General features: G+C 71.3%; 100 protein-coding genes and 12 pseudogenes (2 of these 112 running past the window's edge). 63 read left to right on the plus strand and 49 right to left on the minus strand.

Annotated elements, in window-relative coordinates:
* The 6 genes and pseudogenes from Pflav_RS38130 to Pflav_RS46740 form a co-directional block, all read right to left on the minus strand.
* Window positions 1–323, minus strand: the start of a protein-coding gene (locus tag Pflav_RS38130; RefSeq protein ID WP_173041458.1) for an alpha/beta hydrolase family protein. The gene continues 601 nt to the left of window position 1, outside the view; only the first 323 of its 924 coding nucleotides appear in the window; it begins with the start codon at window positions 321–323; its stop codon lies off the left edge, out of view.
* Window positions 313–1,178, minus strand: a pseudogene (locus Pflav_RS38135) (NAD-dependent protein deacetylase). Before Pflav_RS38135 ends, Pflav_RS38130 begins: the two are co-directional and overlap by 11 nt.
* Window positions 1,179–1,344: 166 nt before the next feature.
* Entirely contained in the window at window positions 1,345–1,632 is a 288-nt protein-coding gene (locus tag Pflav_RS38140; protein ID WP_173041459.1) for an alpha/beta hydrolase, read from the minus strand.
* The gene (locus Pflav_RS38145) at window positions 1,629–2,183 is read right to left on the minus strand and encodes an alpha/beta hydrolase family protein (RefSeq protein ID WP_173041460.1); all 555 of its coding nucleotides are present in this window, start codon (window positions 2,181–2,183) and stop codon (window positions 1,629–1,631) included. The genes Pflav_RS38140 and Pflav_RS38145 overlap by 4 nt, the downstream gene beginning before the upstream one ends.
* A gap of 78 nt (window positions 2,184–2,261) precedes the next feature.
* Entirely contained in the window at window positions 2,262–3,137 is an 876-nt protein-coding gene (locus Pflav_RS46735) for an MMPL family transporter (protein WP_232072385.1), read from the minus strand.
* The gene (locus Pflav_RS46740) at window positions 3,134–4,459 is read right to left on the minus strand and encodes an MMPL family transporter (RefSeq protein WP_232072387.1); all 1,326 of its coding nucleotides are present in this window, start codon (window positions 4,457–4,459) and stop codon (window positions 3,134–3,136) included. Before Pflav_RS46740 ends, Pflav_RS46735 begins: the two co-directional genes overlap by 4 nt.
* Window positions 4,460–4,575: 116 nt before the next feature.
* Between Pflav_RS46740 and Pflav_RS38155 the strand changes: the two genes are divergently transcribed.
* Window positions 4,576–4,740: a hypothetical protein gene (locus Pflav_RS38155; RefSeq protein WP_173041461.1), complete on the plus strand. Its 165-nt coding sequence runs from the start codon at window positions 4,576–4,578 to the stop codon at window positions 4,738–4,740.
* On the opposite strand, the gene Pflav_RS38160 is transcribed toward Pflav_RS38155, so the two are convergent.
* The 9 genes from Pflav_RS38160 to Pflav_RS38195 form a co-directional block, all read right to left on the minus strand.
* Window positions 4,714–5,823, minus strand: coding sequence for an acetate/propionate family kinase (locus Pflav_RS38160; RefSeq protein WP_173041462.1), 1,110 nt, complete (start codon window positions 5,821–5,823; stop codon window positions 4,714–4,716). The genes Pflav_RS38155 and Pflav_RS38160 overlap by 27 nt on opposite strands.
* Complete coding sequence (pta, locus tag Pflav_RS38165; RefSeq protein ID WP_173041463.1) at window positions 5,820–7,874, minus strand: phosphate acetyltransferase; 2,055 nt, start codon at window positions 7,872–7,874, stop codon at window positions 5,820–5,822. Before pta ends, Pflav_RS38160 begins: the two co-directional genes overlap by 4 nt.
* 160 nt (window positions 7,875–8,034) lie before the next feature.
* Window positions 8,035–9,105 carry a hypothetical protein gene (locus Pflav_RS44310; protein ID WP_197938841.1) on the minus strand — a complete coding sequence of 357 codons (1,071 nt, stop codon included), beginning with the start codon at window positions 9,103–9,105 and terminating at the stop codon, window positions 8,035–8,037.
* Window positions 9,024–10,025, minus strand: coding sequence for an ATP-binding protein (locus Pflav_RS44315; RefSeq protein WP_197938842.1), 1,002 nt, complete (start codon window positions 10,023–10,025; stop codon window positions 9,024–9,026). Before Pflav_RS44315 ends, Pflav_RS44310 begins: the two co-directional genes overlap by 82 nt.
* Complete coding sequence (locus Pflav_RS38175) at window positions 10,022–10,540, minus strand: ABC-three component system middle component 2 (protein WP_173041464.1); 519 nt, start codon at window positions 10,538–10,540, stop codon at window positions 10,022–10,024. The genes Pflav_RS44315 and Pflav_RS38175 overlap by 4 nt, the downstream gene beginning before the upstream one ends.
* Window positions 10,537–11,448, minus strand: a complete 912-nt coding sequence (locus tag Pflav_RS38180; protein WP_173041465.1) for a serine/threonine protein kinase — start codon at window positions 11,446–11,448, stop codon at window positions 10,537–10,539. Before Pflav_RS38180 ends, Pflav_RS38175 begins: the two co-directional genes overlap by 4 nt.
* Window positions 11,449–11,723: 275 nt before the next feature.
* Window positions 11,724–13,358: a sensor domain-containing phosphodiesterase gene (locus tag Pflav_RS38185; protein WP_173041466.1), complete on the minus strand. Its 1,635-nt coding sequence runs from the start codon at window positions 13,356–13,358 to the stop codon at window positions 11,724–11,726.
* A 14-nt stretch (window positions 13,359–13,372) separates the two neighbouring features.
* Window positions 13,373–13,582 carry a hypothetical protein gene (locus Pflav_RS38190; RefSeq protein ID WP_173041467.1) on the minus strand — a complete coding sequence of 70 codons (210 nt, stop codon included), beginning with the start codon at window positions 13,580–13,582 and terminating at the stop codon, window positions 13,373–13,375.
* 2 nt (window positions 13,583–13,584) lie between these two features.
* Complete coding sequence (locus Pflav_RS38195) at window positions 13,585–14,172, minus strand: RNA polymerase sigma factor (RefSeq protein ID WP_173041468.1); 588 nt, start codon at window positions 14,170–14,172, stop codon at window positions 13,585–13,587.
* Window positions 14,173–14,577: 405 nt separating this feature from the next.
* Between Pflav_RS38195 and Pflav_RS38200 the strand changes: the two genes are divergently transcribed.
* From Pflav_RS38200 to Pflav_RS38235, 9 genes and pseudogenes are all read left to right on the plus strand, one after another.
* Window positions 14,578–15,480: a MurR/RpiR family transcriptional regulator gene (locus Pflav_RS38200; protein ID WP_232072389.1), complete on the plus strand. Its 903-nt coding sequence runs from the start codon at window positions 14,578–14,580 to the stop codon at window positions 15,478–15,480.
* Window positions 15,481–15,496: 16 nt separating this feature from the next.
* A pseudogene (locus Pflav_RS38205) lies at window positions 15,497–16,230 on the plus strand (sugar isomerase domain-containing protein).
* A gap of 31 nt (window positions 16,231–16,261) precedes the next feature.
* A complete protein-coding gene (gene ngcE, locus Pflav_RS38210; protein WP_173041470.1) occupies window positions 16,262–17,650 on the plus strand; it encodes an N-acetylglucosamine/diacetylchitobiose ABC transporter substrate-binding protein in 1,389 nt (462 codons plus the stop codon).
* A 16-nt stretch (window positions 17,651–17,666) separates the two neighbouring features.
* Window positions 17,667–18,140 carry a carbohydrate ABC transporter permease gene (locus Pflav_RS48215; protein ID WP_332107832.1) on the plus strand — a complete coding sequence of 158 codons (474 nt, stop codon included), beginning with the start codon at window positions 17,667–17,669 and terminating at the stop codon, window positions 18,138–18,140.
* Window positions 18,032–18,550: a carbohydrate ABC transporter permease gene (locus Pflav_RS48220; RefSeq protein WP_332107893.1), complete on the plus strand. Its 519-nt coding sequence runs from the start codon at window positions 18,032–18,034 to the stop codon at window positions 18,548–18,550. The genes Pflav_RS48215 and Pflav_RS48220 overlap by 109 nt, the downstream gene beginning before the upstream one ends.
* A pseudogene (locus Pflav_RS38220) lies at window positions 18,547–19,364 on the plus strand (carbohydrate ABC transporter permease). Before Pflav_RS48220 ends, Pflav_RS38220 begins: the two are co-directional and overlap by 4 nt.
* A gap of 40 nt (window positions 19,365–19,404) precedes the next feature.
* On the plus strand, window positions 19,405–20,595 hold the full coding sequence (locus Pflav_RS38225) for a family 16 glycosylhydrolase (RefSeq protein WP_232072391.1): 1,191 nt from the start codon (window positions 19,405–19,407) through the stop codon (window positions 20,593–20,595).
* A 7-nt stretch (window positions 20,596–20,602) separates the two neighbouring features.
* Window positions 20,603–20,947, plus strand: a complete 345-nt coding sequence (locus Pflav_RS38230; RefSeq protein ID WP_173041471.1) for a BadF/BadG/BcrA/BcrD ATPase family protein — start codon at window positions 20,603–20,605, stop codon at window positions 20,945–20,947.
* Window positions 20,884–21,486, plus strand: a complete 603-nt coding sequence (locus Pflav_RS38235) for a BadF/BadG/BcrA/BcrD ATPase family protein (protein WP_173041472.1) — start codon at window positions 20,884–20,886, stop codon at window positions 21,484–21,486. The genes Pflav_RS38230 and Pflav_RS38235 overlap by 64 nt, the downstream gene beginning before the upstream one ends.
* A 16-nt stretch (window positions 21,487–21,502) precedes the next feature.
* On the opposite strand, the gene Pflav_RS38240 is transcribed toward Pflav_RS38235, so the two are convergent.
* The 7 genes from Pflav_RS38240 to Pflav_RS38265 all read right to left on the minus strand — a co-directional run bounded on the left by Pflav_RS38240 (window position 21,503) and on the right by Pflav_RS38265 (window position 27,421).
* Window positions 21,503–22,252, minus strand: coding sequence for a hypothetical protein (locus Pflav_RS38240; RefSeq protein ID WP_173041473.1), 750 nt, complete (start codon window positions 22,250–22,252; stop codon window positions 21,503–21,505).
* Window positions 22,253–22,304: 52 nt separating this feature from the next.
* Complete coding sequence (locus tag Pflav_RS38245; protein WP_173041474.1) at window positions 22,305–22,892, minus strand: GTP-binding protein; 588 nt, start codon at window positions 22,890–22,892, stop codon at window positions 22,305–22,307.
* Entirely contained in the window at window positions 22,870–23,310 is a 441-nt protein-coding gene (locus Pflav_RS38250; protein WP_173041475.1) for a DUF742 domain-containing protein, read from the minus strand. The genes Pflav_RS38245 and Pflav_RS38250 overlap by 23 nt, the downstream gene beginning before the upstream one ends.
* The gene (locus Pflav_RS38255) at window positions 23,307–23,738 is read right to left on the minus strand and encodes a roadblock/LC7 domain-containing protein (RefSeq protein WP_173041476.1); all 432 of its coding nucleotides are present in this window, start codon (window positions 23,736–23,738) and stop codon (window positions 23,307–23,309) included. Before Pflav_RS38255 ends, Pflav_RS38250 begins: the two co-directional genes overlap by 4 nt.
* Entirely contained in the window at window positions 23,735–24,115 is a 381-nt protein-coding gene (locus Pflav_RS46745) for a hypothetical protein (protein ID WP_232072393.1), read from the minus strand. Before Pflav_RS46745 ends, Pflav_RS38255 begins: the two co-directional genes overlap by 4 nt.
* 74 nt (window positions 24,116–24,189) lie before the next feature.
* Entirely contained in the window at window positions 24,190–26,331 is a 2,142-nt protein-coding gene (locus Pflav_RS38260; protein ID WP_232072395.1) for a sensor histidine kinase, read from the minus strand.
* Entirely contained in the window at window positions 26,318–27,421 is a 1,104-nt protein-coding gene (locus Pflav_RS38265) for a hypothetical protein (RefSeq protein WP_232072397.1), read from the minus strand. Before Pflav_RS38265 ends, Pflav_RS38260 begins: the two co-directional genes overlap by 14 nt.
* A 446-nt stretch (window positions 27,422–27,867) precedes the next feature.
* Between Pflav_RS38265 and Pflav_RS38270 the strand changes: the two are divergent.
* Both Pflav_RS38270 and Pflav_RS38275 read left to right on the plus strand, forming a co-directional pair.
* A pseudogene (locus Pflav_RS38270) lies at window positions 27,868–29,270 on the plus strand (sigma 54-interacting transcriptional regulator).
* A pseudogene (locus Pflav_RS38275) lies at window positions 29,267–31,230 on the plus strand (vWA domain-containing protein). Before Pflav_RS38270 ends, Pflav_RS38275 begins: the two co-directional pseudogenes overlap by 4 nt.
* Before the next feature lie 3 nt (window positions 31,231–31,233).
* Here Pflav_RS38275 and Pflav_RS38280 read toward each other — a convergent pair.
* On the minus strand, window positions 31,234–32,265 hold the full coding sequence (locus Pflav_RS38280; protein WP_173041478.1) for a potassium channel family protein: 1,032 nt from the start codon (window positions 32,263–32,265) through the stop codon (window positions 31,234–31,236).
* A 107-nt stretch (window positions 32,266–32,372) separates the two neighbouring features.
* On the opposite strand from Pflav_RS38280, the gene Pflav_RS38285 reads away from it, so the two are divergent.
* A complete protein-coding gene (locus tag Pflav_RS38285) occupies window positions 32,373–32,765 on the plus strand; it encodes a cupin domain-containing protein (RefSeq protein WP_173041479.1) in 393 nt (130 codons plus the stop codon).
* Between the two features lie 9 nt (window positions 32,766–32,774).
* Here Pflav_RS38285 and Pflav_RS38290 read toward each other — a convergent pair whose 3' ends face one another.
* Complete coding sequence (locus tag Pflav_RS38290) at window positions 32,775–33,224, minus strand: hypothetical protein (RefSeq protein WP_173041480.1); 450 nt, start codon at window positions 33,222–33,224, stop codon at window positions 32,775–32,777.
* A 137-nt stretch (window positions 33,225–33,361) separates the two neighbouring features.
* Between Pflav_RS38290 and Pflav_RS38295 the strand changes: the two genes are divergently transcribed.
* The 3 genes from Pflav_RS38295 to Pflav_RS38305 are packed head-to-tail and all read left to right on the plus strand — an operon-like array spanning window position 33,362 to window position 37,484.
* Window positions 33,362–35,293 (plus strand): phosphotransferase, encoded by a 1,932-nt coding sequence (locus Pflav_RS38295; RefSeq protein ID WP_173041481.1) that lies wholly within the window; start codon window positions 33,362–33,364, stop codon window positions 35,291–35,293.
* Entirely contained in the window at window positions 35,290–36,459 is a 1,170-nt protein-coding gene (locus Pflav_RS38300; RefSeq protein ID WP_173041482.1) for a radical SAM protein, read from the plus strand. Before Pflav_RS38295 ends, Pflav_RS38300 begins: the two co-directional genes overlap by 4 nt.
* Complete coding sequence (locus Pflav_RS38305) at window positions 36,420–37,484, plus strand: HD domain-containing protein (RefSeq protein WP_332107833.1); 1,065 nt, start codon at window positions 36,420–36,422, stop codon at window positions 37,482–37,484. Before Pflav_RS38300 ends, Pflav_RS38305 begins: the two co-directional genes overlap by 40 nt.
* Here the strand turns inward: Pflav_RS38305 and Pflav_RS38310 are convergent.
* Together Pflav_RS38310 and Pflav_RS38315 are read right to left on the minus strand one after the other, a co-directional pair.
* On the minus strand, window positions 37,459–38,238 hold the full coding sequence (locus Pflav_RS38310) for an SDR family NAD(P)-dependent oxidoreductase (RefSeq protein ID WP_173041484.1): 780 nt from the start codon (window positions 38,236–38,238) through the stop codon (window positions 37,459–37,461). The genes Pflav_RS38305 and Pflav_RS38310 overlap by 26 nt on opposite strands.
* Window positions 38,235–39,404: a threonine synthase gene (locus tag Pflav_RS38315; protein WP_173041485.1), complete on the minus strand. Its 1,170-nt coding sequence runs from the start codon at window positions 39,402–39,404 to the stop codon at window positions 38,235–38,237. The genes Pflav_RS38310 and Pflav_RS38315 overlap by 4 nt, the downstream gene beginning before the upstream one ends.
* Before the next feature lie 95 nt (window positions 39,405–39,499).
* On the opposite strand from Pflav_RS38315, the gene Pflav_RS38320 reads away from it, so the two are divergent.
* Window positions 39,500–40,714, plus strand: coding sequence for a hypothetical protein (locus Pflav_RS38320; protein ID WP_173041486.1), 1,215 nt, complete (start codon window positions 39,500–39,502; stop codon window positions 40,712–40,714).
* 42 nt (window positions 40,715–40,756) lie between these two features.
* On the opposite strand, the gene Pflav_RS38325 is transcribed toward Pflav_RS38320, so the two are convergent.
* Window positions 40,757–41,299 (minus strand): TetR/AcrR family transcriptional regulator, encoded by a 543-nt coding sequence (locus Pflav_RS38325; RefSeq protein WP_173041487.1) that lies wholly within the window; start codon window positions 41,297–41,299, stop codon window positions 40,757–40,759.
* Window positions 41,300–41,440: 141 nt separating this feature from the next.
* Between Pflav_RS38325 and Pflav_RS38330 the strand changes: the two genes are divergently transcribed.
* A complete protein-coding gene (locus Pflav_RS38330; RefSeq protein ID WP_173041488.1) occupies window positions 41,441–42,385 on the plus strand; it encodes an SDR family NAD(P)-dependent oxidoreductase in 945 nt (314 codons plus the stop codon).
* Window positions 42,386–42,449: 64 nt separating this feature from the next.
* Here the strand turns inward: Pflav_RS38330 and Pflav_RS38335 are convergent.
* Window positions 42,450–43,555: pseudogene (locus tag Pflav_RS38335) on the minus strand (polysaccharide deacetylase family protein).
* A 367-nt stretch (window positions 43,556–43,922) separates the two neighbouring features.
* On the opposite strand from Pflav_RS38335, the gene Pflav_RS48225 reads away from it, so the two are divergent.
* From Pflav_RS48225 to Pflav_RS38355, 4 genes are all read left to right on the plus strand, one after another.
* Window positions 43,923–44,294: a DUF3311 domain-containing protein gene (locus Pflav_RS48225; protein ID WP_173041489.1), complete on the plus strand. Its 372-nt coding sequence runs from the start codon at window positions 43,923–43,925 to the stop codon at window positions 44,292–44,294.
* A gap of 1 nt (window position 44,295) precedes the next feature.
* Window positions 44,296–45,981 carry a monocarboxylate uptake permease MctP gene (mctP, locus tag Pflav_RS38345; protein WP_173041490.1) on the plus strand — a complete coding sequence of 562 codons (1,686 nt, stop codon included), beginning with the start codon at window positions 44,296–44,298 and terminating at the stop codon, window positions 45,979–45,981.
* An 86-nt stretch (window positions 45,982–46,067) separates the two neighbouring features.
* Complete coding sequence (locus Pflav_RS38350; RefSeq protein ID WP_197938843.1) at window positions 46,068–47,279, plus strand: cytochrome ubiquinol oxidase subunit I; 1,212 nt, start codon at window positions 46,068–46,070, stop codon at window positions 47,277–47,279.
* Between the two features lie 106 nt (window positions 47,280–47,385).
* Window positions 47,386–48,300, plus strand: a complete 915-nt coding sequence (locus Pflav_RS38355; RefSeq protein ID WP_197938844.1) for a cytochrome d ubiquinol oxidase subunit II — start codon at window positions 47,386–47,388, stop codon at window positions 48,298–48,300.
* 165 nt (window positions 48,301–48,465) lie between these two features.
* Here Pflav_RS38355 and Pflav_RS38360 read toward each other — a convergent pair whose 3' ends face one another.
* Window positions 48,466–49,140, minus strand: a complete 675-nt coding sequence (locus tag Pflav_RS38360; protein WP_173041491.1) for an SDR family oxidoreductase — start codon at window positions 49,138–49,140, stop codon at window positions 48,466–48,468.
* 60 nt (window positions 49,141–49,200) lie between these two features.
* Here Pflav_RS38360 and Pflav_RS38365 point away from each other — a divergent pair, with 60 nt between their 5' ends.
* Window positions 49,201–49,581 carry a MerR family transcriptional regulator gene (locus Pflav_RS38365; protein WP_173041492.1) on the plus strand — a complete coding sequence of 127 codons (381 nt, stop codon included), beginning with the start codon at window positions 49,201–49,203 and terminating at the stop codon, window positions 49,579–49,581.
* Here Pflav_RS38365 and Pflav_RS38370 read toward each other — a convergent pair.
* From Pflav_RS38370 to Pflav_RS38395, 6 genes and pseudogenes are all read right to left on the minus strand, one after another.
* Complete coding sequence (locus Pflav_RS38370; protein ID WP_232072399.1) at window positions 49,547–50,524, minus strand: pirin family protein; 978 nt, start codon at window positions 50,522–50,524, stop codon at window positions 49,547–49,549. The two genes, Pflav_RS38365 and Pflav_RS38370, sit on opposite strands and share 35 nt — an antisense overlap.
* A 270-nt stretch (window positions 50,525–50,794) precedes the next feature.
* Window positions 50,795–50,980 carry a DUF6104 family protein gene (locus Pflav_RS38375; protein ID WP_173041493.1) on the minus strand — a complete coding sequence of 62 codons (186 nt, stop codon included), beginning with the start codon at window positions 50,978–50,980 and terminating at the stop codon, window positions 50,795–50,797.
* Window positions 50,967–54,689: a multifunctional oxoglutarate decarboxylase/oxoglutarate dehydrogenase thiamine pyrophosphate-binding subunit/dihydrolipoyllysine-residue succinyltransferase subunit gene (locus tag Pflav_RS38380; protein ID WP_173041494.1), complete on the minus strand. Its 3,723-nt coding sequence runs from the start codon at window positions 54,687–54,689 to the stop codon at window positions 50,967–50,969. The genes Pflav_RS38375 and Pflav_RS38380 overlap by 14 nt, the downstream gene beginning before the upstream one ends.
* A gap of 183 nt (window positions 54,690–54,872) precedes the next feature.
* The gene (locus Pflav_RS38385) at window positions 54,873–55,703 is read right to left on the minus strand and encodes an ABC transporter permease (RefSeq protein WP_173041495.1); all 831 of its coding nucleotides are present in this window, start codon (window positions 55,701–55,703) and stop codon (window positions 54,873–54,875) included.
* Window positions 55,700–56,610, minus strand: a pseudogene (locus tag Pflav_RS38390) (ABC transporter ATP-binding protein). Before Pflav_RS38390 ends, Pflav_RS38385 begins: the two are co-directional and overlap by 4 nt.
* 98 nt (window positions 56,611–56,708) lie before the next feature.
* Complete coding sequence (locus Pflav_RS38395; protein ID WP_173041496.1) at window positions 56,709–57,104, minus strand: DUF3052 domain-containing protein; 396 nt, start codon at window positions 57,102–57,104, stop codon at window positions 56,709–56,711.
* A gap of 89 nt (window positions 57,105–57,193) precedes the next feature.
* On the opposite strand from Pflav_RS38395, the pseudogene Pflav_RS38400 reads away from it, so the two are divergent.
* The 12 genes and pseudogenes from Pflav_RS38400 to Pflav_RS38455 all read left to right on the plus strand — a co-directional run bounded on the left by Pflav_RS38400 (window position 57,194) and on the right by Pflav_RS38455 (window position 72,817).
* Window positions 57,194–57,981, plus strand: a pseudogene (locus Pflav_RS38400) (GNAT family N-acetyltransferase).
* Window positions 57,978–58,808: a lysophospholipid acyltransferase family protein gene (locus tag Pflav_RS38405; protein WP_173041497.1), complete on the plus strand. Its 831-nt coding sequence runs from the start codon at window positions 57,978–57,980 to the stop codon at window positions 58,806–58,808. Before Pflav_RS38400 ends, Pflav_RS38405 begins: the two are co-directional and overlap by 4 nt.
* A gap of 105 nt (window positions 58,809–58,913) precedes the next feature.
* Complete coding sequence (locus Pflav_RS38410) at window positions 58,914–59,759, plus strand: DUF4097 family beta strand repeat-containing protein (RefSeq protein ID WP_173041498.1); 846 nt, start codon at window positions 58,914–58,916, stop codon at window positions 59,757–59,759.
* Window positions 59,756–60,313, plus strand: a complete 558-nt coding sequence (locus Pflav_RS38415; protein ID WP_173041499.1) for a PadR family transcriptional regulator — start codon at window positions 59,756–59,758, stop codon at window positions 60,311–60,313. Before Pflav_RS38410 ends, Pflav_RS38415 begins: the two co-directional genes overlap by 4 nt.
* A gap of 175 nt (window positions 60,314–60,488) precedes the next feature.
* A pseudogene (locus Pflav_RS38420) lies at window positions 60,489–61,189 on the plus strand (response regulator transcription factor).
* A 17-nt stretch (window positions 61,190–61,206) separates the two neighbouring features.
* Window positions 61,207–62,802, plus strand: a complete 1,596-nt coding sequence (locus Pflav_RS38425) for a sensor histidine kinase (RefSeq protein ID WP_173041500.1) — start codon at window positions 61,207–61,209, stop codon at window positions 62,800–62,802.
* 427 nt (window positions 62,803–63,229) lie between these two features.
* Window positions 63,230–64,633, plus strand: a pseudogene (locus Pflav_RS38430) (S1C family serine protease); the annotation flags it as partial.
* A 230-nt stretch (window positions 64,634–64,863) separates the two neighbouring features.
* Window positions 64,864–66,747, plus strand: coding sequence for a hypothetical protein (locus Pflav_RS46755; protein WP_180201296.1), 1,884 nt, complete (start codon window positions 64,864–64,866; stop codon window positions 66,745–66,747).
* A complete protein-coding gene (locus Pflav_RS46760; protein ID WP_232072401.1) occupies window positions 66,744–68,516 on the plus strand; it encodes a hypothetical protein in 1,773 nt (590 codons plus the stop codon). Before Pflav_RS46755 ends, Pflav_RS46760 begins: the two co-directional genes overlap by 4 nt.
* Before the next feature lie 93 nt (window positions 68,517–68,609).
* Window positions 68,610–69,746 carry a ribosomal eL19 family protein gene (locus Pflav_RS38445; RefSeq protein ID WP_173041502.1) on the plus strand — a complete coding sequence of 379 codons (1,137 nt, stop codon included), beginning with the start codon at window positions 68,610–68,612 and terminating at the stop codon, window positions 69,744–69,746.
* Window positions 69,747–69,837: 91 nt separating this feature from the next.
* A complete protein-coding gene (locus Pflav_RS38450) occupies window positions 69,838–71,151 on the plus strand; it encodes an ABC transporter ATP-binding protein (protein WP_232072403.1) in 1,314 nt (437 codons plus the stop codon).
* A 103-nt stretch (window positions 71,152–71,254) separates the two neighbouring features.
* Window positions 71,255–72,817: a chitinase gene (locus Pflav_RS38455; RefSeq protein ID WP_197938845.1), complete on the plus strand. Its 1,563-nt coding sequence runs from the start codon at window positions 71,255–71,257 to the stop codon at window positions 72,815–72,817.
* Window positions 72,818–73,013: 196 nt separating this feature from the next.
* Here the strand turns inward: Pflav_RS38455 and Pflav_RS38460 are convergent, their stop codons facing one another.
* Window positions 73,014–74,480, minus strand: a complete 1,467-nt coding sequence (locus tag Pflav_RS38460) for a serine/threonine-protein kinase (protein WP_232072405.1) — start codon at window positions 74,478–74,480, stop codon at window positions 73,014–73,016.
* Window positions 74,481–74,633: 153 nt separating this feature from the next.
* Here Pflav_RS38460 and Pflav_RS38465 point away from each other — a divergent pair, with 153 nt between their 5' ends.
* From Pflav_RS38465 to eno, 9 genes and pseudogenes are all read left to right on the plus strand, one after another.
* Window positions 74,634–75,470: a patatin-like phospholipase family protein gene (locus tag Pflav_RS38465; protein WP_173042874.1), complete on the plus strand. Its 837-nt coding sequence runs from the start codon at window positions 74,634–74,636 to the stop codon at window positions 75,468–75,470.
* On the plus strand, window positions 75,470–76,477 hold the full coding sequence (locus Pflav_RS38470) for a 1-acyl-sn-glycerol-3-phosphate acyltransferase (RefSeq protein WP_173041504.1): 1,008 nt from the start codon (window positions 75,470–75,472) through the stop codon (window positions 76,475–76,477). The genes Pflav_RS38465 and Pflav_RS38470 overlap by 1 nt, the downstream gene beginning before the upstream one ends.
* A 25-nt stretch (window positions 76,478–76,502) precedes the next feature.
* The gene (gene cutA, locus Pflav_RS38475; RefSeq protein ID WP_173041505.1) at window positions 76,503–76,823 is read left to right on the plus strand and encodes a divalent-cation tolerance protein CutA; all 321 of its coding nucleotides are present in this window, start codon (window positions 76,503–76,505) and stop codon (window positions 76,821–76,823) included.
* Window positions 76,824–76,960: 137 nt separating this feature from the next.
* Complete coding sequence (locus Pflav_RS38480) at window positions 76,961–77,986, plus strand: fatty acid desaturase family protein (RefSeq protein ID WP_232072407.1); 1,026 nt, start codon at window positions 76,961–76,963, stop codon at window positions 77,984–77,986.
* Between the two features lie 50 nt (window positions 77,987–78,036).
* Window positions 78,037–79,083, plus strand: a complete 1,047-nt coding sequence (locus Pflav_RS38485) for a cation diffusion facilitator family transporter (RefSeq protein WP_173041507.1) — start codon at window positions 78,037–78,039, stop codon at window positions 79,081–79,083.
* Window positions 79,080–79,340 carry a 4a-hydroxytetrahydrobiopterin dehydratase gene (locus Pflav_RS38490; RefSeq protein WP_173041508.1) on the plus strand — a complete coding sequence of 87 codons (261 nt, stop codon included), beginning with the start codon at window positions 79,080–79,082 and terminating at the stop codon, window positions 79,338–79,340. Before Pflav_RS38485 ends, Pflav_RS38490 begins: the two co-directional genes overlap by 4 nt.
* 59 nt (window positions 79,341–79,399) lie before the next feature.
* Window positions 79,400–80,536: an FHA domain-containing protein gene (locus Pflav_RS38495; RefSeq protein WP_173041509.1), complete on the plus strand. Its 1,137-nt coding sequence runs from the start codon at window positions 79,400–79,402 to the stop codon at window positions 80,534–80,536.
* A 159-nt stretch (window positions 80,537–80,695) separates the two neighbouring features.
* Window positions 80,696–81,520 (plus strand): annotated as a pseudogene (locus Pflav_RS44325) (MerR family transcriptional regulator); the annotation flags it as partial.
* Window positions 81,521–81,595: 75 nt separating this feature from the next.
* Window positions 81,596–82,885, plus strand: coding sequence for a phosphopyruvate hydratase (gene eno / locus Pflav_RS44330; RefSeq protein WP_173042875.1), 1,290 nt, complete (start codon window positions 81,596–81,598; stop codon window positions 82,883–82,885).
* A 199-nt stretch (window positions 82,886–83,084) separates the two neighbouring features.
* Here eno and rocD read toward each other — a convergent pair whose 3' ends face one another.
* The 3 genes from rocD to Pflav_RS38520 all read right to left on the minus strand — a co-directional run bounded on the left by rocD (window position 83,085) and on the right by Pflav_RS38520 (window position 85,811).
* Window positions 83,085–84,296 carry an ornithine--oxo-acid transaminase gene (gene rocD, locus Pflav_RS38510; RefSeq protein WP_173041510.1) on the minus strand — a complete coding sequence of 404 codons (1,212 nt, stop codon included), beginning with the start codon at window positions 84,294–84,296 and terminating at the stop codon, window positions 83,085–83,087.
* Entirely contained in the window at window positions 84,293–85,093 is an 801-nt protein-coding gene (gene ddaH / locus Pflav_RS38515; protein ID WP_173042876.1) for a dimethylargininase, read from the minus strand. Before ddaH ends, rocD begins: the two co-directional genes overlap by 4 nt.
* A 142-nt stretch (window positions 85,094–85,235) precedes the next feature.
* A complete protein-coding gene (locus Pflav_RS38520; protein ID WP_173041511.1) occupies window positions 85,236–85,811 on the minus strand; it encodes a hypothetical protein in 576 nt (191 codons plus the stop codon).
* A 131-nt stretch (window positions 85,812–85,942) separates the two neighbouring features.
* Between Pflav_RS38520 and Pflav_RS38525 the strand changes: the two genes are divergently transcribed.
* On the plus strand, window positions 85,943–86,746 hold the full coding sequence (locus Pflav_RS38525) for an Fpg/Nei family DNA glycosylase (protein ID WP_173041512.1): 804 nt from the start codon (window positions 85,943–85,945) through the stop codon (window positions 86,744–86,746).
* 3 nt (window positions 86,747–86,749) lie between these two features.
* Here Pflav_RS38525 and Pflav_RS38530 read toward each other — a convergent pair whose 3' ends face one another.
* Window positions 86,750–87,850 (minus strand): carboxylate-amine ligase, encoded by a 1,101-nt coding sequence (locus Pflav_RS38530; protein WP_173041513.1) that lies wholly within the window; start codon window positions 87,848–87,850, stop codon window positions 86,750–86,752.
* Window positions 87,851–88,174: 324 nt separating this feature from the next.
* On the opposite strand from Pflav_RS38530, the pseudogene Pflav_RS38535 reads away from it, so the two are divergent.
* Window positions 88,175–89,499: pseudogene (locus tag Pflav_RS38535) on the plus strand (carbohydrate-binding protein).
* Window positions 89,500–89,546: 47 nt separating this feature from the next.
* Here Pflav_RS38535 and Pflav_RS38540 read toward each other — a convergent pair.
* On the minus strand, window positions 89,547–90,518 hold the full coding sequence (locus Pflav_RS38540; protein ID WP_173042877.1) for a LacI family DNA-binding transcriptional regulator: 972 nt from the start codon (window positions 90,516–90,518) through the stop codon (window positions 89,547–89,549).
* A gap of 302 nt (window positions 90,519–90,820) precedes the next feature.
* On the opposite strand from Pflav_RS38540, the gene Pflav_RS38545 reads away from it, so the two are divergent.
* Together Pflav_RS38545 and Pflav_RS38550 are read left to right on the plus strand one after the other, a co-directional pair.
* Complete coding sequence (locus Pflav_RS38545; RefSeq protein WP_415624409.1) at window positions 90,821–92,188, plus strand: chitinase; 1,368 nt, start codon at window positions 90,821–90,823, stop codon at window positions 92,186–92,188.
* A 10-nt stretch (window positions 92,189–92,198) separates the two neighbouring features.
* Window positions 92,199–93,743, plus strand: coding sequence for a cellulose binding domain-containing protein (locus Pflav_RS38550; protein WP_232072409.1), 1,545 nt, complete (start codon window positions 92,199–92,201; stop codon window positions 93,741–93,743).
* Between the two features lie 37 nt (window positions 93,744–93,780).
* On the opposite strand, the gene Pflav_RS38555 is transcribed toward Pflav_RS38550, so the two are convergent.
* Complete coding sequence (locus Pflav_RS38555) at window positions 93,781–94,785, minus strand: LacI family DNA-binding transcriptional regulator (RefSeq protein WP_173041515.1); 1,005 nt, start codon at window positions 94,783–94,785, stop codon at window positions 93,781–93,783.
* 189 nt (window positions 94,786–94,974) lie between these two features.
* On the opposite strand from Pflav_RS38555, the gene fabG reads away from it, so the two are divergent.
* Window positions 94,975–95,730: a 3-oxoacyl-ACP reductase FabG gene (gene fabG / locus Pflav_RS38560; RefSeq protein ID WP_173041516.1), complete on the plus strand. Its 756-nt coding sequence runs from the start codon at window positions 94,975–94,977 to the stop codon at window positions 95,728–95,730.
* Between the two features lie 518 nt (window positions 95,731–96,248).
* On the opposite strand, the gene Pflav_RS38565 is transcribed toward fabG, so the two are convergent.
* Entirely contained in the window at window positions 96,249–96,662 is a 414-nt protein-coding gene (locus Pflav_RS38565) for a hypothetical protein (RefSeq protein ID WP_173041517.1), read from the minus strand.
* On the minus strand, window positions 96,655–97,020 hold the full coding sequence (locus Pflav_RS38570; RefSeq protein WP_173041518.1) for a hypothetical protein: 366 nt from the start codon (window positions 97,018–97,020) through the stop codon (window positions 96,655–96,657). The genes Pflav_RS38565 and Pflav_RS38570 overlap by 8 nt, the downstream gene beginning before the upstream one ends.
* Window positions 97,021–97,125: 105 nt before the next feature.
* Here Pflav_RS38570 and Pflav_RS38575 point away from each other — a divergent pair, with 105 nt between their 5' ends.
* The 14 genes from Pflav_RS38575 (at window position 97,126) to erm (ending at window position 111,538) form a co-directional block, all read left to right on the plus strand.
* Window positions 97,126–97,896, plus strand: a complete 771-nt coding sequence (locus tag Pflav_RS38575; RefSeq protein ID WP_173041519.1) for a hypothetical protein — start codon at window positions 97,126–97,128, stop codon at window positions 97,894–97,896.
* Between the two features lie 8 nt (window positions 97,897–97,904).
* Window positions 97,905–99,098: an MFS transporter gene (locus Pflav_RS38580; RefSeq protein ID WP_173041520.1), complete on the plus strand. Its 1,194-nt coding sequence runs from the start codon at window positions 97,905–97,907 to the stop codon at window positions 99,096–99,098.
* 16 nt (window positions 99,099–99,114) lie between these two features.
* Window positions 99,115–99,999: a Gfo/Idh/MocA family protein gene (locus Pflav_RS38585; protein ID WP_173042879.1), complete on the plus strand. Its 885-nt coding sequence runs from the start codon at window positions 99,115–99,117 to the stop codon at window positions 99,997–99,999.
* An 85-nt stretch (window positions 100,000–100,084) separates the two neighbouring features.
* Window positions 100,085–100,747, plus strand: a complete 663-nt coding sequence (locus Pflav_RS38590) for an ATP-dependent Clp protease proteolytic subunit (protein ID WP_173041521.1) — start codon at window positions 100,085–100,087, stop codon at window positions 100,745–100,747.
* A gap of 69 nt (window positions 100,748–100,816) precedes the next feature.
* The gene (locus Pflav_RS38595; protein WP_173041522.1) at window positions 100,817–101,713 is read left to right on the plus strand and encodes an ABC transporter ATP-binding protein; all 897 of its coding nucleotides are present in this window, start codon (window positions 100,817–100,819) and stop codon (window positions 101,711–101,713) included.
* A 14-nt stretch (window positions 101,714–101,727) separates the two neighbouring features.
* Complete coding sequence (locus Pflav_RS38600) at window positions 101,728–102,489, plus strand: ABC transporter permease subunit (protein ID WP_173041523.1); 762 nt, start codon at window positions 101,728–101,730, stop codon at window positions 102,487–102,489.
* Between the two features lie 10 nt (window positions 102,490–102,499).
* Window positions 102,500–103,651 (plus strand): sensor histidine kinase, encoded by a 1,152-nt coding sequence (locus Pflav_RS38605; RefSeq protein ID WP_173041524.1) that lies wholly within the window; start codon window positions 102,500–102,502, stop codon window positions 103,649–103,651.
* Entirely contained in the window at window positions 103,648–104,331 is a 684-nt protein-coding gene (locus Pflav_RS38610) for a response regulator (protein WP_173041525.1), read from the plus strand. The genes Pflav_RS38605 and Pflav_RS38610 overlap by 4 nt, the downstream gene beginning before the upstream one ends.
* A gap of 93 nt (window positions 104,332–104,424) precedes the next feature.
* Window positions 104,425–104,823: an STAS domain-containing protein gene (locus Pflav_RS38615; RefSeq protein WP_173041526.1), complete on the plus strand. Its 399-nt coding sequence runs from the start codon at window positions 104,425–104,427 to the stop codon at window positions 104,821–104,823.
* A gap of 401 nt (window positions 104,824–105,224) precedes the next feature.
* Window positions 105,225–105,833 (plus strand): RNA polymerase sigma factor, encoded by a 609-nt coding sequence (locus Pflav_RS38620; RefSeq protein ID WP_173041527.1) that lies wholly within the window; start codon window positions 105,225–105,227, stop codon window positions 105,831–105,833.
* Entirely contained in the window at window positions 105,826–106,284 is a 459-nt protein-coding gene (locus Pflav_RS38625; protein ID WP_173041528.1) for a carboxypeptidase regulatory-like domain-containing protein, read from the plus strand. The genes Pflav_RS38620 and Pflav_RS38625 overlap by 8 nt, the downstream gene beginning before the upstream one ends.
* 27 nt (window positions 106,285–106,311) lie before the next feature.
* Window positions 106,312–107,796: a S8 family peptidase gene (locus Pflav_RS38630; protein WP_173041529.1), complete on the plus strand. Its 1,485-nt coding sequence runs from the start codon at window positions 106,312–106,314 to the stop codon at window positions 107,794–107,796.
* Window positions 107,797–107,877: 81 nt separating this feature from the next.
* A complete protein-coding gene (locus tag Pflav_RS38635; RefSeq protein WP_173041530.1) occupies window positions 107,878–110,394 on the plus strand; it encodes a CHAT domain-containing protein in 2,517 nt (838 codons plus the stop codon).
* 352 nt (window positions 110,395–110,746) lie between these two features.
* On the plus strand, window positions 110,747–111,538 hold the full coding sequence (gene erm / locus Pflav_RS38640) for an ErmE/ErmH/ErmO/ErmR family 23S rRNA (adenine(2058)-N(6))-methyltransferase (protein WP_173041531.1): 792 nt from the start codon (window positions 110,747–110,749) through the stop codon (window positions 111,536–111,538).
* Here erm and Pflav_RS38645 read toward each other — a convergent pair.
* The 5 genes in view from Pflav_RS38645 to Pflav_RS38665 are tightly spaced (at most 57 nt apart) and all read right to left on the minus strand, a layout consistent with a single transcriptional unit that may run on beyond the window.
* Complete coding sequence (locus tag Pflav_RS38645; protein ID WP_173041532.1) at window positions 111,521–112,168, minus strand: response regulator; 648 nt, start codon at window positions 112,166–112,168, stop codon at window positions 111,521–111,523. The genes erm and Pflav_RS38645 overlap by 18 nt on opposite strands.
* Window positions 112,165–113,424 (minus strand): histidine kinase, encoded by a 1,260-nt coding sequence (locus Pflav_RS38650; protein WP_232072411.1) that lies wholly within the window; start codon window positions 113,422–113,424, stop codon window positions 112,165–112,167. Before Pflav_RS38650 ends, Pflav_RS38645 begins: the two co-directional genes overlap by 4 nt.
* 57 nt (window positions 113,425–113,481) lie before the next feature.
* Window positions 113,482–113,946: a hypothetical protein gene (locus Pflav_RS38655; protein WP_173032662.1), complete on the minus strand. Its 465-nt coding sequence runs from the start codon at window positions 113,944–113,946 to the stop codon at window positions 113,482–113,484.
* A complete protein-coding gene (locus Pflav_RS38660) occupies window positions 113,943–114,854 on the minus strand; it encodes an Hsp70 family protein (protein ID WP_173041533.1) in 912 nt (303 codons plus the stop codon). Before Pflav_RS38660 ends, Pflav_RS38655 begins: the two co-directional genes overlap by 4 nt.
* On the minus strand, window positions 114,838–115,343 hold the 3' portion of the coding sequence (locus tag Pflav_RS38665) for a hypothetical protein (protein ID WP_173041534.1). The gene runs 118 nt beyond the window's last position; 506 of the gene's 624 nt are visible here — the last part of the coding sequence; its start codon lies off the right edge, out of view; its stop codon occupies window positions 114,838–114,840. Before Pflav_RS38665 ends, Pflav_RS38660 begins: the two co-directional genes overlap by 17 nt.

A 115,343-nucleotide genomic window follows, 5' to 3' on the forward strand; every position in this document is an offset into this window, starting at 1 on the left:
CAGTGCTCCAGCAGCCCCGCGTAGTCGTCGGGACTGCCGGTAAGCCCGTGGCTGAAGAGGATCACCGGAAAGCGCCCGGCGTCCGCGTCCGGGTACCAGATCGTCACCGGCAGCGGCCGGTCGGCGCCCCGGCTGAGCCGCAGCTGGCGCGTGTCCACGTCGAAGGTCTCCGCGGGCGCCCGCCCACGCGGGATCGCCGGCGCCGCGGCCGAGGCCGTAGCTTTGGGCGACGACGATGGCGCGGCGGTCGTGGCGGGGCGTGGCACGGAGATCGAGCAGCCCGCGAGCAGGAGGACGCTGGCCGCGGCGACGCTAGCGCGCAACGACGCCTCCCGCACTCACGAGGCGGACGAGCTCGGGCAGCACCGCGCCGAGGGGCGCGTCCAGCGTGAGCGCCGCGTACGAGTCACCGCGCGTCGCCCCCGGTTGACGATCGCCACCGGGATGCCCAGCTTCGCCGCGCGCAGCACGAACCGCCGCCCGGACATCACGGTCAACGACGACCCGAGCACGAGCAGCAGCTTCGCGCTCTCCACAAGCGCGAAGCTGGCGTCCACCCTCGGCCGTGGCACGGTCTCGCCGAAGAAGACCACGTCCGGCTTGAGCGTGCCGCGCCCGCAGGACCGGCAGCCGACCAGGCGGAACCGCTCCACCGCCTCGTCCGGCAGGTCCACGTCGCCGTCCGGGTTGACCGCGATCACCTGCGCGTGGAACTCCGGGTTGACCAGCCGCAGCCGCCGGTCCAGCTCGTCCCGCATGGTCCCGTCACCGCAGTCGAGGCAGACCACCCGGTCGAGGTTGCCGTGCAGCTCGATCACTTCGGCGCAGCCACCGGCCTGGTGCAGGCCGTCCACGTTCTGCGTGATGACGCCGCGGAGCAGCCCGCCGTCCCGGAGGTCGGCGACGGCCCGGTGCCCGGAGTTGGGTGCGGCCCGCGCGATCGTCCGCCAGCCGACGTGGCTGCGTGCCCAATAACGCCGGCGGGCGACCGGGTCGCGGGTGAAGGTCTGATAAGTCATCGGCGCATGCCGGATCTGCGCGCCGTCCGGCCCTCGGTAGTCCGGAATGCCGGAGTCGGTGGAGATGCCCGCGCCGGTGAGGACGGCCACGCCGCCCTCCGCGACCATCTCGGCCAGCCGCTCGGTCCCGTCGATCACCCATCCATGGTGCCTCAGCATCGGCCGCCGCCCACCCACGTCGCCGACACGACCGAAAGTGCCGCGTTGGCGGCCGGCAGGCCGGGGTTGTGAATCGCGGAGGGCGAGGCCGCGGGAGCAGCGGTCCGGACCACGACGGACGCCGCGGTAGCTCGAATCTCTTGTCTCGTCCTGGATCTTGTAGTGGTCAGCCGACCAGCGCTAGTCGGCCGCGGGCGGCGGGGTCGTCGTAGAGGGTCCAGCGCAGGAAGTCGAGCGTCGTCGCCAACACCTTGGCGAACCCGGGCTGGCCCGGCGTCAGGTAGGCGCCGTGGTCCTGCCCCGGCAGCGCCAGGAACGCCTTCGGCCAGCGCACCCGGTCGTACGCCGCGCGCGCGGCCTCGATCGGCACGGTCGGGTCCTGGGTGCCGTGCACGAAGAGCATCGCGGCCGGCGGCCCGGCGAAGGCGCCGGCCATGCCCGCCCCGGCGATCACGATGCCGCCCCGGAGCGTGTGGTCGTGGCCGGGGTGAAGAGCCCCGCCGTCGTGTACCCACCGGCCGAGTGCCCGGCCGCGCCGATGCGGCTGCCGTCCAGGTGGCCGGCGAACACCGGGAGGGCCAGCACCTTACCCACGACGTACCAGGCGTCGGCCGGCTGGTTGCGCACGTCGGCCCGGGTGAAGTTGCGGGCGTCCTCGCGGGTGCGGGGGTACGCGGGCGCGGCGACCACGAATCCGGCCGCCACCCAGCGGCTGATGATCTCCGCGTGGCGGGCGGGGAGGCTGTGCAGGCCGTGACTGTAGATCACCACGGGGAAGGGGCCCGCGGCGATCGGCGCGTCCCGGCCGGCGAAGAGCGCCGGGTACCAGACCGTGGTGGGCAGCGGGCGGGCCGGGCCACGGGCCAGCGCGACAATGCGGATGCCGACCGGAAAGGTGATGGCGGGCGCCGCCGCGAAAGAAGCGGCGTGTGGCGCCTGAGCGCCACACGCCGCCGAAGCGATCAGCAGGACCACGCCGACGAGCCCCGCCACAAACCGCTTCATGTTTCGACGGTACGGACGAGACCGCCGTACGGGGCCGGCTTTCCGGTTCCCATACGGCGGCCGTGCGGACCAAAGGGTTCAGTTGTGGGACAGGCGCGGCAGCCAACCGAGCCAGCGCGGCAGGTACCAGTTTCGCTCGCCCAACATCGCCATCACCGAGGGGAGCAGCACCGCCCGCACGATCGTGGCGTCGATCAGCACCGCGATCGCGAGGCCGAAGCCCATTTCCTTCATCGCGGTCAGTGGGGCCGTGGTGAAGAGCGCGAAGACCGCCACCATCACGACCGCCGCGCTGGTGATCACGCCGGCGGTGTTCTGGATGCCGCGGGCGACCGCGAGCTTGGTCGGCCAGCCGCGGTCGTACCCCTCGCGGATCCGGCTCAGGACGAACACGTGGTAGTCCATCGAGAGGCCGAAGAGGATCACGAAGAGGAACAGCGGGATCCAGCTTGTGATCGTGCCGCGCTCCTGGAAGTCCATCAGACCGGAGCCCCAGCCGTGCTGGAAGGCCAGCACCAGGGCGCCGTACGCGGCGGCGACCGAGAGCAGGTTGAGCACGATCGCCGTCACCGCCACGACCACCGAGCGGAAGGACACCAGCAGCAGCACGAACGCCAGGCCCAGCACGAACGCGAACACCAGCGGCACGCTGCGGGTGAGCGCGTGGTTGAAGTCGACCGACTGGGCCGCCTCGCCCGTGACCGCCACCTCGGCGCCATCCAGACCGGCGAGCGAGTGCGGGATGACGTCGTCGCGCAAGGTGTGTACCGCATCCTCGGAGACCTTGTCGGTACCCGTGCCGGAGAGCCCGATGCCGATCCGGGCGACCGTCTTGTCGGGGTTGACCTCGATGGTCACCGGCTCGTGGAGCTGGCCGGTGGCCAGCGCCTTGGCCTTGAAGTCGTCGATCGCGGCGGTGACCGCGGCGTCGGTGACGTTCGGGGCCTTGATCACGACGGTGGCGGGGTCGGCGCCGCCGGGAAGGCGGCCTGCACCCGGTCGTAGGTCTGGATCGCGGCCTCGTCGTGCTTGACGCCCTCGATGCCGTCCGACGCCGGCCGCATGCCGAGCGCCGGCAGCGCGAGCGCCACAAGCGCGGCGGCCGCGAGCGCCGCGGAGACGCCCGGCCGGCGCAGCACCACGCGGAGCACGAAGCGCCAGAACCCGCCGTTGGACTTCCGCTGGTACAGGCCCGGGATGCGGCCCAGGTCGACCTTGTCACCGAGCTTGGAGAGCACCGCCGGAAGCACCGTGAGCGAGCCCAGCGCCGCGACCGCGACGACGAGGATCGTGCCCACGGCCAGGCTGATGAACGTCACGTCCTGGGTCAGGAACATGCCGGCCATCGCGATGATCACGGTGAACGCGGAGATCAGGATCGACCGCCCGGAGGTGGCCGCCGCCGTGGCCAGCGCCTGTTCGGGGCTGGCGCCGTTGGCCCGCTCTTCCCGCTCGCGGCGGATGTAGAAAATGCAGTAGTCGACGCCCACGGCCAGGCCCATGAGCAGCATCAGGTGGGTGACCGTGTCGTCGGCCGGGAAGAAGCGGCTGCTCGCCGCCAGCAGGCCGAGCGACGCCAGGAACGCGGTGATGGCCAGGCCCAGCGGGATTACGGCGGCCAGCAGCGCCCCGAACGCCACGAGCAGGATGCCGAGCGTCACCGGCAGGGAGAGCATCGACAGGGTGCCCAGCGCGCCGCTCACCTGGCTCTCGATCGCCTTGTCGATGCTGACCTCGCCGGTCTGCGCGACGACCAGGTCGGAGTGCTTGCCCTGCACCCCGGCCACCGCGTCGAGCACCGGGTCGACCCGGTCGACGGCCGTCTCCGGGTCGCCCTTCATGTCGAACGTGACAAGCGCCGAGTGCCCGTCCTCGGAGACCGCGTCGGTGTTGATGTTCTCGACCTGGCCGGTGGCCTCGACGGCGGAAGCGGTCTCTCGCACCACGTTCTGGAACTCGGCCGAATCCGCCGTGAGCGTGCTGCTCTGCACGATCACCATCTCGCCGGCCCGCTCGGGGAAGCCGGCCGCGTCGATGATCTGCTCGGCGCGCTTGGACTCCCCGTTGCCGTAGTCGCTGTCCTCCGCGCCGACAGTGCCGATCACGGCGCTCAGCGCGGTGGCCGCCACCACGAAGAGCAGCCACCCGATGATCGCGGTGGCCCGGTGCCGCGCGCTGAAGCGGGCGACGGCGGCGGCCAGGTTGCGGGGCCGCCGGTGGCTGGTCAGGGTCTCGTCCGGCCGGCTGTCCGGCGGTCGCAACATGGATGTCGTCATGCCGAAAACGCTATGAGCGGGGCTGATTCGCTTCGATCCAGCGCGCACCCCACTTTCTGGTGGGGAACACCGCGCCATCGTGGTAGGGCCTGCCCTACCACGCTATGGTCATGGCCATGTCTGACGAGTACGTGGACCCGAGCGGCAATACGGAAGCGTTCCGCTCCTTCGTGCACGAAACGGAGGAGGAGGCGCGGCCGTCCCGCCTGCCCCTGATCATCAGCATCGCGGTGCTGGCCGTGATCCTGATCGTGCTAGCCGCCTTCCTGGCCCTGTCCTGACCTGATCACGCCGCGCGTCTGCGTGGCGATCTCCAGCTCTTCGTCGGTCGGCACCACGAAGACAGCGACCGGCGCACCGTCCGGCGAGATGATCCCCTCTTCGACCCGCTCGTTGCGTTCCGTGTCTATCTCGATACCCAGCCGTGACAGGCCCGCCAGCGACTCGGCCCGTACCGCCGCCGCCCGCTCGCCCACCCCGGCCGTGAACGCGATCGCGTCGAGCCGTCCCAGCAGCGCGTAGTACGCGCCCACGTACTCCTTGATCCGCCGGCAGTACACCGCGAGCGCGAGCGTTGCGGCGTGGTCGCCGGCGGCGCGGCGGCTCAGCACCTCCCGCATGTCGCCGACCCCGGCCAATCCTTGCAGCCCACTGCGGTGGTTGAGCATGTCGTCGAGGTCGTCCACGCTCATCGCCGCGTTCCGCGCCAGGTAGACAAGCACGCCCGGGTCGATGTCACCCGACCGGGTGCCCATCACCAGACCCTCCAACGGCGTCAGCCCCATCGACGTGGCGACCGACCGTCCACCTTCGACAGCACACGCGCTCGCACCGTTGCCGAGGTGCAGCGTGATCGTGTTGACCGTCTCCAGTGGACTCCCGAGGAGCGCGGCGGTGCGGCGGGAGACGTACGCGTGGGAGGTGCCGTGAAAGCCGTACCGGCGCACGGCGTGCCGCTGCGCCAGCTCGTGGTCGATCGCGTACGTGCTCGCCTCTTCGGGCAGCGTGCGGTGGAACGCCGTGTCGAAGACCGCCACCTGCGGCACGCCGGGCAGCAGCTTGCGAGCCACCTCGATGCCGGCGAGGTTGGCGGGGTTGTGCAGCGGCGCGAGCGGGATCAGCTCCCGCACGGCCTGGACGACGCCGCCGGTGACCAGAGTCGGCTCGCTGAACGACCCTCCACCGTGGACCACGCGGTGCCCCACACCGTCCAGACCGGACAGGTCGAGGCGCTGGGTCACCTCGGCGAGGGCCGCGTCGTGGTCGGTGACCCGGTCCACGAGTCCCTTGTCGACGACCGCGTCGCCGTCGTAGAGGCGGTACTTGACGGTCGAGGAGCCGCTGTTGAGCACGAGAATCTTCATGAGGCCGCCTGGATCGCCGTGATCGCCACCGTGTTGACGATGTCCTTGACCGTGGCGCCGCGACTGAGGTCGTTGACCGGCCGCCGCAGCCCCTGCATCACCGGGCCGACCGCCACCGCGCCGGCCGTCCGCTGCACCGCCTTGTACGTGTTGTTGCCTGTATTCAGGTCCGGGAAGATGAAGACCGTGGCGTAGCCGGCGACCGTGCTGCCGGGCAGCTTGGTGCGGGCGACGCTGGGGTCGACCGCCGCGTCGTACTGGATCGGTCCCTCCACGGGCAGGTCGGGCCGGCGCTCCCGGACCAGCGCGGTGGCCGCCGCGACCTTCTCCACGTCGGCGCCGGTGCCGGACGAGCCGGTCGAGTACGAGAGCATCGCCACCCGCGGCTCGACGCCGAAGCGCGCCGCGGTGTCCGCTGAGGACAGTGCGATGTCGGCGAGCTGGGCGGCGTCCGGGTCGGGGTTGACCGCACAGTCCCCGTACACGAGGACGCGGTCGGTCAGCAGCATCAGGAAGACGCTGGAGGCGACCGAGACACCCGGCACGGTCTTGATGATCTCGAACGCGGGCCGGATCGTCGCCGCGGTCGTATGCGTGGCGCCGGAGACCATGCCGTCCGCCCGCCCGGTGTGCACCATCATCGTGCCGAAGTAGCTGACGTCCCGTACCACGTCGCGGGCCAGGTCGAGCGTGACGCCCTTGTGCCGGCGGATCTCCGCGTACCGCTCGGCGAACTCGTCCAGCCACACGCTCGTCGCCGGGTCCACAAAGGAAGCGCGGTCGAGGTCGAGCCCGAGATCCTTGGCCTTGCGGGAGATCTCGTCCGGGTCGCCGAGGAGCGTGAGGTCGGCGACGCCCCGCAGCAGGAGCGTCTCGGCGGCCCGCAGGATCCGCTCCTCGGTGCCCTCCGGTAGCACCAGGTGGCGGCGCTCCAGGCGGGCGCGGTCGATCAGCTCGTACTCGAACATCAGCGGCGTCACCCGGGGCGCCCGCGCCACGTCCAGCCGGCGCATCAGCTCCTCGTTGTCCACGCTGGACTCGAAGGCGCCGATCGCCGCCTCCACCTTGCGCGGGTTGGCGGCCGTGGGACGCCCCTCGATCCGGCCGATCGCCTCGACCGTGTGGTAGCTGTCCGCCGGTACCGAGAGCACGGCAAGCCCGGCGCCGAGCGACTCCACGAGCCGCATCGCGCGGGGGTCGGGGCGCACGCCCAGCGTGAGCACCACGCCGGCGATCGCGGGTGAGCCGGCCACCCGGGCCGCGCCGGCCGCCACGAGCAGGTCGTCCCGGTCGCCCGGCATGATCAGCAGGCAGCCGTCGGTCAGGTACTCCAGGACGAGCGGCACGTGCGCGGCGCCGACCACGAAGTCGAGCACGTCCCGGTCGAGCGCCGCGTCGTCGCCGGCCAGGCGGGTCGCGCCGAGCCCCGCCGCCACCTCGGCCACGGTCGGCGCCGAGACGGTCGGGACCTCCGGGATCGCGTACGCCGGCACGGGCAGCTCGGGCATCCCGGTGCCCGGCGGCACGCGGTTTGCGATCACGGCGAGCACCGTGGCGCCGAGGTCGCGGAGGCCGTGGTAGCCGCCGCTGGCCGCCGACGCGATCGCCTCGGGCTCCTGCTCCAGGCCGTCGACCACGGCCACGACAACGCTGCCGAACTCGTTGGCCAGGCGGGCGTTGAACGCGAGCTCGTCGGTCTCGTCGTCGGCCCGCAGCCCGTTGCCGACGATCACCATCGCCTTGTGCCGCCGCTCTACCTCGCGGTAGCGGCCGACGATCAGGGCGATCAGATCCTCCCGCCGCCCCGTGGAGATCAGCTCACCCGCTTCGGAGTACGTGGCGCCGTACAGATCCTCGTACGGATCCTCGATCCGGTACCGCTCCCGCAGCAGGTCGAGGATCGCATCGCGGCCGGCCGCGGGCTCGGGAGCGAGCGGCCGGAACACGCCGATCCCCGCCACCTGCCGGGAGAGCAGCTCGGCCAGCCCGAGCGCGATCGTCGACTTGCCGCCGCCCGGACCGAGCCCGGCGACGTAGACGCTTCGTGTCACGCGCCTAGCGTATTGGCCCTGGGCCGCCTACTCAGGCTTGGGCGCTTTGCGCAGCCTCGCCACCGGCGATGCCGGCCGGGCGTTCGGGTTGTGAAGCGCGGAGGGTGAGGCCGCGGGAGCAGCGGTCTGGACCACCGCGGGCGTCGCGGTAGCTCAATCTCTATCTAAAAGGCAAATCAGTCTGTCTCGTCGTCGATGAGGCCGTACGGGGCTGGTCGGATCGGCGGCTGAAGCGCACGATCACGTCTTCCTCGGCCACGGCGGGCGGGGCGTTGTCGGCGACGATGACCTGCGCGCCGATCCCCGGGCCGGCTAGCCACCGGCGTAGGTGGTGGTAGACGCGGGCGATCGTGGCGGCGCCGGCGTCCGGGTAGTCGACGAGGTTGCGCTGCGGGCTGTCGATCAGCAGGAAGCCCGGGTGGGACGAGTTGGTCTCCCAGGCCACCTCGAAGACGGCGAGCTGCCAGGCGAGCGCGATCAGCGTGCGGCCGCCGGACGACGCGGCGGTGTAGCGCTGGCCGCGTAGGTGCGGCACGAGCCGCTCGTCCACGTACGCGTCGGCGAGTTTGGGATAGCGCCAGTCGGCGAGCAGCTCAGCGAAGCGCTCGCTGATCCGGCCGATCACCGCAGACCGGTCCGGCGGCGACTGCCCCGCCTCGGCAAGCTCCTCGCACAGCGAGGCGATCGTGGCGTCCTGCCGCTCGATGTCGCGGGCCCGCCGTCGCAGGCTCGCGACGAGCCGTAACCCGGTCGCCGCGCGCTCGTGCACGACGGCTGCCCCCTGGCGGCGCCGGGCCAGCGCGTCCCGCTCGCCGAGGAAAGGGGTGACGGCCCGGGCGGTCGCGGCGTCGACCTCCGCGGCGGCTGCGGCCTCCGCGGCCAGTGCCTGCTCGGCCTTGGTACGCAGCGTGGGCAGCCCGCCCTCCAGCTCCTCGATCCAGCGGGTGAGCTCGGCGAGCCGGGCCTTCGCCGCGGCCAGCTCGACGCTCACGTCGGGTGCGCCGCGCTCCGACTCGGCGGGCAGCTCGGTCTGGCACAGTCCACATCGGCCCTCGGTGATCGCGGGCGTGGTGACCGGGACGGTGTGGCAGACCGGGCAGGCGGTGAGCCTTACCGGCTCGAAGATCTCCTCCGCCTCCGACAGCAGCGTCAGCTTCGAGACGTCGTCCGCGTACTGCACGCGCAGCGGCAGCATCCGCCGTAGCTGGGTCTCGCCGTCGCGGACCGCCACGACAGCCTCCTCCGCCGCCTCGACCGCCTGTCTGTACCGGTCGCGCAGGTCAGCGGCGAAGCCCGGGTGGCGACCGTACGGGCGTCGAGATCGGCGAGCGCCGCGTCGATGGCGGCCTGCTCGGCAACGGCCCCCTCAAGCGCCCTGTCAAGGAGCGCGGTGTCGCCGAGGCTCTGCTCCTCGACCAGCTCCTGCGCCGCCGTATACGCCATCCGGGCGGCGGCGGCCCGCTCCTCGAGCTCGCGTATCTGGCGCCCCAGCCGGAGCGGCCGGTCGTCGTGGACGTCGAAGACCACGTCGACCACCTGGCGGAGCGTGAGGTGCCGGTCTGGCTCCCGCTCGAAGAGCAGGTCGCCGTCGAGGCGGTCGCCGAGCAGCAGGCAGAGCCACATGAGCTCGCGGAAGCTGAGCGGGTCGGCCGGCGAACCCGCCGGGTCGGGCTCGTCGCGCAGGGGGATGCCCTCGAGCTTGCAGTACGACAGCAGCAGGCTGGACAGGCTCCCCGGGTGGGCGGCCGGCCGTAACGAGCGGCGCTTGGCGACCTCGCCCTGCTCGTCGAGGCGTCCGGATCGGACGGTGGCCCAAGTGGACGGTTCGCCCACGGTCCGCTCGATCACATGGGTGGCGCCGGAGAGGTCGACCTCCAGCGCGGCGCTGCGCACCCGCGGCATGACCTCGGGGTGGCGCGGGTGGTCGGAGGCGCCTAAGCAGTAGTCGATGAACTCCAGCACCGTCGTCTTGCCGGTGCCGAACGCGCCCGCGATCACCGACAGCGCGCGCGCCGTCCCGTCCGGTCCACGGAAATCGATATCGTAGCTGCGCTCGGAGGCAGCGAGGCGGAGCCGGCGCAGCCGGATGCCTTGGGTGCGATCTGCCGGCACCGCGCCGTGACCCACGGACCCGCGTCCGTCCTCGGTCATCGTCCTATCCTCGGGAAGTCCAGCGAGCGGGGTTGCGCCCGCGCCGTCATCCATTGACTCATGACTTCCGCCAGACCACGATCAGGCATCCGGCCGAGCCGGTTCACAACCATCACGGCCGCTTCCCGGTAGGCGCGCGCGTACATCGACATGAATGAGCGTGCCACGTGCTGTCCAGTCGGCGTGAGGCGGTGCCGGACCCGACCGTCCACAACGACCGTGACCAGCCCGTACGTGATCAGCCACGCTAAGTCGTCGGGGATCCGCTGGCGCCGGGTGACGTACCGCTGCACCACGCTCGAGTACGAGAGGGCGCGGTCGTCGAACCCGGCCAGCCGCAGCCGGGTGCGGTCCGGATCACTTTCCTCGCGCGCGAGGAGCAGCGGGTTGGCCGCGAGGAAGTCGAACAGGGCCACCCGGTCCGCGTCCACCCCCTCCGGACGCACGTCGGCGACCACGTCCAGCAGCAGCGTCAGGCAGGCAGCGCGAAACCGCCAGTTGTCCTCAACGCTCATCGCTTTCCTTCCCCGTTGCCCCCGTTTGTCCCCGTTGCCCCGCGTTCCGCGGCCACATTCCGCCAATGCGCGACCCAGCCGGCCTGGCGCTGGTCGACGAGGCGGTGCAGCAGGCCGCAGCGGTGTACCGCGCCGGCCGCGAGCGTGGTCGGAAACGCGTGCTCCGACTCGCGGATGTCGCGCATCACGTCCGGGTGCAGGCCGGGCAGCATCGGGTCAGCCGCTGCGCGTCCCGCGTGCTCGTTGAACCGGCTCTCCCAGATCCCGTGCACGATCGCGTCCGACTCGGCCAGCGCGTCCAGCTCCTCGGGCAGCCCTTTGTCGGCCACGTCCCGGGCCAGCAGCTCGGCGTTGAAGTACTCCCGCTTGGCGGCCGCCACCTCGACATGGCCGGCGGCCCGCAGCTGCCGTACGAAAAGCGCGTCGTCGAGCCGCTCGGCCTCCGGCTCGGGCAGCGCCCGGACCGGCGCCCGGCGCTGTACGGGTATCGGAGGCGAGGTGTACGGGTCGTAGTAGTGCCGCCGCACGTGCGCCGCGTCCGGGGTGATGAGCAGATTGCGCAGCGTCGTCTCGTGCCACAGCTCGATGATGATGCCGGTCTCCCGCTGCTTGCGCGCCCGCCAGCGGTCCCACCACCGCGCGGTCGGGGCGTCCATGCTGCACGGCACGCACAGCACCCAGCGCCGGATGCGGTATCCCTTGGCCTGCGCGTTGGCCACCGCCGCCGCGAACGACGAACGGATGTCGGTCTGCCGGTGCCGGTTGACCAGCGGCCAGAAGTACTTCGACTGCCAAATCACCACGAGCCCGGAGAGTTCGCCGAGCAGCACGTCGATGCCCCAGTCGCCGGGGTTGGCCGCGATGAGCCGGGCACCGGGGTGGACGGCCGCGATGAGCATGGCCAGCATCTGCTCAAAATCCTCCCGCGCGCCGGAAATGTTTCCAGCGCGAATCTGGTGAGCCGCAAAGTTGATTGGCGGCTCACCAGCGGCGAGGGGCGGAACCGCGACCGCGGCCGTCATCTCTCTACGATGACGACTCTCGGTAGCTATGCGGCAACTACATGATCGTGAATGGCAAATTCGTCAGGAAAGAACGGTGAACTTTTGTCACGTCCCGGCGCCTCTACCAGCGGTTTGATAATTCCTCACGCTCATGCATGTTGCATCCCGCCCCTGTTGCGTTACGCCAGCGAGTCGATCCGCAAGTCGAACTCGATGGACGTGCCCGACGACGCGGGCGCACCCGCGATGGGCATTGGTGCGCCTACCTCGTAGCCCTGCGCGAAGTCGACACCGTATCCGCGCAGCAGCTCGATCGTGGCCGCATCCCGCACGTACTCGGCTGCGGTCAACACGCCGTGCGCCTGGCAAGCCTCCACAATGGACCGCACCAGAGCCTGGTCCGTCGGGGAGTTGACGATGTCTGTGATAAAAGCACCATCGATCTTGACCAGGTCGATCGGGAAAGACTTCAGGTAGATGAACGAGCTGTACGCCGCGCCGAAGTCGTCGAGCGCGAGCTGGCAGCCGAACTCCCGGATCGCGCGGGCGAAGTACATCGCCTCGGAGCGGTTGTCGATCCGTGCGGTCTCGGTGATTTCGAACGTGATCCGGCGCGGGTCGACGTCGTGCTTGTGCAGCAGATCCTGTACCCGGCCGAGCAGGCCAGGCTCGCCGAGCGACCGCCCGGAGAGGTTGATCTGGTAGTGCGGCGTGGGCGGACCCTGCGCGATCAGCTCGAACGCGTTGTCCATCACCCACAGGTCGATCGGCAGCGTCTCGTCGACGTGCTCGGCGATGTCGAGCAGTGGCGAGGGCGGCACCGGGTTGCCCGCGTCGTTGAGCGTGCGGAGCAGGATCTCCTGCCGGGTGATCTGGTTGAGCCGCAGGTCGAGGATCGGCTGCGTGTAGAGCGTGAACCCGTTGCCGGCTACCGCCGCGCGCACCCGGGTACGCCACGCCTCCTGCCGCTCGTCGGCCGGAGCGGGTCGGGGCAGCGCCTTGAGGGCGGCGCCGGTCTCCTTCGCGTGCCGCCACGCCGACTCGGCGTCGATGAGCAGGTCGATGCTGCTGCTCTCGTCGTGCGCCTCGAAGCGGACCAGGCCGCCCCAGGCGTCCAGCCGCAACCCGTGCGGCCCGGCGACGAAGAGCTGCGCGCGCAGCCGTTCCACCATCGTCTGGGCCAGCGACGTGGCCGGCCGCAGCCCGGTATCCGGCATGAGCACGCCGAACTCGCCCGGACCGAGGACGCCGCAGATGTCGGTGCGGCGGGCCAGCTTCATGACGAACGTGGCCACGACCTCGGAGAGGCGGTCGGGGTGGGCGCCGCCCTGCGGCTCGGTGGCGACGACGAGCAGTACACCGCTGCCGGAGCGCCGCGCGCGGTCGATCTCGTCCGTGAACGCGGCCCGGTCGCGTGGCCCGCTGCCCAGGCCGAGGCTGCCCGACACGCGCTCGACGATCGCCCGGCGCCGGGCCCGCCGCTCCCGCTCCTGGCGGGCCAGCTCAAGCTCCGTGACGTCCTGCGCGGTGCCGATGAGGCCGCCGGGCTGGCCGTCCACCCCGGTGAGGACCTCGATGTAGCAGTGCACCCACCGGGTGATCCCGCCCGGCTGTACCACACGGCAGGTCAGCTCGGTGGCCGTCCGCTCCAGCCACGCGGCACCGGCCGCCGCGCGGACCCGGCGGGCGTCGTCCGGGTGGACCAGCTGGTAGAGGGACTCCAGGCACTGGCGGACCAGCCCAGGTGGCCGACCGAAGATCAGCGACATCTCGTCGGACCAGGCCAGCTCGTTGGTGATCGCGTCCCACCGCACCGTGCCCTGCTTGGTCAGCTGCGCCGCGCGGGTGATCCGGGAATCTCGCCGGTGTCGTCGCTCAGCGGGTCGTGCATGTCGACGTCGCCCACCAGGTCGCGGCCGTCGGCCTTGGCCCGTGCGTACTGCTGCTGGACCCAGCGGGTGTTGCGGCCGGCGCTCGCCCGCTCGAAGACCGTCGGCTTGTGGCCGGTGGCCAAGGCCAGGATGTCGTCGAGGTCCACCGTCACCGCCCCTGGGCGCTGCCAGCGTGCGCCCGCTCGTCGTCGGCGGATGGGTCAAAGCCCGCCTCCTCGGCGAACCGCTTCAGCCGGCGGCGGACCGCCGCCTTGTACGACCGCACGGTGTTGTCGGCCAGGCCGAGGATCCGGGCGATCTCCGGGTCGGTCCAGCCCTCCAAGGCCAGCGCGAACACGGCCGCCTGGCGCTCGGGCAGGCGGCGCAGGCACCCGAGCAGCCACTCCTGCGCCTCGCGCGAGTCGGCCGGCGGCGCGACAAGGCGGTCGGCCGGCACCTCGTCGAGCGGCGCGGTCGCCTCCCGGCGCTGCCGGGCCTGCTCGTTCATCAGCTTGTACCGGGCCGTCTTGTACACCCAGGCCAGCGGCTTCTCGTAGCCGCTGATCTCTTCCCACTTGTCCCGGGCCGTGATGAACGTTTCCTGCACGGCCTCCTGGACCAGCTCGCGGTCGCCACACAGGCTCCGAAGGAACCGCTCGACCGCCACGATGTTGTTTCTGCAGAAGTCCTCGAACGAGGCATCCAGCTCGGCCAGCCGCCGTTCGGCGGCGGTCACGCTGGGCTCGACCGCGGTCACGCCGCTGTCACCTCGCCGGCTCCGCGCGCTGACACGCTCGTTCCCCCAAGCGTCAAAAGATTGATCATCGTTCGCTCCCCGCCCATCATGGTCCCGCATATCACTGTCGGTAGGAGTTGGTTGAGAGGTGCGTTGAGCCGCACAAGTTCTCCGCATGATCAGTGGTCATGCTCATTACCAGGCATCCTTAGTCCGATCGGCCAAACTAGAATGGCCGAACGGTGGATTGCGGTGAATCACGCCGACTTCTACGGAAAGTAGTCGCGGGCACACGCTTGGTCCTAAGTGGTCAAACGCCTGGCGTGACCCGCCCGCGAGCATCAAAATTTTTTCGACCGCTCTTGACGTGGGGTGCCGGTCAATCGTAATTTTCTTCATCACCAGGTAACGATGAAAGGAATTACGGTGGCGGTGCAGACCCAGGGCGTCATCGGCCGGCTCCGCATGGAGCTGACCACGCTCCCCGACGCGCTCCAGCGGGTGGCGGAGCAGATCCTGGACGACCCGGCCGAGGCGGCGCAGGCGTCCATAGTGGACCTGGCGGAGCGCGCTGGCACGTCGACCGCCACGATCACACGGTTCTGCCGGGTCCTGGGCTTCCGGGGGTACGCCGCGCTCCGGGTCGCGCTCGCCGCCGAGATCGGGCGGCAGGAGCAGGCCCGGTGGGAGACTGACATCGACCGCGAGATCGAGCCGGGCGACTCGCTCGACCGCGTGCTCGGCGTCATCGCCAGCGCCGACTCCCGGGCGATCCAGGAGACCGCCGCCGGTCTCGACCTCGACCGGGTCGCGCGGGTCGCCGACGCGATCGCGACCGCCGGGCGGGTGGAGCTTTTCGGGCTCGGCAGCAGTGGTACCGCGGCCCGCGAGATGGCATTCCGGCTGGAGCGGATCCGCATCCCCGTCTGGTACCGGGAGGACGCGCACAAGGCGCTCACCAACGCGGCCCTGCTCGGTCCCGGCGACGTGGCGATCGCTCTCTCCCACGGCGGGCGTACCCGCGAGGTGATCGAGATGCTCGCCGAGGCGGCCTCGCAGGGCGCGCTGACCGTGGCGGTCACCTCGTTCGAGCGCTCCCCGCTGGGCGAGACCGCCGAGATCACGCTGACCACGGCCGTGCACGAGACGACGTTCCGGGTGGCCGCGCTCTCCGCGCTGCACTCCCAACTCGTCGCGCTCGACCTCATCTACGTCGCGGTGGCCCAGCGCACGTACGAGCGCACCACCGAGGCATTCGAAGTGACCGCGCGCGCGGTCGAGGCGCACCGGCTGCGTGACCAACCCGCCGCGCGTAAGCGCCGCGGCTGATTTCAGGGGAGCGGGGATGACGGCACAGGCGTACCTATCGATGATCGGCGAGCTGGTGGCGAAGGTGGGCACCGGCCAGGCGGACGGCGTAAAGAGCGCCGCGAGCCTCATCACCACCGCCCTGGAGCGCGGGGAGTTGTGCAAGCGTTCGGCTCGGGCCACTCCGAGGCGCTGGCCATGGAGATCGCCGGACGGGCCGGCGGCCTCGTGCCGACAAGCCGCATCGCGCTGCGGGACATCGTCCTGTACGGCGGCCAGCCCCAGGCGGTACTGGAGGATCCCGGCCTGGAACGCGACCCCGGCGTCGCCCGGCAGCTCTACGACCTGGCGCCGGTCGACCCGCGGGACGTCTTCGTGATCGCCTCCAACTCAGGCGTCAACGGCGTCGTGGTCGAGCTGGCGCTGCTGGTCAAGGAGCGCGGGCACGGCCTGATCGCGGTCACCTCGCTGGAGCACAGCGGGCGCGTCACGCCGCTGCACCCGTCCGGCAAGCGCCTGTGCGACATCGCCGACGTGGTGCTCGACAACGGCGCGCCGTACGGCGACGTGGCCCTGCCCGGCCAGATCGGCGCGGTCTCCTCGGTGACCGCGGCGGTGCTGGCGCAGATGGTCGTCGCCGAGGTGGTGGCCCGCCTGGTCGAGGCGGGACAGACCCCGCCCATCTACCTGTCCGCCAACATCCCGGGCGGGCACGAGCACAACCAGCTCCTGGAAGCCCGGTACGCCGGCCGCATCCGGCGCACCGCCTAGCTCTCTTTTTCGCTCCCGAAGGGAGGCAACCGTGAACGCACATCCCACCAGACGCACCCTCTTGCTCGGGGCGGTCGCGGCGACGGCGCTCAGCGCCTGCGCCACCAGCGGCGCCGACGACGACGATACGAGTGCCAAGGGCGACACCACCGCCGAGAACCCGCTCGGCGCGCCGGCGGACGCCCCGCTGGAGGTGGTCGTCTTCAAGGGCGGCTACGGCGACCAGTACGCCATCGAGGCGGGCACCATCTACAAGCAGCGGTTTCCCAAGGCCACTGTGGACCACAAGGGCATCCAGCGGGTCGGCGAGGTGCTCCAGCCCCGCTTCATCTCCGACGATCCGCCGGACGTGGTGGACAACACCGGAGCCGGCCGGCTCGACCTCGTGACGCTTGTCTCGTCGGGCAAGCTGACCGACCTCGCCGAGCTGCTCGACGCGCCGAGCCTCGACGACCCGGCGAAGAAGGTCCGGGACACGCTGATGCCCGGCGTGGTCGAGGAAGGCACGTATGACGGCAAGGTCTTCGTGCTCAACTACTCGTCGGTCCTCTGGGGCATCTGGTACTCCAAGTCGCTCTTCGCCAAGAACGGCTGGACGTACCCGACCACGTGGACCGAGATGCTCACGCTCGGCGACGAGATCAAGAAGGCCGGCATCGCGCCGTGGACCTGGCAGGGCAAGTTCCCCGAGTACATGAACGACCCGCTGATCTCGCTGGCCGCCAAGGCCGGTGGCCACGAGCTGGTCAAGTCGGTGGACAACCTGGAGCCGGGCATCTGGAAGAGCCCGTCGATGCTTGCCGCGGCGGACGCCATCTACCAGCTCGCCGCCCGCGGCCACATCATGGCCGGCTCCGAGGCGCTGTCGCACACCGAGGCGCAGAACGCGTGGAGCAAGGGCCAGGCCGCGTTCATCCCCTGCGGTTCGTGGCTGGAGGGTGAGCAGCAGCAGGTCACCCCGGCTGGGTTCGACATGGTGCTGGGCACGGTCCCGGCGCTGACCGGTGCGGACAAGCTGCCCGCAGGTGCGGTGATGGCCGCGAGCAGCGAGTCGTTCCTTGTACCCGCCAAGGCCGGCAACGCCCGCGGCGGCCTGGAGTACCTGCGGATCCTCTTCTCGCAGAAGGTGGCCCGCGGCTTCGCCCAGAACTCCAAGGCGCTGCCGGTCGTCACCGGCGCCACCGACGGGCTGACGCTCAGCAGCGGCCTCGCCTCCGCGGCCGAGACCGTCAAGGCGGCCGGCTCGAACATGTTCGGCTACCGCTTCCGTACCTGGTACCCGCCGCTGTCCAAGGCGCTCGACGACGCCACGGGCGAGTTGCTCACCAAGCGGACCACGCCGGACAAGTGGGCGGAGCGGGTGCAGAAGGCGGCCGACACCGTCGCCGCCGACTCTTCGGTCGCCAAGCAGAAGCGCTGAGCGCGGGAGGGTGACCATGCGGCACGGCCGGTACCGGTTTCTGGCCGGGGCGATGCTCCCGCCCCTGCTGCTGTACGCCGTCTTCGTCGTGTCGCCGTACGCGCAGGCGTTCTACCTGGCCTTCACCGACTTCAACGGCGTTTCCAGCGACGTCAACATCGTTGGCCTGGACAACTTCACTCGACTGTGGAGTGACCCGCTGTTTCTGTCGGCGCTGCGCCACAACGGCCTGATGCTCGTGGTCGTGCCGCTGGTCACCATCGCGCTCGCCCTCTTCTTCGCCGCCTCCACCCGGGCCAGCCGCCTCCTGCGGGCGTACCGGGTGCTGTACTTCTTCCCCAGCTCCTCTCCGTGGCCATCGTCGCCGTGCTGTGGCAGTTCGTGTACACCCCCAACAGCGGGCTGCTCAACGGCTTCCTCGACCGGATCGGGTTGTCCACACTGGAGCGTTCGTGGCTGGCCGAGCCGAGGTTCGCGCTCTGGTGCGTGATGGCGGCGATGATCTGGTCGGCGGTCGGCTTCTACGTCGTGCTCTTCGCGGCGGCGATCGAGTCGATCCCGGCGGACATCACCGAGGCGGCGCTGATCGACGGCGCCGGGCCGTTCACGCTCTTCCGGCGGATCACGCTCCCGCTCGTGTGGGACAGCGTGCAGGTCGCGTTCGTCTACCTGGGCATCATCGCGCTCGACGGCTTCGCCCTCGTACAGATCATGACGGTGGGGCCGGGCGGGCCGGACAACAGCACCGAGGTGATGGGGCTGTCGCTCTACCGCAACGCGTTCACGTACGCCAAGTACGGCTACGCCTCCGCGATGGGCGTCGCGCTCTTCTTCCTCACCCTGACCCTGACCGCGCTCATGCTCCGGGCCACGCGACGCGAGCGGGTGGAGCTGGCATGAAACCAAGTCGCCTCGTACACGTGGTGCTCCTCGTCTGGGCGCTGCTCGTCACGCTCCCTCTACTGTGGGCGGTCGTCTCCTCGCTCAAGACCGACGCGGAGATCTTCGACAGCCCGTGGTCGCTGCCGGCCACCCCCGCTTCGACAACTGGGCCCGCGCCTGGGCCGAGGCGTCGATCGGCCGGTACCTCTTCAACACTGTCCTCGTGGTCGGTGGCGCACTCCTGCTCACCATGCTCTTCGGCGCGCTCGTCGCGTACTGCCTGGCCCGCTATCCCTTTCCAGGCAACCGGATCGTCTACTACACGCTGGTCGCCGGCATGCTCTTCCCGGTCTTCCTGGCGCTCGTACCGCTCTTCTTCGTGGTCGATCAGCTGGGCATGCTCGGCACCTACCACGGGCTGATCCTCGTGTACACCGCGTACGCCCTGCCGTTCACCGTCTTCTTCCTGCACGCCTTCTTCCGCACCCTGCCGACCGCCGTCGCGGAGGCCGCGTTTCTCGACGGGTGCTCGCACGCGGCGGTGTTCTTCCGCATCATGCTGCCGATGGCCCGCCCCGGCCTGGTCAGCGTGGGCATCTTCAACTTCCTCGGCCTGTGGAACCAGTACCTGCTTCCCCTTGTGCTCAACCCGGATCCGGACCGGTACGTCCTGGCTCAGGGACTCGCGTTCCTGGCCGTGAGTCAGGGCTATCGCAGCGACTGGAGCGGCCTGTTCGCGGGACTCGTCATCGCGATCCTGCCGGTTCTTGTCGCGTACATCCTGTTCCAGCGCCAGATCCGTGACGGCCTGACCGCCGGCGCGGTGAAGTGACGCCCAACCCCCAAAGCGCCATCCCAGAAAGGAGCAAGCCGTGAAACGCCTCTCCGCTGGAATCGCCGCGACCGCCGCGGCGCTCGCCGCCGGCACCGTCGCCGCCGTGGCCAGCACCGCCGCCCCCGCCGTCGCCCTCGCCCCCTGTCAGGTCCTCTTCGACGACTTCAGCTACAGCGGCCCGTCTGACTCACTGATCAGTCAGCGGGGCTGGACGGTGCGGACCAACTCGGGTGGCCCGGGCGTGCCGGGCGCATCCTGGCCCGCCTCCAACGTCTCCTTCCCCACCGTCGACGGCGCCAAGTCGCTCCAGCTCCAGGCGGCGACCGACGGTACGGCCGGCGGCACCAGCCAGTCCGAGTTCTTCCACCAGCGCAAGTTCTTCGAGGGCACGTACGCGGCCCGGGTCAAGTTCGCCGACACGCCGGTCAGTGGCAACGACGGTGACCACCTGGTGGAGACGTTCTTCACCATCACCCCGCTCAACGCGGCGATGGACCCCAACTACGGCGAGATCGACTTCGAGTACCTGCCCAACGGCGGGTGGGGCGAGCAGGGGCCGATCTTCTACCAGACCACCTGGGAGACGTACCGGCCGGAGCCGTGGGAGGCGGTGAACACGCACACCGCCCAGCGGCAGAGCTTCGGCGGCTGGCATGACCTGATCTTCACGGTCTCCGGCGGCCACGTGAAGTACTACGTGGACGGTGCGCTCGTCGCCGACCACAGCGGCATCTACTACCCCGAGACGCCCATGTCGATCAACTTCAACCTGTGGTTCATCGACACCGCGGCCCACTCAGGCGGCATGTCCACCTACCGCCAGCAGGTCGACTACCTCTACCACACCGTGAACGAGGCGCTCACGCCCGCCGAGACCGCGGCTCGGGTGGCCGCCTTCCGCTCGGCCGGCACCACGCACACCGACACGGTCGGCACCGGCGGCACGTGCCCCACGCCTCCCGTGTCGCCGTCCGTCTCCCCGACGGTTTCGCCTTCGGTTTCGCCGACCGTCAACCCGACCGGCGGCCCCGGCTGCTCCACCGCACCGTTCTGGAACATCAACTCCGTGTACCTGGCCGGCAACACGGTCCGGCACCAGCGCAGCGCGAACGGCGTGCCCGGCGGCCCGCCCTCCGGTGACGGCGTGCACCTGTGGCGGGCCCGCTGGTGGACGCAGGGCAGCGAGCCCGGCTGGACCCAGCAGTGGGAAGACCTCGGGCGCTGCTGACCCGTACATGACCCTGGTCCTCGGTATCGACATCGGTGGCACCGCGACCCGTGCGGTCGTCACCACCCTCGGCGGCACCCGTGCCGGCTCCGGCCGCGCGGGTGCCGCCAACCCCGTCACCGTCCCCGCCAGCGAGGCGGCGGCCAACCTGACGGCCGCCCTCACCGCCGCGCTGTCCACAGTCGACACAGACAGGATCGGGGCGGCGGTCGCGGGCGCCGCGGGAGCGTCGCGGCCCGCCGTGATCCAGGCCGCGTTCGACACCCTGGGGTACGGTGCCCGCTGCGCGTGGTCGGCGACGCGGAGGTCGCGTTCGCCGCCGGCACCGGCGAGCCGGCCGGGAGCGTGCTGATCTCCGGCACCGGCGCGGTGGCGGCCGAGATCAGCGAGGGCGGCATCGTGCGTATCGCCGACGGCCTCGGCTGGCTCCTCGGTGACCTGGGCTCCGGCTTCTGGATCGGCCGCGCCGCGGCGACCGCCACCGCCCGCACCCTCTACCGCGGCGACCCACCCGGGCCGCTGGTCGAGCGGGTCACCGCCGCGGTGGGCGAGGGGGCCGCCGACCCGTTCGTGGTGGCGGTACACGCGAGGCCACCCCGCGAGCTGGCCACACTCGCCCCGCTCGTCACGTCCGCGGCCGCCGACGGTGACGCGCTGGCGGTATCCATCATGGACGAGGCGGCGACGCATCTGTGCCGTACTCTCGCCGAGATCCGCGAGCCAGGCGACCGCAGCCCGATCGTGCTGGCCGGCGGCGTGCTCCGGCACTGCCTACCGCTGCGCGCTTCGGTACACGGCCGGATCGCCACGACCTGGCCCGACGCACCTGTGTGCGCCGCCGGCCCAGGCGAGGAGGGCGCCGCGAGACTCGCCGCCCGCCTCCTGACCTGAACCTTTCGGACTGTGATTAGCGGTCGTCCGGGTTTGCGAGCAGCGACGGATCTTCGCGGATCATCGCGGCCAGGCGGGCGGCGGCGCCGGGGTTGTCCTCGTGCTCGGCCTTCCAGGCCCGGGGCTGCCGCTGCGGAAGGCCGCCCGCCCGCTCGGTCCACGCGGAAGGCTCGGCCGAATCCGCGGGTGAAGCCGGTGCCAGGCCGCCGGGATCGGGGAGGAAGCCGGCCTCCGGAGCGGCGTGGCGGTGGCGCCGCTCGCCACCCGAACGGCCCGGGTCGCCACGGCGGCCCGGCTCGGCAACGCGGCCCTGGTCGACCAGGCGGGCCGGGTCGACAAGCCGGGGCACCTCGGGCACCGGCGGGGGTTCGGCCCGGTGGCCGACCGGGTACACGTCGACGCGCGGCCGGCTTGCCTCGGTCAGCGGTCGGGGCAGGTCGGTCATCGGCGGGATCTCGGCCGGCAGCACCGGTATCGGCCCGTCGCTCGGCGCGAACGTGCCGGCCTCGGGTCCCTCGACCGAGACGATTTTGGCGCGTACCACGCCGTCCTCCCAGCCGATCCGCACCTCGGCGCTGCCCTCACCCTGCTCGCCGTAGAGCGTGATGTTGAGATCGGGGTGGCGCTCGACCACACGGCGGACCGCCTCGATCGCCTCGGCCAGCCCGTGTGCCGTGGGCAGACCGCCGGACGCGCCCTCGGCCCGCCTGCGCAGCTGGTCCATCCGCGCCAAGCGTTCCAGTGCGTCGTCGAGTCCACCGCGCACTCTCGAACACCTCCCCGGGGATTCTGCGGATGCCGGCAGCGCCGGTCACCCACTATGCAGTCTGCCCTCGTACCGCATCATCCAGCGCACGGTCCAGTAGGACTAGCAGTGCGTCTCTCACAGATATCCGGTTGCGGGCGTCGAAGGCGACAACGGGGATCCGCTCGTCGACCGCGAGGGCCCAGCGGACCTCGTCCAGCTCGTGGGTGAGCTTCCCGTCGAACGCGTTGACCGCGACGACGAACGGTAGGCCCGCCCGCTCGAAGTAGTCCACCGCAGGGTAGCAGTCGTCTAACCGGCTGCTGTCAACCACGACAAGTGCACCGAGTGCGCCATGGGACAAGTCGTCCCACATAAACCCGAAGCGGGACTGTCCGGGCGTACCAAATAGATAGAGCTTCAGGCTGCGGTCGATCGTGACGCAGCCGAAGTCCATCGCGACAGTGGTGGTCGTCTTGCCGGTGGCCTGGCCGGGATCGTCAACGCCGACCCCGGCGGAGGTCATGACCGCCTCGGTCGTCAGCGGGGAGATCTCGCTAATCGCGCCGACGGTTGTGGTCTTGCCCACGCCGAAGCCGCCGGCGACCACGATCTTGACGGGGATGGGGGGTGCTTGCTCAGGAGATCGCACGAAGTCCACGGATCACTCGCAGGATGGTGTCGGGGTCGGGACGCGCGGCATCCCGCGCGTGGACGTCGAGGTAGCCGGCGGCCCGCAGGTCGCCGACAAGGATGCGGGTCACGCCGAGGTGCAGGCGGGCCCGCGCGGAGATCTCGGCGACCGAGATGGGCTCCGCGCACAGCGCCATGATCGTGCGGAGCTCCGGCGCGAGGCTGGAAACCGGGACACCGGTCCGCAGCGGCCCGTCCGAACGGGCCGTGACCTGCGTCTCGAGGCCGATGTCCGGATCTACGCCGTCCACCCGGCCGGACGTGAGCACGAACGGCCGCAGACCCGACGGGGTCGCGTCCGCCGACGGCGAGCCAAGCCCGGCCACGCCCAGGAACGGACGGATGCGGGCAGGCCCCGCCGGCTCCTCGGGCGGGACCGGACTCACGACTGGGCGGCGTTCTTCAGCTCGGCGATGAGGCGGGGGGTGAGCGCGCCGCCGGCGCGGCTGGAGAAGAGCGTCATCTCGTACGCCACGGTGCCGAGGCTGGCCGTCCGGTCCGCGATCACGCCCAGCACCGAGCCGGCGCTGATGGCCGTGACCAGCAGGTACCCGCCCGTCATGTCGATGACCACGCGGTTGAGGCCACCGAGGGCGTACCAGTTGGCGGCCCCGCCGGCGAGGCTGGTCAGACCGGAGACCACGGCGGCGAGCCGCTCGGCGTTCGCGCGATCGGCGATGTTGGACATCGCCATCAGCAGGCCGTCGGCGGAGACCGCGATGGCCTCCCGCACACCGGCGGTGCTGGACGTGAACGAGTCCAGGAGCCAGTTGAAGGTCTGTGCCTCGGGGCTCAACTGGAGTGAGTTGCTCACTGTTGGGTTCCTTCCTGCTGCAAGGCGCGCGCGACGCCGGATTCGAACTGCTCAAGTGAGTCCCGGGCCGCGTCCGGGTCAGGCGACCACTGGTCGGGCAGCGCTTGCGGCGGCGGCTGGGCCGGGAAGTCTGCCGGTAGCGTGGCGCCGGGCACACGGCGGCTGAGCGGTGCACGCGGCCCGGGTGCGGGCGGCGCGATCACCGGTCGTACGTCACTGTGGGCGGCCGAGTGGACGGACACGGTGGACTCCGCCCGGCGTACCCCCGCTTCGAACTCCTCCACCTGCGCACGCGCGGTCGCGGCATCGGCGCCGCTGAGCGCCGCCGTCCGCTCCACGCCGGGCGAGGTCCCCTCCGGGAGCTGCGCTCCCGGCACCCTTTGCCGCAGGCCACCCTGGGTGGGCGCGGTGCGTGGCGCGGGCGCCGGCGGTGCCGCTGGTGCCGGCTCTATCAGCGGTACGGGCTCTGTGGCGGGCCGCGCGGCGAAGGCGTTCCAGCTACCTCCGGTGCCGATCGTGCGGGTGGCCCGGTCGAGCGCGTCGACGTTGAACGTCCCGTCCTGCTCCGCCGTCGCCGACGTCGCCACGAGGGCCCGGGCCACCGCCTGCTGCACGATCGCCGGCTCGTCACTGCCGTACGGAGGTGCCGCGTGCAGGTGCCGTACCGAGGCCAGCCCGCGCGCCGGCTTCGGCGGCTTCGGCGGGGCACCGGCTCCGGCTCGGCGATGGCGCTGCGGACGAGGTGGTCCTGTCCGATGTCGACGGTGACGGTCACGCCGCCGCCCGGCGTCTCGGAAAGCGCCACCGCGAGGCCGTGCTTGCGGGCCAGCCGGCCGACCACGAAGAGGCCGAGCACCTCGGTCGGCGCGAGGTCCAGGCGCTCGCGGCGGGCCAGCCGGGCGTTCTCCTCGTCGATCCGGTCGCTGGAGAGGCCGAGGCCGTGGTCGACGATGCGCAGCCGTACCACGTGGCCGGTCGCCATCGCGTTGACGGTGACCCGGGTGTGCGGCGGCGAGAACACCGTCGCGTTCTCCATCACCTCGGCCAGCAGCAGTACGAGGTCGCCGGTGAGCGCCGGCGAGATCGCGATACCGCCGGGCACCTGCACGTCGACCCGGGTGTACTCCTCGATCTCACCGAGCGCCAGCCGTACGACGTCGGCGAGCGGGAGCGGCGTGATGTGCTCCTCCGCGCCGGAGGCACCGGCCGAGCCGGAGAGCACGACGAGGCTGCCCGCGTTCCGCCGCAAGCGGCTGGAGACGTGGTCGAGCCGGTAGAGCTGCTGGAGCCGCTTTGGGTCGGTCTCCTCCTGCTCCAGCCGGTCGATGAGCGCGATCTGCCGGCCGACGAGGTTTTGGGTACGGCGGCCGACGTGGCCGAACATCTGCGCGACGTTGCGCCGGCTTGTGACCTGCCGTTCGACGAGCTGAGCCGCGGTGATCTGTACCCGGTCGAACGCGCGGGCCAGGTCGCCGATCTCGTCGGCGGAGCGGACGTCGACAGGTTCCAAATGGATTGGCTCTGTCTCGTCGTCGGCGTCCTCGTCGGCGACTCGCCGCAGCTCGGTCTCGGCGACGGTGGCCACGCGTTCGGCGGAGCGGGTGAGGCTGGTCAGCGGCCGGGCCACGGCGCGGGCCACGACCACGCTCATCAGCACGACGCCGACGAGCACGACGAGTGCGACCGTGATCACGCCGTACGCGGTGGTGAGGACGACCGCCTGCTGCCGCTCGACCTCCGCCGTGACGTCCGTGACGATCTTGCGTTCGACGAACCGGCCCAGAACGATGAACGACTCCAGCGACGGGTACAGGTCCGACACCGTGAAGCGGGCGAGCGTCTGTAGCGGGTTTGTCTGCACGGTGACCGGGAAGTCGGCGCCGACCCGGTCGTTCAACGCCTGCTGGACGAGCTGGAAGAGCCCGCTCTGCTCCGGCGTCGCGTACCCGTTGAAGCGGTTGGTCGTGGCCTGGAGGGCGGCCAGGTTGGCGGTGTACGCGGTCATCGACGCGGGGCTGTTCTCATCCACCATGACGATCATCAGCGCGGCGCCGGCGCTGATGAGGTCGTTCATCTGGAGCACGGCGTCGAGCGCGACCACCTGCCGCCCCTCGGCGGTGGCCACGTCGATGTTGTCGAGCAGCCGCAGCGAGTCGAGGATCCGGGCGGTCACCGCGCCGTAGGCCGCGATCACCTGGTCGCTGCGCACCGCCTTGCCGAGCACCTCGGCGCGTACCTGCTCCAGGTTGCCGATCGTGTCGATGGCTCGCGACACCGCGGCCGGCAGGTCGCCGCCGAGCGAGGCGCGCAGGTCCGCCGTGCGGTCGCCGACCGCGGTGGTTTGGAGCGTGAGGTCCGCGGCGCCGACGGTGCCCAGTAGGTAGCCGACCGACAGCATGCGCTCCTGCTGGAGGTCACCGACGAGGCCACCGACCTCGCTGGCGACCCGCACGGTACGGGCGGTGTCCGCGGCCCGGCCGGCCAGGCCGGCCCGGTTGACGACGAGCGGGACGGTGAGCACACCGACGAGGAGCAGCGGCACCATGACCAGGACGGCCAGCTTGCCGCGGATGCGCAGCCTACCGAGCAGCACCGACGGGCTCCCACTCGCTCTCGTTCCGCTCCTGGGCGGCGGCGCGCGCTGGCGCCGGCCGGTGTGGGCCGCCGAACGGTCGCCGCCGTCGCCGCCGCCGGGCCAGCGCCAGCAGGATCGGTACGGCGCAGCCGAGTACGGCCAGCGCGAAGGCGGCGAGCGAGATGACCCGTTCACCGCGGACGCTGGACTGGCGGTCCGCGATCAGCACGTCGAGCTCGGCGAGGATCGAGTTGGAGAGTTCGGACGCGGCCGCCTGCATCTCGACCCGGGCCGAGTTGAGCCGGTCCGTCGGCGGCAGCGACGACCGGCCGTCGAGCGAGCCCGCGGATGCGGCCAGCCCGTCCATGCTGCGGCGGAAGCGGTCCAGCCGGCTGAGCAGGTTGCCACCGAGCGTGCGGCTCTCCGTGCTGTCCACAGCGGACTGGAGGTCGTCGGCGAGGTCGGCGGCGGGGTCGAGGACCCCGCTCCGGGCCGCGTTGAGATCGGAGATCGCCGCCGCACGCTCCGAGGCCGGTCGCCTCGCCGCGAGGACAACGAGGTCGGCGAACCTGCCCGCGGCGACCACCGACTCGGGCAGCTCCTCGGCGGCGCCGTCCTGGAGGAAGTAGGTGTCCGCCTCAGGGTCGCGGATCAGCTGCGAGTTCTCCCGGACCTTGCCGTAGAGCGCGAGCAGCAGGTCGGTCACCTCGCCGTACGCGTCGTAGATCCGGCCCCTGTCGCCCGGCGGTACCGAGGCGAGCGCCTCGATCTTGACCCGTAGGCCGGACCAGCGCTCGCTGGTACGCAGGTCCTCACCGAGCCGGTCGTCCACGGCGGTCGTGGCGTCGACGGCCCGGGTCACCGCGGCGCGGTCCACCTGGCGCCCGGCCACGGCGGCGGACTGCGCGTCCGTCAGCGCGGTCGTCACTTGGCCGAGCGTGGTGAGGTACTCGATGCCGTGCCGCTCCTTCGCGGCGAACGAAAGGCGGTCCGACTGCCCCTGCCACGCTTGCCCGAAGAGCACCCCGACGGGGATCAGGAGCGCGAACACGAGCAACGGTCGCAGGAGCGAAACGCGCGTGGGCGCGCTTGGCGTGGCAGCACTCATCGTCCACCCTCCCGGCAGCATCGACGGATGGGATGGCGGGGTCCTCAGGTCACGCGAGATCGATCTCGCGGCGCCACCCGCCGAGGAACTTAGGACGGCTACCGGCATCAACGGAACCGTTTCAGCAAATACGTGTCGCGTGGGGAAGCGCTCCCAATACGCACAGTGAAGAGTGATTGATCACAGTGTTGCGGCCGGGGCACGGCAAGGGTTTGCAGAACCTGATCTGTCAGTAAAGGTCGGAATGCGCGGCATCCGAATTGCTCTGGCGCGCGCTGAGTGTCCGGTCAGGCAGGATGCGCCGCGAGTTGATCGATTACACGCCAGTCGTCACAGTAGACCAACCGGGCGGCCGACCCAGGGTCCCCCGATCCGCTCGTGCCCTTAGGTTCACCTGAACATGCACCTTCGACCCGCTGGTAACAGAGCCGAGCTAGCTTTGGTCGGTGACATCAACGCCTGAAACCATCAGGACGGTCGGTCAGCTCCGCGCCAGCGGTCACCGGCAACGCACGGTCAAGGAAGAGCTCCGCGACAACCTCCTGGCCCGGATGCGCGACGGCAGCCCCCGGTTCCCCGGCATCGTCGGGTACGACGGGACGGTGCTGCCCGAGGTCGAGCGCGCGATCCTGGCCGGCCACGACATGGTCCTGCTCGGCGAGCGGGGCAGGGCAAGACCCGGGTCATCCGCTCCCTGGTCGGGCTCCTCGACGAGTGGACGCCGGTGATCGAGGGCTCGGAGCTCAACGAGCACCCGTACGAGCCGCTCACCCCCTCGTCCCGCCGGCAGGCTGAGGAGCTCGGCGACGAGCTGCCGATCCGCTGGCTGCACCGCTCGCTGCGGTACGGGGAGAAGCTGGCCACGCCGGACACCAGCGTCGGCGACCTCATCGGCGACGTCGACCCGATCCGGGTGGCGCAGGGCCGGACCCTCGGCGACCCGGAGACCATCCACTTCGGACTCGTACCGCGTACCAACCGGGGCATCTTCGCGGTCAACGAGCTGCCCGACCTGGCCGAGCGGATCCAGGTCTCGCTGCTCAACGTGCTGGAGGAGCGGGACATCCAGGTGCGCGGGTACCAGCTGCGGCTCCCGCTCGACCTGCTGCTCGTGGCCAGCGCCAACCCCGAGGACTACACCAACCGCGGCCGCATCATCACGCCGCTCAAGGACCGCTTCGGCGCCGAGATCCGTACCCACTACCCGCTGGAGCTGGACCTCGAGCTCGACCTGATCCGCCAGGAGGCGCGGCTCGTGGCCGAGGTGCCGGACCACGTCCTCGAGGTGGTGGCCCGGTTCGCCCGCGCGGTACGCGAGTCGCCGTCGGTCGACTCCCGGTCCGGCGTCTCCGCGCGCTTCGCGATCGCGGCGGCCGAGACCGTGGCCGCGTCGGCGCTGCGCCGCAGCGGCATCCTCGGCGAGCCCATCTCCACCGCCCGGATCGGCGACACCGCCTCGATCACCAGCACGCTGCGCGGCAAGGTCGAGTTCGAGAGCGGTGAGGAGGGGCGCGAGATCGAGGTACTGGCCCACCTGCTCCGCACCGCGACCGCCGAGACGTTCCGGGCGCGGCTGGCCGGGCTCGACCTGTCCGGCTTCACCGAGCTGGTGGCCGAGGGCGAGATCGTGGAGACCGGCGAGCTGGTCGGCGCCGAAGACCTGCTCCGCCAGGTCGGCACGGTCCCCGGCCTCGCCAAGGTGCTCGAGCGGCTCGGCTTCGACGACGCGCCCACCGCCCAGCAGGCCGCGGCCGGCGTGGAGTTCGCGCTGGAAGGGCTGCACCTGACCCGCCGCCTCTCCAAGGCCATGACCGACGAAGGGCGCACCCTCTACGGGAGTCGAGAGTGACAGGGTCCAACCGCTTTCGTTACGGCGCCTGGCGCGGCGGGCCCGACCCGCTCGCGCCGCCGTACGACGTGCGGGCCGCGGTCGACCAGGTCGGCGCCGAGGTGTTGGGCGGCGGCAGCCTGCGCGAGGCGCTGCGCAACCTGCTCCGCCGCGGTCCCGACGGCGGGCGTGGCCTTGACGACCTCGCCGCCCGGGCCCGGCGGATGCGCCGGGAGGCGATGCGCCGGGGCAACCTCGACGGCGCGGTCACCCGCGCGCAGGCGCTGCTCGACCAGGCCCTCGCGGCGGAACGCGAGGAGTTGGCCAGCCGCACCGACGACGCGGCCCGGTTCAGCGAGGCGCGGCTCGACAGCCTGCCCCGCTCCACCGCCCGCGCGGTCGAGGAGCTAGCCGACTACCAGTGGGCCAGCGACGAGGCCCGCCGCACGTACCAGCAGATCCTCGACGGCCTGCGCAACGAGGTGCTGGAGCAGCGCTTCGCCGGCCTCCGGCAGGCGCTCGGCAACCAGGACCCGGCCGCCCAGCGCCGGCTGGCCGAGATGATGAACGACCTCAACGACCTGCTCGACCGGCACGCCCGGGGAGAGGACACGACCGACGCGTTCGCCGAGTTCATGCGGCGGCACGGCGAGTTCTTCCCGGAGAAGCCCGGATCGGTGGACGAGCTGATTGACGCGCTCGCCCGCCGCGCCGCCGCGGGTGAACGGCTCATGCGGTCGCTCTCCCCCAGCAGCAGGAGGAGCTGTCCCGGCTGATGGCGCAGGCGCTCGGCAACGGCGGCCTCGCCGACCAGATGGCCCGCCTGACCGCAAACCTTCGCACGCTCCGTCCCGACCTGGCCTGGGACCGGCGGGCCCAGGTCCGCGGCCAGCAGGGACTGGGGTACGGCGAGGCGGCCGGCGCCCTCGCCGAGATCGGCGACCTGGACGAGCTGCTCGACCAGCTGGGCCAGGAGCATCCCGGCGCCACGCTGGACGACGTCGACGTGGACGCGGTGGAGCGGATCCTCGGGCGGGGCGCGGCCGGCGATGTACGGCGCCTTCAGGAGCTGGAGCGCGAGCTGCGCCGGCAGGGCTGGCTGACCCGTGGCGGGGATGGGCTCACGCTCAGCCCCAAGGCGCTGCGCCGCCTGGGCGGTACCGCCCTGCGCCGCGTCTTCGCCTCGCTGGAGACCGGCCGCCGCGGCCAGCACGACCTCCGCGACGCGGGTGCCGCCGGGGAGATCACCGGTGCGTCCCGGCCGTGGCAGCACGGCGACGAGCAGCCAATCGACGTGGTCCGTACGGTCGCCAACGCGGTCCGGCGCGGTACCGCCTCCGGCTCGTCCGCCGTATCGCTGGCGGTCGACGACTTCGAGGTGGTGGAGACCGAGCGGCGCGCGTCGGCGGCGGTGGCGCTCTGCGTCGACCTGTCGTACTCGATGGTGGCCGAGGACCGCTGGGGGCCGATGAAGCAGACCGCCCTGGCCCTGTCACACCTCGTCGCGACGAAGTTTCCGCAGGACGCGCTCCAGATCATCGGCTTCGGCCGGTACGCGACGCGGCTCACCGCCGAGGAGCTGGCCGGCGTCGAGCCGGACTACGTGCAGGGCACCAACCTCCAGCACGCGCTCCAGCTCGCCGGCCGGCACCTGCGCAAGCACTCGGGCTCCGAGCCGGTGGTGCTTGTCGTGACCGACGGCGAGCCCACGGCACACCTGGAGGAGGGCGGCGAGGCGGTCTTCTTCTGGCCCCCGCTGAGCGAGACCGTACAGGCGACGGTGGCCGAGGTGGACGCACTGAGCAGGTACGGCGCCACGCTCAACCTCTTCATGCTCGGCGAGGACGAGGGCCTGCGCCGCTTCGTGGACGCGGTGGCCCGCCGCTGCGGCGGCCGCGTCTTCACCCCGGACACCGAAGACCTGGGCAGCTACGTGGTCAACGACTACATCCGCGCCCGCCGCGGCCGCGTATCCCGCTGAGCTCTAGGAACTCTCCCGGCTGATGGTGGACTCGGCGGGGGTGGGGCGGTCGTCGCGGATGTAGACGAGCATGTCGCCGGTCTCGATGGTGGCGCACTCGGGGGAGGCCAGCGAGAGTACCCGGCCGTGCCGGATCAGGGCGATCACGAGCTCGCTGACCTTGCGGGGTGACTTACCCACCTCGACGCGGTCGGCCGAGCGGAGCGCCAGCGCCATGCCGTGGCCAGGCGTCAGCAGGTCTTCCACCACGTCGATGAGGGGTGGCGCGGACGTGGAGAGGCCGAGCAGGCGCCCGGCCGTCGCGGAGGAGACGATCACCTGGTGGGCGCCGCTCTGCTTGAGCAGCGGTGCGTTTTCCGCCTCGCGGGCGGCCGCGACGATGCGGACCTTGCCGGCGGTCATCTGCCGCGCGGTGAGCGTGACCAGGACGTTCGCCTCGTCGGTGTCGGTCGCGATGATGACCGCCTTGGCGTCCTTGACATGTGCCTCGGCCAGGATGGCCGAGCGGGTGGCCGAACCCTCCAGCGCGACGAGCCCGTCGGCGGTGGCCTGGCGTACGGACGCGCGGTCGGACTCGACCACGACGATGCGCCTGGTGTCGAAGCCGTTCTCCCGCAGCGCCGCCACGGCGCTGCGCCCCTTCGTCCCGTAGCCGCAGACGATCACGTGGTCCTTCAAGTGTCTTCTCCACCGCGTGAGGCGAGCATTCGTGCGGTACTGCTCGGTCAGCACCTCAAGTGTCGTACCGACCAGGATGATGAGGAAGAGGACCCGCGCCGGCGTGATCACGATGACGTTGATCAGCCGGGCGCTCTCCGACGTCGGTGTGATGTCGCCGTAGCCCGTGGTCGACAGTGACACGACCGCGTAGTAGAAGCAGTCGAGGAGCGTGAGCCCGTCTTCGTTGACGTCCCGATAGCCGTCGCGGTCCAGGTACACCACGAAGACGATGCCCAGCACGAGAGCGATCGCGGCGAACAGGCGCGTGCTGAGCGCCCGCAGCGGGCCCCGTGCGGGGGTGGGTAGATGGATCACGGTACGTCTCGGGCTTGCACGCCTACACCATAGATCAGCCCTCTGGCCCTCCAGCCGTACGTCCCAGACTTGCGTTGATCAAGGCGAGAACGGGGTACCGAGAGGAAATGGAACATTTCACGATCGCGACCGTCGCCGAGGAGAACCCGGACTTCCGGCGGGTGCTGTGGACCGGCCAGCACGTGCAGCTTGTGATCATGACCATCCCCCCGAACGGTGAGATCGGCGAGGAGGTCCACGAAAACACCGATCAGATCCTCACGTTCGTCAGCGGCGTGGGCGAGGCGACGGTCGGTGGCCGTACCCGAAAGGTGACCCAGGGCGACCTGGTCGCGGTGCCGGCCGGCACGAAGCACAACTTCGTCAACACCGGCCCCAACCCGCTCGTGCTCTACACCGTCTACGGCCCGCCCGAGCACGCCGACGGAGCGGTACACAAGACGAAAGAACAGGCCGAGGAAGCCGAGGCGTCCGGCGAGGACGAGCCGCCCGCCATGTGAGCGAGCCCGTCAGTCGGTGTTGAGGTCGCGGCGTGCCGCGTGGATGAGCCTGCGGCGCGCCGCGCTGACCGCGTCCAGGCGGGCTGGTTGGTCGGCCAGCGGGGCGTCGCGCAGCTCGCGGTGGCTGATCAGCAGGTCGACGCCGGCCGCGCCCACCCGTTCCGAGGCGAAGAGGCGCAGCCTCGTCAGGCTGGCGCGGAGCTCGCCGAACCCGGCCTCCATCGTATCCTCCAGGCGGGTGGCCAACGCCGGGTCGGCCGGGCTCGGGCCGAGGTCGTGCCGCTCGCGGGCCGCGTCCGAGCTGCGCCAGCTCGCCTCCAGCAAGGTGACAAGAGTGTCCGACAGTGACTCGCGGGACCAGCTGATGCGGTCGCGGCTGCGGGTCAGGACCGTGGTGACGACGATGTTCGCGCCGCTGATGAACGCGGCCGTGAACGCCGCCCAATCGCCGACACCCATCGCTGGCGATCCCTCCCCAAGTAGGCCAAGCGCAGATCCTAGGGCCGCCAACGCCCGCACACGAGGGCAGTAGACCGGCAATCGTCCACCTGGCTAGCATCGGCCGTGCCCCCCGTTTCTTGTCGTCTGGAGACTTCGTGCCGCCCCGGCTGACCGTGATCGGCAAGCATTCCGAACTGACGGCCGGTGATGTCCGGCGCCTGGTCCACCTGGTGGTGGGAGATGTGCCGAGGGGTGATTCGCGAGCGGGCGCTTCGGTCGACGTACGTGTGCTGCAAGGCGGCTACAGCGGCTTACTCGTGGCCCTGGTGTACGCGCCGGGCCGCGGCCTGTTCATTCTGAAAGGCGGGCCGACCGGCGAGATTCAGCTGGAGCACGAAAACCGCGTCGCATTTCTCGGCTCGGCGGACGAATGGCTTGTCACCAACCAGCTCGACGGCATTTACGGTCCGGTCGACGTGGAAATCCGCGAGCAGTCGGAGCGCTGGAGCGCGATGGCGTACCGCTATATCGGCAGCCGGACGTACCGGGAGTTGGCCGACTACAGCGAGTTCGGCGGGTTCCTCCAGTCCTTCGTGCGCACGCCGTCGACGGACGGCACGCCGCCGGAGCGTACGGTGCGCGCCTGTCTGTACAAAGTGGCCAGCCTGCTGGCGCGCAACGCCGACCTCCAGCACGAGGAGGAGGGCCGGGCGCTCGTCGACTACCTGCCGGATGTCGACTGGGAGCGGGACATCAACGCGAGCCTCACGACCGCCGCCGCGCTGTGGTCGGACATCGAGGACCTGCGCGACTTCCGAGCCTGGTACACGGAGGCGGCCGCGGCGGTGCGGGTGGCGCCGGTGGCCGACCGCCGGTTGATCCACGGCGACGCGCACCTGGCCAACATCCTGGTCAACAGCGTGCGGGCGGAGGTCGACCTGATCGACTTCGGCAAGGGGCGGCAGGCGCACGTCTTCGAGGACCTGGCCCGCTTCGAGATCGACCTGATCCTGCACACCACGCCCCGGCACGCGCACAGCGGCGCATTGGTACAGGACGAGCTGCTGGAGACCGTCAACCTGGTCGGCGACGACGACTTCGCGCTCCGGGACTCGCCGGACGAGCCGCGCCACCGCCGTTGCCTGCGGATGTGGCGGCAGGAGCTGTGCGCGGTGCTGCGCGGCACGTCGCTTCCGGGCGCGGCGATGATGTACCGCTGGTTCCTGCTCAGCGAGAGCCTCAAGCGGATCCGCTGGGTGACCAACAACGGCCCGGTGGCCGCGGGTGTCGACATGCTCTCGCTGCTCCGGATGATCACCGCGCTGCGCCGCATGCTTGACGGTCATCGCTACGCTCCGGAGACAGTGATATCGACCACTGCCGAAGCGTTGACCCTGCTGCGATGCACCGCCGCCTATGTGCCGATGCACGGCCACGAGCGGCTCACCAACGAAAAGCGCAACCGCGCCAAGGAGACCGCGCTGCACGCCTCCGCCGCCCGCGGGGCGTCCGTGCGGATCATCGCCGAGACCGGGTACTCGTATCTGGCCACGCGCGGGGTCTTCAACTCCCGGATCCTGCACCTGCTGGCAGCGGGTGCGAGCCTCCAGATGGTCATCTGCAACCCGTACTTCCTGGAGGCGTACGGGATCTCCGCCAGCTACGACCCGGACGGGCGGCGGCGCGGCTCGGTGGTGTCCGACCGGCTGGAGCTGCACGCCGACCTGGCCCGCAAGTTCGAGGCGAGCCTGCGCGGCTACGAGATCCTCCGCGAGGAGTACAAGAGCCTGGTCGAGGTCAAGCTCGCACGGTTCGGCATCGCGGCCACTGTTCTCTTGACCGAGCAGGCGACCTTCTTCGAGCCGTACTTCCACGCCTCGCGCAACCGCCGGGAAAGGGTGCTGTTCGACACGTTCGAGCTCCAGTTCGAGCCGGGTGGGCTGCACATGAAGCGGCTCCTGGACGAGACGTTCTCGTTCCACTGGCACAACTCGGACGCGGTCACCGACGCGACTTCGCTGGAGGAGCGATGCAGGAGGGCGCGCACGACGGTCTTCGAGGCGTGGCAGGAGACGAGCGGCAGGTGACCGGGCCCGCGGTCCCGCTGGTGGCGGAGCACGACTCGTGGATCACAGTGGACCCGATCCTCGGCTGTCCGGCGGACTGCGCGTACTGCTACCTCGGCCCGCTCGGCCTGCGGTCGGCCCGGGCGGCTGAGCGGGCCACTCCGGAGACGGTGGCGGCGGCCGTCGAGGACCACCTGTGGGGGCGGCGGGCGGGCGTGGTCGACCCGGCGTACGACCAGACGCCGCTCTGCGTGGGCAACTACACCGACATGCTGCTCACCCGCCCCAACCGCGAGGCCTTGGTACGCATCGTCGAGCTGCTCGCCGAGCGCATCCCGCGCCGCCCGGTGGTCGTGGTGACCAAGGGACGGCTCGACCCTGACCTGTTGGCCGCGCTCGACCAGCCCGGCTTCCCGATCTTCTGGTTCCTCAGCCAGTCGATGGCACGCCCGGCCGGGCTGGCGCTGGAGCGCGGCCCGGTCGCCGACCTGGAAACGACGCTCGACAACGCCCGCCTCGTCTCCCGTACGACCCACCAGAAGGCGGTGCACTTCTGGCGCCCGTTCGTGGCCGAGCTGCGGCCGAGCCGCGCCGACCTGGAAAAGCTGGTGGGGCGGCTGGCCGCGTCGGGCCTGTCCAGCTCCGTCGTGGTCGGCCTGACCAGGGGCCCGGGGGTACCGCTGTCGGACAAGCGCCTCGTCACGCTGCTGTCCCGGTCCATGGCGGCGCCGGCGGAGCAGTGGGAGGTCTTCGACGAGGAGGGCTGGGCGGAGGCGCGGGAGGCTGCCGAGGCGGTCGACTACCCGCTGTACCGCAACACGTCCTGCGCGCTGGCGCTCCTCGCCGGACAGCCGGAGGCGCTGGGCACGTGGCGCCCGCCGTACGCCGAGCACCGCTGCCTGCCAGCCGCCTGCCCGCTCGCCCAGCGGGACCGCTGCGGCGCCGCGGCCGCCGCGGAGTGGACCGACGGTGCGACGCTGGCCGCCAGGGTGGCAGCGTTCCTAGGTCTCGACGCAGGATTGGTATCGGTTACCGCGGGGAAGCTGGTGATCGGTGACATGATCGACGAGTTTGACTACAATACTCTTTTGCACGGCTACGGTCGGCATTTGGCGATTCGAGCCCAGGGCGTGCGGCGGCAAAAGGCATGGCTGGGGTCGTTTACCGGAGGAGGGCTGGCGGCGTGACGGTCGATCCCGTTCCGCAGGTGCCCGCCGGTTACAGCACTGTCCGTGCACTTCGCCGGTTGCGTCACATCACGGGCTTTGTTTCGGTATACGGAGAAGAGCGCGATCCGCGTTCGTCGGTATTCGCGCGGATATGGCACGTCGGCCGTACGACCTGGGTGGCCCGGCGGCTCGCCGAGCGCCAGCCCGGTGTCGACGTCGAGCGCGTCGTGCGGCTCTGTCTCCACCACGACCTCAACCGCTGGCCCTTCGCGCACAATGCCGAGGTGGGCCGGTTCGACCAGGCCGGCAACACCCAGGTCTTCACCAAGTCGCTGCTCGACGCCCGACTGTCCGACGAGGACTTCGCCGACCTGGCGGGCGTGCACCACAAGCGGATCGACGAGCTGAGCCCCGAGGGGCGCATCGTGCTCGGCGCCGACGCCATCACCGGTGCGGTCGAAGACCCGCTGCTGCTCGTGACCGGGCTCAACGTGCGGCCTGAGTTCATCCCGGACCGGGTCTCGCGGGTGCTCGGGTTTACGCTCCGCGCCGAGCCGTGGCGCGGCCGGACCCGCCGACTGGCCAAGGAGTTCCACGGCACCGGGGTGCCCGACCCGCTGGTGTTCCGCGCGGAGTTCGCCCGGCTCTTCCGCGACCTCATGGGGCGGGTGCTGGAGCGCGAAGACCGGCCGGAGCGGCTGCTCGACATCGCGACGAGCGTCAAGGTGCACTTCATCCGCCCGCGCGTCTTCCCGATCAACAACGAGCTTGTGTGCCGGTCGAGCTGGATGCGCGGCGAGGTGATGCCGCGATACCTCGCCCACTATGGCGACCTCGACCTTGTGCTCATAGACGAAGACGACTTCGTGCGGCGCGCAGTGCGGATCGGCGCGGCGGCGAGCGCCGCCGACTTCCGGCCCCGCATCGACGCGGTTCGCGAGCAGGAGCGCGACCTGTGCTTCGTGGGCGCCAAGAGGGCCGACGCCGCCGTCGCGGCGGGCCGGGTGCCCCGCCGGTTCAGCCTCGTGCCAGTGACTCCGTAAGGTCGCGTAGGCGCTTGCGGAAGTCCAGGTCGTAGGCCTGGTCCAGGGCTCGCGCCTCCCGTTCGCGGTCGAAGTAGCGGCCGGTTACGCCAGCCAGCGCCGGGTCGACGACGAGCCGCAGGGTCGCCTGGAGGCCCCGCTCCAGTGTGTCGACGTGTTGGATGCCGGCCTGGTGCACCATCGTCGTGGGCATCAGCGTCGACGGGTGCAGGCAGTTGGCCGTCACGCCGGTGCCGTCCAGCTCTTCCGCCAGATCGAAGGTGTGCGCGATAAGGGCCAGCTTGGCTCGGCGGTACGCCTCGGTGCCGCTGTAGCCGCGCTCCATCATCGGATCGTCCACATCGAACGGTCGCTGCCCGACCGAGGCCACGTTGACGATCCGGGCCGGCGCGGCCTGCTTGAGCTGGGGGAGCAGGAGCTGGGTCAGCAGGTACGGCGCGAGGTAGTTGACGGCCAGCCGCAGCTCGTACCCGTCGGCGGAGAACTCCCGGGGCGCGCCGGGTGCGCCGAACCCGATACCCGCGTTGTTGACCAGCACGTCCAGGCCGCCCTCGACCGCGGTGGCGAGGCGGCGTACCTCGGCGAGCGAGGCGAGGTCGGCGCGGATCGCCTGGGCGCCCGTGCGCTCGGCCACCTCGGCGAGCCGGTCGGCGTCGCGGCCGTGCACGACGAGCTCGTACCCCTGCTCGGCCAGGGCGAACGCGAGTGCTCGCCCCAGCCCGTCCGAGGCGCCCGTGATCAAGACCCGTGTCATTCCTCCACGCTATCCGGGTACTTGAGGCCGGTGCCGGTGTTGAGTACCACCACCTCCTCGTCCTCGCCGAGCCAGCCGGAAGCGCGCAGGGCACGCGCGGCGGTGAGGCAGGCGGCACCCTCGGGGCAGAGCCAGAGCCCCTCGTCGGCGCCGAACGCGCGCAGGTCGGCCAGCAGGTCGGTGTCGTCGACGGCGATCGCCGTACCGCCGGTGGCGTAGAGCGCGTCGAGGATCAGCTCGTCGCCGAGCGGCGCCGGCACCGTGATGCCGAATGCCACGGTGTGCGCGTCCGGCCAGGGCTCCGCCCGTCGCGCGCCGGCGGTGAACGCGGCGACGATCGGCGCGCAGCCCGTGGACTGTACGGCCACGAGCCGTGGCAGCTTGTCGCCGATCCAGCCCAGCTCACGCAGCTCGCCGAGCGCCTTGTGGATGCCGATCAGGCCCACCCCGCCGCCGGTCGGGTACAGGATGACGTCGGGCACCCGCCAGCCGAGCTGCTCGACGATCTCGTACCCCATCGTCTTCTTGCCTTCCAGGCGGTACGGCTCCTTGAGCGTGGAGACGTCGAAGACCTTGTCGCCGACGAGCCCAGCGATGAGTCGGCCGGCGTCGCCGATGAGGCCGTCCACGATGTGCAGCTCCGCACCGGCCACCGCGCACTCCTTGCGGGTGATGGCGGGTGCCGCCGCCGGCATCGCGACCGTCGCCCGCAGGCCGGCGCGGGCCGCGTAGAGCGCCCATGCCGCGCCGGCGTTGCCGTTCGTCGGCATCGCCACGTGCTGGATGCCCAGCTCCCGCGCGCGGGACACCCCGACGGCCGCGCCGCGCGCCTTGAAGGAACCGGTCGGCACCAGCCCTTCGTCCTTGACAAGCAGCCGCGGTACGCCGATGCGTGCGCCGTACCGCGCGGCGGGAAGCAGCGGAGTCCAGCCCTCACCGAGCGTCGCGATGTGCGCGGCGTCCCGGACCGGCAGCAGTTCGCGATAGCGCCACAGGTCGGCAGCTCGGGTCGCGATCGTGGCGGGGTCGAGCGCGCCCCGGGCGGCCGCGAGGTCGTACCGGGCCAGCAGCGGGGAACCACACGTGCAGAGGTTCCGCGGCTGGTCGGCGTCGTAGCGGGTACCGCATCGGGGGCATTCAAGGACGGCGAGATAAGAGGCAGTCACCAGGCAATCTTCGCCCGAACCGGCCGTTCCGGGCCGGTGGCTCGTGCCCGTACGGGGGACCGACGGGACAGCGCCCAGCCACTAGCATTCGGCGGGTGCGCCTGAAAGCCGGATCGTTGCTGCTTGTCGCCGCACTCCTCGCGGGGTGTGGTGGCGGCGACACGGGTGGTGAGGAGCAGCCGCCGCCCGCCACGACGGAGGGCGCTGCGGCGACCACCGATGCGCCGACCGAGGCGCCAGCCGGAAAGGCCGGCCTCGGTGCCGCGCCGACGACCAAGCCACCCGCCACCAAAAAGCCGCCGCCCGCCGTGCTGCGCGCCGGCAATCCCAACGGCAAGGCGTCGGTGCCGGCCGAGGCGCGTGCGGTCGACGTCAGCAAGCCGGACCGCGTGGTGGGCAACGGCACGCCGGCGAGCTGCACCTCCAAGGCGGTGGTGTCGGCGGTGGCGGCCGGCGGGGTCATCACGTTCTCGTGCGGGCCAGACCCGATCACCATCACGCTGGCACAGACCGCGAAGATCAAGAATTCCACCCGCAAGGTGGTCATCGACGGCGGCGGCAAGGTCACGCTCAGCGGTGGCGGCAAGCGCCGCATCATCTACCAGAACACCTGCGACGAGTCCCTGGGCTGGGAAAACTCGGACTGCACAAACCAGGACCACCCCAGCCTCACCGTGCAGAACATCACGCTCGCCGACGGCAGCTCGATCGGCGTCGACCCGGACATCGAGGTGACCAACGGCGGCGGTGGTGGCGCGCTGTATGTCCGGGGTGGACGGTTCAAGGTGGTCAACACGAAGTTCGTCCGCAACAAGTGCGACAGCGGCGGTCCCGACCTCGGCGGCGCGGCCATCCGCTCGCTCGACATGGACAACGACGGCCCGGTGTATGTAGTGGGCAGCACCTTCGGCGGTGCCTCCGGCCAGGGCAACCGCTGCTCCAACGGTGGCGCGCTGAGCAGCATCGGCGTCTCGTGGATCGTGCTCAACAGCCTGTTCAGCTACAACGAGGCGATCGGCTACGGCGCCAACCAGGCCGCGAATGGCACGCCGGGCGGCGGCAACGGCGGCGCGATGTACTTCGACGGCAACACGTTCACCGTGCGGGTCGCCGGGACGATCATGGAGAGAAACCACGCCCGCGAGGGTGGCGGTGCGATCTTCTTCGTGAGCAACGACCTGAGCGGAAGCCTCAAGCTGGAAAACTCGACGCTGCGGGGCAACCCGAGCGACGAGTTCGAGACGCTGGCCGGGATCTTCTACCGGGGCACCACCAAGCTCCCGTCGATCACCGGTCCGAAGCCGAGCTGACCGGCGGCTCAGCTCGCCCTAGTGCTCAGCCCACCTCGGTGCTCAGCCCGACTTGTGGCGCAGGCCGTCGACAAGCAGGTCGAGGAGGCGGCCGGCCTGGTCACGCTCGCCCGCGGCCATCGCGACGCCGCTGAGGCCGACGAGTACGTCGCCCGGCTGGGCGTCCGCCCGGATCGCACCCGCCCGCACGCCCGCTCCCACCAGCGTGGTGATCGCGTCGGTGAGCCGGTCGCGGCTTTCCGAGTACGGGTTGACGCCGGTCGCGATCACTACCCGTAGCGCGTCGGACATCCCCCGCTTCGTGGCCATGTACTCGACGAACCGGTCCATCCACGTGCGCAGCGCGTCGTCCGGCGGCTGGGCGGCCAGCAGCTCGCCGACGGAGTCACAAAGGCGGGCCAGCTCGTTGCGGTACGCCGCCTCGATCAGCGCCTCCCGGGTCGGGAAGTGCCGGTAGAGCGTGCCGATGCCCACGCCCGCGTCCTTGGCGATGGCGTCGAGCGTGGCGTCTGGCGCGCCCTGTGAGAACGCGCGCACGGCCGCGTCCAGCAGCCGCTCGCGGTTGCGCTGTGCGTCGGCGCGCACGGTGTTCCTCCCCCGTGGTGGTGTAGCTCACTTCGTAACCGGAGGATGCTCCGCTTAAGGTTGCGATGAAGTGGAGCCCCCTCCGTTTGTAGCGTACAGGGTGGGTGCTCCAGAGGGTCCGCCGATCGAAACGGGATGATCATGACTGGGACCACACGCATCACCACGCCGTTCAACGCCGAGTCCACGGCCGCCGAGGTGATGGCGGGCATCGACCTGAGCGGCCGCCGGGCCATCGTCACGGGCGGCGCCTCCGGCATCGGCATCGAGACCGCCCGGGCGCTGGCCGGCGCCGGCGCGGAGGTCACGCTCGCGGTCCGCAACATCGAGGCGGGCGTGCGCACCGCCGAGGAGATCACCGCCGCCACCGGAAACAAGCAGGTGTACGTGGCGCCGCTCGAGCTCGCCGACCGTACCTCGGTCGCCGCCCTCGTCACCGCATGGGAGGGCCCGCTGCACATCCTGGTCAACAACGCAGGCGTGATGGCGCCGCCGCTGACCCGGACCGCCGAGGGGTGGGAGCTCCAGTTCGCCACCAACCACCTCGGCCACTTCGGCCTCGCCACCGGCCTGCACCGGGCACTCGCCGAGGCCGGCGGGGCCCGGGTCGTGTCGGTCAGCTCCTCCGCTCACCAGCGCTCGTCGGTCGTCTTCGAGGACATCAACTTCGAGCGCCGCGAGTACACGCCGTGGGAGGGGTACGGCCAGTCCAAGACCGCCAACGTGCTCTTCGCGGTCGAGGCGAGCAAGCGGTGGGCCGCCGACGGCATCACCGTGAACGCCTTGCACCCGGGTGGCATCCGCACGGGCCTCCAGCGGTACGTGACCGAAGAGGAGCTCGACCGCCTCCGCGCCCAGGCCGGCCCCAACGCCCCGGCGTGGAAGACGCCCGAGCAGGGTGCCGCCACGTCGGTGCTGGTCGCCGCATCGCCGCTGCTGGACGGCATAAGCGGCCGGTACTTCGAGGACTGCAACGAGGCTGTGGCACACCAGCCGGGCTCGCGGGTCGGCGTGACGGCGTACGCCCTCGACCCCGAGGCGGCCGCGCGACTGTGGGTGGTCAGCGAGGAGCTGCTCGCGGCTTGACCGACGGTGCGGCCCGTGACACCTGGCGAGGTGTCACGGGCCTGGCACTGTCGATGCGCGCTGGCTAGGCGACCGTGCAGCTGGCGCCGTTCAAGGTGAACGACGCGGGCCGCCCGGTGTTGCCGGTGTGCGTGGCCTGGAAGCCGACGCCGACCGAGGCGTTCGGCGCGATGCTTCCGTTGTACGAGACGTTGCGGGCGGTCACCTGGCCGCTGCTGGGCGAGTACGTCGCGTTCCAGCCCGACGTGATCGTCTGTCCACTGGGGAGTGCGAAGGCCAGCGTCCAGCCGTTGACCGGCGCGTTGCTCGTGTTGGTGATGGTGATCGACGCGGTCAGGCCGCTGTTCCAGGCGTTGACCGTGTAGCCGACGCGGCAGGCGCCACCGCCGCCGGGCGGGGGCGTGGTGACCGGCGGGTGGTCGTCGGCGGGGTGACCGTCGGCCGGGTGGTGGGCGGCGTGGTCGGGTTACCGCCGCTCGGCGCGACCGCCCGCCCCGTGCTCGTGGAGATCATGCCGGCGCACAAGTTGCGGCTGGCCAGGTTGGCCGCGATCTGGGGCACCGCCTGGATCGTCGTCTGGTACCCGTCGTGCATCAGGATCACCTGGCCGTTTTGCAGCCGGCCGGCGGCCTGGACGATCGCGCTGGTGCTGGCGCCATTCCAGTCCTGCGAGTCCACGTCCCACAGCACCTCGGTGAGGCCGAGCTGGGCCTCGATCGAGCGGATCGTCGCGTTGGTCTCCCCGTACGGCGGGCGGAACAGGCGGGGCGTCTGGCCGGTCGCCTGCTGGATCGCCTGCTGCGTCTGGGTCAGCTCCGAGGTGATCTGCTGGCTGCTCATCTGCGGCAGGTGCGGATGGGTCCAGCTGTGGTTGCCGACCCACATGCCGGCGGTGACCTGGGCGCGGGCGAGCGCGGGGTTCTGCGGTACGCGCTGGCCGATGTTGAAGAACGTGGCCCGCAGGCCGGCCGAGGTCAGCGCGTTGAGCAGCGCGGTGGTCGTACCGCTGATGGGACCGTCGTCGTACGTGAGGCCGACGTAGCCGCCGCTACAGTCTGCGGCCGCGCTTGAAGGCGTGGCGGCGACGGTCAGCGTGACGGCAGCCGCAGCCGCGGTGGCCAGCGAGGCCAGGGCGGCTGTGGTACGTCGGGACAGGCGGGTGGGCAGCATTGGCGGCTCCTGGCGTGGGGTGGGTGTGCGGGGCCGGGGCTGAAACATTCCGTAGTATGAGCCGGAACGTACCCGCATGCAAATGTCTGTCAATATAAGCAGGTCAAGCCGGTATTCTCGGCGGCGGAGCTGGCTCGGAACGGCATTGCCGAGCCCTCGGCGTACGTCCGGTCGACGATGAGGTTCCGGAAATACGTCAATCGCTTCCGGCCCGATGGTCGATCCGTGGAGGAAACCGCTCGGAAACATTCCGGACATGGAGCTGAGTGCCGATCGGTCAATCGGAGGATCCGGCCGGGGCGGAGATCATCTGAAGATTTACTTCCGTGACTCTCGTCACGTGACAAACCCCCCAATGGAGGCATAGATGGTCGCCGAACGGCGCGCTCGGGAAACCTGGCCACCGGGCTCACCTACGGCACCGCCTCCGTGGCCGCCAAGGCCGACCGGAACGCCGCCGCCCCGCGCCGGTGAGGGTCCGGGCGCCTGGCCGCCCCGCCAGCCCACCCACCACGTCGGCGCACCCGTCGCCACCAAGCGGAAGCGGCGGGCCGACGCCAGCCCGTGGCACTGGCTCCTGCTGATCCCGATCGTCCTGCCGCTGCTTCCGCCGCTCTACAACCGCATGGAGCCGAGCCTGCTCGGGCTGCCGTTCTTCTACTGGTGCCAGCTCGCGTTCGCCGGGGTGGCCGCCGTGACCACCGCGATCGTCCACATTGCCACCAGCGGACGGCGGTGACATGCCCACCTTCGCTGACCACCAGGTCGAGTTCTGGATCTTCGCGTTCACGTTCGGCCTGGTCACCGTCATGGGGTTCGCGGCGGCCCGCTGGCGGCGGCCGGACAACATCCACACCCTTGAGGAGTGGGGGCTCGGCGGCCGCGCGTTCGGCAACTGGGTGACGTTCTTCCTGCTCAGCGGCGACGTCTACACGGCGTACACGTTCGTGGCCGTACCCACGCTCGTCTTCGGCGTCGGAGCCTCCGGATTCTTCCCGATGCCGTTCCTGGTGATCGTCTATCCGATGCTCTTCGTGGTCCTGGCCCGGTTCTGGTCGGTCTGCCACGTGCACGGGTTCGTGACGCCGGCCGAGTTCGTACGGGCCCGCTTCGGCTCGAAGTTCCTCGCGCTGGCGATCGCGGTGACCGGCATCCTCGCGACGATGCCGTACATCGCGCTCCAGCTCATCGGCATCGAGGCGGTCTTCAAGGTGATGGGCCTGCCGGAGGGCTGGCCGCTCACCGCCGCGTTCATCGTGCTGGCGCTGTACACGTTCAACTCCGGTCTGCGCGCCCCGGCGCTGATCTCCATCGTCAAGGACGCGCTGGTGTTGTGGACGGTGCTCGCCGCGTTCCTCATCGTCGCCTCCCACTCCGGCGGCTGGAGCAGCGTCTTCCGGGTGGCCGAGCAGAAGTACACGGCCTCGCCCAGCACCAGTGACGGCCTGCTGCTCGCGCCCGGGCAGGAGCTGAACTACCTCACGCTCGCGCTCGGCTCGGCGGTCGCCCTCTTCCTGTACCCACACACGCTCACCGGCGTGCTCGCCGCCCGCAACCGGGCCACGCTGCGGCGCAACCTTGCCGTACTGCCGCTGTACACGCTGACGCTGGGCGTGCTGATGCTGGTCGGGTTCGCCGCGATCCTGAGCGACATCCAGCCGATCGGCGACGACCGCAACACTGTCGTGCCGCTCTGGTTCGACGCCAACTTCCCAGACTGGAGCGCGGGCCTCGCGTTCGCGGCCATCGGCGTCGGCGCGATGGTGCCCGCCGCGATCATGTCGATCGCCGCGGCCAACCTGTTCACCCGCGACATCTACAAGGAGTTCATCCGCCCGCAGGCCACGGCGAAAGAGGAGACGTTCGTCAGCAAGGTGGCGTCCCTGGCGATGAAGTTCGGCGCGGTCATCTGCATCCTGATGCTCAACACCCAGTTCGCCATCGACCTTCAGCTGATCGGCGGCGTCTTCGTGATGCAGACGCTGCCCGCCGTGGCGATCGGGCTCTTCACCGCATGGCTGCACCGGTGGGCGCTGGTCGCGGGCATCTTCGCCGGGCTCGCGACCGGATTGGCGATGCTGTACCAGATCCCGCAGCGCGGCGCGGACGGCGCGGTGATCCGGGAGCACTTCGGCGGCTCCGCCTGGCCGCTCAGCAACATCGGCATCGACACCGACAGCACGATCTACGTCGGCGTGGTGGCGCTCGCCGTCAACCTGCTGGTCGCCGGGGTCCTTACCCCGCTGCTGCGCGGCGGCGGGGTGCCCGATGGCGCGGACAGGACCCGCGAGCACGACTACGTCGCGGACGAGGGTGACCCCACGGTCCGCCGGATGACGGAGCTCATCGACGGGGAGACCCTGCCGGAGGAGACGGCCACGCCGGCCGGCGGCCGCCACTCGTTCGTCCCGCTCCGCCGCCAGTAGCCACGCCGACGATCTCCTCCGCCGCGGTTGGCCGCCCCCTTGCGGGGTAGCACCGCGGCGGAGGTGGATCACATGCGGGTCGAGCCGTGATCGAGGATCTGACCGCGGCGCGCCTGCAGATGGCGCTGTCGCTGGGCTGGCACATCGTCATCGCCTCCTTCGGTGTGGGAATGCCGGCGGTCACGCTGTTCGCCGAGTGGCGGGGGTATCGCAGCGGCGACCCGGTGTACACCCGCCTCGCGCACCGCTGGGCCAAGGCGATGGGCGTGCTCTTCGCGGTCGGGGCGGTCTCCGGCACGATCCTGTCGTTCGAGATGGGCCTGCTGTGGCCGGGGCTGATGGGCCGGTACGGCGACGTGATCGGGCTGCCGTTCGCGCTGGAGGGCATCGCCTTCTTCATCGAGGCGATCTTCCTTGGCATCTACCTCTACGCCTGGGACCGGCTGCCGCCCCGCGCGCACATCCTCTCCGGCATCCCGTTGGTGGTGGCCGGCGTCGCGTCCGCGTTCTTCGTCGTCTCGGCCAACGCGTGGATGAACCAGCCGCGCGGCTTCGACCTGGTGTCCGGCGAGGTGACCGGAGTGGACCCGTGGGCGGCGATGTTCAACCCGGGTACGCCGCCGCAGACCGTTCACATGATCGTGGCGGCTTTCATGGTCACCGGCTTCGGCATCGCCAGCGTGTACGCGGTCGGGTACCTGCGCGGGCGGCGGGACCGGTACCACCGGCTGGGGTTCGCGGTGCCGTTCACGATCGCCGCGCTGCTCTCGCCGGTACAGGTCGTCGTCGGCGACTGGGCCGCCCGCTTCGTGGCCACCAACCAGCCGATCAAGCTCGCCGCGCTCGAGGGTCTAGCCAGGACGGAACGTGGCGCGCCCCTCTCACTCGGCGGCCTGTACCAGGACGGCGAGCTCCGCTACGCGATCGCGATCCCGAACGCGCTCTCCATCCTCGCCCACGGGAGCCCGAACGCCGAGGTCATCGGCCTCGACCAGGTACCCGACGAGGACGAGCCGCCGGTGAACCCGGTGAAGTGGGCGTTCCAGATCATGGTGGCGATCGGCTTCGGCCTGCTCGGGCTCGCCGCGTGGTGGGCGCTGGCCTGGTGGCGGCGGCGCGGACCGCCGCGCTCGACCTGGTTCTGGCGGGCGGCGGCAGTCGCGGGGATCGCGGCCGCCGTCGCGGTCGAGGCCGGGTGGGTCGTCACGGAGGTGGGGCGCCAGCCCTGGATTGTGTACGGCCACCTGCGCACCGCCGAGGCCGTCAACCCCGCCCGGGGCTGGCCACCGGTCTGCTGATCGTCGCCTGCGTGTACGTGGTGCTGACCGTGGCCACCGTGGTCGTGCTCCGCCGGCTGGCCGCGAGCGGCGCGGAGGAGGCGGTGGCGCCGCAGGAGGAGCTGCCGTGAGCACCGCGATCGCGCTGCTCGTGGTGCTGTGGCTGGGGTTGACCCTGTACACACTGCTCGGTGGTGCGGACTTCGGCGCCGGCTTCTGGGACCTGGTCGCCGGCGGCACACGGCGCGGCGCGGCCCGGCGGGAGCTGATCGAACACTCGATCGGGCCGGTGTGGGAGGCCAACCACGTGTGGTTGATCCTCGTGGTGACGCTCTTCTGGACCGCGTTCCCGCCCGCGTTCGCCTCGTTCGCGTCCACGCTGTACATCCCGCTGACGGTGGCCGCACTCGGGATCATCGGGCGGGGTGCGGCGTTCGCGTTCCGCAAGGCCAGCGAGTCGCTCGCTGAGCAGCGGCTGTACGGCGCCACGTTCGCCGCCTCGTCCGTGCTTACCCCGTTCTTCCTGGGTACGGCCGTCGGCGGGGTGGCCTCCCGACGGGTGCCGAGCGGCGTGGCGGCCGGCGATATCTGGACCAGCTGGCTCAACCCGACGTCCATCTTCTGCGGAGTGCTGGCGGTCGGCGTGTGCGCGTACCTGGCCGCCGTGTACCTGATCGCCGACGCCCGCCGGGCCGGCAAGCAGGTACTTGTCGCCGAGTTTCGCCGCCGGGCGCTGATCACCGGCGTGGTGGTCGGCGTGGTCGCGCTGGCCGGCGTCGCGGTGCTCGCGGCCGACGCCCCGGCCCTGTACGACGGCCTGCGCGGCCAGGGCCTGCCGGTGGCCGCCGTCTCGATCGTGGCCGGGGTGGGGTCGCTGGTGCTGATCGCCGTCGGTCGCTACCGGGTGGTGCGGCTCACCGCTGCCGTCGCGGTGGCCGCGCTGCTGTGGGCGTGGGCGGCGGCCCAGTACCCGCTGATGCTGCCCCGGACCTCACCGTCGACGCCGCCGCCGGCGCCCCAACGGTGCTGGCCGCGGTACTAGTCGCCCTAGGGGTCGGCGCGGTACTGCTCGCCCCGTCCCTGATCTGGCTCTTCGTCATCTTCCAGCGCACGCCCGGCGCCCACCGCGCCCCACCCAGCAGTTGATCAGGGAGTTGGCGGGCGTGTCGCGCGGCGTGTCTCGCTACCAACTCCCTGATCAACTGGGTCAGGCGCCGGCCAGGGCGGCCTTGACCTGCACGGTCAGCTCGTCTGCCAGGACCTCGTCCTGGCGGGCCTCGATGCCGTCCAGCGCTGCGCGGACCACCGCTGCCGGGTCGTTCTTCGGGATGTCCAAACCGGCCGTCATGTCGGTGTCGGAGGGACCCAGGTGCAGCCCGGTGACCAGCGTGCCCTGGCCGGCGAGCTCCAGCCGGACGCCGTTGGTGAGGCTCCATTGGGCCGCCTTGGCCGCGCTGTACGCGTTGGCCCCGACGAACGACATCCACGACATCACGGACAGCACGTTGAGGATCGCGCCGCCGCCGTTCGCGCCCAGCACCGGGGCGAACGCGCGGATCATGTCGAGCGTCCCGAAGAAGTGGGTGCGCATCTCCAGTTGGATCTTCTCCAGGTCGCCCGTGACGAGGTTCTGGGCTGTGGAGATGCCTCCGTTGTTGATCAGAAGGCTGACGTCCGGCGCGCCGGCTGCGGCGGCGGCGACCTGGGCCGGGTCGGTGATGTCGAGGCGGAGCACTTCGACGCCGGGGATGTCCACGAGTTCAGGTGTGCGGGCAGTGGCATATACCTTGCGGGCACCGCGCTCGAGCAGCTGGCGGGCGAAGTGCCGCCCGAGCCCGCGGTTGGCGCCGGTGACGAGTGCGATCGAGTCGGAGATCTGCATGGCGGCTACGCTAAAACCTGACGCTGACGTCAGAGGCAAGTCGTGTGAGGGAGGTAACCGATGCGCATCGGCGATGTCGCGGAGCGGGCCGGCGTGAGCGTGCGGGCACTGCGCTACTACGAGGAGCAGGGCCTGCTCAACGCGACGCGGAGCACCAGCGGCCAGCGGCACTACCCGGACGCCGCGGTCGAGTGGGTCCAGCTGATCCAGCAGCTCTACGCCGCGGGGCTCTCCAGCGCCCGGATCCGCGACCTGCTGCCGTGCATCCAGTCCGGGGTGAGCACGCCAGAGTCGCTCACGCTGCTGGCCGGCGAGCGGGCACGCATCGACGACCAGATCAAGGGCCTGATAGAAGCCCGCGACCGGCTCGACGAAATCATCGCGATGACCGAGCGCGCGTCGTCGCCTAGTTCGGCTTGCCGTACCTATCGCGTGCCTTGAGCCGGGTCGTGGGCATCGGCGGGGCGGGGAGCCGCTCGCCGGCGTAGCCGCGCACCTCGCCGAAGCGGGATGACGCCGAGGCCCACTCCTCACGTGCTGCGACGATCTCCTCGTGCGAGCGGGCGACGAAGTTCCACCACATGACCAGCGGCTCCTCGAAGGGCTCGCCGCCGAGCAGAAACAGCCGCGTCTCGTCGGACGCGCTCAGCGTGAGCGCCTCCCGCCCGGTACCGAGGTAGAGCAGTGCACCTGGGTCAAGCGGGGTCCCGCCGACCACGGCGGTACCGGTGAGCGTGATCGCCGCGTACTCGAATTCGGGCCGCAGCGGGATCGAGGTGGTGGAGTCCCCGGCGAGCAGGACGTCGGCGCCGAAGAGTGGGGTGTGCACCTGGGCCGGCGAGCGGTGGTGGTTGAGCTCGCCGACCAGGACGGTGATCGTCACGTCCTCCTCACGGAGCACCGGCAGTGTCGCGTGGTGCTCGAACCGCGGCGGCGCCGAGCGGGCCCCCTCCGGGAGCGCCACCCACAGCTGAAGCCCGTGCATGCCGGGCGGGTGCTCCGCCGGCGACTCCTCCGAGTGCGCGATGCCGTGGCCGGAGGTCATCAGGTTGAGCTGGCCGGGCACGATCGTCTGCGAGCTGCCCAGGCTGTCGCGGTGCAGCACCTCGCCGTCGAGTAGCCAGGTCACCGTCTGAAGGCCGGTGTGCGGGTGCGGCGGCACCTGCATGCCCGGCGCGCTGCCGATGTCCTCCGGGCCGAAGTGGTCGGCGAAGCACCAGGCGCCGACCATGCGGCGCTCGCGGTGCGGGAGCAGGCGGCGGACCACCGTGTACTTGCCGATGGGCACGTCGTGGCCGGGCAGCATGACGCTCGTCGGCGCGGTGATCACCGTCGCGGCGCCGCCGAACAGCGTCTCCTGCGGCTCCGCCTCCAGATTGCTCACTGTGCCTCCGGGTTCGCTCGCTCGTGCGGCGCTGAGGGCAGTGCCTTCCACGCTCCGTCGCTCGGCGCTCGTCCGCCGTCGTGGCTGAGGCCCGTAGCCTCACGACTCCCGCTCATGTCTTCCCTCGCGGCCCCGAAACCCCGACTTCGTCGGCGGGCCGGCTCAGTCCAGACGCCGCCGCGCCAACTCGCTCGCTCACTGCGCCTCCGGGTTCGCTTGCCTAGCGGCTGGAGCGGGCGGCCCGGTCGGGCCGCCCGCTCCGCACCACGGTTACTCCTCGTCGACGTCGTCGTCGTCCAGCCGGGCTAGCCAGGTAGCGAAGCGCTCGATCGGAGTCTCGAACTCCGGGTTGAGATCGACGAAGTCGCGCAGCCGCTCGGCCAGCCACTCCATCGTCACGGACTCGTCGCCGCGCCGCTTGACCAGCTCCTCGATGCCCCGATCAGTGAAGTACATGGAGGGCGGCCTCCATCAGTGCGGCCTGCTCGCCTTCGTGCAGCTTGGCCGAGCCCACCGACGGGGCGGCCGCCGCCGGGCGGGAGATCCGCCGCAGCCGCACGCCCTCCAGGTGCTCCAGCAGGTTGAGCGCGATGAACGACCAGGCGCCCTGGTTGGCCGGCTCCTCCTGTACCCAGGCGAAGTCCTCCGCGTTCGGGAACGACGACAGAGCCGCCTTGATCTCCTCGATCGGCAGCGGGTAGAGCTGCTCCATCCGGATGATCGCGGCGTCGTTGATCTTGCGGTCGGCCCGCGCCTGGAACAGGTCGTAGTAGACCTTGCCGGTGCAGAGCAGCACCCGCTTGACCTGGTCGGCCGGGGGCGCGCCGGGGTCGGCCATGACCGGCTGGAAGGTACCGGTGGTGAAGTCCTCCACCGAGGAGACCGCGAGCCGGTGGCGCAGCAGCGACTTCGGCGTGAAGACCACGAGCGGCTTGCGCTTGGGGGACAGGCCCTGGCGGCGCAGCAGGTGGAAGTAGTTGGCCGGGGTGGTCGGGATCGCCACCCGCATGTTGTCTTCCGCGCAGAGCTGGAGGTACCGCTCGGGCCGACCGGAGGTGTGGTCGGGGCCCTGGCCCTCGTGGCCGTGCGGGAGCAGCAGCACCAGCGACGACTGCTGGCCCCACTTGACCTCGCCGGAGGAGATGAACTCGTCGACGACGGACTGCGCGCCGTTGGCGAAGTCGCCGAACTGCGCCTCCCACAGCACCAGCGCCTCGGTGTTCTCCACCGAGTAGCCGTACTCGAAGCCCATCGCGGCGAACTCGGACAGCAGCGAGTCGTGCACGAAGAACCGGGCCCGGCCGTCGCCCATGGTGGCGAGCGGCAGGTACTCGTTACCCGAGCGGGCGTCCACGATGTTGGCGTGCCGCTGCACGAACGTGCCGCGGCGGGAGTCCTGGCCGGCGAGGCGGACGGTCACGCCCTGGTGCAGCAGCGCGCCGAACGCGATGACCTCGCCGAAGCCCCAGTCGATCGTGCCCTCGACGGACATCTTGGCCCGCCGGTCGAGCAGCTGCTGGATCCGCTTGTGCGGCGTGAACTCGTCGGGCAGGTTGACGTGCGCGTCGCCGACCGCCTTGACGACCGCGGCCTCGACCGCGGTCTCGACCTCGGGCTCGGGCTCCGGCTGCCGGCTGCGGGTCGGGCGGGTCTCTGTGGTGACCGCGTCGCGGGTCGCCTTGAAGACCTGCTCAAGCTGGGACTGGTAGTCGCGGAGCAGCTCCTCCGCGTCGGTGACCGTGATGTCGCCGCGGCCGATCAGCTCCTCGGTGTACAGCTTCCGCACCGAGCGCTTCTTGTCGATGATCGCGTACATCAGCGGGTTGGTCATCGACGGGTCGTCGCCCTCGTTGTGACCGCGCCGGCGGTAGCAGACCAGGTCGATCACGACGTCCTTGTTGAACGCCTGCCGGTACTCGAACGCGAGCCGGGCCACCCGGACGACGGCCTCGGGGTCGTCGCCGTTGACGTGGAAGATCGGTGCCTGGATCATCCGCGCGACGTCGGTGGAGTAGAGCGAGGAGCGGCTGTACTCCGGGGCGGTGGTGAAGCCGACCTGGTTGTTGACCACCACGTGCACCGACCCACCGGTGCGGTATCCGCGCAGCTGGGAGAGGTTGAGCGTCTCGGCGACCACACCCTGGCCGGCGAACGCGGCGTCGCCGTGCACCGCCAGCGGCAGCACGGTGTAGCCCTCCAGCTTGAGGTCGATCCGGTCCTGCTTGGCCCGGACGATGCCCTCCATGACCGGGTCGACGGCCTCGAGGTGGGACGGGTTGGCGGTCACCGACACGGGGATCGCGTGCTCACCGTCGGGCGTCGTGAACTTGCCGACCTGGCCCAGGTGGTACTTCACATCGCCGGAGCCGTGCGCGGTCTTGGGGTCGATGTGCCCCTCGAACTCCGAGAAGATCTTCTCGTACGGCTTGCCGACGATGTTGGCCAGCACGTTGAGCCGGCCGCGGTGGGCCATGCCGATGACGACCTCGTCGAGCTCCGCCTCCGCCGAGGCCTGGAGGACCTCGTCGAGCAGCGGGATCAGCGACTCGGCGCCTTCGAGCGAGAAGCGCTTCTGCCCGACGTACTTCGTCTGGAGGAAGGTCTCGAATGCCTCGGCCGCGTTGAGCCGGTTCAGGATGTGCTTCTGCTCGCCCGCGTCCGGCTTCTCGTACTTGCGCTCGATCCGTTCCTGGATCCAGCGCCGCTCCTCCGGGTCCTGGATGTGCATGTACTCGACGCCGACCCGCCGGCAGTACGAGTCGCGCAGCACGCCGAGGATCTCGCGCAGCTTCATCCGCTGCTTGCCCGCGAACCCGGCGACCGGGAAGTAGCGGTCAAGGTCCCACAGCGTGAGGCCGTGCTCCAGCACGTCCAGGTCCGGGTGCTTGCGGATCTGGAACTCCAGCGGGTCGGTGTCGGCCATGAGGTGGCCGCGCACCCGGTACGCGTGGATCAGCTCGTGCACCCGGGCGGTCTTGTTGATCTGGCCCTCGGAGCTGGCCTCGACGTCGCGCACCCAGCGGACCGGCTCGTACGGCAGGCGGAGCGAAGTGAAGATCTCGTCGTAGAAGCCGTGCTCGCCGAGCAGCAGCTCGTGCATCGTCTTGAGGAACTCGCCGGATTGCGCGCCCTGGATGATCCGGTGGTCATACGTGCTTGTCAGCGTGATGATCTTGCTGACCGCGAGGTCGGCGAGGGTCTCCTCGGACATGCCCGAGTACGGCGCCGGGTACTCCATCGCGCCCACGCCGATGATCGCGCCCTGCCCGGCCATCAGCCGCGGCATCGAGTGCACGGTGCCGATACCGCCCGGGTTGGTCAGCGAGACCGTGGTGCCGGAGTAGTCCTCCATGGTCAGCTCGTTGCGGCGGGCGCGCCGGATCACGTCCTCGTACGCCTGCCAGAACTGCCGGAAGTCCATCTGCTCGGTGCCCTTGATGCTGGGCACGACGAGCGTGCGCGAGCCGTCCGGCTTGGCGAGGTCGATCGCGATACCGAGGTTGACGTGCGCGGGCTCGACAAGGGCCGGCTTGCCGTCGGCCACCGCGTACGAGCTGTTCATCTCGGGGTACGTGCCGAGCGCCTTGACCAGCGCGTACCCGATCAGGTGGGTGAAGCTGACCTTGCCGCCGCGGCCCCGCGCGAGGTGGTTGTTGATCACGATGCGGTTGTCGACCAGCAGCTTGGCCGGCACCGCCCGCACGCTCGTCGCGGTGGGGACGCTGAGCGACGCGTCCATGTTCTGCGCGATGCGTGCGGCGACGCCGCGCAGCGTGGTGGTCTTCGCGTCGCTCGGGGCGGCGACAGCGGCGGGCTGCTTGGCCGGCTGCTTCGCCGCCTCCTTGGGGGCGCTCTTCGGCGCCGGCTTCGCCGCGGTGCTCACGGCGGCCTTGCCGTCGGGGCCCGGCTTGGCCCCGACGGCCTTCGCGCCGTCCGGGGAGGGCTTGGCGCCGTCGGGGCTGGGCTTGGCGGGCGCACTCTTCGCGGCGGCCTCGGCGGCCGGCTGAGCCGGGGTGTCCGGCTTGTAGTCGGCGAAGAAGTCGTGCCAGGCGGCGTCTACGCTGGCCGGGTCGGCGAGGTAGCGCTGGTACATCTCCTCGACGATCCACTCATTCGGGCCGAAGCCCGCCAACGGGTTGTCCTGCGATGCCTGTTGGGTCGACACGGCCAGTAATCGCCTCTTTCACGCGGCTGGGCGGGAGTCAGAAGTCGGCATCAAGGCTACGCCGTGCGTATACCCAGTGCGTGGTCGCGGTCTGCCCGTGTCGCGATTCACAAATGTCACAAGACGTTGGGGCGCCCCGTACGTCACGGAGCGCCCCAGATGCAACTACGAGTGGTCGTGAAGCTACGAGATATCCCGCGTACGGGTGATGAGCGTCCCGACGGTGCCGGTGAGGACGGACCACCCGAGCAGGATGAGGGCGCCCACCCAGAAGACCGGCTGGCCCGGGATGTTGTTACCGCTGACCATCAGGCCGGACGCGATCGACGGGACGATGAACCTCAGGTCGTCGAACCAGTCCCAGTTGAGCCAGAGGGCGATCAGCGAGAAGAAGGCCTGACCGGCGATCGTGCCGATCAGGTAGAGCACGACCGCGGTCACGGTCGCGCCGATCTGGCTGCGGATCAGCACGCCGAAGCCGACGCCGAGGATGCCCCACAGCACGTACGCGAGCAGGTTGAGCAGCATCGACCGGACCACCGCCCACTCGCCGAGCTGGCTCGACACGTCCTGAGTGCTCAGGAAGATGATCGTCGCCGGGATGTTGAGGGCGGTCGTGGCAAGCCAGAACCCGGCGCCGGCGAGCGCCGCGGCGGCCAGCTTCGCCAGGATCACCGCGGTGCGCCGCGGCGTGGTGAGGAACGTGGTGGTCACGGTCTGGTGCTGGAACTCGCTGGTCATCACCACGATGCCGAGCAGCAGCACGAAGAGCAGCCCGAAGAACTGCCCCGAGGTGTACAGGTTGGCGGCCTGGTAGACCGCGTTCTGGGTGGCCTCGAAGGCGGCCGCGTCCTCGGGGTTCAGACCTTCGGTGGAGGGATCGCTCAGCGTGTAGTACGCGCCGACCGCGTTGATCAGGAAGGCCAGCGCCAGCATGATGAACGCGCCGAGGCCGAAGAGCCACCACGCGTTGGTGGTACGGATCTTCAAGAACTCGCTGCGGACGAGGTTCATCGGATGGCCGCCTTTCCCGCGGTGAGCTCGAGGAACACGCGTTCCAGGTCGGGCCGCTCCATGGTCAGCTCGTGCAGCTCGACCCCCGCCTTGAGGGCGGCCCGTCCTACGCCGGGCGCGTCCACCCCGCCGACCAGGAGGGCACCGTCGCCGTTCGTGGTGACCGTGGCCTTCAGCTCGGTGAGGGCGGCGGTGAGCACGTCCGCCTGCGGCGTGCGCACACGGACCACGGCGCTGTGCGCCATCGAGTTCATCACGTCGTCGACCGTGCCCTGGCGGACCAGCTTGCCGGCCGCGATGATCACCAGGTCGTCGGCGAGCAGCTGCATCTCGGAGAGCAGGTGGCTGGAGACGAGGACGGTACGCCCCTGGGCGGCGAGCGCTTTGAGCAGGTCGCGCATCCACCGGATGCCCTCAGGGTCGAGGCCGTTGGCCGGCTCGTCGAGCACCAGCACCTTCGGGTCGCCCAGCAGCGCGGCGGCGATGCCGAGCCGCTGGCGCATGCCCAGCGAGTACCCCTTGAACTTGCGCTTCGCCGCCGGGGTCAGGCCGACCGTAGCCAGGACCTCGTCGGCCCGCTGGCGTGGGAAGCCGGCGGCAGCGCAGATCACCCGGAGGTGGTTGATGCCTGTGCGCCCCTTGTGCGCGCTGGACGCCTCCAGGACCGCGCCGACCGTGCGCAGGGGTCCTTCAGGTCGACGTACCGCTGGCCGCCGATCGTGGCGGTGCCCGCGGTGGCTGTGACGAGGTTGAGCAACATGCGCAGTGTCGTTGTCTTCCCCGCGCCGTTGGGGCCGAGGAAGCCCGTCACGCGCCCCGGCTCGACGGTAAACGACAAGTTGTCGACCGCTCTGACGTTTTTATACTGTTTCGTCAGGCCGGACACGACAATCTGTCCGTCAGACATCTCTCTCCTCCCGTGGACACGGCGCGAAGCCCGCGCCGCGCGCACACAGGGTGACGGCTGCGGAGAGTATTTTCAATCCCGCCACGTGAATGGGTGTCTCACGTCGGGCGGTCGGCCTTCCGGATGACGTGCTTCAGGCCTGACCAGGTGTCGTCGATCGCGCACACCTTCACGTCGACCCTGCCGTTCACCAACGCGTAGTCCCGGATCGCGTTCTCCCCGAGGTCGGTCGGCACGCCGGAGGAGCGCTTCGGCCAGGCGATCCACAGGGCGCCGGCGGGCGTGGTGAGCAGGTGTAACACCGGCCAGCGGGTGGCCAGTCGGGCCTGGTCGGGGCAGAAGCAGAGGACCACGTCGTACGGCTCGGGACCGGGTTTCTCGTCCGCCGCCACGCCCTCGATCGCGAACCCGTCGGGCGCCCCGTCGAGGAGCACCCGCGAGTCAGCCTTGATCCCCAGCTTGCGCGCGACGGGGGTCTGAGAGTAACCGGCCACCTGCAGACGGTCTCACATTCCAGATACACGCCACGCGTGATACATGCACGGGATACTCGCTGATCACCGTTGATGCCTACACAGAGAACATGGCTGTACTCCTCACCAGCAGTGCCGCGTCCGCGGGGTCTACCGACACCAGCGGATACTCGCTGCTGATCGCCGATGACGGCGCGGAGGTCGCCGCCGCACAGCGGCTGCGCTACGACGTCTTCGCCGCGGAACTGGGCGCCAACCTGCCCACCGCCGACTCGGGGCTCGACGTGGACGAGTTCGACGAGTTCTGTGACCACCTCATCGTGCGTGAGGACTCGACAGGTGCGGTCGTGGGCACGTACCGGATGCTCCCGCCCCAGGCCGCCGCTCGCGCCGGCCGTCGGTACTCCGACACCGAGTTCGACATGAGCGCGCTGAGCCCGCTCCGCGACCACCTCGTGGAGACCGGCCGCTCGTGCGTGCACCCGGACCACCGGACCGGCGCGGTGATCAACCTGATGTGGGCCGGCATCGCCCGGTACCTGCACCTGAAGAACCTGCGCTGGCTGGGCGGCTGCGCCTCGGTGCCGGTCGCCCAGGGCCCGGAGATGGCCGCGGGCGTGTGGGACCTGGCCCGCACCAAGCACCTGTCGCCGCCCGCGATGCGGGTGCGGCCGCGCCGCCCGTGGCTGGAGGAGCCGGGTGCCGCCGAGGCGGTCGCCGCGCACAGCGGCCGGGCCGCCGTCCCGCCCCTGCTCCGCGGCTACCTGCGGCTGGGGGCCTGGATCTGCGGCGAGCCGCAGTACGACCCGGACTTCGACGTCGCCGACCTGTACGTGCTGCTGTCGCTCGACCGGATGGACCCCGGTACCTCAAGCACTTCCTCGGAGAGAGCAAATGAGCAGCGTCCCTAGTACGCTCTGGCAGCCCCGGTCGGACTGCGGGCCGGAGTGCCTGCCCGAACCGGACGAGAACGGCAGCGTCTCGGGCGTACGGCAGGCGGTCCGGTTCGTCGCCCTGCTCGGCGCGGTGATCTTTGGGGTGGCGTTGCTGCCCGTACTCCCGCTGATGAAGCCCCGCGGACGTCGGGCCGCGGGACGGGCCTGGGCCCGGTCGATCCTGGCGGCCCTGGAGATCCGGCTCGTCACCAAGGGCCGGCTGCCCACGGAGAAGGCACTGCTGGTGGCCAACCACATCTCGTGGCTGGACATCGTCGCGGTGCTCGCGGTGGCGCCGGCTCAGATGCTCGCCAAGCACGACGTGCGGGACTGGCCGGTTATCGGCCGCCTGGCCGCGTCGGCCGGCACGATCTTCGTGGACCGCACGCGGCCGCGGGCCCTGCCGGGCGTGGTAGCCGACGTGGCCGCGGCGCTGCGCAGCGGCGGGGTGGTCGCCGTCTTCCCGGAGGGTACGACCTGGTGCGGCGCGATGACCGGGACATTCCGGCCGGCGATGTTCCAGGCCGCGCTGGACGCTGGCGCACAGGTGGTGCCGGTGGCGATCAACTACGGCGAGCGGCCGACGACGGTCGCGTTCCTCGGCGAGGACAGCCTGTGGGTGTCGCTGCGCCGGGTGCTGGCCGTGCGGCGGCTGATCATGTCCGTGACCGCGACGCCCGCGCTGCACCCGGAGGCGGTCGCGACCCGGCGGCAGCTGGCCCGGGTGGCCGAGGCCGCCGTGCGCACCGAGGGCCCGGTCTACCAGGGCGCGATGGGCCTGGCGGCATAGCTTTCCTGCGCACAGGGCGCCCCTTCCCGACCGGGATGGGGCGCCCTGCCGTATGTCGCGATACGCCTCTGGAATATCGCGATGTATCGCGTTAGGCTGGCCGGCATGCCCACCTGGACGGTCGACGCGCCGCAACGGCTCAGCTTCGACGAGCCGATTTCCCGCCTTGACGTATACCTGATATCCGGCCGGCTCAACGTGGTCGGCACCGATGGGCCGGCCCGCGTCGAGATCGCCAATGCCGGGGACAAGCCGATCATCGTGGAGGAGCGGGACGGCCGCCTCTCGGTGCGGCACGAGCGGATTCCCAAGTGGCCGAGCTTCCTGCGCTGGCTCATCCAGTTCGGCCGGCGGTACCGGGTGGACGTCTCGGTCGCCGTGCCGGTCGACGCCCGCGCCGACCTCCATCTCATCGACGGCAGCGTGATCGCCTCGGGGCTGCGCCGGGAGACGATCGTCGACGTGACCTCCGGCCGCATCACGCTCATGGGGCTGGCTGGCCGCACGGTGGCCAAGCTGGTCGCCGGGCCGGTCGAGGCGCTCGGCGTCGCCGACGACCTGACCATGGAGACGGTCTCCGGGGAGCTGATCCTGGCCGACAGTCCGGCCGAGCGGGTGCACGCCCGCACCGTCTCCGGCTCGATCACCTGCGACCTGGACAACCCGCGGCGCAGCGAGATCCGGTTGGGCACCACCTCGGGCAGCGTGACCGTGCGGGTGCGCGAGGACAGCGACCTGACCGTCCACCTGCACACCACGTCGGGGCGGATCACCAGCGCTTTCCCGGGGCTGCGCTCCGGCGACGGCCCGCCGTGGACCAAGGACGCGGCGGGCGTGCTCGGCGCGGGCGACGGCAAGCTGTGGGCGAGCACCACCTCCGGCAGCATCGCGCTGCTGTCCAGGCCCGCACCCGACCCGGAGGACGCCGAGCCTGAGGACGCCGCGATATGACCGCCGTGTTCAGCCACGGGCGGCTCCGGCTCTACCTGCTCAAGCTGCTCGACGAGGGCCCTCGGCACGGATACGAGCTGATCCGACTGCTGGAAAACCGGTTCCTCGGGCTGTATGCGCCGAGTGCCGGGACGATCTACCCACGGCTCCAGCGGATGGAGGCCGAAGGGCTTGTCACGCACACCGCCGCGGGCGGCCGGAAGGTGTATGAGATCAGCGACGCCGGCCGCGCCGAGCTGCGCCAGCGGGCGGGCGAGCTGGACGCGCTGGAGTCGGACATCCGGGCCTCGGTGGAAGACCTCGCCACGCTGGCCAACGAGATACAGGACGAGGTGCGCGGCTCGGTGCGCGACCTCAAGCGCGAGCTCAACCAGGCAGCCCGGGAGACGCGGCGGGGCGGCAGCGGCCGTGAGTACCACTGGGAGTTCCAGTGGGCGGGGGCCAACTCCTCCCCCGGGCGGACCCTGCCTCCGGTGCCGCGCTCGACGAGCTGGAAAAGCGGATCGACGCGTTCGCGGCGGAGGTGCGGCAGCTGGTGCGCAACGTGCGGCTGACCGAGGGCAGGCGCGCACGGCGACGCGGGTGCTCGACGCCTCACTGGTGACGCTCCGCCGCCTATTCCGCGGCTGACCTGTCATGACCCCGGCTCGGGCGGCCGCCTGGTTACTCTCAGGTTCTTCTCAGCCACTGCCCAGTCATGGCCCAGCGCTACGGGGAATGATGGCTGCTATGGCCGCACCGCAGACTGAGGCGAGACTGCTCGTCGTAGAGGACGATCCAAATATCCTCGAGCTGCTCTCCGCCAGCCTGCGCTTCGCCGGGTTCGATGTGTCGACCGCGACCAGCGGCAGCGCGGCAGTCACGGCGGCAAAGGACCGGCGCCCAGACCTGGTGGTGCTCGACGTCATGCTCCCCGACCTCGACGGCTTCGAGGTCATCCGGCTGATGCGCGAGAGTGGCACGCGCACGCCGGTGGTGTTCCTCACCGCCCGGGATGCCACGGACGACAAGATCCGTGGCCTCACGCTCGGCGGCGACGACTACGTCACCAAGCCGTTCAGCCTGGAGGAGCTCACCGCCCGCATCCGCGCCGTCCTCCGCCGCACCACGGCCGGCGACCAGTCGCCGTCCCGCCTGACCTTCGCCGACCTGGAGTTGGACGAGGAGACCCACGAGGTCTACCGGGCCGGCAAGCGCATCCAGCTCTCGCCCACCGAGTTCAAGCTGCTGCGCTACCTGATGCTCAACGCCAACCGGGTGCTTTCCAAGGCGCAGATCCTCGACCACGTGTGGAATTACGACTTCCGGGGCGATGACAACATCGTGGAGTCGTACATTTCGTACCTCCGGCGCAAGGTCGACACGACCCAGCCGCGCCTGATCCACACCCTGCGTGGCGTGGGTATGTCTTGCGGAAGCCGGCGACCTGATCGGTGGGCGATTCTCGATGATGAGGTTCGTCCGGCGCGTCCCGCTCCGCGTCAAGCTCGTCACCTCCGTTCTCGTGCTCGTCGGCGCGGCGCTGCTCGTGATCAGCATCGGCAGCGCTTTCGCCCTGCGCAGCTACCTGATCGACAAGGTGGACAGCGAGCTCAACGCGCTGACCGAGGCGGCGGAGGCCTCGCTGATGAGCGGGCAGAAGGTGCTCGTCGGCATCACCACCGACGTCGTCGTGGTGACAGCCACGCCGCAGGGAGTCGAGTGGCCGACGGTCGACCCCCGCCTCATCAAGGCAAACCAGCTGCCCCGGCTGCCCGAGTCCTATGCCGGCTTCCAGGACCGCGTGGGCGAGCCGTACACGGTCAAGGCCAGCGACCAGCGGGTCCGGTGGCGGGTCCAGATCAGCCAGCTGCCGAGCGGCCAGGTGATGGCCGTGGCGCAGAGCCTTGTCGACGTCGACGAGGCGGTCACCCGGCTGATCTGGGTCGACGCGCTGGTCGGCGGCGCGGTGCTGATCCTGCTGGCCACGATCGGCGCGGCGATCGTCCGCAGCAGCCTCGGCCCGCTCAACGAGATCGAGCGCACCGCCGCCGCGATCGCGGGCGGTGACCTGACCCGCCGCGTGCCCGATCCCGAGCCGGGGGAGGAGGAGCCGCAGACCGAGCTGGGGCGGCTCTCCCGCGCGCTCAACGCGATGCTGGCGCAGATCGAGGCCGCGTTCACCGCCCGCGCCGACTCCGAGTCGGCGGCCCGGGCAGCGGAGTCGGCCGCCCGCGACGCGGCGTTCGCGGCCCAGGCGTCGGAGGCCAGGGCCCGCCGCTCCGAGGAGCGGATGCGGCAGTTCGTCGCCGACGCCTCGCACGAGCTGCGCACACCGTTGACCACGATCCGCGGCTTCGCCGAGCTCTACCGGCAGGGCGCGGCAAGTTCGCCGGAAGAGGTCGCCCGGCTGGTGCGGCGGATCGAGGACGAGGCCTCCCGGATGGGGCTGCTCGTCGAAGACCTGCTGCTGCTGGCCCGGCTCGACCGCGAGCGCCCGGTGGAGCTGGCGCCGGTCGAGCTGCCGGTGCTCGCCGCCGACGCCGTACAGGCCGCCCGCGCGATGGCGCCCGACCGGGAGATCCACCTGGAGGTCGCCTCCGGCGCGGGCCCGCTTGTCGTGCTCGGCGACGACGCACGGCTGCGGCAGGTGATCGGCAACCTGATGACAAATGCGCTCACGCACACCCCATCCGACGCGTCAGTCACACTGCGCCTGCTGGCCGACAAGCGCGGTGACGGTGAGGCCGAGGCCGTGATCGAGGTCGCGGACACCGGGCCGGGCCTGTCTCACGAGCAGGCCGAGCGGGTCTTCGAGCGCTTCTACCGAGCCGACGCCGCCCGGACCCGCCGGGCCGACGGCGCCCCCGGCAGCGGCCTGGGCCTCGCCATCGTGGCCGCGCTGGTCGCCGCACACAGCGGGACGGTCGAGGTCGACTCCACCCCGGGTAAAGGCGCCACCTTCCGGGTACGACTTCCGTTGGCGCTGGACGACAGCGAGGCGCTCGCGCACGACGACGAGCTGCTGGATCCGGAGGAAGGGTCGCGACTCGACGGCCCGTGATTCACAGGGAACGTTCAGTGCCGTTTCAGGCGCGTTGAAGAGCGAGCGGGGAAGGTAAATGTCATGAGCGAGCACGACGAGACCAACCCGCAGCGGCAGCCGGTCAGCTCCGACGCCGAGCCGTCGCACCCGACCACCGACCGGCCTCCCGCCGTCCCGGCGCAGTCCGGCTCCTCGGACCAGACCCAGCAGGTCCCGGTGGTGTTCGAGCAGCCGGCCCCGAGGCCGCGGCTCCGGACACCACTGCCCCGATGCCGGCCGTGCCGCCGGCATTCCCGGCCGCCCCCAGCCAGGCCCCGGCGCCGGACGCCACTGCCCAGCTCCCGGCCGTGCCACCCGCGCCCCCGGCCCCGGACGCCACCGCTCCGATCCCGGCCGTGCCGCCGACATTCCCAGCCGCGGCGCTGGATGCCACTGCCCCGATCCCGGCCGTGCCGCCGCAGCCCCGGCCGCCACCAGCCCAGCCGCGGCGCCTGCCGGCCCGCCGCCCGGGCCCAACGCCTCGCCACCCAGCCCGTGGCAGCACCCTGACCGCGTGCACCAGCCCACCTGGCCGGGCAACGCGGGATACGCCGGCGGCGCTGTGCCGCCCGTGACCGGCGTCCCGGCCAGCGGCCCCGCCGCGCACGGCCCGATCTCTCCCGGTATGGCGTACGGGCCGGTCCCACCGGTGCCGCCGCCCGCGAGTGGCGCACCTGCCTACGGCCCGCTCCCTCCCGGCCAGGTGCCGGTGTGGGCGCAGCCGCCCGGTGTCCCAATGGAGCCCAAGCGTCCCAGTCGCTTCGGGCGGTATGCGATGCTCGGCGTCGCCGCGCTCGTGCTGATGGCCGGCTCCGGTGTGGTCGGTGGCGCGATCGCGGTCGCGATCGACGACAACACCACCACGGTCAACCGCACCTACAGCGCGGCGCCCGTGATCAACCCCGCTGACCTGCCGGGGATCGCCGCCAAGGTGGAAAACAGCGTCGTCTCGATCAGCACCGGCAGCGGTGAGGGCTCGGGCGTGGTGCTCAGCGCCGACGGCTTCGTGCTGACCAACAACCACGTGGTGGAGAGCGCGCAGGGCAACACGGTCGATGTGGTCTTCGCCGACGGCAAGACCGTCCGCGCCAACGTCGTCGGGACCGACCCGCGCACCGACCTGGCTGTGGTCAAGGCCGACGGCGTCTCCGGCCTGGCCGCCGCGGCGTTCGGCGACAGCGACGCGACGCAGGTGGGCGACACCGTGCTCGCCATCGGCAGCCCGCTCGGCCTCCAGGGCTCGGTGACCTCGGGCATCATCAGCGCCAAGGACCGCACCATCCAGGCCGGCGGTCAGCAGCAGCAGGACCCGTTCTCGCGGCAGGGCGGCGCCGTGACCTCAATCTCCAACCTGCTCCAGACCGACGCGCCGATCAACCCGGGCAACTCGGGCGGCGCGCTGGTCAACACCAAGGGTGAGGTGATCGGCATCAACACCGCGATCGCCACCTCCGGCCAGAGCTCCGGCAACATCGGCGTCGGCTTCGCCATCCCGAGCAACAAGGCCAAGGAGGTCGCCGACGCCCTGCGCAACGGCGAGAAGGTCAGCCACCCGTCCCTCGGCGTCTCGGTCAACGATGCGAATGGCGGCGGCGCGCTCATCAGCGATGTCAACGACAACAGCCCCGCCGCCAAGGCCGGCCTCCAGCAGGGCGACGTGGTGAAGAAGTTCGGCGACAAGAACATCAGCGACTCCGACGACCTCGTGGCCGCCGTACAGGCCGGCAAGGTCGGCGACCAGGTGCAGATCACGTTCACCCGAAATGGTCAGGAGCAGACGGCAACCGCGACGCTGGCTGAAGCGTCCTAAGAAGCAGTACCGGCGCACTACGGGCGGACCGTGCCACACAACGGCACTCCGCCTCCTCCCCAAAGAGCGGCGGGCGACGTGGACCTCGGGGTTGGCCACGTTGCCCGCCGTTCGCGCTTACTCTCCGTTGAATTGGCTGTATGGGTGCTGTCAGGTAGGCGACTGGCTGTCCCGCCGGTCGATGTCTGGGCCCTAGTCTCCATCCGCAACCTTGGGGGAGGGGCAAGAGGGTGACGGTCGTAGAGACCCGGTTGAGTGTGTGGGAAGCGCTCGCGGGCCGGGCCCCGGGACGGCCGGCTGGTCCGGCGGATCCGGGGCTGTGGGCCGCGGTGGTCGAGCGGCTCAACCCTGCGCGGGCACGGCCCATGCTGCGGCTCGGTATCGAGGCCGTCGAGCTGGTCAACGTGCGCGAGGTGCCGTACGTGATGCTCCGCTCGCCGGACGACCGCGGCGGGGCCTGCTACCTGCGGCTTTCGCCGGAGGAGTGGCAGCTCGCGCAGCTGATGGACGGTACGCGTACGGTGGCCCGCCTGGTCGCCGACTTCGCCCGCATCAGCGGCCGGCTCGCACCTGACCAGGTCACCCGCGTCGTCGCCGACCTCGCCGGCAACCGGATGCTCGCCGAGCTGCCGGTCGACGCGTTCCGGCCGCTCGACGCGGTCGCCCGCCGCCCCTGGCCGCTGCGCTTCGGTCGCGGGCTGCTCGCCGTGGTGCGCGGCCGCCGCATGGTGCTGGCCGACGTCGACCCGCTGGTCACGTTCCTGTACCGGGCCGGCGGGCGGATGCTCTTCACCCGGCCGGCGGCGTTCGTGCTGGCGATGGTCGCGGTGCTCGGGCTGGTGCTCTTCGGATGGACCTGGTTTCGCGGTGGACAGGCCGTCTTCCTGACCAGCGGGTCGTATGCGGCGGGCGCCGTCGTCCTGCTCGCGCTCAACGTGCTCGCCCTCGCCTGCCACGAGCTGGGCCACGCGCTCGCGACGAAACACGCTGGGCGGCGAGTGCCGGCGGCCGGGTTCCTCGTCTACTTCGGCATCCCGTCGATCTTCGTGGACACCACCGATGTGTGGATGGCCGGGCGGCGTGCCCGCATGCTCACCACCGCGTCCGGACCAGCGGCCGGCCTGATCCTCGCCGGCCTCGCCCAGATCGTCGGGCTGCTGGTGCCCGAGGCGGCGCCGTGGGCGTTCAAGCTGGCCTTCGCCTGGTACCTGAACGCGCTCTTCAACCTCAACCCGTTCCTGGCGCTCGACGGCTACTACTTCCTGATGGACTGGCTGGAGATCGCCAACCTGCGCGCTCGCGGCCTGGCGTACGTGGTGGCCCGCCTGCGCCGCCGTCCGCCGTCCTGGGGCCAGCTCGACCGGGAGGGGCGGATCGTCGCCCTGTACGGCACGCTCGCCGTCCTCTGGCTGGTCATCGCGGTCAACCTCGGGTGGCGCATCTGGACCGACCGGGTAGACGGGCTGATAACCGGGCTGTGGCGCGCCGGCTGGCCGGCCAGGCTGCTGCTCTTCGCGGTCGTGGTGGGTCTCGCCGCGCCCCTGGTGTACCTGCTCACCGGGTGGCTCGGCCGGCTCTGGCGCCGGGTCCGGCGGCGGGCCGCCGAGCGCCGCGTCGCCACCGACCTGCCGCGCCGCGTGGACGCCTTGCGCGCTTCGGCCCTCGGGCGGCTGCCGCTGGACCGGCTCACCCACCTGGCCAGCCACGCCACCTGGGTGCACCCGCGCACCGGCCAGCAGCTCGTCTTCGCCGACGCCGCCCAGCCCGCCGTGTACGTCGTGGTCGACGGTGCGATGGAGGGCCGGCGACCCGGCGACCCGGCCGGTACCGTGCGCGAGCGGCTCGGCCCGGGCGGCGTGATCGGCCTCGCGGCCGCGGTCACCGGCTCGCCGGCCGCGCTCGCCTGGCACACGGCCGGCACGACGTTGCTGGCCATACCGCCCGCGCTCGTCGCCACCGCCGTCGGCCGGCTGCCCGGACCGCCCCGGCCGACCGGGCCGAGGCCGAGTCGCTCTTCGCCGATACACCCGCCCTCGACGGGCTGGCCGCCGAGGAGAAGATCGGCCTCATCGCGCAGGCCCGCCCCATCGCGCTCGAACCCGGTGCGCCGGTGATCCTGCCGGCCGCGCACGCCGCGCTGGTCATCGCCACCGGCGTGGTGGTGCTGCCGGACGGCACCGAGCTGCGCCGCGGCACGATGATCGGGCCGATGGGCCATCCGATGGACGAGCCCGTCGCGTACGCCCGCACGCACGTGCGCCTCTGGACGATCCCGGCCGTCTCCGGGCTGCCGTTGCTGCTCGGCGCCTCCCCGGCCGGCGCGGCGGCCGAGCCCACCCCGGTCGTACAGGGGCAGGCCGCGCCCGCCACCGGCGTACATCCGGCCGCCGACTACCCGCCGCTCGCCTCGCCGCCCGGCCCGCCACCGCCCGCCGACGAGGAGGTCGACCGGCGCTTCGAGCGGCGCATGTGGTGGCTTGTGCTGCTCTTCCTGCTGCTGGCCATCGGCACCGGCGTGGCCAACCTCATCCCCGGGCCGGCGTGGGCCGAGATGCCCGGCGACAAGGCGTTGCTCACCGCCGAGCGCGGCCGCGTCGTCGCCACGCTCGACGGCCGCACGGTCACGCTGGACAAGGGCGACCGCCTGTACGTGTCCGAGGGCAGCGACATCCGCGTGGAGTCGCGGTCCGCGGGCCGGCTCACCTTCCGGGGCGGGGCCGCGCTCGTACTCTGCGCCGAGACCCGCACCGACGTCGGTCCGCTCTGGAGCACCGGCCGCCGGCAGGTGGAGCCGCACGGCACGCTGAGCCTCGACAGTGGACGGGTGCTCGCCGATACGGCGGCGACGAGCGGGGCGTTCGCGGCGCTCGCGCTCCAGATCGGCAGCGACACCAGCCAGGTCGTCAACGACGGGCCGGCCTGGTACTCGGTCACCTCCGGCGACGCGGTCGTCTCCGACGGCAAGGTCACCGTCGACGGCAGCCCCCAGCCCGTGACCAACCGCCCGCTCACCTGCGGCGACGGCGTTGTGGTGCGGCCGCCGGCGGGTACCCCGTCGGACAGCCCGTCGCCGTCGGAGACGCTGATCCCAGAGGCGACGATCACCCCGACGCCCACGCCATCGGCGACGGCCAGCCCGACCGAGGGCGACGACCCGGCCAACCCGGACGACCCCGCCGACCCGACGACGCCGGGGGTTCCGCCAACCACGCCCGGCGTCCCTCCGACCACACCCGGCGTCCCCCGACGACGCAGGGCCCCACCACTGGTCCCCCGACCAGCGAACCCCCGACCGACCCACCGACCTCCGAAACGCCGCCTCCGCGAGACACCACGCCGCCGACCGTGTCGGTCGACGCCGACCCGGCGCGCATCTTCTGCGGCCCGGACAACCCCGTCACCGTTACTGGGTCCGCCGAAGACAACGCGAGCGACTCCAGTCAGGTCTCTGTCCAGGGATCGTGGAGCATCGGCCGGCTCAGTGGCTCGATCTCCTTGTCCGGAAGCGGCGCGGGATTCAAGGGGAGCTTCGTCCTGCCAGCGGAAGCTAGCCAGCAGGATGCGTCCGCGGTGGTCATCACTGTTACGGCAACGGACGAGTCAAAGAACACGGGATCCGGCCAGGATTCCGTTAGCTGTATCGCCATCATCGGCTGAGGAGACATGGGTGCTTTGTTGGTTTTGCGCTAAGGCGGCGCGTGGGGGATGCCGGTTCTGCGGGCGCGGCATCTGCGAGGATCACGCGCGCTTCGGGCCGTTCCTCCTGGAGGTGCACCGCTCGGAGTCCCGGCGCCGCGCCGAAGGGCTGGTGGTCGAGGATGCCCTCCAGTGCGGTACCTGTCGGCCGCGGCCCCAGCCCATACCCATGCCCGAGTTGGACTGAGACACCGATGCTGGGGAAAGCTGGCGCCGCCGGCAGCAAAGGGTGACTGACCTGTGGATGTTCCCGTTGCCGCCGGGCACTAACGTGGCCGACATGAGCGACTTCGATGCGGTGCTGGAGCGGCTGGTCAACGACCAGGCGTTCGCGGCGGCGCTGGCGGCTGACCCAGTTGCCGCGCTCGCCGGTTACACGCTCGCGCTGGACGAGATCGAGCTGCTCCAGAGTCAGGTCAGCGACGAGATCGGGCAGCACGCGGTCGAGGTGCGCACAAACCAGTCCAGCCTCTTCGGGATGCTCTCGCCGCTGGCCGGCATGGCCGGCGCGTTGCCGAGCCTCGCCGACAACCTGCCGGGCGGAGGCGGCGGCGGGGCGGCGCATCAGGGCTTCGGGGCGGCGGTCCCCAGCCAGGCCGCCTTCGGGCCGGCCGACGGCGCCGCGGGCCAAGCCGGCTTCGGTCCAGCCGAGGCCGCCTCCGGCTTCGGTCCGGCCGAGTCTGCCTCCGGCCAGGGCGGTGGCTTCGCCGCGGATGGCACTCCAGCGGGAGGCATCAGCGCCGGCTCGGGCTTCGCGGCCGGCCAGGCCGAGTTCGGCGCCGCGCCGGCCAGCGAGGGTCAGGCCGGCTTCGGGGCGGCACCCGGCGGAGAGGCCGGCTTCGGCGCGGCCGGCTCCGAGGGTTTCGGTGCCGCGCCCGGTCACAGTGGCTTCGGCCCGGCGGAGGGCCCGGGTGCGGGCTGGCCTTCGGCCGGTGGACCGCCGGACGCGCAGGGTGCCGGGCCGGTGGGTCAGTTCCTGCCGGGTGGGGTGCACCCGGGCGGCGGGCTCGGCAGCTTCGGCGACGATCTCGGTGCCGCGCTTACCCCGGGCGGCGGCCAGGCCGACCCGTCCGGCGGCTACGCGATTCCAGAGGGCTACCACGCCGGCCTCGACCTCGATGGTGACGGCGAGGACGACGAGCACATCGTGCGCGGCCGAGCGGACGGCGGCGTGGACATCCTGGTCGACCGCGACGGCGACGGGCAGGCCGACATCATCGGCCACGACGACGACGCCGACGGGCACGTGGAGTCCGCCGACTACGACAAGGACGGCGACGGCCACTTCGAGCGCACGCGCTACGACGACGACGGCGACGGATGGCTCGACCGCACCGTTGTCAATGAAGAGGGCGACCCGAAAGCGGATACCAAAGTCGACTTGGCATCGATAGCCGAGCACCTCCGTATGTTCTGATCACCATCCGGCGACGATCGTCGTCATCCGGTGCGCCGGGCCTAGCGCGGACGCCGCCTTCCCACCACGATGGTCACGGGAGGTGGTATCCGTGGTCGCCATCACCACCGACCGCCTGACAAAGGTGTTCCCTGACGGCACCGTCGCGGTCGACGAGGTGACCATCGAGGCTGCGTCCGGTGAGTTCCTCGTGCTGCTCGGGCCGACCGGTTGCGGCAAGTCCACAATCCTCCGCCTTGTCGCCGGGCTGGAGGCGCAGACCAGCGGCCACGTCCTGATCGACGGCCAGGTGGTCGACCGCCTCAGCGCCAAGGAGCGCCAGGTGGCGATGGTGTTCCAGGACTACGCGCTCTATCCACACTTGACGGTCGCGCAGAATATCGGCTTTCCGCTCCGCGCCGGCTCTCAGGCCGCCGCCGATACCGACGCGCGCGTGGCCGAGGTGGCCGAGCACCTGGGCGTTCGTGACCTGCTGCACCGGCTGCCCGGGCACCTCTCCGGCGGGCAGCGGCAGCGGGTGGCGATGGCCCGCGCGCTCGTGCGCAAGCCGCAGGCGTTCCTCCTCGACGAGCCACTGTCCAATCTGGACGCCGGCCTGCGCGCGGAGCTCCGCGCGGAGGTGGCCCTGCTCGCCCGCCGGCTCGCCGTGACCACGCTCTACGTGACGCACGACCAGACCGAGGCGATGACGATGGCCGACCGCGTCGTGGTGCTGCGCCGCGGGGTGCTCCAGCAGATCGGTCCGCCCGCCGAGGTGTACGGGGACCCGGCGACCCTCTTCGTCGCGGCATTCCTCGGCACGCCGCGCACCAACCTGCTTCAGGGCGCTATCTACGTCGAGGCCGAGCGCACCGTCGTCGACCTCGGCTCGCAGTTGCTGGAGATCCCGCCCACCACGGCGCTCGCCGGCCGCCACAACGAGCGGGTCACGGTGGCCCTGCGCGCCGACGCACTCCGGCCCGTGCCCGACGGCAGCGCAAAGGGGCCGGTGCTGCGTGGTGAGGTACGGCTGGTGGAAAACCTCGGCCACGAGGCGCTTGTCCACCTCGACACAGGCATCGTGCCCACGCCCATCGAGGATTCCCAGCTCGAGCACCCGGACCCGGGCCAGCACCTCGCCGACGTGATCGCCGAGGACCCGCCGACCGGGCATCCGTTCCGGCAGGCGCTGGCCCGCATGATGCCGCACGGCCGGCAGGAGTCGCAGCCGGCGACCGCCCGCACGGAGTACGGCTTCTATCCCGTATACGACGCCGAGCTCGACGACCAGCCGCCCCTCGGCGACGTGCTCGTCCGCGTGCCGGCGCCGGTGCTGCCCCGGCGCGGGGAGTCGATGACCGTAGAGGTCGACGTGGACAGGCTGATGCTCTTCGACCGGAGCGGCACCCGCATCCGCACCTCCTGACGCCACCCCACCAGAGGGTCCACCGGCGAGCACAACGGGACAGCCTCTTTACAAAAACTGTTAAGAGTCTTAATAATTGGCCATCCTTCGATGGGAGGCCGTAGTGACCCGCACCCGTACCCTCATCACCGCCCTGGCCGCGGGCGTCCTCGCCGCGACGGCCGCGATCTGGCTGGCCCCCGCGGCGTCGGCGGCCACACCTACCGCTGTCTTCACGAAAACCTCCGACTGGGGCTCCGGTTGGGAGGGCAAGTACACGATCACGAACGGGGGCACCTCGACGATCACGTCGTGGACGGTGGTCTTCGATCTGCCGGCTGGTACGACCGTCGGCACGTACTGGGACGCGTTGATGACGTCGTCCGGTCAGCGGTACACGTTCACGAACCGGTCGTGGAACGGCACGCTCGCGCCTGGACAGTCGACCTCGTTCGGCTTCCTCGGCAACGGTTCCGGCTCGCCGCTCAACTGCACGTTGAACGGCCAGTCCTGCGGTGGAGGCACCCCGCCGACGACCGCACCGCCGACCACCCGGCCGCCGACGACCGCGCCGCCCACGACCGCTCCGCCGACCACGCGGCCGCCGACCACGGCACCGCCCACGACCCAACCGCCCACCACCCCGCCGCCCAACACGGGGCTGCCGAAGCACGCGCTGATCGGCTACCTGCACTCCAGCTTCGCCAACGGCTCCGGGTACCTGCGCATGGCCGACGTACCCGCCGACTGGGACATCATCAACCTCGCGTTCGGCGAGCCGACGAGCGTCACCTCGGGCGACATCCGCTTCCGGCTCTGCCCGGCCACCGAATGCCCCGGCGTGGAGTCGGAGGCCGAGTTCATCGCGGCCATCCGGGCCAAGCAGCAGCAGGGCAAGAAGGTGCTCATCTCGATCGGCGGCCAGAACGGCCAGGTCCAGCTCACCACCACGGCCGCGCGGGACGCGTTCGTGAGCTCGGTCAGCGCGATCATCGACCGGTACGGCCTCAACGGGCTCGACATCGACTTCGAGGGCCACTCGCTGTCGCTCAACACCGGCGACACCGACTTCCGCAACCCGACCACGCCGGTGATCGTCAACCTCATCTCCGCGCTGCGCACGCTCAAGCAGCGGTACGGCGCCGGCTTCGTCCTCACCATGGCGCCGGAGACGTTCTTCGTGCAGCTCGGCTACCAGTTCTACGGCTCCGGGCCGTGGGGTGGGCAGGACCCGCGCGCCGGCTCGTACCTGCCGGTGATCTACGCGATGCGCAACGACATCACCGTGCTGCACGTCCAGGACTACAACTCGGGGCCGATCATGGGGCTGGACAACCAGTACCACACGATGGGCGGCGCCGACTTCCACATCGCGATGACCGACATGCTGCTGGCCGGCTTCCCGGTCGCCGGTAACACGGCCAACGTCTTCCCGGCTCTCCGCGAGGACCAGGTCGCGTTCGGTACACCGGCGGCGACGAGCGCCGGCAACGGGTACGTCGCACCGGCCGGCGTGCAGCAGGCGGTCAACTGCCTGGTGCGCGGGCAGAGCTGCGGCTCGTACACCCCGCGCAGCGGTACCAACCCCAACTTCCGGGGCCTGATGACCTGGAGCATCAACTGGGACCGCTTCTACGGATGGGAGTTCCGCAACAGCCACCGCCCGTTCCTGAACTCCCTGCCCTGATTTAAATTCAAGACACTTTGAGCTACCGCGATGTCCATCGTGGTCCGGACCGTTGCTCCCGCGGCCTCACCCGTCCGCTGTTGGTTGAGGCGTCGCTTCGCGACGCCCGAGGGTCTTGTCCCGCGGGCCCGGCGGCCCGCGGGAGCATACGGTCCGCAAGTGACGCGCACGGGGGCATATCCGCTGTTGAAGGTCTCTAGGCGGCCGTCGCCAGGCGGGCCAGCGAGGCGTCGAGCGCGTCACCGTACTCGCGGTCGATCGAGCCCTCCAACACGCGGCGGGTGACCTTGGTGCGGAGCTCGGCCACCGGTTCGGTGAGGTCCACTGGGCCGGTGGCCAGCTTCGACTCCAGGTTGTGCACGAGGTTGTCGAGGTCCTGGCCAACATCCACCCGGATGGCACCGGCGGCGACGCCGTCGTCGATGAGCTGGCCGATCTCCGAGATCACCTCGCGCACCGACGCCGGGCGCTGGGGAGTCGTCGCCGGTGCCGGTGCCGAGGCCGGCGGCGCGATCGGCCCGGCCTCTGAGGAAGGGGTGGCAGCGGGAGGCTGCGGCGCCGTCGGGTGCGCGGCCCCGCTGGGCGGTGGCGCCGGGTCATTCAGCGACATTCCCAGGAGTACGGCTGCCGCGAGCGCGACCGAGGCGGCGCCCACCGTCAGCGCGAGCCGGGTGCGGCGGGAGCGCCGGTGCGCGGGGGCCCACTCGGGTGCCACCTCGGACGGCAGCTTCACCTCCGGGGGCGGCGGCTGAGGACCCTGGACCGTCGGCAGTGTGACCGTCGGCGACAGCATCGTGGCGGCCTGTAGGTCGGCGGGGAGCAGCTGGTCGCGCAGGACCTCGCCGACCTGGCGCGCGGTGGGCCGGTCGCGCGGGTTGCGGGCCAGGCACCTGAAGCAGATGTCGGCCACCGCCTGCGGCAGCCCTGGCACACCGGCAAGCCGGGGCACCTCGGGATCCTCCAGCGCGCGGGTGAGGTCCTCCCACGTCTCGGCCGGGTACGGCGGGTGCCCGGTCAGCGTCTCGAAGAGCAGCACGCCGAGGCAGTACGTGTCGGTGGCCGGCTGCGCGGGCGTACCGTCCAGCCGCTCGGGCGCCACATACGCCGGGGTACCGAACGTTTCGCCCTCTTCGTCCTCGTCTGGTGCGCCGATGTGCGTGGCGATGCCGAAGTCGAGCACCTTCGCGCCGACCGAGGTCATCATGATGTTGGCCGGCGTGACGTCGCGGTGGACGATGCCGAGGCGGTGCGCGGCGGCGAGCGCCTCGGCCACCTGCGCGCAGATCTCGACCGCCTCCGTCCACGGCAGCGGCCCCTCGGTCAGCCGCGTCTCCAGCTCCTCGCCGGAGAGCAGCTCCATAACCACGAAGGCGGTGACCGCGCCGTCCGGTGCGATCTCCTCGCCGTAGTCGTGGACCGAGGTCACGTGCGGGTGCACGAGCTGGGCGGCCGCCCGGGCCTCCTCGCGCACCATGTCGCGAAACTTGACGTCCGCCGCCAGCGACGGCGCGAGCACCTTGACGGCGACGACCCGGTCAAGCACCTCGTCCCGGGCGCGCCAGATGAGCGACATGCCACCCGCGCCGATGTTGTCGATCAGACGATAGCGCCGGGCTAGCAGACCACCAGGCTGCAAGGGTGCCGTCATCTGCGGCGTTGCCATCGTGTCGCACCTGCCTCAGGCTGGGAGGTCGTATCAGGCTCCGTGAATCCAGTCGCGCTGTCAACGGCGTGTCCGGACAGACAGACAGTTACCACGTGTGGCGTCCCGCGTGCGTGAAGCGCGCGGGTGGTCGGGCGTGCCACGATGAACGGCATGGTCAGCGGCCCGGTGGCGTTCGTGCTCGGCGGTGGCGGGGTCCTCGGGGCGGTCGAGGTCGGCATGCTCCGCGCCCTGTTTCGGGCCGGCATCCGTCCAGATCTCGTGCTCGGTACCTCCATCGGCGCGGTGAATGGTGTGCTCGTGGCCGCCGAACCCGCCGAGTCGGTCACCGACCGCCTCGTCAGCCTGTGGGCGTCGCCGGAGGCCGACGAGGTGTATGGCGACTCGGTCGCCCGCCAGCTGCGCCGCTTCGCCGCCCGTACCCACCTGCACTCGCCCCGCCCGCTGCGCCGGCTGCTGGAGCGCGAGCTCGGCGAGGGGACCCGCTTCGACGATCTGAAAGTGCCGTTCCGGTGCTGCGCGGCGAGCATCGAGCGGGCCGCCGAGCACTGGTTCGAGAGTGGGCCGGTGGTGGACGCGGTGCTCGCCTCCTCGGCGGTACCCGGGCTGCTGCCGCCCGCCGAGATCGACGGTGAGCACTTCGTCGACGGCGGCATCGTCAACTCCATCCCGGTCGGCGAGGCGGTGGCGGCCGGGGCCAAGCAGATCTTCGTGCTCCAGGTCGGGCGCATCGAGCGGCCGCTTAGCCCACCGCGCCGGCCGTGGGAGGTGGCGCAGGTCGCGTTCGAGATCGCGCGGCGGCACCGCTTCGCCCGCGAGATGGCCGGCCTGCCCGACGAGGTCGACGTGCACGTGCTGCCCACCGGGGGCGGGGAGTCGCGCGACGACACCCCGTGGGCCTACCGCGACCGGGCCGCAGTCGGGCGCCGGATCAGCCGGGCGTACACGGCGTCCCGCCGCTACCTTGAGTCCTATGTGGAGAGTAGCTGATGCCACTCCCACCCCGCTGGGTGCGCCGGATCGTACTCGGGCCGCTGGTGGTAGCGCTCGCCCTGTTCATGGTGACGACGATTCCACTGTGGCTACTGCTCGGCGCGGTCGCCTCCCCGCTGGTGCCCGGCCGCCTGCGACTGCTCCGTCTCTTGTGGATCGGCGTCGTGTACCTGGTGTGGGACGCGGCCGCGCTTGTCACGCTCTTCGCGCTGTGGCTGGCCTCCGGCTTCGGGTGGAAGGTGCGCTCGCCGGTCTTCCAGCGGGCGCACTACGTGCTGACCGGCCGCTTCCTGCGCGCGCTCTTCTGGCAGGGGCAGTGGGCGCTGCGGCTCCGCATCGACGTGGCCGGTACCGACCCGGACACAGCCGCGCCCGGCAGGCCCGAGGTGGTGCTGTGCCGGCACGCCGGACCTGGTGATTCATTCATCCTCATTCAGGCCCTCGTCAACTGGTACGCCCGGGAGCCGCGGATCGTCCTCAAAGACACGCTCCAGTGGGACCCGGCCATCGACGTGATGCTCAACCGGCTGCCCAACCGCTTCATCGCGCCGGGGCATGCGACAGGCGACTCCATCGAGGCACAGATCGGCCATCTGGCCACTGGGCTGGACGACAACGACGTACTGGTCATCTTCCCGGAAGGAGGCAACTTCACCCCACGCCGCCGCATCCGGGCCATCGAGCGGCTGCGCGCCGACGGGCACGAGGAGATGGCGGTCCGTGCCGAGCGCATGCGAAACGTGCTCGCGCCGAAGCCCGGCGGGATGCTCGCCGCCCTCGATGCGGCACCCGACGCTGGGGTGATCTTCGTAGCACACACCGGGCTCGACCGCTTGCTGACGGTTGCCGATATATGGCGTGAGCTGCCGATGGACAAACGCCTGGTCATGCGCTTCTGGTCGGTGCCACCCGAGGACGTGCCGAAGGACCGCGAGGAGCGGATCGCGTGGCTGTACGACTGGTGGGCCCGGATCGACAGGTGGATCGAAACGTATCGCGTGTAACGCGCCTCGCGTATGGTGTCGGCCCGTGGAGCAGATCTGTCTGGTAACGACGGTCGTCGACGCGCGCTCGGTCGCAGACGTCCTCGCCGCTTCGGCCGTCGCCGGGCGCCTCGCGGCCTCCGCGAGAGTCGGTGGCCCGGTGGACAGCACGTACTGGTGGGACGGCCGGGTGGAAACCGCTCAGGAGTGGCCGGTCCAGTTCAAAACGGCGCCGGATCGCCTCGACGCGCTCGTCGACCACGTGCGCGTGGCACATCCGTACGACGTACCGGAGATCCTGGTGAGCACGGTCGCTAGCGGCAATCCCGCCTACCACGCCTGGGTTTACGACCAAACTCGTCACTGACGCTTCGGGGTAGCGTTACCCCTACCCCACCTCCGGGGTTCCCAGGGTTTCTCACCCCAGGCACAATGCGGAGACTTGTCTGCATGGCGCCTCGCCGACCCCGTCGGGGCGAAAGCCCTACAAGGGGAGGAGAGGTAGTGCCGGTCGGTGTGTTGGCGGAGCCTGCTCGAAAACGAGGCAGTGACTTCGCGCAGTTGTCGAAGCGGGTCAACGAGGCGGGTCTGATGGCACGCCGGCCATGGTGGTACGCGGCGAAGATCGCCTTCACCAGCGCGCTGTTCATCGGGGGATGGGTCGCCTTCTTCGTCGTCGGCAACTCATGGTGGCAGTTGCTGGTAGCGGTGTTCCTCGCCGTGGCCACCACGCAGGTCGCGTTCCTCGGTCACGACGCGGGGCACCGTCAGATGTTCCGCACCCGGCGTCCCAGTGAGGTCTTCGGGCTCGTCGCGGGCAATCTGGCCATCGGCCTCAGCTACGGCTGGTGGATGGACAAGCACACCCGCCACCACGCCAACCCCAACCACGAGGACGAGGACCCGGACGTCGCCCCCGGCGCTCTTGCCTGGACGCGGGAGCAGGCGTTGGCGCGCACCGGCGGTCTCGGCCGCTGGCTGGCCCGGTGGCAGGCGTACCTCTTCTTCCCACTGCTCACGCTCGAAGGGCTCAACCTGCACGCCGCGAGCTTCCGCGCGCTGAAGAGCGCTCCCATGCGGTACCGGCGGCTGGAGGCGGTGCTCCTCGGCGTGCACGTGGTCGCGTACCTCGCAGTGGTCTTCACGGTCCTCTCGCCCGGACTGGCGCTGCTGTTCATCGCCGTCCATCAAGGACTGTGGGGTGTCTACATGGGATGCTCGTTCGCGCCCAACCACAAGGGCATGCCGATGCTCACCGCCGAGGACGACGTCGACTTCCTGCGCAAGCAGGTGCTCACGTCGCGCAACGTGCGGGGCGGGAAGTTCGTCGACTTCGCGCTGGGCGGGCTCAACTACCAGATCGAGCACCACCTCTTCCCGAGCATGGCCCGGCCCAATCTGCGAAAGGCCCAGCCGATCGTGGAGGCGTACTGCGCGGAGCAGGGCATCGCGTACGAGGCGACCGGCTTGATCGACTCGTACAGCCAGGCGTTGCGGCACCTGCACGACGCGGGTAACCCACCGCGCTGAGCGACTGATCACGCAGGCGAGGCGGCCGGCGGTGCGGCAGGATGGACGCCATGTCGCATGACCACCCGCATGGTCACGACCACGACCACGGTCATGAGCACCGTGGCGGTGGTTGGTGGCAGCGGGTGGTCCACGCCGTCCGGCCGCACTCGCACGACACCGCGGACCAGGTTGACACCGAGCTCGAGAGCAGCCGCGAGGGCACCCGGGCGGTGTGGATCTCGCTCGCGGTGCTCGGCGTCACCGCGTTGCTTCAGGCCGTCATCGTCGCCTTGTCCGGTTCGGTGGCCCTGCTCGGCGACACACTGCACAACCTCGCCGACGCGCTGACCGCGGTACCGCTGGCGATCGCGTTCGCGGTCGGGCGGCGGGCTCCCACCCGGCGGTACACGTACGGCTTCGGCCGCGCCGAAGACCTGGCCGGCATCGTGATCGTCGTGTTCATCGCGGCTTCCGCGGTGGTCGCCGGCGTCGAGGCGGTACGCCGCCTGTTCCACCCGGCCGACGTCGACTACCTGCCCGCGGTGGCGCTGGCCGGTGTGCTCGGGTTCGCCGGCAACGAGATCGTCGCGCAGTACCGGATCCGCGTCGGCCGCCGCATCGGCTCGGCCGCGCTTGTCGCCGACGGGCTGCACGCCCGCACCGACGGCTTCACCTCGCTCGGGGTGCTGGCCAGTGCCGGCGGCCTCGCGCTCGGCTGGCGGTGGGCGGACCCGGTGGTCGGCCTCTTGATCACCGCGGCCATCCTTGTCGTGCTCGCCGGGGCGGCCCGCCAGGTGTACCGGCGGCTGATGGACGCCGTCGACCCCGAGCTTGTCGACGCGGTGGAGCACGCGCTGGAGCACACCGAGGGCGTGCTCGCCGTCGGTACGGTACGGGTCCGCTGGATCGGGCACCGGATGCGCGCCGAGTGCGACATCGTGGTCGACCCCTCACTCACCGTCGTACAGGCACACGCGGTCGCGGTGGAGGCCGAGCACAGCCTGCTGCACGCCGTACCGCGGCTGGGGTCAGCGATCGTGCACGCGGACCCGGCGCCGGTCGGCGGCCATGACCACCACGAAGCGGTGGCCCATCATCGAGAGGAGCTGTCATGACCCTGGCCGACCTGCCGGCCTGGAGCGGCGACGAGACCGAAATCACGCGGACCGCCGAGCTGCCCGGTTTCATGGACGCGATCGCGGTCGTCGACCGGGTCGCGGTGGTCGCCGAGGAGATGAACCATCACCCGGATATCGACATCCGGTGGCGGACGCTGACATTTCGCTGTAGCACGCACTCGGCCGGCAAGGTCACCGACCGCGACTACGAGCTGGCCAGGCGGATCGACGAAATCGTGGCAAACCAGTCCTGACCTGCTCGCGTTCCCGCAGCGGATCGCGGTAGACGGCCGCGATCAGGCAGGATGTCGGCGTGAGGTTCGAAGTCAGCAAGGTGCTCGACGCCATCGAGCAGCGCCTCACCACCGACCCCGCGCTGGCCCGGGCCGTGGTCGACCTCGCCGAGGTGGTGCGGTACGCCGACCTCGACGGCGGCCGCCCGGCCAGCCTGCTGCGGCTGGGGCTGGTGGTCGACGCGCTCGCCACGCAGCTAGCCGAGGACAACGCGGCTGTGTATGCGGTGGTCCACCGCGGCCTGCTCTCCGACGCCGACCTGACGTCCAACGAGCGGATGGTGGTCCGCCGCTGGGCCGACGACGGGCTCGTCGAGGTGCTGCCGACGGTGGGCGACCGGGTGCTGGAGGTCGCCGACCTGCTGGGGCTGCCGGTGCTGAGCCGCATGCGGTTCGAAGGGGTCCGCGAGCGGTATGGCTGGCTGGCCGGCCAGGCGGGCCGGCTGATGGCCCCGGTGTCCGGCAAGACCGGCGCGACGCTTGTCGCCCAGGTCGGCGGCGGCGCAGTGCCCTCGATCGGCTCGCCCGATCCGGTCGGCGCCAAGATCCTCGCCCGGCTGTGGCGCTGCCCGGAGTCCAACTGCGCCAATTTCGGCGGCGGAGGTGGCGCCTTCGCCGACCTCGCGCCCGAGCGCCGGGCCGGCGGCCAGCCCCCGCCCACGCTGCACACCGGCTCGCCGACCTGCCCTCGGCACAGCAATCCGCTCAGCGACATCGGCCCCCGCCCGCCCGCGGAGGCGCTGGCCGTGCGGGTCGGTGGCGTGATCCGCCGCCGCTTCGTGGTGGCCGAGGACACCCCGGTCGTGGTCGGCCGCGCGCCGGACAAGGACGGCATCATGCTCGGCCAGTGGCTGACCGAGGAGGCGCGGCGGTGGATCAGCCGCAACCACGTCCGCTTCGAGATGCGCGGCAACGAGGTCGTCGCCCAGGACGTCAGCACCAACGGCACGGGCGTCCGGCCCGGCGGCTCGATGGACGAGGCCGAGCGCATGATCCTCAAGCGCCAGACGCGCGTGCTGGCACCCGGCGACCTGATCGAGCTCTATCCGGGCGTGCACGTCGGCAAGGCCAAGACACTGACCTCCGCGGCCCCGCTCAACTCCGTGTCGGTCATGGCCGAAGCCCCGACGCTCTCCATGCGCATCCTCGAGCGCTGACGGTCCAAGACAAAGATTCGAGCTACCGCGATGTCCGCGGTGGTCCGGACCGCTGCTCCCGCGGCCTCACCCTCCGCGCTTCACAACCAAACCCGCGGAACGCGCAGGCCACCTCGCGCGCTTGACCTGTACCCATAGGTGCAGGTTTACGGTCGTGACATGCGAGTCGGTGAGCTGGCACACCGGACCGGGACCACGGTCCGGGCACTGCGCTACTACGAGGCGGCCGGACTGGTGGTCCCCCGCCGGCTGGGCAACGGCTACCGGGAGTACGACCCGATAGCCGTGCGTCTGGTCGAGCAGATCCGGACCCTGATGACGCTCGGGTTCAGCGTCGAGGAGACCAGGCCGTTCATCGAATCCATGATCGACGGTGACGGTAATCCGGCCGCGCTGAGCACCTACCGGCGGGCGATCGCCGGCCTGGAGCAGCGCATCGAGCGCCTGACCGACCAGCGCGACGCCCTGCTGTCGCTGGTGGACGCGACCGCTGGGCCGGCCGTCCCGCCCACGGCCAGCCGGACCCTCGGGTCCACCAATTCGCTGGGCCTCGTCGGTGCGCTCATGCCTGGGCTTACCTTCCGAGCCACCGACGGCACCGTGGTCGGACCGGCAAGGTTCGAGGGACGCCGCACGGTGCTGTTTCTGTACTCGCTGAGCAGCAGACCCGGTGTCGCCATGCCGGCCGGCTGGGACGACCTACCCGGCGCCCGGGGCTGCACCGTGGCAGCGTGCGGATTTCGGGACTTGCACTCCGAGCTGCTGGCCAGCGGCTGCGACCAGGTCTACGGGCTGTCGGCCCAGCCGACCGGCTACCAGCGGGAGCTTGCCCACCGGCTGCGGCTGCCGTACCCGCTGCTGGCCGACCCCCGCATGAGCCTGGCCGCCGCGCTTCGGCTGCCGACGTTCCAGGCCGACGGGACGTCGTACTACCGGCGGCTGACGCTCATCGTGACCGACGGCGTGGTCGAGCACGTCTTCCACCCGGTGACCGAGCCGGCCCTGCACGCCGAGCAGGTGCTGCGCTGGCTCACCGACCATCCCGAGCCGAGGAGCCAGATGACCGCCATCGACACCGTCCACGCCCGAGAGATCCTGGACAGCCGCGGCAACCCGACCGTCGAGGTCGACGTGCTGCTCGACGACGGCTCGCTGGGACGGGCCGCCGTCCCGTCCGGGGCCTCCACCGGCACCGCCGAAGCTGTCGAACTGCGCGACGGCGACACCAGCCGCTACCACGGCAAGGGCGTACGCCGCGCGGTCGGCGCCGTGCTCGGCGAGATCGCCGACGCGGTGGCCGGCCTGGACGGCCGCGACCAGGCCGCCGTGGACCGGGTGCTGATCGAGCTGGATGGCACCGCCAACAAGTCTCGCCTGGGCGCTAACGCGACCCTGGGCGTCTCACTGGCGGTCGTCAAGGCCGCCGCGGTCTCCGCCGGGCAGCCGTTGTATCGCTACCTCGGCGGCCCTGATGCCGTCAGCCTGCCGCTGCCGCTGATGAACATCGTCAACGGCGGCGCTCACGCCGACAATCCGCTCGACTTCCAGGAGTTCATGATCGCTCCGATCGGCGCGGCCAGCTTCGCCGAAGCGGTCCGGGTGGGTTCGGAGGTGTTCCACACTTTGCGGTCCGCGCTCCAGGCCGCCGGCCAGCACACCAGCGTCGGCGACGAAGGCGGCTTCGCGCCGCACCTGCGTACGGCGCACGAAGCCCTCGCCTTCATCAGCACCGCGATCAGCGACAGCGGCTACACCCCGGGCGTGGACATCGCGATCGCGCTGGATCCGGCCGCCTCGGAGTTCTATCGCGACGGCGCCTACCACTACCGGGGCGAGGACCGGGTGCGGACTGTGGCCGAGCACGTCGACTACCTGGCGGAGCTGGCCGAGACGTACCCGATCGTGTCGATCGAGGACGGCGCCGCCCAGGACGACTTCGAAGGCTGGAAAGCCCTCACCGACCGGCTCGGCGACCGCTGCCAGCTGGTCGGCGACGACGTCTTCTGCACCAACGCCGACCTGCTGCACGACGGCATCAGCCGGGGCATCGCCAACTCGATCCTGGTCAAGGTCAACCAGGTCGGCACCCTGACCGAGATGCTGACCACGATGCGGGTCGCGCGGCAGGCCGGCTACAGCGCGGTCATGTCCCACCGCTCCGGCGAGACCGAGGACACCACCATCGCCGACCTGGCCGTGGCGACCGGCTGCGGGCAGATCAAGACCGGTTCCCTGTCACGCAGCGACCGCACCGCCAAGTACAACCAGCTCCTACGGATCGAGGAGGAACTGGGCGAACGCGCCGTCTACGCGGGCCGCAACAGCCTCACCGGCCATCCCACGGCCTGAACACGCGAGAGATCGTGGTATTTAACTGCCGCTCCAGCGGCAGCTAAGTACCACGATCTGCCAGACAGCGGCCCGTCGTAGCGTCGATCAAGACAAACCGAGCGAGCTTGCCCAACCGCGGAGGGTGAGGCCGCGGGAGCAGCGGTCCGGACCACCGCGGACATCGCGGTAGCCCGGATCTCTGTCTTTGACCGTCGGCTCAGAGGATCGCGGCCAGCTGCTCGACGGCCCAGGTGAGCTCGGCCGGCTCGACCACCAGCGGCGGCGCGAGGCGGATCGTGGAGCCGTGCGTGTCCTTGGCCAGCACGCCCCGCTCGGCCAGGCGCTCGCACGCCGCCCGCCCGGTCATCAGGGCCGGGTCGATGTCGATGCCGGCCCACAGGCCACGCCCGCGCACCGCGAGCAGGCCGTGCCCCACCAGCGCGCCCAGGTCGGCGTGCAGCCGCGCGCCCAGCTCGGCCGAGCGGCGCTGGTACTCGCCGGTCTTCAGCAGGCCGACCACCTCGGTGGCGACCGCGCAGGCCAGCGGGTTGCCGCCGAACGTGGAGCCGTGCTCGCCCGGCCGCAGCACGCCCAGCACGTCCTGGTTGGCGGCCACCGCCGACACAGGCACGATGCCGCCGCCGAGGGCCTTGCCCAGCACGTACATGTCCGGGACCACGCCCTCGTGGTCACAGGCGAACGTCGTGCCCGTCCGGCCGAGCCCCGACTGGATCTCGTCGGCGACGAACAGGACGTTGTTGTCGTCGCAGAGCGCGCGCACGCCGGGCAGGTAGCCGTCCGGCGGCGCGATCACGCCCTGCTCGCCCTGGATCGGCTCGAGCAGCACGGCCACGGTCGTCTCGTCGATCGCCTTGGCAAGGGCCGGCAGGTCACCGTAGGGGACGACCTTGAAGCCCGGCGTGTACGGCCCGAAGTCGGCGCGCGCGTCCGGGTCGGTGGAGAAGCTGACGATCGTGGTGGTACGCCCGTGGAAGTTGCCCTCCGCCACCACGATGGTCGCCTTGTCGCGGGGGACGCCCTTGACCTTGTACCCCCACTTGCGAGCGACCTTGATGGCGGTCTCGACGGCCTCGGCGCCGGTGTTCATCGGCAGCACAAGATCCTTGCCACAGAGCTCGGCCAGCTCCCGGCAGAACGTGGCGAACTGGTCGTGCACGAACGCCCGGCTGGTCAGCGTGAGCCGGTCGAGCTGGGCATGCGCGGCGGCGATCAGCGTGGGGTGGCGGTGGCCGAAGTTGAGGGCCGAGTAGCCGGCGAGGCAGTCGAGGTACCGCTTGCCGTCGATGTCGGTGACCCAGGCGCCCTCGGCGGACGAGATGACCACCGGCAGTGGGTGGTAGTTGTGCGCCGTCCACCGCTCGGCCTCGGCGACCGCGGTGGGCGTGCGTACAAGATCATCAACGATCATGACCGTACCTCCAGCGTGCAGCACTTCGGGCCACCACCGGCCTTGCGCAGCTCGGACAAATCAACGCCAATTGTGTCGTACCCGCGGTCGCGTAGTGCGGCTGCCAGGCCGGTCGCCTGTACCGGGAGCACGACGTGCCGCCCGTCGCTCACCGCGTTGAGCCCGAGCACCTCGGCGTCCGCCGCCGACGCCAGGATCGCGTCCGGGAAGAGTCGCCGCAGCACCGCCTGGCTGCCGGGCGAGAAGGCCTCCGGGAGGTACGCGACGGTGTGCTCGTCGAGCACGCACAGCGCCGTGTCGAGGTGGTAGAAGCGCGGGTCGACAAGCCGCAACGTCACGGTCGGACGGCCGAAGATCTCCTGCGCGCGGTCGTGTGCGGCGGTGATGGTGCGGAAGCCGGTGCCGGCCAGCAGCATGTCGCCGACGAGCAGCATGTCGCCCTCGCCCTCGTTGACGTGCTTGGCCTCGTGCACGTCAAAGCCGGCCCGCTCGAACCAGTGCGCGTACGCCGGCGCCTCGTCGGCCCGCTGCGGGTCGCGGAACTGCACCGCCAGCACCTTGCCGTCGATCACGGTGGCGCCGTTGGCCGCGAACACCATGTCCGGCAGCCCTGGGAGCGGGTCGATCTCCTCGACGGTGTGCCCGAGGTCGAGGTAGATGCCGCGCAGCGCGTCCCACTGCCGCACCGCGAGGTCGGCGTCGACCGGGGCGCTGGGGTCCATCCAGGGATTGATCGCGTACTCCACGGCGAAGTACGTCGGCCGGCACATGAGGTATCGCCGGCTCATGGCGTCCATCGTCATGCCTATACGTTATTTTGACGCGCGCTTCGGTAACCACCGATGAACCTTGCTTCGAGCGGCGATTCGTTGCGCATTGCGGGCCATAGATAGTGGATCTGTTGTGGGGCGGCTCGCAGAGCCGCCCCACAAGCCTCGCTCAGAACCGGTCGACGGTCTGCGCGTCGAGCCATTCCCGCAGCTCGCCGACCTTGTCACTGGCCGGGCTGATCCAGGCCAGCGAGTCGGTCACCACGAGGATGCCGAAGACGACCGCACCAAGTCCGAGCACGAACGCCAGCATCGCCTCGGACCGGCCGGCCACGTGCCGGCGGCGGGTCGCGAAGATGCCGGCGATCGCGAGCAGCGTGGTGACCGCACCGGCCGCGATGCCGTATCCGGCGAGGGTGCCGGTGAGCACGGCGAGCGCGCTCACGACACCGACGACCAGCGCGAGCGCCGCCACCAGGCTCGATCGCGGCCGCGGTCCGCTCGGCTCGACCACCGGCTCGCGGGGCGTGTCGACCCGCTCCACCGGCCCCCGCCGCTCGGTCGGCGTACCGTCGCCGGTCACCGGCCGCTCGCGGACCGCCGTACGGCCCGCGGCGCGCCCGACGGCCCGCTCCTCGGCCTTGGTCTCGGCCCGACCCTCAGCCCGGCCTTCTGCCTTGCCCTGGGCGTGAACTTCCTCTTCTCGTTGCGCCTCGCCTCGATGCGTCAATGACGGGATTCGCATCGCAGCGCACCTCCTCATGCGGGCGCGGCGCACTTCCGGTTGGCCACCGCGCGGGGGATGCCCATCGGCATACCCAGATGCGCGAGAAGTCATGCAGGGCCGCGCGCCGGAGCGGTGGGTAAGGTTTCGGCGTGCCCGAAGGCCACACCATCCATCGGCTTGCCGCCCAGCACCGTTCCCTGCTCGCCGGGCGGCGGGTGACCGTGTCCAGCCCGCAGGGGCGGTTCGCGACCGGTGCCGCGCTGCTCTCCGGCGCGGTGCTGGCGGACACCGAGGCGTACGGCAAGCACCTCTTCCACCACTACGAGAGTGGCCGGACGCTGCACGTACACCTGGGCCTGTACGGCGTCTTCAGCGACGGCGAGGCGCCCACGCCGCCGCCCGTGGGACAGGTGCGGCTGCGGCTGGAGACCGAGCGCCACTGGATCGACCTGCGCGGCCCGGCCGCCTGCGAGCTCCTCGACGACCCCGACGCGCTCCGCGGCCGCTTGGGCGCCGACCCGCTGCGGGACGACGCCGACCTGGATGCCGCGTACGCCCGGATCCGGCACAGCACCACGCCGCTGGCCGCGCTGCTGCTGGATCAGTCCACTGTGGCCGGACCGGGCCTTGTGTACGTCTCCGAGGTCCTCTTCCGCGCCGGCATCCCACCGACCCGGACCGGCCGCCTGCTGACGCCGGTCCAGTGGGGCGACCTCTGGCTCGACCTGCGCGAGCTGATGAAGGAAGGCGTCAGCCGAGGCCGCATCGACACGGTGCACAGCCAGCACATGCCCGAGGCGATGGGCCGGGCCCCGAGGGTCGACCGCCACGGCGGCGAGGTGTACGTCTACCGCCGCGCCGGCCAGCCCTGCCTGATCTGCGGCACCGAGATCCAGCGCTCCGGCCTGGCCGGCCGCAACTCATACTGGTGCCCCACCTGCCAACCGTCGTGATGACTAGCCGAGGGACGTTGGCAGGGTGAGGTGGTCGAGGACGGCGGCCATGTCGCCTGTGCGGGCGTAAACCGCGCGCTGGCGGGACGCGCCTGTCCCGCGTGACCGCAACCGTCCCATGAGGAGGGTGACCAGCTCCAGGTCGCCGGTGCGTTCCAGCTCCGGGCGCACCGTGTCGAAGAGGCGCTGGAAGAGGTGCCACGCCGGGCGGCTGCGCTGGTCGGCCGGGTCGACCAGGAGGCCGGACAGGCCGTCGTGGGCGGCGCGCCAGTGTGCGGCGGAGAGCAGGTGGTGGTCGATGCGGGGTGCCGGGCGGCCGGCCTCGATGTCGCCGAGCACCGTGCCTACCAGCCCACGGGCCAGCGCGGCCACCAGGATCGTGTCGTCCAGGGTCGGGCAGACGTCGCCGATGCGTAGCTCGACCGTGGGGTAGCGGGCGGACAGGCGGGCGTACCAGTACAGCATCGCCTCGTCCAGCATCGCGCCGGCGGAGGTCAACCTCGCCACCAGGTCCTCGTAGTGGTCGTGCGACTCCAGGTACGGCGTGGGCCCGACCGACGGCCACCGCTCCCACATCACCGAGCGCCAGCTCGCGTACCCACTGTCTCGTCCGTCCGCGAAGGGCGAGTTGGTCGTCGCCGCGTGCAGGAGGGGGAGCCAGGGGCGCAAATGGTTGAGCACCTGGACGCGGACGTGCGGGTCGGGGACTCCGATGTGGACATGCACCCCGTTGAGCCCGGGGCCGGGCGAGAGCGCGCCGAAGCGCTCGACCATCCGGTGGAACCGCGGCTCGTCCACCACCGGCGGCTCGGGGCCGGCGACCGGGCAGCAGCCGATCGCGGCAACCCGCGCGCCGGCCCGCTCGGCGGCGCCCGCGATGCCGGTCCGCAGGAGGCCGAGCGAGTGCCGCAGCGCCCGCAGGTCGAGCCCGGGCGGGCTGTTGATTTCGATCTGGCTGGTCAGGTACTCCCGCGCGACCTGTCCACGCAGGTCACCGGGCACCTCGGCCAGCACCGCGTCGACGGCCGGCGCCGCCTGGCTCTTCTCGGCGTCCAGGAGGAGGAACTCCTCTTCCACGCCCACCGTCAGCTGCACGGCTGCCATGTACCCAGATCCCTCGTCGCCGGAAACACCGCCGTTTTCCGAAAATACCCCCATAGTAGGCACTACCGACCGCGTGATCATGCTGCTGACCGGCCGCTCGATCCGCGAGACGCTCCCGTTCTCCCTGGTGCGCGAGTCCCGCCGCTGAGACATCGATGAGTGTTGACAATTTGTTGCCTCGGACGTGAAACTCTGTGAGAGCGCTCTCACGGCCCACTACATCCCCCACAGAGAGGCCAGCAAATGAGAGACACGGGCACCTCCAGACCACTGCGCGGCCGCGTGCTGATCGCAGTCGGGGCGGTCTCCACCGTCGTCGCCGGCATGCTCGCGGTGACCATGAACGCCAACGCCGCGCTGCCACCCACCCCGTCCGGCTGGAGCCTCGTCTGGAGCGACGACTTCACCGGGGCGGCCAACACCCTGCCCTCCTCCGCAAACTGGATCATCGACACCGGCACGCAGTACCCGGGCGGGCCGGCCAACTGGGGCACGGGCGAGATCCAGACCTACACCAACAGCACGTCGAACCTTCGCCAGGACGGCAACGGCAACCTGGTGATCACTCCGATCCGCAGCGGCTCCGGGCAGTGGACCTCGGCGCGGATCGAGACACAGCGCTCCAACTTCAAGCCCCCGGCCGGCGGTGAGCTGCGCATCGAGGGCCGCATCCAGATGCCGAACATCACCGGCGCGGGCGCGGCCGGCTACTGGCCGGCGTTCTGGGCGCTCGGTGCGCCGTACCGGGGCCAGTACTGGAACTGGCCGGCGATCGGCGAGTTCGACATCATGGAGAACGTCAACGGGATCAACTCGGTCTGGGGCGTGCTCCACTGTGGAGTCAACCCGGGTGGCCCGTGCAACGAGACCACCGGCATCGGCACCAGCCGCGCCTGCCCCGGCAGCTCCTGCCAGTCGGCGTTCCACACCTACCGCTTCGAGTGGGACACCAACCCGCAGCAGCTGCGCTGGTACGTGGACGGCCAGCTCTACCACACCGTCAGCCAGTCCCAGGTCGGCGAGCCGCACTGGACGAACATGACCAGCCACGCCGGCTACTTCATCCTGCTGAACGTGGCGATGGGCGGCGCCTTCCCGAACGCCGTGCCCGGTGGGCAGACGCCGACCGCGGCCACGGTCTCCGGCGTCCCGATGCTGGTGGACTACGTCGCGGTTTACCAGACGGGCGGGGCACCAACCCGACCACGCCACCGCCGACGACCACGCCGCCGCCGACCGGTGGGCGGAACGCGTACGCGACGATCGAGGCTGAGTCCTTCAACGCGCAGAGCGGCCTTCAGACCGAGGCGTGCAGCGAGGGCGGTCTCAACCTCAGCCACATCGCGAACGGCGACTGGGCCCGGTACGACAACGTCAACTTCGGCTCGTCGGCTCCGGTCGACTTCGTGGCGCGCGTCGCCTCGGGTGCCGGCGGCGGCGCCAGCGGCCTGATCGAGCTACGGCTGGACAGCCCCACCGGCCAGCTGCTGGGCAGCTTCGCCCTGTCCAACACGGGCGGCTGGCAGAGCTGGCGGACCATCCCCGGCAACTCCGCGAGCGTGACCGGCACACGGACGGTGTACCTGAAGTTCGCGAGCGGCCAGCCCGCCGACTTCGTCAACGTGAACTGGTTCCACTTCCGCAGGTAGAGCGAGAGCTTCGCCGGGGCGGCCGTGAGCCGCCCCGGCGGAGTGCGTCACGACAGGCCGCGCTCGACGAGTGTGGTGGGGAGCGTGACAGTGCGCGGCCAGGAGCGCTCGCCGGCAATTCGTTGGAAGAGCAGATCGGCGGCGGTACGGGCGAGCTGCCGCGTGTCGTGGTAAACCACCGTAAACCGCTGCGGCATCAGGAACGACCGCTCGAAGTCGTCGAAGCCGACCACCTCGACCTGGCTCTTGCGCCGCCACAGCTCCTGGAGCACGCCGACCGTGATCCGGTTGTTGAGGCTGAAGAACGCGGTCGGCGGCTCGTCCGCGCCGAGCATCCCGGCCACCGCTGCGGCCGCCGTCTCCGGATCGTGCACGCCCTCGGCGACAAGCCGCTCGTCGTACGCGATACCGGCCTCGGCCAGCGCCTCCTGCGCGCCGCCCACCCGCTCCCGCATGGTGTAGACGGCGACCGAGTCGAGCAGGATGCCGATCCGCCGGTGCCCGTGGTCCAGCAGCCGCCGCACACCCGCCTGCGCGCCGCCCCGGTTGTCGAGCAGCACGGTGTCGGCGAGCAGGCCGCCCGCGGGCCGGTCGAGGAAGACGACAGGCGTGCCCATCTCGACCTCGGCCCGCAGGAACGAGTGGTCGTATCCGGCCGGCACGATTAGCAGCCCGTCGACCCGGCGCGAGCAGAGATCGCGGAGCAGCTGCTGCTCACGCTGCGGGTCCTCCTCCGAGCTGGCGGTGATCAGCAGCGTGTCGTGCTGTGCGGCCGTCTCGGCCGTGACCGCCGCGATCGTGGAGTAGAACGGGTTGGCGAGGTCTTCGATGATCAGCCCGATCGTGGCCGTGGACTGTCCCGACCGCAGCGTGCGCGCCAGGTGGTTGCGCCGGAAACCCAACTCCGCCACGCTCGCCAGCACCCGGTCGATGAGCTGCTGCTGCACGTTGGGCTCGTTGTTGACGACGCGAGAGACCGTCTTGATGCTCACGCCCGCGTGCCGGGCGACGTCGACCATGGTCGGTCGGCGATTCTCGGATGCGCGCCGGACCGGGTGGGCGGAGCGATCCGTGCCGCTCCCGCCCACGAGGTCCGATGCCTCAGCACTCATCTGACGCACGGTACCTCGGTAAACCACTGCGCGTAGACCGGTGGTCGGGCGGTCAGCGCGAGGTTCGGGCCGAGCGGGGCCACCACGGCAATCGGAAACCATCGTTCTCCCAAGGGTCTTTACAGTTACTGTTAACAGTCCTAATAATTAGGCAACGTCTATGGGAGGTTGCCGTGGCCCGTTCCAGAACCCTGCTCATCACGCTCGCGATGGCCCTGACCGCCGGGGTAGCGGCGATCTGGCTGGCGCCGGCGGCGTCGGCGGCAACGCCGACGGCCGTCTTCACGAAGACATCGGACTGGGGTTCCGGTTGGGAGGGCAAGTACACGATCACGAACGGGGGCTCGACGACGATCACGTCGTGGACGGTGGTCTTCGATCTGCCGGCTGGTACGACCGTTGGCACGTACTGGGACGCGCTCATGACGTCGTCGGGCCAGCGGTACACGTTCACGAACCGCTCCTGGAACGGGACCCTGGCGCCTGGACAGTCGACCTCGTTCGGCTTCCTGGGCGCTGGCTCGGGATCGCCGCTGAACTGCACCCTCAATGGCCAGCCCTGCGGCGGAGGTACCCCGCCGACGACCGCACCGCCGACTACCAGGCCGCCGACCACGGCCCCGCCCACGACCGCTCCGCCCACGACCGCACCGCCGACCAGCCAGCCGCCGATCGGTCCGCTGCCCAAGCACTTCCTCACCGGGTACTGGCACAACTTCGTCAACCCAGCCGTCGAGCTGCGGCTGCGCGACGTGCCCAACGAGTACGACCTGGTGGCGGTGGCCTTCGCCGAGGCGACAAGCACGCCCGGCACGGTGACATTCGGCGTCGACCCGGGGCTGGCGAGCGCGCTCGGCGGCTACACCAACGCCGACTTCAAGGCCGACGTGCAGGCGCTCAAGGCGCGCGGCAAGAAGGTCATCATCTCGGTGGGCGGCGAGGCCGGCCGGGTCGCTGTCGGTGACTCCGGCGCCGCCACCAACTTCGCCAACTCGGTCTTCGCGGTCATGCAGGAGTACGGCTTCGACGGCGTCGACATCGACCTGGAGAACGGGCTCAACCCCACCTTCATGGGTCAGGCGCTGCGGTCGCTCCGGTCGCGTGTCGGGGCCAACCTGATCATCACGATGGCACCGCAGACCATCGACATGCAGTCGACCGCCGGTTCGTACTTCCGCCTCGCGCTGGACATCCGCGACATCCTCACGGTCGTACACACGCAGTTCTACAACTCCGGCTCAATGCTCGGCTGCGACCAGTCGTTCGCGTACTCCCAGGGCACGGTCAACTTCCTCACCGCGCTCGCCTGCATCCAGCTGGAGAACGGACTGCGCCCGGACCAGGTCGCGCTCGGCCTCCCGGCGGGGCCCGGCGCGGCCGGTGGCGGCATCGTCGCCCCCAGCGTGGTCAACCAAGGGCTCGACTGCCTGGCCCGCGCCACCAACTGCGGCAGCTTCCGGCCGCCGCGCACGTACCCCGGCATCCGGGGCGCGATGACCTGGTCGATCAACTGGGACGTCGCCAACGGCAACAACTTCGCCCGCACCGTCAAGCCTCACCTCAACACCCTCCCGTAGGAGGCAAACCGTGAGAAGGCTCCTCACCCTCGCCGTCATGTCGGTCGTGGCCGCTTCGGCGGCCGTCGCGATCGCCGCGCCCGCCTCCGCCGAAACCGCGACCTTCGCCCGCACGTCCAGCTGGGGCACCGGCTACGAGGCGAAGTTCACCGTCACGAACAACACGTCCGCGACGATCAACAGCTGGAACGTGCAGTTCGACCTGCCGTCAGGCAGCACGATGGGCACCTACTGGGACGCGCTGCTCACCTCGTCGGGGCAGCACCACACGTTCACCAACCGCTCGTGGAACGGGACGCTCGCGCCCGGCGGTACCGCCTCGTTCGGCTTCATCGTCACGGGCAACGGCGACCCGACAAACTGCACCGTCAACGGCGGCTCGTGCGCCGGCGGCGGACCGACGAACCCGGGCGCGCCGGGGACGCCGGGCAACTTCCGGGTCACCGGTACGACGGGGTCCGCCATCTCGCTGGCCTGGAACGCATCGTCCGGCACGGTCACCGGCTACCGCGTGTACGAGGGTTCCACCGTGCGGGCCACGGTCACCGGTACCTCGACCACGATCTCCGGGCTCGGCGCGTGCACGTCGCACAGCTACACCGTGGCGGCGTACAACTCCGCCGGCGAGTCGGCCCGCTCCGGCGCGGTCTCGGCGACCACGACCGGCTGCCCGACCGGCGGCGGTTCGATGGCGGCGGCGCCGTACATCTACCCGGGCTGGGGCAACCCGCCCGCACCGTCCACAGTGATGACCGCGACCGGGATCCGGTGGTTCACGATGGCGTTCATCCTCTCGGCCGGCGGCTGCACGCCAGGCTGGGACGGTGGCCCGCTGACCGGCGGCGCGCACGCCAGCACGATCGCCGCGATCCGGGCGGCCGGCGGTGACGTGATCCCGTCCATCGGCGGCTGGAGCGGAAACAAGCTCGGGCCGAACTGCGCGACCCCGCAGGCCCTCGCCGCCGCGTACCAGCAGGTGATCAACACGTTCAGCCTGAAGGCGATCGACGTCGACATCGAAAACTTCGACGAGTTCGAGAACCCGACCGTGCAGGACCGCATCCTGGGCGCGCTGAAGATCGTCAAGCAGAACAACCCGAGCATCAAGACGATCATCACGTTCGGCACGACGACGAGCGGCCCGTCTTCGACCGGCATCCGGCTGATCAACCAGGCGGCGGCGCTCCAGGCGAACATCGACATCTTCACGATCATGCCGTTCGACTTCAGCGGCGGCGCGAACATGTACCAGAGCACCGTCAACGCCTCGGAAGGGCTGAAGAACGCGCTGAAGACCGCCTTCGGCTGGAGCGACGCGGTCGCCTACAGCCACATGGGCATCTCCGGCATGAACGGCCTCTCCGACCAGCAGGAGCTGACCACCCCGGCGACCTGGACACAGATCCGCGACTGGGCCAAGGCGCGCGGCCTGGCACGGCTGGCCTTCTGGGCGGTCAACCGGGACCGGCCCTGTCCCGGCGGCGGCGTGGTCTCCAACTGCAGCGGCATCGCACAGTCCGACTGGGAGTTCACCCGGATCACCGCCGGGTTCTGATCGGTACATTCCGGGGCGCCCGTACGGGCGCCCCGGTCTATGCCTGCCGGGTGCGCAGCGAGCTGTCCCGGATCTGGAGCTTCGTCTCCAGGGTGACCGTCGTCGGCGGGCGCTCGGGGTCGGCGATGCGTTTGGTCAGCAGGCCGGCCGCCTCGCAGCCCAGCTCGTACGTGGGCTGGGCGACCGTGGTCAGCGAGGGGCGCACGAGGTGGGCCCAGGGCACGTCGTCGAAGCCCACCACGCCCATCTCGTCCGGCACCGCGATCCGGCTGTCGACAAGACACTCCACCGCGCCGACCGTCATCAGGTTGTTGGCCGCGAAGAGCGCGTCGGGGCGCGGGCGCGGGCCCAGCAGCGAGGCCATCGCCCGATAGCCGCCCTCCTCGCGGAAGTCGCCGTGCCGCACCAGCTCCTCCTCGTACGGGCGGCCGTGCTCCTCCAGCGCCCGCCGGTAGCCACGCAGCCGCCGGGTCGCGGTGAAGACGCCGGGCGGGCCGCTCACGCAGGCGATCCGCTGATAGCCGGACTCGATCAGGTGGGTCGTGGCGAGATACGCACCCTGCTCGTTGTCGACGAGCACCGTGTCGACGTGGGCGCCGCTTTGCTGCCGGTCGATCGCCACGACCGGCACCCGGGCGTCGACAAGGCGATTGAGGTGGTTGGCCATGCCGGCGGGGGAAATGATCACGCCGGCCATCTGCTCGGCTAGCGCGGCATCGACGTACTGCCCCTCTTTGGTGGGGTCTTCGTCGCTGTTGCAGAGCACGACCGAATAGCCGGCACGCTGGGCGACGTCTTCCACACCACGGACGAGAGACGTGAAGAACGGGTTGCCGATGTCGGAGATGATGACCGCCCACAGCGTGGTGCGGCTCCGCCGCAAATTGCGAGCCACGGCATTGGGCCGGTAGTGCAACTCGCGCATCGCGTCGCGCACCCGCTCGGCAAGTGCGGGGTCCACATTGGCATGTCCGTTGGCCACCCGGGACACCGTCGCCGGTGACACCTCCGCCCGCCGCGCGACGTCATAGATCGTCGCCATGGCACCTCCCAAGAAAAGTCCCCGCATTGCCGCTCCGAATGATCGCAAATGCGCGCGGACTCCGATGTCCCCTCGCCCACGATACGTATTCGCCCCACACCAGGGCGCCGGGCAAAGACCCCCGGGAGGGGGAAAGAATCACAAGCTCAGGGCCGGGACGGCGGAATTACTCCCCGGTACGCTGCCGGGATGAGTGAGCAGCGAATCGCGATCGTGACAGGTGCGGCACGCGGGATCGGGGCGGCCGTCGCCAAGCGGCTGGCCGCCGACGGCATGGCGGTGGCCGTGGTCGACCTGGACGAGGCGGCGAGCAAGGCGACGGTCGACAGCATCGCGGGCGCCGGTGGGCGGGCACTCGCGGTCGGCGCGGACGTGGCCGACCGGGCCCAGGTGGACGCCGCCGTCGCGCGGGTGGTGGCCGAGCTGGGGCCGCCGACTGTACTGGTCAACAACGCTGGCGTGCTCCGCGACAACCTGCTCTTCAAGATGACCGACGACGACTGGGACACCGTGCTCTCGGTACACCTGCGCGGCGCATTCCTCTTCAGCCGGGCCACCCAGGCGCACATGGTCGAGGCGAAGTGGGGGCGCATCGTCAACCTCTCCAGCACGTCCGCGCTGGGCAACCGCGGCCAGGCCAACTACGCCGCCGCCAAGGCCGGCATGCAGGGCTTCACGAAGACGCTCGCGATCGAGCTGGGCCCGTTCGGCGTCACGGCCAACGCGGTCGCGCCCGGCTTCATCGTCACCGACATGACCGCCTCCACGGCCGCCCGGCTGCGTGTGGACTTCGAGGACTTCCAGAAGGCCATGGCGGCGGAGACGCCGGTGCGCCGGACAGGCACGCCAGACGACGTCGCGCACACGGTGTCGTACCTGGTGAGCGAGGGCGCCTCGTTCGTCTCCGGCCAGGTCATCTACGTAGCCGGCGGCCCCCGCGACTAGAGATCTTCGGTCGTAGGCACAAACAAAAGATATTGAGCTACCGCGACGTCCGCGGTGGTCCGGACCGTCGCTCCCGCAGCCTCACCCTCCGCGCTTCACAAGCCAAACCTCCTCGGCTGGCATCGCCGGCGGTGAGGCCGCGACCCCCATCCGCGCACCGATCAGAGCCGGCCGAATCGTGAACGCTCGACCGGCGCCGCACCCGGACGCTATCCGGCAGATCGTGGTATCTAGCTGCGCCTATAGCGACAGCTAAATACCACGATCGCTGACGCGCTCCGACTGGCAAGCGGACAAACCAGCTAAAGCACCCAACCCAACGGTGCCGCTGTGGACAAGCCCGCGAGATCTAGTCGACTGTCGTCCTGACGGCAGAAAGTCGACTAGATGGCCAGTGGTGAGATTGCGGCCCACCCTGGCGCCCGTGAGGCGCGGAGGGTGAGGCCGCGGGAGCAGCGGTCCGGACCACCGCGGACGTCGCGGTAGCTCAAATCTTTGTCTTGAAATGGACTTAGGGCCTAGTGGGTGCCGGCGGCTCGGTCGGCGCGGGCGGTATGGCGTAGCCAGTAGAGGCCGATGATCGGCAGGATGAGCGGGATGAATCCGTAGCCGCGGCCGTAGACCGACCAGACCGAATCGTCCGGAAATGCCGCCTTGTCCGCGATGCTCAGCGTGCCGACCACAAGTACGCCGAGCAGCTCCGCCGAGCAGCAGACAAGTGCCAGCCGGCGGCCGAACGCGCCGCCTCGGGCCAGGCCGACGGTGGCGATCAGGTAGATCAGTGCGGCGAGGGCGGAGAGCAGGTACGCCTCGGGCGCCTCGTCGAACTTCGTGGTGATTTGTACGGTGGCGCGGGCCCCGGCGGAGAGCGCGAAGATCCCGTACACGATCACGAGGACCAGGCCGGGCCCGGAGTTGAGCCGGTCACGCACCGGTGGCCTCCCAGATCTGGTTGAGCCGCGCGACCAGCACGGGCATCACGAGCATGGCCACGGTGAGGATCACCGAACCCCAGCGGGTCGGCTCCAACCGGGCCAGCGCGATGCCGACGGGTGGCAGCGCGAGGAACGTGAAGAGGTAGCCCACGAACGTGCCCACCTCGGTGGGGCGGTCGCCGCCGATCATCGCGACCACGGCGACCACGGTGAGCACAAGCGCGGCGACCTCGACGAGCGCCGCCCCCACGAACTGGCTCAGGTCCGGCGGCCGGTTGCGGATCGCCGCGACGAGGCACAGCAGCCCGACGGCGAGCGCCGCGACGGTGACAACGGCCCCGAGGGTCTCATTCACGCCGCAAACTCTACTAAGCCTGGTAGTAGCCCTGGCGAGCGCCAATCTCGGACCGCTTGTCCGGTGACGGATCAGTGACATAGCGCCTATAGTCGACATTGGTCGATGGTCACCGGGGAGGCCCTCGTGGAGCTGACCGCCGTTTCGGCCCTACTGCTGATCGCTGGCTGCGTCGTGTTCGGGATGGTCCTCCTGGCCGCGATCGCCGAGCGCCCGCGCCGCCAGCCGCGCCCCGACGTCGTCAAGCTGCGCGCCGCCGCCCGCGAGCTGGCCGCGCACGCCGGTCACACCCATGCGGTGGCTGGGCGGGCGGCCGCGGCGGCGATCGAGGCGCGGGAGCGGCTGGCCGCGTCCGAGGAGGCGCGGGATGCGGCCTGGCGGGCGCAGGAGGCAGCCGGCGCCGCGTACCAGGTCGCCTGGGGGACGGCCGCGGCCGAAAGGGACGCGGCGGCCGGGCGGGACAGCGCCACCGTCGACCTGGAGCTGGTCGTGGCGGGCGATGTGGAAGGTCCTGACGGCGACCGGCAGCGGGACGTCTCGCGCGCGGCGCTCTCCGCCTACCGTCGCGGTGAGCTGTCCGTCGAGGAGCTGCGCGAGGTGTGGCGCCGGGCCGGCGACTGGGCTCCCGAGCAGGAGGAGCGCGAGCGGCGGGCCGACCACCTCCGGGCGGAGGAGCTGGCCGCCCGGCGGGACTACGAGCGGGCCGCGATGTTCGCCCGGCAGGCCGCCGAGGCGCTGTGGGTGGCCGAGACCCAGTCGCGGGCGATGGCCGCCGAGGCGATGGCGGCCGCGACCGAGGCGCACGAGGCGCTGCTTGTCACGCAGCGGTTCGCAGGCAAGGGCAAGGGCAAGAAGAAGCGCCGGCGCAAGCGCTAGCCTGCCGTATGACATCGATCGACGACCGCGCCGCGCTCCGCCGCGCCCGGGTCTCGACGTCGCTGCTTTTCCTGCTCTTTGGCACCGCGCTGGGCACGTGGACCGCCCGCATCCCGGCGATCAAGCAGGACCTGTCGCTTAGCGACGGGCAGCTCAGCGTCGGCCTGCTCGTCTTCGCGGCGGGCGCGATCACCGGCATGCAGGCGATGGGGCGGGTCGTCGACCGCTGGGGCAGCCGGCGGGTGACCGTGCCGGTGGCCTTTGCCGAGGGCGCGGCGCTCGTGCTCCCCGCGCTCGCCGGTGACCTCGCGCTGCTGGCCGGCGCGCTCTTTCTCTTCGGTACGGTCCACGGCTCGCTCAACATCGCCATGAACGCGAGCGCGGTCGCGGTCGAGCGGGCCTGGGGGCGCCCGATCATGTCCTCGTTCCACGCCGTGTACAGCCTCGGCGGTTTCCTCGGCGCGGCGATCGGCGGCCTGTTCGCGTACGGCGGCGTGGCCCCGGACGTCACGTTCCTTGCCGTGGGCGTGCTGGCCGCCGCGCTGGCGGCCTGGTCGGCGGCGTGGCGGGTACCTCGGGTGGGCGGTCCGGTGCCGGTCACCTCGGCCGCCGGGGCGGGTACGGGGCCGATGCCCGGCGTGCTGTTCCTCGGCGTGCTCGCGTACTGCTGCCTGGTCGGCGAGGGCGCGGCGGCCGACTGGAGCACGGTCTACCTGCGCGAGAGCCTGGGCAGCTCGCCGGGCTTCGCGGCGGCGGCGTACGCGGCGTTCTCGATCGGCATGACCGGCGGGCGGCTTGTCGGCGACCGGCTCGCCGCGGCGCTCGGCCCGGTCCGGCTGGTACAGGGCTGCGGCCTGCTCGCCGCCGCTGGCCTCGGCACCGCGCTGCTCGTCAGCAATCCAGTCGCCGGTGTGGCCGGGTTCGGTTGCCTGGGCGCCGGCCTGTCGTGCATCGCGCCGCAGGTCTTCTCCGCGGCCGGCAACCGCGACCCGGCCCGGGCTGGCCGCGCGCTGGCCCGGGTGGCCAGCATGGGCTACGCCGGCTTCCTCACCGGCCCGGTGCTGATCGGCGGCGTCGCGGAGGCGACCAGCCTGCCGGTCGCGCTGGGCGTTCCGGTGGTGCTCGCGCTCTTCGTGGCGGGCACCGCGTCCGCCCTCCGGCCCATCCCCGCTCCAATGATCAGCCGCCCGGCCGGAACGTAGTCTGGTCCGCGTGGGAATGAGATTCGGGCTGCTCGGCACCGGTCACTGGGCGGCGGAAACGCAGGGCGCGGCGCTGGCCGCGCACCCTTCGGCGGACCTTGTCGCGGTGTGGGGTCGCGACGGGGCGAAGGCGGAGGCGCTCGCCGGGCGGTACGGCGCCACCCCGTACACCGATCTCGACGCGCTGCTGTCCGAAGTGGACGCCGTATCGATCGCGCTACCGCCGGACGTGCAGGCCGAGCTTGCCCTTCGCGCCGCGACCGCGGGCAAGCACCTGCTGCTGGACAAGCCGATGGCGATGGACACCGCGGCGGCGGACCGCGTCGTCGCGGCGGTCCGCGAGCGCGGCCTCTCCTCGGTGGTGTTCTTCACCAACCGCTTCCGCGACAACATCGTGCGGTTCGTCGAGGAGACGGCCGCGACCGGTGGGTGGCACGGCGCCCGGGTAACCCAGTTCGCGTCGATCTTCCAGCCCGGCAACCCGTACGGCGCCTCGCCCTGGCGCCGCGAGCGGGGCGCGCTCTGGGACGTCGGCCCGCACGTGCTCTCGGTACTGCTGCCGGTGCTCGGGCCGGTGGCCGAGGTGACCGCCGTGGGCGGCCCGCGGGACACGACCCACCTGGCGCTGAAGCACGCCGGCGGCGCGGTGACGACCGCCTCCCTGACCCTGGACGCGCCGGCCGGCGCGATGCTGCGGGACACCGACTTCTACGGCGAGCACGGCGTCGCGACGATGCCGGTACCCGAGGGGAGCTCGGTGTCGGCGTTTGGCGTGGCGATCGACCGGCTGCTCAAGGGCGGGTCGGAGCCGTGCGATGTGGGGTTCGGCCGCGAGGTGGTGGCCGTACTGGAGGCGGGCGATATCGCCCTGCGCGAAAAGCGGCCAGTCCAGGTGGCCTGACGGGTTACGGTCGCGGGAAGGCGGCGATCGCCGGGGCGGCGCTTCCGTCCGGCGTCGCGGCGCGAGCGACCAGGGAGGCGCCCCCGTGGAGTTGCGACACGACCCCCTCCGGCCATGGCGCCCGCCCGTCGGGCCCGGCTCTCCCGGGCAGCCGCCGCTGCCGCCCGAGCTGGGGGGCGGCGAGGGTGTGCCGCCGTGGCTCCAGGAGCGCCTCTTCGAGCAGCGGATGGTCGTGCTCACCGGCCCGCTCAACGACGACGCGGCGACCCGCGCGGCCGCCGCGCTGATGACGCTCGACGCGCTGGGCAGCGAGCCGGTGCGGCTTCAGCTGGCCACGCCCGACGGCGACCTGGCCGCCGCGTTCGGCCTGATCGACGTGATCGACTCGATGGCCGCACCGGTGCACGCGGTGGTCACCAGCCTCGCCGGTGGCGCGGCGGTGGGGCTGCTCGCGGCGACGGCGCGGCGGCTGGCGTACCGGCACGCCCGCATCCGCCTCAGCGAGCCGCGCGCGGCCGCGGTCAGCGGTACCGCCGACGAGGTGGCCGCCGCCGCGGGGCAGTACCTGCGCGAGCTCGAGGAGCTGGCGGTGCGCATGGCCACCGCCACCGGACAGCCGCGCAGCCGGATCGAGGACGACCTCTCCGCGGGCCGGGTGCTCACCGCCGAGCAGGCCATGGAGTACGGGCTGCTGGACGAGATCATCGGCGGTCAGCCTTCGGGAGGAGCGGGTCAGACCTCAGGCTGACGCCGGCCACCCGCGAGATCACGCCGCAGGCGGTCGGCGTGGACCGTACGCGTACCTAGCGTCGAAACCATGATTGAGGTACGCGCGCTGAGCAAGCGCTTCGGCGACAAGCTCGCCGTCGACCAACTTTCGTTCACCGTCAAACCGGGCCAGGTCACCGGCTTCCTCGGCCCGAACGGCGCGGGCAAGTCCACCACGATGCGCATGATCGTCGGGCTGGACCGGCCAAGCGACGGGGTGGCGACCGTCAACGGCCGGGCGTACCGCGAGCACGGCGCGCCGCTGCGCCAGATGGGTGCGCTGCTCGATGCCAAGTCCGTCCACAAGGGACGTACGGCCCGCAGCCACCTGCTCGCGCTCGCCCAGACGCACGGCATCCCGGCCGCCAGGGTGGACGAGGTGCTCGGGATGGTGGGGCTGGAGTCGGCCGCGCGGCGGCGGGCCGGGAGCTTCTCGCTCGGCATGGGCCAGCGGCTCGGCATCGCGGCCGCACTGCTCGGCGACCCGGCCGCGGTGATCCTCGACGAGCCGGTCAACGGGCTCGACCCGGACGGCGTGCTCTGGGTCCGCAACCTGCTCAAAGGGCTGGCCGCCGAGGGCCGCACGGTCCTGGTCTCCAGCCACCTAATGAGCGAGATGGCGGTGACCGCCGAGCACCTGGTGATCATCGGGCGGGGCCGGCTGCTCGCCGACACCACGGTCGACGACCTCATCGCTCGGGTGGCGGTGGGGAGCGTGCTCGTCCGTACCCCGGAAGCCACCGCCCTCCGCGACGCGCTGGTGGCCGGCCGCGCGACGGTGACCAGCGCGGAGCCGGGCCTGCTCCAGGTCAGCGGCGCGAGCGCCGCGGAGATCGGCGACCTGGCCCGCCGGCACGGGATCGCGCTGCACGAGCTGACGCCGCGGCGCGCGTCGCTGGAAGAGGCGTACATGGAGCTGACCCGGACGGCGGTGGAGTACCAGTGATCACGTTTCCACGCGTGGCACGCGCCGAGTGGACCAAGCTTGTCTCACTCCGCTCCACCTGGATCACGCTCGGCGCCGCGTCGGTGCTCGCGATCGGCCTCGCTGGCCTGATCGGGTACGCGGTGCACCGCTCGATCGAGGGCGGCGAGCCGCCGTTGACGCTGGCCCAGGCGGTCGGTACCGCGTTCCTGCCGATCGACTTATTCGTGCTGGTCCTCGGGGTCTTCGGCGTGCTCCAGATGACCGGGGAGTACGGCAGCGGGCTCATCCGGGCCACGTTCACGGCGGTACCCCGGCGGTGGCCGGTCGTCGCCGCGAAGGCGGTGGTCCTGACCGTGCTCACGCTGCCGGTGATGGCGGTGACCGCGCTCGGCTCGTTCCTGCTCTGCCAGGCGTTGATCGGCGACACCGGCGCCGGGCTCGGCGACCCGGGCGTGCCCCGCGCGATCGCCGGCGCGGCCGTCTGCCCGGTGCTCATGGGCCTGCTCGGGCTCGGCATCGGCACGCTCCTGCGGCACACGGCCGGGGCGATCACCACGCTGGTGGCCGCGCTCTTCGTCATCCCGGTGCTGCTCGGCCCGGCACTGCCGAACGACTGGGAGAAGAACGTCATGAAGTACGTGCCGACGGTCGCCGGCCAGGCCATGTACAGCGTCGGCGGGGGTGGCGGGCCGTTCGAGACGCTGTCGCCGGGCGCCTCAGCCGCTGTGATGGTGGGGTGGGTCGCGCTGGTCCTGACGGGCGCCCTGGCCCTGCTGATCCGTCGTGACGCCTAACCTGCTGGACATGGGCAGGTTGCGGGCCGTGCTGGCGCGGCACCCAAGGCTGGTCGACGCCGGCCTCGTCGTGCCGCTGGCCGTCATTACCGGTCCGGCGGCGCTGCGCGGGGCGGGCGTCGCGGCGTGGCTCTGCTTCGGCCTCGTCCATGCGCCGATCGTGTGGCGGCGCCGCTGGCCGGTCCCGGTCTTCTGGGCGGTGTTCGGGCTGGCGATCTTGGCCGGGCTTGTCGTGGGCGTACGGGTCGAGGGGCTCTACCCGGAGGCGGTCGTGGCGGTCGCCGTCTACACGGTCGCCAGGTACGCACCGCGCCGGCAGCTGATCCCGATCGTCGTGGCCATCGAGCTGCCGGCGCTCGTCGTGTTCATCATGGACGGTCCACACTGGACGGCACTCGGGTTCGTCACGTCGGCGCTGGCGGCCACGGTCCTGCTCGGTATCACGGTCCGTACCCGCCGGGCGTACCTCGCCGAGCTGGAGGAGCGGGCCCGGCGGCTGGAGCGGGAACGGGACCAGCAGGCGCAGATCGCGGTGGCCGCCGAGCGGGCCCGGATCGCCCGGGACATGCACGACATCGTGGCGCACAACCTGGCCGTGATGGTCGCGCTCGCCGACGGTGCCGCGTTCACCGCGACCGCCTCGCCGGAGCGGGCCGCCGACACGATGCACACGGTGGCGGCCACCGGGCGGGAGGCACTCGGCGAGATGCGCCGCGTGCTCGGCCTGCTCCGCGAGGAGGGTGCCGGGCGGACCCCGCAGCCCGGGCTGGACGGGCTCGACGCGCTGGTGGAGCGGGTGCGCGCGGCCGGCGTACGGGTCGCGCTGACCGTCGACGGCGTGCCCGGAGACTGGGGTGCCGGTGCGGGCCTGGCCGTGTACCGCATCGTGCAGGAGGCGCTGACGAACACGCTCAAGCACGCTGGGCCGGAGGCGAGCGCGCACGTCCAGCTCCGCTACCGCGACGGTGCCGCCGAGGTGGAGATCATCGACGACGGCGGGCAGCGGGTCGCCGCCCCCGCCGTCGCCGGCGGTCACGGCCTGACCGGCATGGCCGAGCGGACCGCGGCGTACGGTGGCGACGTGACGGCTGGGCCCCGGGAGGGCGCGCCGGGCTGGCGGGTGTACGCCCGCCTGCGCTTCGACGACGGGGCAGCAGCGTGAGCGTCAGGATCCTGCTCGCGGACGATCAGGCGTTGCTGCGCCTCGGTTTTCGCATGGTCCTGGAGACCCAGCCGGACCTGACCGTGGTCGGCGAGGCGGGTAACGGCGCGCAGGCGGCCACGATGACCCGGGCGCTGAAGCCGGACGTGGTGCTGATGGACGTGCGCATGCCGGTCACCGACGGCATCGAGGCGACGCGGCGCATCGTCGAGTCGGGGTCCGCGGCGCGCGTCCTGGTGCTCACCACGTTCAACCTCGACGAGTACGTGTACGCCGCGCTCCGCGCCGGTGCCAGTGGTTTCCTGCTCAAGGACGTACCGCCGGCCGACCTGATCAGCGGGATCCGGGCGGTGGCGGCGGGTGACGCGGTGGTCGCGCCGAGCGTGACGCGCCGGCTGATCGACGCGTTCGCCGGGCACCTGCCGGACCCGGCCAGTGGGCGGTCGCCCACGGACGAGCGGCTGGGCCAGCTCACCGATCGCGAGCGGGAGGTGCTCGTCGAGGTCGCGCGCGGCCACTCGAACGCGGAGATCGCCCAGTCACTTGTCGTGTCCGAGGCGACGGTCAAGACGCACGTCGGGAGGATCCTGACGAAGCTGGCACTCCGCGACCGGGTACAGGTGGTGGTGTTCGCGTACGAGTCCGGCATCGTCCGGCCCGGTACTGATCCCGGAGACTGAGTGATCCCCTACGACTTTGGTCGTAGCAGGTGTGCCCGACATTCCACTTCTGGTAGGTCGCCGTGGGGCGTGTGCCTGCCTACGCTCCTAGGTATGGGGGAGAGCCAACACCAGATGAAAGCCGAGGTCACCGTCGGTGCGCGGGGGATCGACGTGCGCGTCACCGGTGAGATCGATATTGCGAACGTGGACGAGTTCCGGGCGCTGCTGTGGGCCTTGCCGGCCACGCCCGCGCCCTTGCGGGTCGACCTTGGGGGAGTCGACTTCCTGTCCGCCGCGGGCGTCCGGGCGCTCATCGCGGTGCACCTGCGCATGCGCGCCCGGGGCGGGCAGTTGGTCATCTGCAATCCGAACTCGGTGGTCCGCCGCACGCTTCGCGCCACACGGGTCAACCGGGTCATCCCGATCGTCGGCTCCTCGGCGGTCGGCGAGGAGGTCACCCGGTCCTTGCCGGCACCCGTGCCGCTCCGCCGAGCCGCGACGCTGATCTGAGGGAGTTCGATCGTGGGCGCCTCGCCGCATGGCGGGGCGCCCACGCTTGCTCAGTGGGCGCAGCGGCCCTGTCTGATGAGGAACGCAGCGGGGGTGCATCCCCCGGGAAGCACCCCCGCCGTCCCTCCCCCAGCCCCAGAGGGGGAGCGGGCCGCGGGGCGCACCCCCATGCGCCGCCGCGGCTCTGTGAAGATCCAGGTAAGAGGAGCGTCGAGCGGCGCTCGTGATACAAAAAAATTCTTTCGTCAGGTATGTATCAGCGCGACGTTGATCACCTCCTCCCCTGTGCGTGACGCACTGCGGCCTGGGCAAAGCCCGAAACGCGCTTACGATGGCGCAGTGTGTTGGGGTGCAGGTCAGGCCCTGCCTAGGCGGCAGGGCTCGGATAGGAGGGGGGTGCGATGACATCGGCGACTTCTGACGACACCGGGGTCGGAACTGCCTCCTGGGAGGTGGCCGCGCGCGAGTTTGCCGCGTGGCGGGCTGGTGACCGGGCGGCGCTCGATCGCCTCGTGCGGTTGTTGACGCCAGTGCTGTGGCATCTCGTCCGGGCGTATGGGCTCGATCGCGAGTCGGCCGAGGACGTGGTGCAGACGACCTGGATGGCGCTGGTGCGCAATGTGGACTCGGTGCGTGACCCGCAGGCGGTGCTCCGGTGGACGACGACCACCGCGCGCCGCGAGGCGTGGCGCACCGCGCGCCTGGGCCGGCGGGTCGACGTGGCGGAGCCGCAAACCCTCGACGCGGCACTGCCTCCGGTTGGCGGGCCGGACAGCACCGTACTGGCCGAGCGCACCGCGCGGACACTGTGGCGGCACATCGCCCAGCTGCCCGAGCGTTGCCAGCGGCTGCTGCGGGTGATCGCGTTCGAGGACCGGCCGGACTACGCCTCCCTCTCCACCGAGCTCGGTATCGCCGTGGGCAGCATCGGTCCGACCCGCGGGCGATGTCTCGACAAGCTACGCGGCCTGCTGGCCGCCGATCCGGAGTGGAGTGACCAGCGTGACTGACGACGTGACGCTGTTGCGTGCGGTCCACGACATGTACGACACGATGGATCCGCCGCCGGCAGACCTGGCTGACCGCGTGCTTTTCACGCTGCAGCTTGAAGACCTGGAATTCGAGCTCATGCGGCTGGAAGAGGCCCTCCAGCCGGCCGGCGCTCGTGGCCCCGAGACCGCCTCGACGGTCACCTTTTCGGCCGAAAGCCTCACTGTGATGGTGACGGTGTCGGATTCGGGACCGCATCGGCGCCGGATCGACGGTTGGATCGCACCAGGCGGGGCCCTTCGGGTCGAGCTGCGCACCCCGCGAGGTGTGCACGAAACCCAAGCCGACGCCGACGGGCGGTTCGCTTTCGCGGAGGTGCCGTCCGGTCTGGTCCAGATCATGATCCATCCGACGACCGGGGCGGAGGTACCCCTGCACCGGCCGGTGGTCACACCACCGGTGCAGCTTTAGCCCCGACACCTTCCGTGGGAGTTCATCGTGGCCAGCACAAATAACCATGTCCCAACACCGCCGGGCGCTCTCCTGACGGCGTATGGAGCCCGCACGCTCGACCCCGTCGCGGCACAGGTGTTGCCCGACCAGCGACTCCAGTCCACTGTGTACGTAGCGAACCGGCTGCTGATGCGCCGGCAAAACGGCGGCGAGCACCGCCGTCTCTTCAACGAGGTGGGCGCCGGCCTCCAGCTCCGGCTCGACGACCCCGCCGAGGGTGGCCGCTCCGTGCGCCTCTCGCCCGGCAACGGCGGTCCGGCCACGCCGGACGCCTGGCGGGTGCTGCAGGCAGTCCGGGCTAAGGACGGTGCCCGCCTGCGCAGCCTCGGCCTCGGCCTCGACCACATCATGTTCGCGGCGACGTCACCGATCACCGGGAGCCCGTTCCACTCGGCGTTCCCGTTCCATTCCGCGTTTCCGTTCCACTCCGCCTTCCCGTTCCACTCGGCGTTCGGCGGGCCCGTCGCGCAGTACGGAATGCTCGGCTTCGGCGCCACCCAGCCGGTCAACCTTGTCCTGCCGACCCCGGTCCGCCAGGCGACGGTAACCCCGCGGCGGCCGGTCATCGCCGTGCTCGACACCGGGTGTGGGGCGCACGACTGGTTCACCGAGGGGATGCTCGACCCGATCAACGCGCTGACCGGCGACCCGGGCACCGCGCTCGACACCACTGGCGACGTGGTCGGTCCGCTGGACGGGATGCGTGACCCGCTGGCCGGGCACGGCACGTTCATCTGCGGCCTGATCCGGCAGACCTGCCCGGACGCCGACATCCTCCCGGTCCGGGTGATCCACTCCGACGGCGTGATCGTCGAGTCCGAGCTGCTGGCGGCGCTGCAGGCGCTGCACGAGCTGGCCCGGAAGTTCGCCGCGGGTGAGCCAGGCGGCCAGGCGATCGACATCATCTCGCTGTCGCTGGGCTTCTACCACGAGTCGGCGGAGGACGACGCGTACATGTCGCTGCTCTACGAGGAGATCCGCGACCTGGCCGAGCTCGGCGTCGCCGTGGTCGCCGCCGCCGGTAACGATGCGACGGCCCGGCCGATGTTCCCCGCGGCGTTCGCGTCGACGCCGGACGGCGTCGCGGCGCCCGCGGTGCCCGTGTCCAGTGTGGGCGCACTCAACCCGAATGGTTCGATAGCGCTCTTCAGCAACACCGGTACCTGGGTGAGCCATTGGGAGCCGGGTGCGGCCGTGGTGAGCACGATGCCGAAGTTCGACCACGCGATGGCGCCCGGTGCGGCCATCATGGACCCATTCCACGGGCGCAGCCGGGAAAACATCGACCCGGACGACTTCGCCGGTGGCTTCGCGATCTCCAGCGGCACGTCGTTCGCGGCGCCCATCCTCGCCGGCCGCATCGCCAAGGCGCTGATCGCCGAAAACGGTGTCGGCTCGCTGATGACGACCGAGAGCGATCCGGTCAAGCGCATGGAGCGGGCCATCGAGGCGGTGCAGCCGCAGCCGTAACGGATAGCGGCGGCGATCCGGAGGATCGCCGCCGGAGTATCGGTCGAGTCAGGTTGGCGGGCCGCCATGCCATGATGAGGCGTGTCCGTCGTCGCCAGCGCCGCCGAGCTGCACGCCCAATCCGTCCGGGAGACCGAGCACGGACGGCACGCGGAGGCTCGGCGGCTGCTGCGTGCGGCCCTGCGCAGCGGCCCCGAGCCGGAGCTGCGCGCCCGCATCCTGATCAGCCTCGCCTACCACCAGGCCGAGCGGCGCAGCCTCGACGACGGGCTGGCGCTGCTCGGCGAGGCCGACGAGGTGCCCGACCTCCCGCCGCGGCTGCGGGGCATGGTCGCCGCCCAGCGCGGGCTCCTCTTCATGCGGGCCGGCCGCTCAGCCGACGCGCTGTCCGCGCTCGACGCGGCGGTGGGGCTGCTCGATGAGTCGGTGGCGGAGGACATCTGCCGCCCGTTGCTGACCCGCGGCATCCTTCAGATGCAGCGTGGGGTGCTGACGGCCGCTCGGGCCGACTTCCGCCGCTGTGTGGAGATCGCCGGGCGGCACGGGCTGGACATGCTGGCGGCCAAGGCGTCACACAACCTTGGCTATTTATCGCTGCTGTCCGGCGCGCTGCCACAGGCACTGCGCGACATGGACGCCGTCTGGGCAACGTTGGCCGGACAGTCCCCGACGTATGCGGCGGTGTGCCACATCGACCGCGCGCAGGTGCTGCTTGCCGCCGGCCTGTGGCGGGAGGCCGACGACGACCTCGCGCACGCCGTCGATCTCTTCGCCGGGGCGAAGGCGCCGCAGGACCAGGCCGAGGCGGAGCTGACCCGGGCGCAGGTGGCGCTGCTGGAGGAGCGGCACACCGACGCGCGGCGCCTCGCCGAGCGGGCCCGGAAGCGTTTCGTGGCGCGGGGCGCGGACACCTGGGCGCTGCTCGCCGAACACATGGCGGTCGCGGCGGCGGTCGCGAAGGGCAAAGGTGCGGTGACGGCGGCCGAAGACGCGGCCCGGGTCGCCACCGCGCTCGCCACGGCCGGCCTCGACGATGACGCGCGCCGGGCCACGCTGACCGGCGTGGCGGCGTTGCTCGCCGTCCGTCCACTGGGGAGCGTCGAGGAGATCCGCGCGGCGGCCGGCGACGCGATCCGGCTGCGCCGCGATGACCCGATCGCCACCCGGCTGGCCGCCCGATCGGTGCGTGCCACCCTCGCGGACGCCGAGGGGGAGCCGGGGCGGGCCGACGCCGAGCTGCGGGCCGCACTCGCTGACCTGCACCGCTACCAGGCGTCGTTCGGCAGCCTCGACCTCCAGACCGCGGTGAGCGGCCATGGCCGCCACCTCGCCGAGCTGGGGCTGGCCCGGGCGCTGGCCACCGGCCGGCCGGCGACGGTCTTCGGCTGGGCCGAGCGGGCCCGCGCCCTCGCCACGCGCCTGCCACCGGTGGTGCCGCCGGCCGACCCGGAGGCCGCCGGCATGCTGGAGGAGCTGCGCCACCTCCGCGTCGAGCTGCGCGGCGCCGTGCTCGCCGGCCAGCCCGCGCCCGCGCTGCGCGCCCGCTGCGCCCACCTCGAGCGGCTGATCCGGCAGCGCTCCTGGTACACGCCGGGGCCGGGGCAGACCCTCGCGCCCGCGCCCCTCGGCGACGTGCAGGACCAGCTGGCGGTGGCGGACGCGACGTACGTGGCGCATCTGATCTCCGGCGGCCGGCTGCACGCGCTCGTGGCCGGGCCGCGCCAGCGCAAGCTGCTCGACCTCGGCCCGGCGGCGCCCGCCATCGAGCTGCTGCACCGGGTCCGCGCCGACCTCGACGCGCTCGCCACGATCAACCTGCCGGAGCCGATGCGGGTCAGCGTGCGCGCGTCGAGCCGGCGCTCACTCCGTCGCCTCGACGAGCTGCTCTGGCAGCCGCTGCGCAAGGATCTCGCCGACGGGCCGCTGCTGCTGGCCCCGGCGGCCGGGCTCGTGGCCGTACCGTGGACGCTCTTGCCTGCCCTGCGCGGACGCCCGCTGGCCGTCGTGCCGTCCGCGACCGCGTGGCTGGCCGCCCGTGATCGGGCCGCGCTGCCGGCGCGACCGACGCTGGCGCTGGCCGCCGGGCCGCGGGTGGCCCGTGCCGCGGAGGAGGTGCGGCTCGTCGCGGAGGTGTGGTCGGCGCAATCGCCGACCCACTCCACCACCGCGGGGGTACGGGACGCGGCGCACTCCGCCGACGTGCTGCACGTTGCCGCGCACGGGGTACACGAGCCGGACAACCCGCTCTTCTCCCACCTGGAGCTGGCCGACGGGCCGCTCTTCGGCCACGAGCTGCACCAGCTGCCGCGGCTGCCGGCACACATCGTGCTGTCGGCGTGCGAATTGGGCCTCGCCCGACCGCGGCCGGGCGAGGAGACGTTGGGGATGACCGCCGCGCTGCTGCACGGCGGCGCGGGGAGTGTCGTGGCCGGCGTCGCGCGGATCGCCGACGCTGTCGCTTACCAGGTCGGTCCGGCCCACCACGCGGCACTGCGAGACGGTGAGTCGCCGGCCGCCGCACTGGCGGCCGCCATCGAGCGCGCGGCGAAAGCCGAGGAGGACCTGGCGCCGCTGGTGTGCTTCGGCGCCGGTTGGTGACAGTGGCGCAGTTCTCTCATGCAACACAGGAGAGGGCTGGCGGAAATCCGATACAGGTCCCGTCACGATTGCGCTAGCGTTGGCGCCATGCAGCACGCCCTGATCAACATGACCCCCGCCCTGATGGGTGCGTGGGGTCCTGCCTTCGTTGTCAGGCCTTGGCTGGTGCGTCCGGCCCTGGCCTGATCGACGCACACACACTCCGCGTTCTCTTCCAGGGCCCTCCGAGTCCCTAATTCGGCTCGGACAGGCCTCGCTTTCGCGTGCGCTACTTCTGTCGCCGCGCCTTGTCGCTCCGGCCTGTCCGCGTAAGGCCGGCCCGTGCGCGGGCCGGTGGGAGAGGACGCCGGCAGTGGCGCAGAACACCCGAGGATTCCGCAATGAGCGCGACCGCACCCGGCGGGTGCTGTCGCAGACGTTCCTGCACGACCCTGGCGCGCTGGACCGCGTGGTCCACGCCGCCGGGCTGGGCCGTGGCGACCTGGTCCTGGAGGTGGGCGCCGGCGACGGTCGGCTCACCCGGCGACTGGCCGAGGCTGCTGGGCGGATCGTGGCGTACGAGGTCGACCCCGCCTTCGCGACCGCCTTGGCCGTACCGCAGAACGTGGCCGTACGGCACCAGGACTTCCTGACCGCCCGGCCGCCACACGAGCCGTTCGCGGTGGTGGGCAATATCCCGTACGCGCTCACCGCGCCGATCGTGCAGTGGTGCCTGCGGGCGCGAGCGCTCACCTCGGCAACGCTTGTGACCCAGCTGGAGTACGCGCGCAAGCGCACCGGCGACTATGGACGGTGGAGTCGCCTGACCGTGTCGACGTGGCCGGAGTTCCACTGGGGACTGTCCGGGCGGATATCACGGCAGGCCTTCCGTCCGGTGCCCCGCGTGGACTCGGGCATCCTGCGGCTGGAGCGGCGGCCCGCGGCGCTCGTGCCCGGACAGCGGATGACGGCGTACCAGTCCTTTGTGGACCTCGGCTTCGGCGGGGTGGGCGGATCGCTGCACGCCTCGCTGCGGCGGCGGTTTCCGGCCCGCCGGGTCGACGGCGCCTTCCGGGCCGCGCGGCTGGACACGTCCACAGTGGTCGGTCACGTGTGGCCCGAGCAGTGGCTGCTGCTCTTCCGGCTCCTAGGCGGTGACACCTGACTGGACCGCCAACACCGCGAGGCGTACCCGGTTCGGGGTGCCGGTCTTGGTCATGAGGCTCGCGATGTGCGTCTTCACCGTGGTCACGCCGAGGTGGAGGCGCTCCGCGATCTCGCCGTTCGACAGGCCCTCGCCGACCAGCGCGAGCACCTCGGTCTCGCGCGGCGTGAGGCCGAAGTTCGGCCGGGCCGGGTACGCCGGCGCGGAGCGGCTGTGCACCGCCGAGGCGACGAGGCGGCGCAGCACCGCGGGGCTGAACGGTGAGTCGCCCGCGGCCGCCCGGCGTACCCCGTCGAGCAGGTCCTCAGGCGCCGCGTCCTTGACCAGGAAGCCGCAGGCGCCAGCGGCCAGCGCGGGGTACAGGTGGTCGTCGTCGTCGAACGTGGTGAGCACGACCACGCGTACGGTCGGGCGGGCGGCCAGGATCCGCGCGGTGGCGGTGATGCCGTCGACGCCGGGCATCCGCAGGTCCATCAGGATGACGTCGGGCAGCACCTGGTCGGCGAGGCGCACGGCTTCGGCGCCGTTGTCCGCCTCGCCCACCACCTCCAGGTCGGGGGCGGCGGCGCAGAGCATGCGCAGGCCGGCGCGGACGAGGTTCTGGTCGTCGGCGAGCAGTACGCGGATCACGGGCGGGCCTCGGCAGGGGTAGGGGTATGGAGGCGGCACGTCTTGCTGACCGGGAGCCCTACCGAGGACGACGCCGAGGGCAGCAGCGCGGAGAGCCGCCACCCGCGCCCCTGCCGCCCGACCGAGAGCGAGCCGCCGAGCAGCTCGACCCGCTCGCGCATGCCGATCAGCCCGTGGCCGGGGACGTCCTTCGCGGTCGGGAGGGCGGGCGGGCTCGTACCGCCGTCGTCCACGATCTCCAGCAGCACCGCGTCATCCGGCGTGAGGCGCATCGAGACGTCGGCGTGGGCGGCGGTGCCGGCGTGCTTGGCCACGTTCGTGAGCCCTTCCTGAGTGAGGCGCAGGACGGCGAGGCCGCGTACGGGATCGAGCCCTCCGATCGCCGGGTCGACCGAGGAGTCGATGTCGAGGCCCACTTGGCGGCCGCGCTGTACCACCTCGTCGAGCGCGGCGTGCAGCTCGCCCGGCTCCACGAACGGCGGGGTGTCGCCAACCTCCGGGTCGCGCAGCACGGTCACCAACCGGCGCAGGGCGGCGAGCGTGGCGGTACCGCTGCCGTGTACGTCGTCGAGCACCTCGCGCACCCGCGGGTCGTCCGTCGGCAGCACGTGCCTTGCCACGCCCACCCGCAGCACGATCGAGGCGACGTGGTGGGCGACGACGTCGTGCAGCTCACGGGCGATCGCCGTACGCTCGTTGGCCCGCGCGGCCCGCGTCTCGGACAGCCGGCGCCGCTGCTCTTCAGCCACCCGCTGCTGCGCCTGGGCGGCGGTCTGGCGCACGGAGCGGATGTACGCACCGACGAGCACCGGCGCGCCGACCATCACCGCGGCACGGTACAGCAGTGCGGGCAAGCCTCCGCTCGGGTGCAGCACGTACACGATGGCCGGTGCGAGCCCGCCCACCAGCACCTGCCAGCCGGAGCGGCGCATCGCGAGCTCGAAGAGGGCGACCGCGGCCGCGATCTTCACGACCATCGCGGCGTGGTTGCCCACCTCGTATGCCACCGTGAGCAGGCCGGCCTGCGCGATCGGCGTCGCGAGCGGCCACCGCCCGCCGCCCGCGCTCAGCCCGACCGCGGCGAGCGCGATCATCCAGTCGGCCACGCTAGGCGGTGACGCCGGGGCCCGCAGCAGCACAAGGTAGCCGACGGTCAGCACGAACAGCAGCGTCAGCCGCGCCGGCCAGGCCCGCTCGTCGAAGAGCCGGGCGATCCACTGGGTCACCACATTCGAACAGTAGGCCGCGGCGGACACGGTGGCCTCCTGCCGGGGCAGGAGACAACACAGCCCGGCAAGGTTTTGTAAACAGGCCTAGGGGCGGGCGAGCGCCAGCCACTCGTGCGCCGTGACCTCGGATCCAGGGGCGGCCAGCAGGCGGTCCAGGGTGCCGGGCATGCGGGCGGTGAGATCCCACAGGGCGCCGCTTGCGAGGCGGACCCGGGCCAGTGGCACGCCCGCCACATACGCCTGGCCGGGCGCGACGAGCCAGCGCAGCAGGTGGGCGGAGCCACCCGGTATCGCGAACGACAGCGGGATCGACGGCTCGGGCGAGGTGGCGGCGGGCACCCGGCGTGGGCCGCTTTGGGGGAGCCAGCGCGCAGCTCCGCGTACCGTGGCGAGCTCCGGCTCTTCGACCGTGTGGAGCGGGAGCCGCAGCGCCTGCTGGAGCAGCTCGCCCACCGCGGGCATGCGGACCCCGCCGCCCACCGGGAGGATCGCCGCGACCTGGTGTGGTGACACGCCTACGCGGGCGAGCAGCTCGGTACAGCAGGTCACCGTGCGGCCGAGCAGCGGCGCGGCGAGTGCGCCCAGGTCGGCGCGGGTGAGCCGATACGCCGGGGCGTTGGGCAGGAAGAAGTCTTCGACCGCGGGGCGACGCTGAGCTGGTGCTTGAGCCGCTGGGCGAAGTCGGTCACCGCCATGCCCAGCCGCAGCGCGGCCGGGTCGGACGGGCTTGTGGCGGCGGAGGAGAGCAGCGGGGCGAGCCATGCCTGGCCCTCGGCCTGGATCCGGCTGGCGAGCAGCGCCTCGATCTCGCGGCCACCGCAGTCGTCGAGCGCGCCATACCCCAGCACGTCGTGCCACCGCTCGCCGATCCGCAGCAAGGTGGCGTCGAAGCTGCCGCCACCCAGGTCATACACCAGGACGATGTCGCCGGCGACGAACGATGGGCCTACTGCCGGCGCGAACGCGGCGGCGACCGGCTCGGGGAGCAGCTCGACGGTGTCCAGGCCGGCGGCGTCGGCCGCGGCGATCATCCGGGCCCGGCGCGGGTCGCTCGGGCCGTAGCTGGCGGGCACGGTGATCAGCGCGCGGCCGATCGGGGCGCCGTGCGTCCGCTCGGCCTCGGCGCGCAGGGCCGCGAGCAGCGCGACGACCTGCTCGACCGGACGGAACCGGCGGCGGCCGAGCACCACCGAGGTGTCGGCCGCCAGCCCGCGCTTGAACTCGGCGGCGAACGACTCCGGCTCGGAGCGCTTGCGCTGCTCGGCCAGCGTGCCGACGAGCAGCTGCTGGCCGTCCCAGAAGACGGCGGATGGCCAGCTGGCGGCGCCGGTGACCGGCTCGGGCACCGGCCACGCCTCCTCGCCGGCGACCACGATCGCGGCCGAGGTGGTGGTGCCGAAGTCGACCACGAGCGCGGCGGCGTCGCGCGCCCGCGGCGGCTCAGACATGCCAGACATCGACAAGGCTCCTGCCCTCGGACTCCCAGCTGGCCAGCAGGTGCCGCCCGTCGGCGCTGAACCCGGCCAGCGCCCGCCGGCTCGGCGTCTCGCGCGCCCGGAATACCTCCTGCTCAGTCGCGATGTCGTGCACGAGTAGCACCCAGGAGCCGTCACTGGCCTCCAGCATCGCGGCCCGCAGCTGACCGTCGGGGCTGGCGACCCTGCCACTGAAGCCCTGCGTGCGGCTGCGGCTGGAGTAGTCCGGGTTTCGGCGGGTCCACGCCTCGTCGGTAACCTTGTCGATCCGGCCACCGGTGCGCAGGTCCCAGATCGTGAACGTGGAGCGGCGGTAGCGCCCCACCGCCTTGCCCTCCACCTCGACGGCCAGGCGCCACTCCACCTCGTTGACCCGCACATCGGAGGCGCCGCCCGGGTCGCGGAAGCGGGTGACCAGCTTGCCGGTGTCGATGTCCCAGACCGAGAACCAGCTTTCCGAGTCCCACGCGA

Source organism: Phytohabitans flavus (genome assembly GCF_011764545.1).
Taxonomy (GTDB): domain Bacteria; phylum Actinomycetota; class Actinomycetes; order Mycobacteriales; family Micromonosporaceae; genus Phytohabitans; species Phytohabitans flavus.

Coding starts and splice junctions, on each gene's coding strand:
- Pflav_RS38470 (WP_173041504.1), top strand. CDS start 75,470: ATGCCACTCCCACCCCGCTGGGTGCGCCGGATCGTACTCGGGCCGCTG.
- Pflav_RS38365 (WP_173041492.1), top strand. CDS start 49,201: ATGCGCATCGGCGATGTCGCGGAGCGGGCCGGCGTGAGCGTGCGGGCA.
- Pflav_RS44315 (WP_197938842.1), bottom strand. CDS start 10,025: ATGACCGAGGACGGACGCGGGTCCGTGGGTCACGGCGCGGTGCCGGCA.
- Pflav_RS38575 (WP_173041519.1), top strand. CDS start 97,126: ATGGTCACCGGGGAGGCCCTCGTGGAGCTGACCGCCGTTTCGGCCCTA.
- Pflav_RS38595 (WP_173041522.1), top strand. CDS start 100,817: ATGATTGAGGTACGCGCGCTGAGCAAGCGCTTCGGCGACAAGCTCGCC.
- Pflav_RS48225 (WP_173041489.1), top strand. CDS start 43,923: ATGGTCGCCGAACGGCGCGCTCGGGAAACCTGGCCACCGGGCTCACCT.
- Pflav_RS38290 (WP_173041480.1), bottom strand. CDS start 33,224: ATGGGTGTCGGCGATTGGGCGGCGTTCACGGCCGCGTTCATCAGCGGC.
- Pflav_RS38415 (WP_173041499.1), top strand. CDS start 59,756: ATGACCGCCGTGTTCAGCCACGGGCGGCTCCGGCTCTACCTGCTCAAG.
- Pflav_RS38180 (WP_173041465.1), bottom strand. CDS start 11,448: ATGCTGGCCATGCTCATCGCGGCCGTCCACCCCGGTGCCCGGCTCATC.
- Pflav_RS38405 (WP_173041497.1), top strand. CDS start 57,978: ATGAGCAGCGTCCCTAGTACGCTCTGGCAGCCCCGGTCGGACTGCGGG.
- Pflav_RS38555 (WP_173041515.1), bottom strand. CDS start 94,785: ATGGCGACGATCTATGACGTCGCGCGGCGGGCGGAGGTGTCACCGGCG.
- Pflav_RS38445 (WP_173041502.1), top strand. CDS start 68,610: ATGAGCGACTTCGATGCGGTGCTGGAGCGGCTGGTCAACGACCAGGCG.
- Pflav_RS38175 (WP_173041464.1), bottom strand. CDS start 10,540: ATGAGCGTTGAGGACAACTGGCGGTTTCGCGCTGCCTGCCTGACGCTG.
- ddaH (WP_173042876.1), bottom strand. CDS start 85,093: ATGGACGCCATGAGCCGGCGATACCTCATGTGCCGGCCGACGTACTTC.
- Pflav_RS38360 (WP_173041491.1), bottom strand. CDS start 49,140: ATGCAGATCTCCGACTCGATCGCACTCGTCACCGGCGCCAACCGCGGG.
- Pflav_RS38265 (WP_232072397.1), bottom strand. CDS start 27,421: ATGAGTGCTGCCACGCCAAGCGCGCCCACGCGCGTTTCGCTCCTGCGA.
- Pflav_RS38230 (WP_173041471.1), top strand. CDS start 20,603: ATGACCCTGGTCCTCGGTATCGACATCGGTGGCACCGCGACCCGTGCG.
- Pflav_RS38660 (WP_173041533.1), bottom strand. CDS start 114,854: ATGTCTGGCATGTCTGAGCCGCCGCGGGCGCGCGACGCCGCCGCGCTC.
- Pflav_RS38385 (WP_173041495.1), bottom strand. CDS start 55,703: ATGAACCTCGTCCGCAGCGAGTTCTTGAAGATCCGTACCACCAACGCG.
- Pflav_RS38620 (WP_173041527.1), top strand. CDS start 105,225: ATGACATCGGCGACTTCTGACGACACCGGGGTCGGAACTGCCTCCTGG.
- Pflav_RS38375 (WP_173041493.1), bottom strand. CDS start 50,980: ATGTACTTCACTGATCGGGGCATCGAGGAGCTGGTCAAGCGGCGCGGC.
- Pflav_RS38155 (WP_173041461.1), top strand. CDS start 4,576: ATGTCTGACGAGTACGTGGACCCGAGCGGCAATACGGAAGCGTTCCGC.
- Pflav_RS38145 (WP_173041460.1), bottom strand. CDS start 2,183: ATGAAGCGGTTTGTGGCGGGGCTCGTCGGCGTGGTCCTGCTGATCGCT.
- Pflav_RS38520 (WP_173041511.1), bottom strand. CDS start 85,811: ATGCGAATCCCGTCATTGACGCATCGAGGCGAGGCGCAACGAGAAGAG.
- Pflav_RS38310 (WP_173041484.1), bottom strand. CDS start 38,238: ATGACACGGGTCTTGATCACGGGCGCCTCGGACGGGCTGGGGCGAGCA.
- eno (WP_173042875.1), top strand. CDS start 81,596: ATGACCGCCATCGACACCGTCCACGCCCGAGAGATCCTGGACAGCCGC.
- Pflav_RS38545 (WP_415624409.1), top strand. CDS start 90,821: ATGGCCCTGACCGCCGGGGTAGCGGCGATCTGGCTGGCGCCGGCGGCG.
- Pflav_RS38605 (WP_173041524.1), top strand. CDS start 102,500: ATGGGCAGGTTGCGGGCCGTGCTGGCGCGGCACCCAAGGCTGGTCGAC.
- Pflav_RS38460 (WP_232072405.1), bottom strand. CDS start 74,480: ATGGCAACGCCGCAGATGACGGCACCCTTGCAGCCTGGTGGTCTGCTA.
- rocD (WP_173041510.1), bottom strand. CDS start 84,296: ATGATCGTTGATGATCTTGTACGCACGCCCACCGCGGTCGCCGAGGCC.
- Pflav_RS38585 (WP_173042879.1), top strand. CDS start 99,115: ATGAGATTCGGGCTGCTCGGCACCGGTCACTGGGCGGCGGAAACGCAG.
- mctP (WP_173041490.1), top strand. CDS start 44,296: ATGCCCACCTTCGCTGACCACCAGGTCGAGTTCTGGATCTTCGCGTTC.
- Pflav_RS38530 (WP_173041513.1), bottom strand. CDS start 87,850: ATGGCAGCCGTGCAGCTGACGGTGGGCGTGGAAGAGGAGTTCCTCCTC.
- Pflav_RS48215 (WP_332107832.1), top strand. CDS start 17,667: ATGCGGCACGGCCGGTACCGGTTTCTGGCCGGGGCGATGCTCCCGCCC.
- Pflav_RS38490 (WP_173041508.1), top strand. CDS start 79,080: ATGACCCTGGCCGACCTGCCGGCCTGGAGCGGCGACGAGACCGAAATC.
- fabG (WP_173041516.1), top strand. CDS start 94,975: ATGAGTGAGCAGCGAATCGCGATCGTGACAGGTGCGGCACGCGGGATC.
- Pflav_RS38410 (WP_173041498.1), top strand. CDS start 58,914: ATGCCCACCTGGACGGTCGACGCGCCGCAACGGCTCAGCTTCGACGAG.
- Pflav_RS46740 (WP_232072387.1), bottom strand. CDS start 4,459: ATGACGACATCCATGTTGCGACCGCCGGACAGCCGGCCGGACGAGACC.
- Pflav_RS38485 (WP_173041507.1), top strand. CDS start 78,037: ATGTCGCATGACCACCCGCATGGTCACGACCACGACCACGGTCATGAG.
- Pflav_RS38285 (WP_173041479.1), top strand. CDS start 32,373: ATGGAACATTTCACGATCGCGACCGTCGCCGAGGAGAACCCGGACTTC.
- Pflav_RS38465 (WP_173042874.1), top strand. CDS start 74,634: ATGGTCAGCGGCCCGGTGGCGTTCGTGCTCGGCGGTGGCGGGGTCCTC.
- Pflav_RS38160 (WP_173041462.1), bottom strand. CDS start 5,823: ATGAAGATTCTCGTGCTCAACAGCGGCTCCTCGACCGTCAAGTACCGC.
- Pflav_RS38540 (WP_173042877.1), bottom strand. CDS start 90,518: ATGGTCGACGTCGCCCGGCACGCGGGCGTGAGCATCAAGACGGTCTCT.
- Pflav_RS38305 (WP_332107833.1), top strand. CDS start 36,420: ATGGCTGGGGTCGTTTACCGGAGGAGGGCTGGCGGCGTGACGGTCGAT.
- Pflav_RS38580 (WP_173041520.1), top strand. CDS start 97,905: ATGACATCGATCGACGACCGCGCCGCGCTCCGCCGCGCCCGGGTCTCG.
- Pflav_RS38615 (WP_173041526.1), top strand. CDS start 104,425: ATGGGGGAGAGCCAACACCAGATGAAAGCCGAGGTCACCGTCGGTGCG.
- Pflav_RS38425 (WP_173041500.1), top strand. CDS start 61,207: ATGATGAGGTTCGTCCGGCGCGTCCCGCTCCGCGTCAAGCTCGTCACC.
- Pflav_RS38330 (WP_173041488.1), top strand. CDS start 41,441: ATGACTGGGACCACACGCATCACCACGCCGTTCAACGCCGAGTCCACG.